At 59.6% G+C, this 80,774-nt stretch carries 66 protein-coding genes and 1 riboswitch (1 of these 67 only partly in view); of the genes, 28 read left to right on the forward strand and 38 right to left on the reverse strand.

All coding sequences use genetic code 11. The annotated features are described in order from the left end of the window. The 8 genes from QZ534_RS04115 to QZ534_RS04150 form a co-directional block, all read left to right on the forward strand. Positions 1-422, forward strand: partial view of a DASH family cryptochrome gene (locus tag QZ534_RS04115; protein WP_296931703.1) — the 3' portion only. 901 nt of this gene lie to the left of the window's left edge; only the last 422 of its 1,323 coding nucleotides appear in the window; its start codon lies beyond the left edge, outside the window; its stop codon occupies positions 420-422. Between the two features lie 16 nt (positions 423-438). Continuing rightward, the gene (locus QZ534_RS04120) at positions 439-939 is read left to right on the forward strand and encodes a DUF6231 family protein (protein WP_296931704.1); all 501 of its coding nucleotides are present in this window, start codon (positions 439-441) and stop codon (positions 937-939) included. Further along, the gene (locus tag QZ534_RS04125; RefSeq protein ID WP_296931706.1) at positions 930-2,606 is read left to right on the forward strand and encodes an NAD(P)/FAD-dependent oxidoreductase; all 1,677 of its coding nucleotides are present in this window, start codon (positions 930-932) and stop codon (positions 2,604-2,606) included. Before QZ534_RS04120 ends, QZ534_RS04125 begins: the two co-directional genes overlap by 10 nt. An 11-nt stretch (positions 2,607-2,617) precedes the next feature. Continuing rightward, positions 2,618-2,881 carry a TIGR03643 family protein gene (locus tag QZ534_RS04130; RefSeq protein WP_296931708.1) on the forward strand — a complete coding sequence of 88 codons (264 nt, stop codon included), beginning with the start codon at positions 2,618-2,620 and terminating at the stop codon, positions 2,879-2,881. 74 nt (positions 2,882-2,955) lie between these two features. Then, positions 2,956-3,375, forward strand: a complete 420-nt coding sequence (locus tag QZ534_RS04135) for a YkvA family protein (RefSeq protein ID WP_296931710.1) — start codon at positions 2,956-2,958, stop codon at positions 3,373-3,375. A gap of 68 nt (positions 3,376-3,443) precedes the next feature. Then, positions 3,444-4,214 carry a flagellar motor protein PomA gene (gene pomA / locus QZ534_RS04140; protein WP_296931712.1) on the forward strand — a complete coding sequence of 257 codons (771 nt, stop codon included), beginning with the start codon at positions 3,444-3,446 and terminating at the stop codon, positions 4,212-4,214. 2 nt (positions 4,215-4,216) lie between these two features. Next, entirely contained in the window at positions 4,217-5,134 is a 918-nt protein-coding gene (locus tag QZ534_RS04145; RefSeq protein ID WP_296931714.1) for a flagellar motor protein MotB, read from the forward strand. Between the two features lie 222 nt (positions 5,135-5,356). Further along, positions 5,357-6,565 (forward strand): ammonium transporter, encoded by a 1,209-nt coding sequence (locus QZ534_RS04150; protein ID WP_296931716.1) that lies wholly within the window; start codon positions 5,357-5,359, stop codon positions 6,563-6,565. A gap of 11 nt (positions 6,566-6,576) precedes the next feature. On the opposite strand, the gene QZ534_RS04155 is transcribed toward QZ534_RS04150, so the two are convergent. Genes QZ534_RS04155 through QZ534_RS04175 form a run of 5 tightly spaced genes read right to left on the reverse strand, consistent with a single transcriptional unit; the run spans position 6,577 to position 15,061 of the window. Beyond that, a complete protein-coding gene (locus tag QZ534_RS04155) occupies positions 6,577-7,659 on the reverse strand; it encodes a lipocalin-like domain-containing protein (RefSeq protein WP_296931718.1) in 1,083 nt (360 codons plus the stop codon). Beyond that, on the reverse strand, positions 7,656-9,926 hold the full coding sequence (locus tag QZ534_RS04160; RefSeq protein ID WP_296931720.1) for an FtsX-like permease family protein: 2,271 nt from the start codon (positions 9,924-9,926) through the stop codon (positions 7,656-7,658). Before QZ534_RS04160 ends, QZ534_RS04155 begins: the two co-directional genes overlap by 4 nt. Positions 9,927-9,933: 7 nt before the next feature. Continuing rightward, on the reverse strand, positions 9,934-10,617 hold the full coding sequence (locus QZ534_RS04165; protein WP_296931722.1) for an ABC transporter ATP-binding protein: 684 nt from the start codon (positions 10,615-10,617) through the stop codon (positions 9,934-9,936). A gap of 41 nt (positions 10,618-10,658) precedes the next feature. Continuing rightward, entirely contained in the window at positions 10,659-13,826 is a 3,168-nt protein-coding gene (locus tag QZ534_RS04170) for an efflux RND transporter permease subunit (RefSeq protein ID WP_296931723.1), read from the reverse strand. Next, positions 13,823-15,061 carry a biotin/lipoyl-binding protein gene (locus QZ534_RS04175; RefSeq protein WP_296931725.1) on the reverse strand — a complete coding sequence of 413 codons (1,239 nt, stop codon included), beginning with the start codon at positions 15,059-15,061 and terminating at the stop codon, positions 13,823-13,825. Before QZ534_RS04175 ends, QZ534_RS04170 begins: the two co-directional genes overlap by 4 nt. 153 nt (positions 15,062-15,214) lie before the next feature. Here QZ534_RS04175 and QZ534_RS04180 point away from each other — a divergent pair, with 153 nt between their 5' ends. Both QZ534_RS04180 and QZ534_RS04185 read left to right on the forward strand, forming a co-directional pair. Further along, positions 15,215-15,664, forward strand: a complete 450-nt coding sequence (locus QZ534_RS04180) for a potassium channel family protein (RefSeq protein ID WP_296931727.1) — start codon at positions 15,215-15,217, stop codon at positions 15,662-15,664. A 137-nt stretch (positions 15,665-15,801) separates the two neighbouring features. After that, a complete protein-coding gene (locus QZ534_RS04185; protein ID WP_296931730.1) occupies positions 15,802-16,857 on the forward strand; it encodes a GGDEF domain-containing protein in 1,056 nt (351 codons plus the stop codon). 10 nt (positions 16,858-16,867) lie between these two features. On the opposite strand, the gene QZ534_RS04190 is transcribed toward QZ534_RS04185, so the two are convergent. The 7 genes from QZ534_RS04190 to QZ534_RS04220 form a co-directional block, all read right to left on the reverse strand. Further along, the gene (locus QZ534_RS04190; protein WP_296931732.1) at positions 16,868-20,098 is read right to left on the reverse strand and encodes an efflux RND transporter permease subunit; all 3,231 of its coding nucleotides are present in this window, start codon (positions 20,096-20,098) and stop codon (positions 16,868-16,870) included. Then, positions 20,095-21,168, reverse strand: a complete 1,074-nt coding sequence (locus QZ534_RS04195) for an efflux RND transporter periplasmic adaptor subunit (RefSeq protein ID WP_296931733.1) — start codon at positions 21,166-21,168, stop codon at positions 20,095-20,097. The genes QZ534_RS04190 and QZ534_RS04195 overlap by 4 nt, the downstream gene beginning before the upstream one ends. An 85-nt stretch (positions 21,169-21,253) precedes the next feature. Continuing rightward, on the reverse strand, positions 21,254-22,162 hold the full coding sequence (gene arcC, locus QZ534_RS04200) for a carbamate kinase (protein WP_296931735.1): 909 nt from the start codon (positions 22,160-22,162) through the stop codon (positions 21,254-21,256). 1 nt (position 22,163) lies between these two features. Next, positions 22,164-23,165, reverse strand: a complete 1,002-nt coding sequence (locus tag QZ534_RS04205) for an ornithine carbamoyltransferase (protein WP_296931737.1) — start codon at positions 23,163-23,165, stop codon at positions 22,164-22,166. Positions 23,166-23,183: 18 nt separating this feature from the next. Further along, entirely contained in the window at positions 23,184-24,413 is a 1,230-nt protein-coding gene (locus QZ534_RS04210; RefSeq protein WP_296931739.1) for an arginine deiminase, read from the reverse strand. A 24-nt stretch (positions 24,414-24,437) separates the two neighbouring features. Continuing rightward, entirely contained in the window at positions 24,438-25,886 is a 1,449-nt protein-coding gene (locus tag QZ534_RS04215; RefSeq protein WP_296931741.1) for a YfcC family protein, read from the reverse strand. Positions 25,887-26,159: 273 nt separating this feature from the next. Beyond that, complete coding sequence (locus QZ534_RS04220) at positions 26,160-28,169, reverse strand: TonB-dependent receptor (RefSeq protein ID WP_296931743.1); 2,010 nt, start codon at positions 28,167-28,169, stop codon at positions 26,160-26,162. Between the two features lie 138 nt (positions 28,170-28,307). Between QZ534_RS04220 and QZ534_RS04225 the strand changes: the two genes are divergently transcribed. The 3 genes from QZ534_RS04225 (at position 28,308) to QZ534_RS04235 (ending at position 32,498) form a co-directional block, all read left to right on the forward strand. Then, a complete protein-coding gene (locus QZ534_RS04225) occupies positions 28,308-29,579 on the forward strand; it encodes a HAMP domain-containing sensor histidine kinase (RefSeq protein WP_296931829.1) in 1,272 nt (423 codons plus the stop codon). Further along, positions 29,576-30,106 (forward strand): response regulator, encoded by a 531-nt coding sequence (locus QZ534_RS04230; RefSeq protein WP_296931745.1) that lies wholly within the window; start codon positions 29,576-29,578, stop codon positions 30,104-30,106. Before QZ534_RS04225 ends, QZ534_RS04230 begins: the two co-directional genes overlap by 4 nt. A 259-nt stretch (positions 30,107-30,365) precedes the next feature. After that, positions 30,366-32,498 (forward strand): GGDEF and EAL domain-containing protein, encoded by a 2,133-nt coding sequence (locus tag QZ534_RS04235; protein WP_296931747.1) that lies wholly within the window; start codon positions 30,366-30,368, stop codon positions 32,496-32,498. A gap of 12 nt (positions 32,499-32,510) precedes the next feature. On the opposite strand, the gene QZ534_RS04240 is transcribed toward QZ534_RS04235, so the two are convergent. From QZ534_RS04240 to QZ534_RS04275, 8 genes are all read right to left on the reverse strand, one after another. Further along, positions 32,511-33,170, reverse strand: a complete 660-nt coding sequence (locus QZ534_RS04240; protein ID WP_296931748.1) for an energy-coupling factor ABC transporter permease — start codon at positions 33,168-33,170, stop codon at positions 32,511-32,513. An 81-nt stretch (positions 33,171-33,251) separates the two neighbouring features. Beyond that, complete coding sequence (gene sulP / locus QZ534_RS04245) at positions 33,252-34,985, reverse strand: SulP family inorganic anion transporter (protein WP_296931750.1); 1,734 nt, start codon at positions 34,983-34,985, stop codon at positions 33,252-33,254. An 8-nt stretch (positions 34,986-34,993) separates the two neighbouring features. Beyond that, positions 34,994-35,860, reverse strand: a complete 867-nt coding sequence (locus tag QZ534_RS04250) for an MBL fold metallo-hydrolase (RefSeq protein ID WP_296931751.1) — start codon at positions 35,858-35,860, stop codon at positions 34,994-34,996. Between the two features lie 82 nt (positions 35,861-35,942). Beyond that, positions 35,943-37,466 (reverse strand): diguanylate cyclase, encoded by a 1,524-nt coding sequence (locus QZ534_RS04255; RefSeq protein WP_296931753.1) that lies wholly within the window; start codon positions 37,464-37,466, stop codon positions 35,943-35,945. Positions 37,467-37,551: 85 nt separating this feature from the next. After that, positions 37,552-38,172, reverse strand: a complete 621-nt coding sequence (locus QZ534_RS04260) for a tetratricopeptide repeat protein (RefSeq protein ID WP_296931755.1) — start codon at positions 38,170-38,172, stop codon at positions 37,552-37,554. Beyond that, positions 38,169-38,951: an SDR family oxidoreductase gene (locus QZ534_RS04265; protein ID WP_296931757.1), complete on the reverse strand. Its 783-nt coding sequence runs from the start codon at positions 38,949-38,951 to the stop codon at positions 38,169-38,171. The genes QZ534_RS04260 and QZ534_RS04265 overlap by 4 nt, the downstream gene beginning before the upstream one ends. Beyond that, positions 38,938-41,124, reverse strand: a complete 2,187-nt coding sequence (locus QZ534_RS04270; protein WP_296931759.1) for an AMP-binding protein — start codon at positions 41,122-41,124, stop codon at positions 38,938-38,940. Before QZ534_RS04270 ends, QZ534_RS04265 begins: the two co-directional genes overlap by 14 nt. Further along, a complete protein-coding gene (locus QZ534_RS04275; RefSeq protein ID WP_296931761.1) occupies positions 41,108-41,818 on the reverse strand; it encodes a thermostable hemolysin in 711 nt (236 codons plus the stop codon). The genes QZ534_RS04270 and QZ534_RS04275 overlap by 17 nt, the downstream gene beginning before the upstream one ends. A gap of 218 nt (positions 41,819-42,036) precedes the next feature. Here QZ534_RS04275 and QZ534_RS04280 point away from each other — a divergent pair, with 218 nt between their 5' ends. The 8 genes from QZ534_RS04280 to QZ534_RS04315 all read left to right on the forward strand — a co-directional run bounded on the left by QZ534_RS04280 (position 42,037) and on the right by QZ534_RS04315 (position 50,364). Continuing rightward, positions 42,037-42,450: a GtrA family protein gene (locus tag QZ534_RS04280; RefSeq protein WP_296931763.1), complete on the forward strand. Its 414-nt coding sequence runs from the start codon at positions 42,037-42,039 to the stop codon at positions 42,448-42,450. Next, positions 42,422-43,429, forward strand: a complete 1,008-nt coding sequence (locus tag QZ534_RS04285) for a glycosyltransferase family 2 protein (protein WP_296931765.1) — start codon at positions 42,422-42,424, stop codon at positions 43,427-43,429. Before QZ534_RS04280 ends, QZ534_RS04285 begins: the two co-directional genes overlap by 29 nt. Continuing rightward, positions 43,413-44,960 carry a glycosyltransferase family 39 protein gene (locus tag QZ534_RS04290; RefSeq protein WP_296931767.1) on the forward strand — a complete coding sequence of 516 codons (1,548 nt, stop codon included), beginning with the start codon at positions 43,413-43,415 and terminating at the stop codon, positions 44,958-44,960. The genes QZ534_RS04285 and QZ534_RS04290 overlap by 17 nt, the downstream gene beginning before the upstream one ends. 22 nt (positions 44,961-44,982) lie before the next feature. Further along, positions 44,983-45,666 carry a response regulator transcription factor gene (locus QZ534_RS04295; protein WP_296931769.1) on the forward strand — a complete coding sequence of 228 codons (684 nt, stop codon included), beginning with the start codon at positions 44,983-44,985 and terminating at the stop codon, positions 45,664-45,666. After that, complete coding sequence (locus tag QZ534_RS04300; RefSeq protein WP_296931770.1) at positions 45,663-47,075, forward strand: ATP-binding protein; 1,413 nt, start codon at positions 45,663-45,665, stop codon at positions 47,073-47,075. Before QZ534_RS04295 ends, QZ534_RS04300 begins: the two co-directional genes overlap by 4 nt. Positions 47,076-47,168: 93 nt before the next feature. Next, positions 47,169-47,936 (forward strand): glycosyltransferase family 2 protein, encoded by a 768-nt coding sequence (locus tag QZ534_RS04305; RefSeq protein ID WP_296931772.1) that lies wholly within the window; start codon positions 47,169-47,171, stop codon positions 47,934-47,936. Between the two features lies 1 nt (position 47,937). Then, positions 47,938-48,606 (forward strand): TVP38/TMEM64 family protein, encoded by a 669-nt coding sequence (locus QZ534_RS04310; RefSeq protein WP_296931774.1) that lies wholly within the window; start codon positions 47,938-47,940, stop codon positions 48,604-48,606. A 9-nt stretch (positions 48,607-48,615) separates the two neighbouring features. Then, positions 48,616-50,364 carry a glycosyltransferase family 39 protein gene (locus tag QZ534_RS04315; RefSeq protein ID WP_296931776.1) on the forward strand — a complete coding sequence of 583 codons (1,749 nt, stop codon included), beginning with the start codon at positions 48,616-48,618 and terminating at the stop codon, positions 50,362-50,364. Here the strand turns inward: QZ534_RS04315 and QZ534_RS04320 are convergent. Together QZ534_RS04320 and QZ534_RS04325 are read right to left on the reverse strand one after the other, a co-directional pair. Next, positions 50,361-51,773, reverse strand: coding sequence for an ATP-binding protein (locus tag QZ534_RS04320; RefSeq protein WP_296931778.1), 1,413 nt, complete (start codon positions 51,771-51,773; stop codon positions 50,361-50,363). The two genes, QZ534_RS04315 and QZ534_RS04320, sit on opposite strands and share 4 nt — an antisense overlap. Then, entirely contained in the window at positions 51,770-52,495 is a 726-nt protein-coding gene (locus QZ534_RS04325) for a response regulator (protein ID WP_296931780.1), read from the reverse strand. The genes QZ534_RS04320 and QZ534_RS04325 overlap by 4 nt, the downstream gene beginning before the upstream one ends. Positions 52,496-52,711: 216 nt before the next feature. On the opposite strand from QZ534_RS04325, the gene QZ534_RS04330 reads away from it, so the two are divergent. Then, positions 52,712-53,056, forward strand: coding sequence for a hypothetical protein (locus QZ534_RS04330; RefSeq protein WP_296931782.1), 345 nt, complete (start codon positions 52,712-52,714; stop codon positions 53,054-53,056). Positions 53,057-53,120: 64 nt separating this feature from the next. Continuing rightward, positions 53,121-53,645: a cytochrome b gene (locus QZ534_RS04335; RefSeq protein ID WP_296931784.1), complete on the forward strand. Its 525-nt coding sequence runs from the start codon at positions 53,121-53,123 to the stop codon at positions 53,643-53,645. 29 nt (positions 53,646-53,674) lie between these two features. Here QZ534_RS04335 and QZ534_RS04340 read toward each other — a convergent pair whose 3' ends face one another. The 6 genes from QZ534_RS04340 to QZ534_RS04365 all read right to left on the reverse strand — a co-directional run bounded on the left by QZ534_RS04340 (position 53,675) and on the right by QZ534_RS04365 (position 61,224). Then, positions 53,675-54,523 carry a sulfurtransferase gene (locus tag QZ534_RS04340; RefSeq protein WP_296931786.1) on the reverse strand — a complete coding sequence of 283 codons (849 nt, stop codon included), beginning with the start codon at positions 54,521-54,523 and terminating at the stop codon, positions 53,675-53,677. Positions 54,524-54,991: 468 nt separating this feature from the next. After that, positions 54,992-56,278 (reverse strand): hypothetical protein, encoded by a 1,287-nt coding sequence (locus QZ534_RS04345; RefSeq protein WP_296931788.1) that lies wholly within the window; start codon positions 56,276-56,278, stop codon positions 54,992-54,994. A gap of 467 nt (positions 56,279-56,745) precedes the next feature. Further along, complete coding sequence (locus QZ534_RS04350; RefSeq protein ID WP_296931790.1) at positions 56,746-57,510, reverse strand: ABC transporter ATP-binding protein; 765 nt, start codon at positions 57,508-57,510, stop codon at positions 56,746-56,748. Then, entirely contained in the window at positions 57,510-58,484 is a 975-nt protein-coding gene (locus QZ534_RS04355; protein WP_296931792.1) for an iron ABC transporter permease, read from the reverse strand. Before QZ534_RS04355 ends, QZ534_RS04350 begins: the two co-directional genes overlap by 1 nt. After that, a complete protein-coding gene (locus QZ534_RS04360; RefSeq protein ID WP_296931794.1) occupies positions 58,471-59,355 on the reverse strand; it encodes a cobalamin-binding protein in 885 nt (294 codons plus the stop codon). Before QZ534_RS04360 ends, QZ534_RS04355 begins: the two co-directional genes overlap by 14 nt. Positions 59,356-59,385: 30 nt before the next feature. Continuing rightward, positions 59,386-61,224 carry a TonB-dependent siderophore receptor gene (locus QZ534_RS04365; protein WP_296931796.1) on the reverse strand — a complete coding sequence of 613 codons (1,839 nt, stop codon included), beginning with the start codon at positions 61,222-61,224 and terminating at the stop codon, positions 59,386-59,388. 134 nt (positions 61,225-61,358) lie between these two features. Continuing rightward, positions 61,359-61,582, reverse strand: a riboswitch (cobalamin riboswitch). A 122-nt stretch (positions 61,583-61,704) separates the two neighbouring features. Here QZ534_RS04365 and QZ534_RS04370 point away from each other — a divergent pair. Together QZ534_RS04370 and QZ534_RS04375 are read left to right on the forward strand one after the other, a co-directional pair. Beyond that, positions 61,705-63,579, forward strand: a complete 1,875-nt coding sequence (locus tag QZ534_RS04370; RefSeq protein WP_296931798.1) for a putative nucleotidyltransferase substrate binding domain-containing protein — start codon at positions 61,705-61,707, stop codon at positions 63,577-63,579. Continuing rightward, positions 63,572-64,300, forward strand: a complete 729-nt coding sequence (locus tag QZ534_RS04375; protein ID WP_296931800.1) for a 3'-5' exonuclease — start codon at positions 63,572-63,574, stop codon at positions 64,298-64,300. The genes QZ534_RS04370 and QZ534_RS04375 overlap by 8 nt, the downstream gene beginning before the upstream one ends. Positions 64,301-64,375: 75 nt before the next feature. On the opposite strand, the gene msrB is transcribed toward QZ534_RS04375, so the two are convergent. The 3 genes from msrB to QZ534_RS04390 all read right to left on the reverse strand — a co-directional run bounded on the left by msrB (position 64,376) and on the right by QZ534_RS04390 (position 67,891). Then, positions 64,376-65,608 (reverse strand): peptide-methionine (R)-S-oxide reductase MsrB, encoded by a 1,233-nt coding sequence (msrB, locus tag QZ534_RS04380; protein WP_296931803.1) that lies wholly within the window; start codon positions 65,606-65,608, stop codon positions 64,376-64,378. Positions 65,609-65,687: 79 nt separating this feature from the next. Further along, on the reverse strand, positions 65,688-67,187 hold the full coding sequence (locus QZ534_RS04385) for an ATP-binding protein (protein WP_296931805.1): 1,500 nt from the start codon (positions 67,185-67,187) through the stop codon (positions 65,688-65,690). 2 nt (positions 67,188-67,189) lie between these two features. Continuing rightward, positions 67,190-67,891: a response regulator transcription factor gene (locus QZ534_RS04390; protein WP_296931807.1), complete on the reverse strand. Its 702-nt coding sequence runs from the start codon at positions 67,889-67,891 to the stop codon at positions 67,190-67,192. Between the two features lie 160 nt (positions 67,892-68,051). Between QZ534_RS04390 and QZ534_RS04395 the strand changes: the two genes are divergently transcribed. Beyond that, positions 68,052-68,633 (forward strand): QsdR family transcriptional regulator, encoded by a 582-nt coding sequence (locus tag QZ534_RS04395; RefSeq protein ID WP_296931809.1) that lies wholly within the window; start codon positions 68,052-68,054, stop codon positions 68,631-68,633. Between the two features lie 196 nt (positions 68,634-68,829). On the opposite strand, the gene QZ534_RS04400 is transcribed toward QZ534_RS04395, so the two are convergent. From QZ534_RS04400 to QZ534_RS04420, 5 genes are all read right to left on the reverse strand, one after another. Then, positions 68,830-70,245 carry an aldehyde dehydrogenase family protein gene (locus QZ534_RS04400; RefSeq protein WP_296931811.1) on the reverse strand — a complete coding sequence of 472 codons (1,416 nt, stop codon included), beginning with the start codon at positions 70,243-70,245 and terminating at the stop codon, positions 68,830-68,832. Between the two features lie 10 nt (positions 70,246-70,255). Next, entirely contained in the window at positions 70,256-71,362 is a 1,107-nt protein-coding gene (locus QZ534_RS04405) for a Zn-dependent alcohol dehydrogenase (RefSeq protein WP_296931813.1), read from the reverse strand. 72 nt (positions 71,363-71,434) lie between these two features. Beyond that, on the reverse strand, positions 71,435-72,619 hold the full coding sequence (locus QZ534_RS04410) for an acetyl-CoA C-acyltransferase (RefSeq protein ID WP_296931815.1): 1,185 nt from the start codon (positions 72,617-72,619) through the stop codon (positions 71,435-71,437). Between the two features lie 193 nt (positions 72,620-72,812). Further along, positions 72,813-74,906: a 3-hydroxyacyl-CoA dehydrogenase NAD-binding domain-containing protein gene (locus QZ534_RS04415; protein ID WP_296931817.1), complete on the reverse strand. Its 2,094-nt coding sequence runs from the start codon at positions 74,904-74,906 to the stop codon at positions 72,813-72,815. Positions 74,907-75,214: 308 nt separating this feature from the next. Continuing rightward, positions 75,215-76,039, reverse strand: a complete 825-nt coding sequence (locus QZ534_RS04420; protein WP_296931819.1) for an IclR family transcriptional regulator — start codon at positions 76,037-76,039, stop codon at positions 75,215-75,217. Between the two features lie 276 nt (positions 76,040-76,315). On the opposite strand from QZ534_RS04420, the gene QZ534_RS04425 reads away from it, so the two are divergent. Next, the gene (locus QZ534_RS04425; RefSeq protein WP_296931821.1) at positions 76,316-77,245 is read left to right on the forward strand and encodes a glyoxylate/hydroxypyruvate reductase A; all 930 of its coding nucleotides are present in this window, start codon (positions 76,316-76,318) and stop codon (positions 77,243-77,245) included. Here the strand turns inward: QZ534_RS04425 and QZ534_RS04430 are convergent. After that, on the reverse strand, positions 77,239-78,597 hold the full coding sequence (locus QZ534_RS04430; RefSeq protein ID WP_296931831.1) for a hypothetical protein: 1,359 nt from the start codon (positions 78,595-78,597) through the stop codon (positions 77,239-77,241). The two genes, QZ534_RS04425 and QZ534_RS04430, sit on opposite strands and share 7 nt — an antisense overlap. A 182-nt stretch (positions 78,598-78,779) precedes the next feature. Here QZ534_RS04430 and QZ534_RS04435 point away from each other — a divergent pair, with 182 nt between their 5' ends. Next, the gene (locus QZ534_RS04435; protein ID WP_296931823.1) at positions 78,780-79,949 is read left to right on the forward strand and encodes an acyl-CoA dehydrogenase; all 1,170 of its coding nucleotides are present in this window, start codon (positions 78,780-78,782) and stop codon (positions 79,947-79,949) included. Between the two features lie 76 nt (positions 79,950-80,025). On the opposite strand, the gene QZ534_RS04440 is transcribed toward QZ534_RS04435, so the two are convergent. Continuing rightward, a partial coding sequence (locus tag QZ534_RS04440) for a biotin/lipoyl-containing protein (protein ID WP_296931825.1) occupies positions 80,026-80,774 on the reverse strand: 749 nt, incomplete at its 5' end.

Genomic DNA, 80,774 nt, shown 5'->3' on the forward strand with positions numbered 1-80,774 from the left:
GCGTCCAGCGCAAGCGTCGACACGGCACCTTCTATGGCCATCGTTTCAAGGCCTGGTGCCAGGGCAACACCGAATACCCGATCGTAAACGCGGCAATGAATCAGCTGCGGGAAACCGGTTACATGAGCAATCGGGCCCGGCAGTTGGTGGCCAGCTGCTTCATCAATGAACTGGGTCTGGACTGGCGCTATGGAGCGGCATGGTTTGAGGAGCAGTTGATCGACTATGATGTGGGAAGCAACTACGGCAACTGGCAATACTTGGCTGGCGTAGGGGCGGACCCGAGAGGCCTGCGGCAATTCAATCTGGAGAAACAGACGCAGCAGTACGATCCCACCGGCACCTTCATTGACCGCTGGGGCGGACACGCGGAACAGCCCGTAGGTTTACACACAGTGGATGCGGCAGACTGGCCCCTGTAGCAGAAGGCGACTAGCCATGACGGATATGAAGGACAACGGCAACGCGGCACGGGAGACCCTGGCTCGCATCATCGATACCTGCTCACCGGCAAACTTGCTGAGCTGCGGCAGCCTGGCGAACGAAGTGTCGCGCATCTGGCAGAAACACCAGGAGGGTGTGGACGTACGCACCCTGGACACAATCGACCCCAATGCCAATCTGTTCATCGACCGGGTGGCCGATCTGGCACTGGTCACCGAGACGCTGGAACATCTGCCCCACGACGAAGGTGCCCTGCTGCTGGGTCAACTGAGGAACTACGGTACCCATCAGATTGCCGTTCTGGTGGGAGAGACTCCTGACTGGGCCTTTACCGATTTCATCGGCCTTGGCTTCAGACGCCATGCCGAACTGGAAAATGATAACGGCGCACTCACGCTGTATACCTACAATCTGGATACTTACAACCACAAGCGGGCCTGGAACAATCCAGAGAACTGGGCCAATCCGGAAATGTGGGGCAAGGCATGGTGGTAGCAAACGAGGGGGCAGAAAGCACGGCGGTGGGCAGTCCATCTTCCAGAAAACTCAAACCCAGTACAATCCGGATCGGCACCCGGTACCGGGCCAACCGCCTGAAAGGCCCTTATGACGCTATCGTGATCGGCTCCGGCATTGGCGGCCTGACCACCGCCGCCTGCCTGGCCAAGGCGGGCAGGAAAGTCCTGGTACTCGAACAGCATTACACCGCCGGCGGCTATACCCACAGCTACGCCCGCAACGGTTACGAGTGGGACGTGGGCGTTCACTACATTGGCGATATGGGTTCACCACATACCCTGGGCCGTCGCCTGTTCGACTACATCACCGACGGCAAGCTCGAATGGGCACCCATGGACGAGAACTACGACCGGTTCTTCCTGGGTGACAAGATCGTGAATCTGCGTGCCGGCAAGGAAGGGCTGCGGCTCTCGTTGCTCAACGCCTTCCCGGATGAGCAGGAGGCCATCGACCAGTATGTGAAACTGCTGGGCAAGGTGGCGGATGGCATGCAATGGTATACCCTCTCCAAGCTCACACCCGGGGTTCTGGGCCCGATCGTTCACAAGGGTCTGGATGTGGCCCTGCCGGACTGTTTCAACAAGACCACCTGGGAAGTCCTGAGCGAACTGACCGATAACCAGGAGTTGATCGGTGCCATCACCGGCCAGTGGGGTGATTGCGGTGTCACGCCCAGGCAATCCAGCTTTATGGTCCATGCGCTGATTGCCAAACACTACCTCTACGGCGGCTTTTACCCTGTTGGCGGAGCCTCTGAAATTGCGAAAACCATTATTCCGGTGATTCAAAAGCCCGGCGGTGAAGTATTCACCTACGCCGATGTTACCGACATCCTGGTGGAGAGCGGCAGGGCAACCGGCGTGCGAATGGCCGATGGCGAAGAGATCCGGGCGCCACTGGTTATCAGCAACGCCGGCGTCATTAATACTTTCGAGAAACTGCTGCCGGCCGAGGCCGCCGAACAGGTAGGCTACAAGAGCAAACGCCGGCACATCATTCCCTCCATGCCCCACATTGGCCTGTACATCGGTCTGAAAGGCACGCCGGAAGAACTGGGGCTGCCCCGGACCAATTTCTGGATCTATCCCAGCGCCGATCACGACGGCAACGTGCAACAGTTCCTGGATGACCCGGAAACCACCGAGTTTCCGGTGGTGTATATTTCCTTCCCGGCAGCCAAGGACCCGGATTACCAGAACCGCTGGCCGGGCACCTCCACCATCGAGATCGTGGCGCCAACCACCTGGGAGATGTTCGAGCCCTGGCAGGACACCACCTGGGGCAAGCGGGGCGAGGACTACGAAGACCTGAAACAGAAAATCACCGACCAGTTGCTGGAAGTGATGTACGAGAAACTGCCCCAGCTCCGGGGCAAAGTGGATTACGTGGAGACTTCCACGCCGCTTTCCACCGCCTGGTTCTGCCGCTATGGCCGGGGCGAGCTGTATGGCCTGGACCATAATCCAGAGCGGTTCGAGCAGGACTGGCTGAAACCGAAAACCGACATTCCCGGTCTCTACCTCACCGGCCAGGATATCCTCACCTGTGGCGTGGTCGGCGCCATGATTGGCGGCCTGGTCAGCACCCTCGCCATTCAGGGCTGGCGGGGGGCCGGTCTGGCGAAACGTATTTTTGTGGGATAGCGACAGAAAATATGACCGTGTCTGAAAACTTTCAGGAACCCGAGCTCTCTCGAATTATCGAAATGGCCTGGGAAGATCGCACACCATTCGAGGCCATCGAGACGCTTTACGGATTACCGGAGAAGGACGTCATACGCCTGATGCGCCGGGAACTGAAGCCTGCCAGCTTCCGGCTCTGGCGCAAGCGGGTAACCGGTCGCAACACCAAGCACCGCCAGTTGCGGCCGGAAGGTGTCAGCCGCGGCTATTGCCCGACCCAGTACAAGCATCGTTAGGCGCTTCGCCGTTGGCATTGCCGCCAAGGTTGCGAGATCATAGACACTCAGCTAACAAGCAAGGATTCCATTCGATGGCACTGTTCAACCAGAGAAACGCCCAAAAACAGCTGGACGCCGAAGCCAGCAAGGTTCATCGGGCGGACCTGGAAACACTGCTTGACCGTCAGCGCAGTATTGAAGAAAAGGTGAAAGGCAGCGGCAAACTGTCGCGTTTCAGTACCGACATCAAACTGATGTTTTCCATGATCCGCGATTACTGGTATGGCAATTACCGCAGCGTACCCTGGAAGACCGTCGCAGCGGTGGCCGGCGCACTGTTATACGTGATGAACCCGCTGGATGTGATTCCGGACCTGATTTTCGGCTTCGGTCTGGTGGACGACGCGGGCGTTGTCGCCCTGTGCCTGAAACTGGTGGAGTCTGATATTCACCGCTATGCTGCCTGGAAAGAACAGCAGGAAGAACTGGAAAGAACCCCTGAGACGAATTGATTAAATTCTGATCTGAAGGTAACCTCACATCCCTCATCAGAACAGCCCAAACCCAATCTGGAGATACCGTGGATTTCGCCACTCTTATCGGTCTTGTTGGCGCAATTTTGCTTATTGCCTCGGCAGTTATTCTTGGTGTCTCCCCGTCGGTTTTTATCAACCCGCCATCCCTGCTGATCGTTGTTGGCGGCACCATGCTGGTGGTTCTGGCGAAGTTCAGCTTTGCGCAATTTTTCGGAGCCTTCAAAGCAGCCGCCCGCGCCTTCAAGTTCAAGTTGCCGGAAACCCAGGCCAGCATCGAAGAGCTGGTTGAGATTGCCGGCATTGCCAGAAAGGAAGGGGTTCTGGGACTGGAAGATCGCGAGGTAAGCAGCCCGTTTCTTGGCCAGGGCATTCAAATGCTGGTGGACGGACAGGACGGCAAAACCATCAAGGAGCTCCTGAACAAGGAGCGCCTGATGACTCTCGACCATAACCGCTCCGGTGCCAAAGTCTTTACCGCCATGGCGGACGTTGCACCTGCCATGGGCATGATCGGCACGCTTATTGGGCTGGTCCAGATGCTGTCAAACATGGAAGACCCGAAATCCATCGGTCCTGCCATGGCGGTTGCACTGCTCACCACGCTGTATGGCGCCATGATCGCCACTATGATCGCGACCCCGATTGCCGATAAACTTTCTCTTCGCATGACCGAGGAAGCGCGCATGCAGTCGCTGTATATCGATGCCCTGGTTGCCATCCAGGAGGGCACTAACCCACGCATCATCGAGCAGATGCTCTCAAGCTACCTACCACCCAAGGAACGTGAAAAAGTGGCCGAAGCAGAAGGCGCGTAATCATGGACGAGTTGCCAGAAGAGGAAAAGCCGGGGATTCCGGCGTGGGTTGTTACCTTCGCCGACCTGATGTCCCTGTTGATGTGCTTCTTCGTTCTGCTACTTTCCTTTTCGGAAATTGACGCCCAGAAGTTCAAGCAGATTGCTGGTGAACTCTCCAAAGCCTTTGGTGTTCAACGCGATGTTCCCGCCCTGGAAATTCCCGAGGGCACCAGCCCCATCTTTGACAAGTTCTCCCCGGCACCTCCGGAACCCACAGTGGTTAACGAGGTCAAGCAGACCACCACGGAGGAAGCCCCGGAACTCCAGACCCTGAAAAGCCCCACCGACATGGCCGTTGAAGCCGCCATGGAAGAACAGATGCAGGAAACCATGGACGACATCCTGAAAGTCCTGGAGCCTGCTATCGCCGATGGGCGCATCAATGTGAGTGAGGATCAGCGTCGAATCGTGATCCGGGTGGAAGAAAAGGGGTCTTTCCCCTCGGGCTCGGCCCAGCTGACCTGGGAATTCGAAGGCCTGCTGCTGGACATGGCGGAGGTTATTGAAGGCATTCCTGGCGATCTGACCATCGAAGGCCACACCGACAACGTGCCGATCCGCACCGACCGGTTCTACAGCAACTGGGATCTCTCGGCGGCAAGGGCCGCCGCCGTGGCCAACGTGCTGGTCGCCCGGGACCAGGTGGAACCGACTCGCCTGTCCGTCACCGGTCTGGCGGATACCGAGCCCAGGGTGCCCAACACCTCGGCAGAGAACCGGGCCAAAAACCGGCGCGTGGAAATCATCATCGATCTCTCAGGTCCGATGCAGGAACAGGAAGTCCGGTTGCGGGAGCTGATCCAGTCCGAATCAGACGATGAGGAGTCCATCCTCGGGATCGAATCCGACAGTTCAACACCCAACGAAATCAGCTGGTAGGCGCATCTATTTTGGTGCGCACAACCCGATAGTGCACGGGGATGGTGCAATTCTAAGCCGAAATTTCCTTCCTGCACCTCGCCCCGATCTCTCAACTGCCCTTCAGCTCTTGATCTGCATCGTTTTGGAACAGCTCTTGCTTTAGCTGCACCTCAACAATGCACAACCCAACGTAAAACGGCCCGACAGAGGCCGGACACACAACATCAGGAGCGAAAACCCGTGGACATCACGAGTGCAGTACACACCCTGACAGAAAGCGCCAACACGCTGTTCATTCTCATCGGCGCCATTATGGTGCTGGCCATGCATGCCGGCTTTGCCTTCCTGGAAGTGGGCACCGTTCGCCACAAGAACCAGGTGAATGCCCTGGTCAAGATCATGACCGACTTCGGCATCTCTGCCGTCGCTTATTTCTTTATCGGCTATTACATCGCCTACGGCAGTCATTTCATGAGCGGCGCCGCCGAGCTCACTGCAGCCAACGGCTATGATCTGGTGAAGTTTTTCTTCCTGATGACCTTTGCCGCAGCCATTCCCGCCATCGTGTCCGGTGGCATCGCCGAACGGGCAAAATTCTATCCGATGCTGATTGCCTCGGGCCTGATTGTTGCCTTTATCTATCCCTTCTTCGAGGGCCTGATCTGGAATGGCAACTACGGCTTCCAGGGCTGGCTGGAGAACCAGTTTGGTGCATCTTTCCATGACTTTGCCGGCTCCGTTGTAGTGCACGCAGTGGGTGGCTGGATTGCCCTGGCGGCCGTTCTTGTTTTGGGTGCCCGAAACGGGCGCTACCGCAACGGCAAGGTTGTGGCCTTTGCCCCCTCCAACATTCCCTTCCTCGCCCTGGGCGCCTGGATCCTGACCGTTGGCTGGTTTGGCTTCAACGTCATGTCTGCCCAAACCCTCGACGGCATCAGTGGCCTGGTGGCGGTAAACAGTCTGATGGCCATGGTCGGCGGCATCCTAGTTTCCATGCTGCTGGGCCGCAAGGACCCGGGCTTTATCCACAACGGTCCGCTGGCCGGACTGGTGGCGGTGTGCGCGGGCTCGGACCTGATGCATCCGGTTGGAGCACTGGTGACCGGCGGTGTGGCCGGCGCCATCTTCGTATACCTGTTCGAGTGGGCACAGGCCAAAATCGAGCGACTGGACGATGTACTCGGTGTCTGGCCCCTGCACGGCGTCTGTGGTGTCTGGGGCGCGATTGCCTGTGGCATCTTTGGCCAGGAAGCCTTGGGTGGCCTGGGCGGCGTCAGCCTGATGTCGCAGATCATCGGCTCGGTGGCCGGCGTTGTGGTGGCCTTTGCTGGCGGCCTGATCGTGTACGGTATTATCAATGCGATCTCGGGCCTGCGCCTGACCGAAGAGGAAGAGTTCAACGGGGCGGATCTGAGCATCCACCGGATTGGCGCAAACGCAGTTGAATAAGCGCTAGACGTTCAGTCGCCGTAGCCGGTCAGCTCCATATAGCCCTCGCCCGAGTGGCTGCCGGCAACGGTGACCGGGCTCTCCCAGTAAGGGTAGAGCCCGCTATTCAGATAGTCTCCAGGAGGTGCCGACACCTCCAGTTCCACTCCGTAATCCGGCACCTCCAGACGCCATTGGCGGGGGAAGCCCTCGTTGCCAGGATTGGCCGGGCGAAGTCGGAGCTGGTCGGGCTGAAGCGCCACCGGCTTGCCATCATCAGGAATCCAGGTTCCCGAACGAAAGCCACTCTCCTGTTCCCGCAGCCGGAAGGCCATCAGCTTGTCCCCGGAATCAAGGTGCAGGGCAAACCAGTCCCAACCCTGCTGGCCGGATTTGAGAAACTGACTGCTCCACTCCCGGTCAAACCAGCCCTTCCCGGTAACGTTCAACGTCCTGTCGCCCAGGGTAACCGTGCCTTCTATTTGCAGGTCCACCAGGCTGAAATACATCGAACCCTCGCCATCGGCAGACTTGGCACTGAAGCCGTTGTCGCCGTGCGCAACAGGATCGCCATTAACCCGAAGTGTCAGATCGTAGGACCAGCCATCCTCCGCGACCTGCAAACGCCAGGGTTCTTTCCAGGAGCCTGCTTCAAGCTGCCAGTCATCCAGCCACACGGCCAAAGGCTCCGCTTGTGCACCGGCATGGCCAACGTCGCCCCGGGCCAGCTTCTCCGCGAAGTAATGCCGGGTATCAAAGCTCACCGCAGCATGGGCCATCCAGGCCGCCTCCAGTGGCCAGGTGTCTGCCGCGGGAGGCTCAGCGTTTGCCGACCTGGGTGTGATCGCCTGGCGGAACTGGGTCCATTGCAGGCCAAGCGGTTCCCCGTCCGAGGTTTCCAGATTGGCCGTCAGATACCACCACTCGATCCGGTGCTGGGGGTGGGGGCCAAAATCATCGGGAAAGGTAAGTCGTTCTCCCGGGCCGGGCTGCAAAAACGGCACGCCGGATTCGTTTTTCGCGACCCCGGCCAGTCCGGCAAACCCTGTTTCTTGCGGTGGCTCCGTACACCCGGCCAGAACCACCATGAATCCCACCAGAACCCAACGTCTCACCGGTCACCTCCCGCCAGTGCGTTGGCATTCACGGGCGCGACCGTGGGTGATTTCAGTTGGCGACTCATCAGCAAGGCAATGCAAAGACCGATCAGCAGGCTCAGTACACCAAGTTCGAGCCAGAACTCCGGGTAGACTGCCATGGGCAGGGACCAGCCAAACGCAATGGGATTGATTCTGTGCACCAGAACCCAGGTCAGCCAGATGCCTAGCGGCAGCGCCAGCAGAGCAATGGCCCCGGTCAGCGCCACCGACAACCGGATCAGTTGCGCCGAGGCCTGCCGACGCGATAGCCCCCACACCACCAATAGCCGGAAATACCAGGCCCGGGTAGAGAAGAACACCCAGCCCATCATCAACAGGGCGATCGCCGCCAGTATCAGGGTCAGGGTGGTCATGGCCCGGGTCAGCAGGAAGGTCTGGTCGAAAATGGCGGAAGCGAGTTCCTTAATGGCACGATTGTCCCGAACCGTTAGCTCCTCCACCTGCCAAATCCGCCTCAATTCATCGGTGACGGTGTCGATAGAGAGGTTCCCGGGCGATACCGACAGGCTCTGGAAACCGATGGTGAAGTCCGGCGGAAGCATCGACGCATTTACCAGGATTTCACCGGCAGGGCGACCATAGTCCGGGTAGACTGCCAGCACCGGAAACTCGATCGACTGGCCACCAAGGACAACCGTCAGATTCTGACCAACCCTGACGCCATGCCGGCGCGCCAACTGCTCGTTGACCATCACGCCTTCCCCCTGCTGCAGGCCCTGCCAGGGCTGTGGCGTTGATTCAAACAACTGCCAATCGGTTACCAGCGGGCCGACCGGCCCCAGAGCAAACACGTCCACGTTCGTGCCTGTACGATCCTCACCACCAGGCAGGGTTGCCCGGCCGCGAATCACCCGGTGCCAGAGTCCTGAAGCTGCCAGTTCCGGCTGCGCGGCAAGCCAATCAAGAGCCGGCGCCAGGTCCCCGGTTTCAGGCACTTCAATGTAAAAGTCTGCCTCAAGCCGCTGCGCCAGCCACCGGTCAAACGTGCCTTCAAAGGTAGTCACCAGTGCCTGCACCGCCAGCACCATCGCCATGGCGAACTGCAGGGCCACCAAAGGCAGGGCCAGGCGGCGCGCCAGGACGGAAAGCTCCCGATGACGCCAGCGCGCCTGCAAATCCCGATCGCTTTCGGCCCGCCTGTCGGCAAGCCAGGCAATCAGACCGGGCGCAAGGATGCCGGCCGCCACGAATACCATGGCCACCGCGACAAAGAGCCAGAGAAGATCCATCACCCAGACCGACAGGGCAAGGCCGGCTACAAGCATAAGCAACACCGAGCCGCCGGATCGGCGGTTTCCGCCCACAAGCCTGCGGGCCAAGGGGCGCAGGAAATCCGCCAGGCACGCCACGAGAACCACCGCCAGCATGGTTGCAAGCGGGACCAGCCAGTTACCACCCTGGCCCGCATACAACGACTGATCGAACAGCCCCTCGAGCGCCTGCCCGAATCCGCTGCCCAGACCGGTCGCCAGCCAGCGACCCAGCCAGATACCCGGCACTATGCACACCAGGGCCAACAGCAGGATCTCCACAACCAGCAGGCGGTTGACTCGACTCTGAGGAACACCAAACCGGTGCAGTAGCGCGAAACTGTCTCGACGCTGCGCCATCCCCAGCAGATAGACACTGCGCACCAGCAAGGCAGTAATCAGCAGAACCAGCACGCCCAGCGCATCAAGATTCAGCAAAAAACTGTCGCCGAGCTCACCGGTGTCCGGGCCAACCCGGAACGGCGCCAACCGATACCCGGCGGGAAGGCCCCCGATACTGCCGGCATCGGAGATCAACAATGACAGCTGGCCTGCCTGCTCTCTGACAAGCTCGGCCGCTTCACTGATATCAACAAAGGGCCGACCATCCAGCTCACCCTGCCAGGGCGCTTCTTCGCTGGCAGGTTGCTCAAAGCACCCGGCCGCCAGTGGATCAACACCCACCAGCCGTCCGCCTTCCGGCGAGGACACTTCCAGCCAGGGCATCACGCATAGTCCCGCCCGACGAAGCTCTACGAAATCTGCCACCGTCATGCGCGTGCCGTCCTCGCGGGTTACCTGCTGACGCTCGGCCACAGCCGATTCGCTCTGGTCCAGGCTGGCCCTGGCCTGGCTGGTGAGGTGGTACACGCCTGTCCAGAGCATGGTAGCCAGCACAATCATGGTAGCCAGTGCCAGCAGCTGCAGGGGGTGACGGCGATAGTGGCTGAACAGGGCGGCAAGAAGAGTCATGGCGGGCTCAGGTTTCCGACAGATGGCCGAGATCCAGGTGCCGGCCACACCGGGCGGCCAGCTCTGGATCGTGGGTGGCGAGAATCAGGCCGCAACCGTGCCGAGCCTGCAACTCGAAAAGCTGGCCGATGACCGCCTCGGCGGTCTGCCGGTCAAGACTGCCTGTCGGTTCATCGGCAAGGATCAGGGCCGGCTTCATGGCAAACACCATGGCCAGTGCCGCCCGCTGGCGCTGCCCGCCGGACACCTGATCCGGGAATCGGTCTGCAAGCTCACCGATCCCCAGTCGCTCAAGCCAGTCCTGGCATTCTTCCTCGGATTGACCGGCAAGCCGGGCCCGGAAACGGACATTATCCAGCAGCGACAAGGCCGGCATCAGGTTGGCTTCCTGGAACACAACCCCGATCCTCTGTCGGCGGAGGTTGCCCCAACGGGCTTCATTCTTGGCCGGCACCTCGGGCTTCCGGGAGTCAAACGTCTCACCGAGAACCTCAACCAAGCCTGCATCTGGTTTTTCGAGACCACACAGGATGTTCAGCAGGGTACTCTTGCCGGACCCGGAACGACCGGTCAGGGCCAGAGAGTCGCCCTCGTCCAATCGCAATGAGAGATCCCTGAACACCTGCACCGGTTCATTGCCGCTGCGAAACTGTTTGTTCAGGCCCCGGGCCCGAAGCAAAGAATCAACCATGTCGCTCCTATCCCGGTATTCGGGCTTAGTAATCGGGCTTGTCAGTCCGGTGCTCCCAATGGCTCGGCGTGGGAGCCGTGACGGCCGGCCCGCCACTCGCGGAACTGTTCCAGCCAGGACAGCAACGCGGGTATTACCAGCAGAACCAGCAAGGTCGATAGCCCAAGACCAAAGGCAATGGAGGTGGCCATGGGGATCAGGAACTGGGCCTGCAGGGAGGTTTCGAACATAAGAGGCAACAGTCCACCAATGGTGGTCAGTGAGGTCAACAAAACCGCCCTGACCCGCTGCACAGCGGCCTCATTGAGTGCATCGGTAATCCCCAGCCCTTTTTTTCGCTGCTGGTTGTAGAAAGCTACGAGAATAATAGCGTTATTGACCACAATCCCGGACAGACCGAACAGACCAAACAGGGACAGAATGGTCAGCTGAAGCCCCATCAACCAGTGGCCCAGCAACGCGCCCACCAGGGCAAACGGTATGATGGCCATGACAATCAGCGGCAGACTCCAGGAAGCAAACACCCAGGCGAGTACCACGTACATGAGCGCCAGACCGATAACCAGGCCGGTCTGCATGTCTCCCAGTGTCTCCCTCTGGTCAGCCGCGCGGCCCTCAAAGCTGTAACGCACGTTGTACCGACTGGCGATATCGGGGAGGGCTTCCGCCTCGAGACTGCTCAGGATCTGGTCGGTGGTACTGACCCGGGTGTTCAGGCCCGAGGTAACTTCAACCGCCAAGCGGCCCTCGGCGTGTCGCAGGGCCTGGAAGCCCTGGCGGTGGTCGAGGTTCATAACCTGGTTCAACGGAACGAAACGGCCGTCCGGCACCCGAACCGTGATACGGGAGAGGGTCGACAGTCGCTCCCGCTGATCCTGGGGCAGCTGTACCCGAACCTCCACTTCGTCACGGCCATCCTGGTAAATCTGGGCAATCCGGCCATCAAAGGCCGCCCTGAGCTGGCGTCCGAGATCCGAGGTGGTCAGTCCCAGTGCTTCGCCGTAGGCACTGACCTGATAAATCAGCTGTTCCCGGCCCCAGGGCATGTCGTCCTCGACGTCCAATACTCCGGGCAGAGTCGACAGCGCCTGGCCCAGTTCATCCGCCGCTCGTTTCAGGTTTTCGGCGTTCTCGCCGGTCAGGCGCACATTCACATCCCGACCCGGCGGTCCGGCCTGACGTTCGGAAATGGTCAGGTTGTCCAGCCCGGCCGGGGTCTCCAGCCGGCTGCGCCACTCGGTAATGAATTCCGGGTTGCGGACGGAGCGACGGTCGGACGGCACCAGTTCGATCATCATCGAGCCCAGCTCGTCGCCGCTGCGGGAACTGCCCTCAGCACCCTGGGTTGCGCCCCTGGTGGTGACTGCGTGCAGGATGAAATCACCGCCCAGAGCCTCTTCAGTCTCATTGAGCGTTTGCTGCATCTGGGTCAGGAAGTCATCAACCGTGCCGCGATCGGTGCCGGCCACAAAGCTGGCATTGGCGTAGAACACAGACGGCTCTGGTGTCGGGAAAAAGTTGAACCCGAGCCGGCCACCGGCCAGCAGACCAACCGTGACAATAGCCAGGGCCACCGCACTTGCCACTGTGGCGCCCCGGTGTTCCAGGCTGTAACGGGAAAACCGGCGAAACCGGCCTTCCCGGAAATGATCGAAACGCTGCTCGAATCCTCGCCGGAAGCGCTCCACAGGACCGGGCCTTTTCGGCTCAGCGTCTGCCTGCCCCGCTTTTTTCTTGCGCCGGGGCACGAAGGCATGGCGCAGGTGCGCCGGCAGCACGATGAAACACTCAAGCAGGGACGCGACCAGAACGCAGATCATCACCAGCGGTATGTCGCCCAGGATATTGCCGATGACGCCCCCCACCACCAATAACGGCATGAAGGCTGCGACCGTGGTCAGAGACGAGGCCAGCACCGGCCAGACCATGCGCTTGGCGGCACCTTCGGAGGCGTAGATGGATTCCTCGCCCATTCGTGCATGGGCGTCGGCGTCCTCGCCCACCACAATGGCATCGTCGACGATCACCCCCAGGGCCATAATCAGGGCAAACAGGGAGATCATGTTGATGGAGCCACCGATCAGCCAGAGCACCGCCATGGCCGCCAGAAAAGCTGTTGGAATACCCACAGCCACCCACATGGCAACCCTGCCCGGGAGAAACAGGTAAAGCAGGCACACCACAAGCACCAGACCGCCCAGGCCATTGTTCACCAGCAGCGAGATACGGTCGTCCAGAAGCTGCCAGGTCTCGTCGTACACCTCCAGTTTTACCGTCGGCGGCAGTACCGGCCGGGTATCCGCCAGCCAGGTTTCCAGTACTTTCGCTGCAGCCAGCGAGTTGCCATTCTCCGATCGCTGCAGTTGCAGCTCGACCGCAGGCTTGCCATTCTTTTCCAGGGTCACCTGGCTCTCACGGGCCTCCTGACGAATGATCGCGACATCGCCCAGATTGAGCTGGATCCGTTCACCACTGAGCACCGGAATACTCTCGAACTCCTGGGGACTCCGCCGTTGTTCCACGGCCCGGAGTTCCCGGGTGGCATCCTGCTGCGCCATCATGCCGGCGGGCAGATCACGGGAGATGGCGGCCACTCGCTCGGCAATCTGGTCCAGTGACAGCCCCAGTGTCTCCAACCGTTCCACCGGGACATCTATGCTGATCTGCTGCTCGGGCAGGCCGCGAATCGACACCCGGTCGATACCGCGCTGAAGCAGTTCATCCTCAAACCGGTAAGCCAGTTGCCGCAACTCGCTTCGGTCAACATCACCAAACACCAGCAAACGGGCCACCGGCTCGTAGCGTTCTATCCGGGTTACCTGTGGCTCTTCCGCCTCGGCAGGGAAGTTGGTGAATTCGTCCACCTGCTGGCGCACGTCGTCCAGGGCCTGGATCGGATTGGTGCCTTCCTCGAATTCGAGCGTTATGGACGACACACTCTGGGCCGAGGTGGAGGTCATTTTCTTCAGGCCATCCACGCTGCGCAGGCGCTGTTCAAGCGGGTTGGTGATGCCTTGTTCCACGTCTTCCGCAGACGCGCCACTCCAGACCACCCGGACACTGACCACGTCCAGAGCAAAGGTCGGGAAGAACTGGATGTTCATGCGGGTCAGAGCCAGCACGCCGCCGAGCAGCATCACCAGCATTACCAGGTTGGCAGCGACCCGGTGATGAACGAAAAAGCCGATGACGCCCTTTTTTCGCCTCATTGCGCCGCTGCTCCGGAATCCGCCACATCCACTTTGAGGCCGGTGACCGCATTCGGCAGGTGCGTGGTGATCAGTTGCGCGCCAGATACCAGGGCCTCGCCGGATACCAGCAGGCGGCGCTCACCATTGCTACCCCGGGCCTCACCTATGCGCTCGATCCGGGCGCGCTGCATCCGGCCATCTGACGACATCAGGTAAACGCTGTCGGCGCCATAGAGAGCACTGAACGGAATGGACACAGTATTGCTCCGCGCCGCCCGCTCCAGAGTTACGGGCAACAGGCCGCCCGGTCGTATTCCCCCGGCCTCGCCTTCCAACTCAAGAATGGCTTCGGTCCCGGAAGCGTCACTGGTGCCCGCAAAGCGAACGAGGCGGAATCGATGCTGATCGCCCTTGCTGGTAGCCATGAGTACTTCGCCGCGTTCCAGCGCATCGAGAAGCTCACCGCGGAACATCTCAGGAACCCGGGCCCTGAGTTCAAGACCAGCCACGGGATACAGCGACAGCAGGGGTTCATTGCGGCTTACCTGGTCACCTTCAGCCACCTGAATGTCGGTAACGATGCCATCGAAGGGGGCGGTCATGCGGGCCCGTTCGGCATCACGCCGGGTGCTGACCAGATTCGCCTCCGCCTGGGCCAGTTTTGCCTCCAGGCTCTGAAGCCGCGCCGGATGCTCTTCGATCGCGCGCTGCCGGGTATTTACCGTGAGTTCTGCTCTTGCGGCTGCATCCGTGGCCGCTTCCACTGCCTCGCGGGAGGCCAGATTGCGATTCAGCAGTGACCGGGTCCGCTCAAGCTGACGGCGAGCGTTTTCCAGGATCGCCTGTTCGCTGCTCAGGGCCGACTGGTCATTCCGGTAACGCACCTGTTCCGATCGAATCTGGGCTTCGAGGTCTTCCACCTGTGCTTCGGCCTGGGCCAGGGCCGGCTGGATATCGGCATCATCCAGAGCCACCAGAAGCTCGCCTTCACGGACACGCTGCCCCTCCGTCACCGGCCGGGCACCGATACGACCGGCCAGAGTAGCGGTTACGGTCAGTTGCTCTGGTGCAAGAACCTCTCCGTACAGGGGCAAAACCGGCGTATGGGTGGCTGGTTCAATCCGCTGGACCTGAACCCGCCAGCTGCGTTCAGTAGCACTGACTTCTGCAGGCTCCGGACGGGTCATCTTGAGAATCATGAAACCGGCGATACCGACGGCGAGAATTAGTACGGGAATGAGTCGTTTGGACATTACGTGCTGGCCAGCTAAGGTAAATAAAGCCCATCGGGCTGTCAGGTTCAGACTACTATACAATCAGGGCTTGTTTTCGGATCGGACAAGCCCGGGTACTGCGTCAATTTAACGCGGCGCATCCTCCATTCATGGCAACGGAGCACATCGATCTTGGCAGTAGAACATCATGTCAATCTCCTCAACGCAACGTTCATCAACGCGTTGATTGTTGCCGTCGTGGTCCTGATCCACCACGAAGCTCTCATTCATTTAAGCGGGCTCCTGTCGAGGATGCGCCAGAGCCACCGCTTCCGTCTGATTGCCGCGGTGTTTGGCGTTCTAGCCGCCCACACCCTGCAAGTCTGGATTTTTGCCAGTGCCTTCTACTTCATGCACCACGCCGAGGGCTGGGGGTATCTGGCCGGCAATTTCGGCGGCAGTATCCTCGACTGCGCTTACTTCTCCTTTACCACTTTCACAACCCTCGGCTACGGCGATATCGAAGCCTTCGGTATCCTGCGGTTCCTCACCGGAATAGAAGCACTGGCCGGGCTGGTTCTGATCACCTGGAGCGCTTCGTTCCTGTTCGTTGAAATGCAACGCTACTGGCCCACTCGTTAGGGAACTTCCAGGACTCAGACTTTAGTCGCAAATCGACGGCTACTTTGCGTAAAGTCTGATCTAATACCGGTAGTTCGCAAAATATGCATCGTCTTTGTACATATCGACCCAGCGCTCCGGATACCCAGACCAGACCCATGGAAAGTTATAGGGAATCACAGAAGCACCTTGCCCGTCCGTACCGCAAAGCCGTACTGAAGACGCTGCTGATCCTCACCGCCATCAGCGGTCTGCTGTTTTTCACGCTCAATGTCCAGAGAGGGAACTACCCTCTGGCCTTTGCCGAGATTGGCATGGCGTGCTACTCGGTTTTTATTTTCTGGGCAATCGGCAACACCAAACACCTTGAGCGCTGGATCCTGGCGTTCATCCTGCCCTTTTGCATCACGATGATGTTCGCTCTCACTTCGCCCCGGGCAACAACCACGGTTTTTGCCTGGGTACTGTTGATTCCCATCCTCTCCCACCTTCTGATGGGCCGTCGACTGGGCCTTCTGGTATCTGCTGTTTTCATGGGTACGGCGGCCATGATTTTCTTCTTCAAATACCACGATGCACCGGAGATGATGCAGCCTCTTCCCATTGCCAATATGGGGCTGATGTCACTGACTATTCTTGCGTTCTCCCACATTTACGAGATTACCCGGGAACAATCCGAATCACGCCTGCTGAAGATGGCCCAGACCGATGCGCTGACTGGCCTGGCCAACCGGGCGCGCCTGAGCGACGTGTTCGAACAGGAGCGCAAACGCAGCCTGCGAAATAGAATGCCGCTTTCCATGTTGGTTCTGGATCTGGACCATTTCAAAGAGGTCAATGATCAGCACGGTCATGAGGCCGGCGACCTTGCGCTCCGGCATGTTGCCAGCACACTCCGGGATTCGCTCAGAGCGACCGATCTGGCCACCCGGCTGGGGGGCGAGGAGTTCGCCATTCTGCTCACCAACACCACTGCGGACCAGGCCCATCGGGTGGCTGACAAGATCCGGAATGCAATTGCATCAAATCCCGTTCCCTATCAGGACCAGACCATCCGACTCACCATCAGCGGCGGCATTGCCCAATTCGGTCCGGACGGTGCCGATCTGCGTAGCCTGATCGGCCGGGCGGACCAGCACCTTTATCATGCCAAGGATTCAGGCCGTAACCGGATCGTCAGTTCCAACGACGCCCTGGCGCCCTGCCACGTGTAACAACCTCTGTTCAAACCCACTTGCAACGCGCCAATGTGTAGTAAAGCAGAGGCACCACCAGAACGGTCAGCAAGGTGGACATGGCCAGGCCAAAGACCAGCGATATCGCCAGGCCGTTGAAGATCGGGTCGTTCAGGATGAAGTAAGCACCCACCATCGCCGAAATCGCCGTCAGGGCGATAGGCTTGATGCGCACCGCGCCCGCCAGGACCACCGCTTCGTCCAGTTCCACGCCCTCCTCGATCAGCTGCCGGATAAACACCACCAGCAGGATGGAATTGCGCACGATGATGCCGGCCAGGGCAATCATGCCGATCATGCTGGTGGCGGTAAATTCGCGCCCCAGAAGGGCATGGCCGGGCATGATGCCGATCATCGTCAGCGGAATTGGGGCCATGATGACCAGCGGCAGGATATAGGAGCGGAACTGGGCCACCAGCAACACAAAGATCATGAATACGCCAACGCTGTAGGCCGCGCCCATGTCCCGGAAGGTTTCGTAGGTAATCTGCCATTCGCCGTCCCATTTCAGGGTGCCCTTTTCCGGCAAAGGCGGCTGATCAATAAAGTACTGCTCCGGCGCGCTCTCCTGCTGGTTCAGGCGCTCCACCATGGCAAACATGCCGTACAGCGGTGAATCGACTTCGCCCGCCATATCCGCCGTCACATAGGTCACCGGCAGCAGATCCTTGTGGTAGATCGCGCCCATCCAGTCGGCTTCGCGAACATCGGCAATGCTTGCCAGGGGGACCAGCGTGCCATCGCGGCTGCGCACCTTCAGCGACAACAGCACCGACGGCTGGGCCTTGTCGCCCTCGCCGAGAATCACCCGGATTGGAACCGGATACTTGGCGTGATCATCGTGCAGGAAACTCACACTGGTTCCACCCAGGGCCGTCTGCAGGGCCCCGACAACCTGGGCCTGGGAGACGCCAAGTCGTGCCGCTCGATCCCTGTCCACCACCACTTCCCACTGCCGCGTGGGTGCCTCCAGCGTGGTATCGATATCCACCAGGCCATCCACCTCGGTCATGCCCTCGGCCACCTGCCGGGCCAGCTCCGCCCGGCGGGTTTCATCCACCGCGTAGATTTCCGCTACCACGGGTGACAGCACGGGCGGACCGGGAGGCACCTCGACAATCTTGACGCTGGCACCGTGGTGCTTACCGATCTCGGTCAACGGACCCCGGAGAGACTGGGCAATGGCATGGGACTGCCGTTCCCGGTACTCCTCATTGATGAGATTGACCTGGATATCGCCATGGTATGGATCGCCGCGCAGGTAATACTGCCTGACCAGCCCATTGAAATTGATCGGCGAGGCCGTGCCGGCATAGGTCTGCCAGTTTGCCACCTCATCCACCGTTTCCAGGTAGCTGCCCATTTCCATCAACACCCGCTGGGTCTGCTCCATGGGCGTGCGCTCGGGCATATCCACCACCACCTGCAGCTCGGACTTGTTGTCGAACGGCAGCATTTTCAGGATCACCGCCTGGAACACGGGCAGCGAAGTGGCCGCCAGTGTCAGCCCCACAACGCCCAGCGCCAGCAAACGGCGTCGCCAGGGATGGTCCCCCAGGAATGGCCCGAGCACCGTCCGGAAAATCCGCAGGGACACTGGGCTGACGCCATCTGCAGAGCTGGACGCCTCCTCGGCTTCAGCAGCCTGTTCACCCTTCTTGTGCTTGAGCAACCTGAAGGCCAGCCAGGGCGCCACCACAAAGGCGACAATCTGGGACAGCACCATACCAGCCGAGGCGTTGATCGGAATCGGGCTCATGTAGGGGCCCATCAGGCCACTGACAAAGGCCATCGGAATCAGGGCCGCCATGATGGTGAGGCTGGCCATAATGGTGGGGGTGCCCACCTCGTCTACGGCAACGGGAATAATGTCCTTCACCGCCCGCCGGGTGTTCTGGATCCGCCGGTTGATGTTCTCGGTGATCACGATGCCGTCGTCCACCAGAATGCCGATGGAGAAGATCAGCGCAAACAGGGAGACCCGGTTCAGGGTGAAGCCCCAGGCCCAGGAGAACACCAGGGTCAGCAGCAGGGTGATCAGCACCGCGATGCCAACAATCAGCGCCTGGCGCCAACCCATGGCCGCCAGCACCAGCAACACAACGCACAGGGTGGCGGAGATCAGATCGGTAATCAGTTTGCGGGCTTTCTGGGAGGCGGTTACGCCATAGTCACGGGTGACCAGCACTTCCACGGATTCCGGCAGGGCCCGGTTGCGCAACTGCGCCAGGCGCTCCTCAATGGCCGTGGTGATATTGATGGCGTTCTCGCCCGGCTTCTTGGCGATGGCCAGGGTCACCGCCGGGTAAACCTCGCCGGGCTGTCCCGCGCTGCTATCCTGGTGGGCCGGCCCGAATCCGGTCATCACACTCTGGTCCACCACGGTGCCACCCCGGCTGACATCCGCCACATCTTCAAGGTACACCGCTGCACCGTTGTGCATGCCAACGACCAGGCGCCGGACATCCTCCACAGTTTCCAGAAGCGTTCCGGCCTGGACCGGTATCGACAGGTTATCCCGAGTAATCCGGGCCTCCTGGCTGCTGGTGTTGGCTGCCGCCAGGGCGTTCCGGATATCGTCGATCGTGAGATTGAATCCCGCCAGCAGCGCTGGGTCGAACCGGATATCGACGCGATCCGGAATGCCGCCGGTGGTGTAGACATCCCGGGTGCCGGGAACCCGTTTCAGGGCGACTTCCAGCATGTGTGCCAGGCGGGTCAATTCCTCGCCCGTATGCCCGTTGACCGGATCGTAGAGTGTCAGGGTCATCACCGGCACATCATCGATGCCCTTGGGCTTGATCACCGGCTGGGTCGCGCCCAGGTTGGGCGGTAACCAGTCCTGATTGGAGTACACCTGGTTGTAGAGCCGCACCAGGGCTTCCTGCCGTGGAATGCCCACCTCGAACTGCACCGTGATCACGGCCTGGCCCTGGCGGGATACCGAATAGACGTGTTCCACGCCTTTGATCTCACTCATCACCTGTTCGGCGGGCGTGGCAATCGCGCTTTCCACCTCCCGGGTACTGGCGCCGGGAAACGCCACCATGATATCGGCCATGGTGACGTCAATCTGGGGCTCTTCCTCCTTGGGCGTGACCACCACGGCCAGCACGCCCAGGATGATTGCCAGAATGGCCAGCAACGGGGTGAGGTGGTTGTTCTGGAAAACCCGGGCAATGGCCCCGGACGGACCAACGGGCGGCAGATCGCGGCTCACTGGTTCGACTCCTCGCCCACGTCTTCAACCGGATTCAAACGATCGCTGCCCACCAGTTCGGCAGGGTTCGACACCACACGCTCGCCTTCACTCAGGCCGGCCAGGATCTCGAGCCTGCCGTTATCCCGCATCCCCGTGCGTACCTGGCGCAGCCGGGGCTGATCCTGATTGTCCAGTACAAATACGGCCCTGAGTTCGCTGCGCTGAATCAGGCTGCTGGCCGGCACCCACAGTGCCTCCCGGCTGGCAACCGGCACACTGACTTTCACCAGCATACCGGGAAACAGGGAACCATTGGGCTCACTCAGGCGCATTCGAAGGCGGAAGGTGTGGGTTTGCGGATTGGCATAGGGGTAGAAAGTCATTTCACCGGTTTCCAGCACCCGGCCGTCGGCCAGAGTGACCTGGGCCTGACGCTCCGTACGGGCCAGATCGGCGTACTTCTGGGGGAGATCAACCACAACCCGAAGCTGTTCCAGAGACAAGCCACTGAGCAGCGGCTGGCCGGGACTGACGGCTTCGCCAACCTCAACATGACGTTCGGTGAGGATGCCACCATAGGGCGCCACCACACGGGTATAGGAAAGTTGTTCCTGAGCCTCGGAAACCGCTGCTCTGGCGCGCTCTGCCCGGGCGCGGGCAGCGGCAAGGTTGTTACGGGCCTGGTCGAACTCCTGCCGGGATACCAGCCCCCGTTCGTGTACTGCCTCGATCCGTTCAAACCGCTGGCGTGCATCCACCAACGCCGCCTCGGCCTCTTCCAGTCCGGCCTGGGCCTGACGCAAACGGGACCGCTGTTCACTGTCCTCCAGCTGGACAATCAGGTCGCCGGCGGCCACGGAATCATCCACATCGAAGGGCAGGCTCTGGACGGTACCGCTGGTCTGGGCAGAGACGGTACTCTGCTGAACAGCTTCGATGATGCCATCGAGGTGCACAGTCTCCTGCAACTCGCTACGCTCGACGACCGCTGTCGTCAATGACCGGGAAGGTGACGCCTGCTGTCCGAGCGCCGCCTGGGCCAGCAGGCCCAGAGTCACGATCAATCCTGCGGCAGCCATCCGCATCATGGGGCACCTCCGGAAAATAAATATGGTTATTACCTAATAACCTAACATTATCAGAGTATGCAGCCGGAAAACATGATAAGGGCCGTTAACCGACCGACACGCGGGTGCCCGCAGAGCCGTCCAGCATGGCCACGGCGTCCTGCAGCCGGCCAATTCCGCTGACCCCGCCAGCCTCGGCGAAATCGCAGGCGGCCTGCAGTTTCGGGCCCATGGAGCCGGCCGGCATATCCAGTGCCCGTGCTTGGTTCACCGTCAGCTCGGCAAGCCGCGTCGACTGGTCGGTACCGAAATCCCGGTAGACAGCGTCCACATCCGTTAACAGGATTAATGCATCCGCACCCAGTTGCCGGGCCAGCAAGGCGCTGGCGGCGTCCTTGTCGATGACCGCCTCAATACCAACCATGCTGCCGTCTTCCCGGCGCAGCACCGGTATGCCGCCACCACCGGCACAGACGACGACCACACCCTGATCAAGCAACAATTTCAGTACCCGCATGTCCGGTATTTCCAGCGGTGTCGGCGAGGGCACCACCCGGCGCCATTTGTCACCGTCCGGCGCAATGCTCCAACCGGCACCGGCTGCCCGGCGCTCGGCTTCCTCGCGATCATAGACCGGCCCGACAAACTTGGTCGGCTTTTCAAAGGCAGGGTCCTTCGGATCTACCAGCACCTGGGTCAGCAAGGTCGCGACTGGCCGGTCATGGCCGAGAGCATTCTCCAGTTCCTGCTCGATCATATAGCCGATCATGCCCTCGGTTTCCGCTCCCAGGACATCCAGCGGGTAAGCCTCATCCGGTTTGTAGGAAGCGCCCTGCAAGGCCAGCAAACCCACCTGTGGACCGTTGCCATGAGTGACCACCAGATCGTGGCCGGCACGAACAATGCCGGCAAGGGAAAGTGCCGCGGTTTTCACGTTTCTTCGCTGGACCTCTGCTGTCAGCGGCTCGCCGCGTTTAAGGAGGGCATTGCCCCCCAAAGCTGCCACAACCAGCATGTCAGCCCCCCAGGGTCGCCACGAGGACGGCCTTGATGGTGTGCATGCGGTTCTCGGCCTGATCGAAAACAATCGAGGCGGGGCTCTCGAACACGTCTTCCGTTACCTCCATGGCGTCAATGCCATAGGTCTCCTGAATTTCCTTTCCCACCACAGTTTCGGTGTTGTGAAAGGCGGGCAGGCAGTGCATGAATCGAACCCGTGGATTGCCGGTTTTGGCCATCAGCGAGGCATTGACCTGGTAAGGCAGCAGCAGTTTGATACGCTCGGCCCACTTTTCCTTTGGCTCGCCCATCGAAACCCAGACATCGGTATAGACGAAATCAACGCCGGCAACGGCGGCGTCAACATCCTCAGTGATGGTGATTCGGGCTCCGGTTTCAGCCGCCAGCGCCCAGGCTTCGTCCTGCACGGCCTGATTGGGCCAGCAGGCCTTCGGTGCGCACAAACGCACGTCCATTCCCATCTTGGCGCCACCGATCAGCAGGCTGTCGCCCATGTTGTTGGCGGCATCGCCGATGAACACGTAGGCCACATCCCGCAACGGCTTTTCCACATGCTCCTGCATGGTCAGGAAATCCGCCAGTATCTGGGTGGGGTGAAATTCGTTGGTGAGCCCGTTGTAGACCGGCACGCCGGCGTACTGCGCCAGTTCCTCGACAACGGATTGTCCAAAGCCGCGGTACTCGATGGCGTCGTAGACCCGGCCAAGTACCCGCGCCGTGTCCTTCACCGATTCCTTGTGGCCGATGTGGGTTCCGGTCGGCCCCAGATAGGTGACCCGCGCGCCCTGATCGAAGGCGGCAACCTCAAACCCGACCCGGGTACGCGTGGAGTTTTTCTCGAAGATTAACGCGATGTCCTTACCCTCGAGTTTCGGCACTTCCGTACCTGCGTACTTGGCGGTCTTCAGATCCGCGGACAGCTTCAGAAGAAAACCGATTTCCCTCGGTGTGAAATCCCGTAGCGTCAGAAAGTGCCGGTTCTTGAGATTGAATGCCATAACGTTTCTCCTTGGCTGTCAGACAGCATCGCGGATGGTTGGGCAACTCATGCAGCGACCGCCGCCCCGACCCCGGCCCAGCTCGGCACCGGGTATTGCCAGAACCTCGATGCCCGCAGCCGCCAGGGCCGCATTGGTATCGTCGTTACGATCATAGCCGACAACCACACCGGGGCTCAGGGCCAGCACGTTGTTACCGTCGTTCCACTGTTCGCGCTCACGTTCTTCCGGTGTGTCGCCACCGGTTGCCACCACCTCCAGCGCCGGGTAACCGAGAATCTCAGCCACTACTTCGAACAGATGCCGGGAGTCCTGCTTGAAGGCCAGGGTTTTGGCGCCCTCACCGGGGCGCAGGTCGTAGCAGACCACGGCATCGGCCACCTCCTTGAAGGCGGTAACCACGTTGCCACCACAGAAGGTAAACACGGTATCCAGATGCATGGCCGAGCGGGTCTTGGGCAACTGGCAGGCAATCACCCGATCCACCATGCCACCATCAAACAGGGCTTTTGACAGCTGTCCGATGGCCTGGGGCGAGGACCGCTCACCCATGCCCACCAGCACGGTGCGATTACCAAGGGGCATGACGTCTCCACCCTCCAGGGTGGCCAGACCATGATCCTGCAGAGGATCGCCCCAATGCACATTCACCTTGCCGGCGAATTTCGGGTGGAAACGGTAGATGGCGGCCATCAGCAGGGTTTCCGGCTTGCGGGCGGCCCAGTACATCGGGTTCAGGGTGACCCCGCCATACACCCAGGCGCTGTTGTCCCGGGTGAACAAGAAATTGGGCAGCGGTGGCAATACGAATCCGAAACGTCCCAGATGATTGCCGAACAGACCGACGGGATCGAATGGCAGATCTCCTACCTCCAGACCTCCAATCAGGAATTCGGCAAGCGCCTTCTCCGGTAGTTCATCCATCCAGGCGCGCAGGTCCGACACCATGCCCACACCGATGTGGTTCCAGTTGATCCGGTGGTCAAGAATCCAGGCGCGGCCTTCCGGAATGGCCAGGGTTTCCGCCAGCAACTCGTTGACATCGAGAACCTCCACGCCCCGACCACGCATCACGCTGGCAAATACGTCATGGTCTTTCTGGGCCTGCTTGACCCAGAAGACATCATCGAACAACAGGGCATCGCAGTTGGATGGAGTCAACCGCCGGTGCGCCAGCCCGGGCCGGCAGATGATGACCTGGCGCAATTTTCCGGTTTCAGAATACACTCCAAGTGTGTGTTCAGACATGACAAAGCTCCTTTTGTCGAGTGCTCACAGCATGGCGCCCAGGCTTATGACTACCGTGATAAACACGGTCAGGATAAGCAGCAAAGGCCAGATGAAGGCGAGCCAGCGATCATAGGACACCCGCCCGATGGCAAGCCCGCCAACCACCACCGCAAAGGTAGGATTGATCAGGTTCACCAGACCGTTGGCAGACTGATAGGCGGTCACCACCAGATCCCGCCCCACGTTGGCAAAATCCGCCAGCGGCGCGAGAATTGGCATGGACAGCACGGCCAGGCCGGAGGACGAAGGCACGAAGAAACTCATACCCACCTCGATCCAGAACATCAGGTTGATAAAGGCCAGTTCCGGCAGGCCGCCCAGGGAGGTTTCAGCGCTGTGCAGTATGGTATCGGCAATCATGCCCTGCTCCATGATCACCACGATACCGCGGGCCAGGCCAACCACCAGGGCGACCCCGAGCAGATCCCGGGCACCGTCGACAAAACTGCCGGTCAGTTTCTTCTCCCCAAGCCGTGCAATGAGGCCAATCACAATGGCCGCTCCAAAGAACAGGGAGCCCATCTGGGCCATCCACCAGCCCTGGGAAGACACGCCCCAGATCATCACCGCAAAGGTCAGGGCAAAGATAACCAGGGCAATAATCTGGGTAGTGGTCAGGGTGGCGCTGTGAATCTCCTGGCCATCCCCCTGCAAGAACAGCTTCTTGTGCGCCGGCCATTGTCTGGCGACCACCGATCTCGACGGATCAGTTTTTACCCGGTGGGCATATCGCATCACGTAGCCGATACAGATCAACAGGCCACCAATCAGTAGAACAAATCGTAGGAAGATACCGTCAGTGAACGGGATACCCGCTGCATTGGCGGCAATCACCGTGGCAAACGGGTTAATCGTGGAACCCAGCACGCCAATGCCGGCGCCGATCAGGATGATGGCAACCCCCGTCACGGCATCGTAGCCGGCCGCCAGTATCACGGGGATCAGAATGGCGTAGAACGCCAGGGTTTCCTCAGCCATCCCGTAGGTCGTGCCACCGATCGCGAAGAGCACCATCAGTATGGGTATCATCCAGATCTCGTGGCCTTTCAGGTGCCGCATCGCACTTCGGATGCCAGTATCAATGGCTCCGGTTGCGTTCATCACACCGAGAAAACCGCCCAGGAACAATATGAACATGGCAACATCGATGGCATTGGCAACGTAACTGTCGGGGTCGTAGAACCCGGCTGTGGGTGCCATCAGGACATCAACAAAGCCCTGGGGATTCGGGTCGACGGTCTGGTAGGTGCCCGGAACCGCCACTTCACGCCCGACTTCTTCATTCATGGCGCGCTCATACTGCCCAGCCGGAATAATCCAGGTCAGCGCGGCCACCAGAACTATCAGGCCAAAAAGAATGGTGTAGGCAGTGGGGAATCTCGAGGCGAGGTCGTTTTCGGGATTTTCTGGCAATTTTTCGTCTTCAGTCACGATGCGTCTCCTGTCCTTAATCGCATAGTGCAATCGAATAGTGCAGACAGGTCCTTTCCGGGGACCTCACGGAGGCTGAACACATCCTCAGCGGCTGAACGCTGCTGGTTCAGATCTGCATGGGAACAGGATAGTGCAGGATGTGATTTCCGGAATTGAGATAGCGCAATTTTTGACCAGCCACAAAAAAGCCCCGGGTGGAGGAGTTGGTTCCAGCCGGGGCAAGAATGTCACCCGCCGGCTATGAGAAGCGGGTAACCGCCATGCAAGGTCTTACCACCTGGCTGTCAGTGCGGCACGCAGGGTCCGGCCAGGCTCATTAACTCTTACGGCTTCAGGATTAAATGGATCAGTGTTGGCCCGGCTAACATGGGGTGCCCAGGTATTATCGAAAAGGTTATCTACGGCCCAGCTGACACTCAGGTAGTCTGCGAGCGGATGGCTTCCAGACAGGTTCAGCACACCGTAGCCCGGTGACGTCCCGGGGTCCTGCCCGGATTCCAGATCCACTCGATCCTGGCGGCGGGCCAGTATCCACTCCAGTTCAAGGGCATGGCCCATATGCTGCCAGCCAAGGGTCTGAATAAACTGGACCGGGGGAATTTGGGGCAGCGGTTTGTTGTCGTCCCGGTTCTCGCCCCGTACAGATGCCAGACTGCTATCGGTACTCCAGGTGCCGTTGCTCCATCCAAGCTGCGCTTCAACGCCCATCAGCCGCGCATCGATATTGCGGTAGACACTGACCCGGTCGGCATTCCGGGTACGCAGAACAAAGTCATCCACCTGATCCACCCAAACAGCCGGGCGCCAGTGCCAGCCGTTGCTCTGGCCGGGCATCGCCAGTTCCAGTTTGCGGTGGGTCTCAGGATCCAGAGCGGGGTTGCCTACCCAGCGCCTTGAAGGGTCCATGCTGTTCCAGCTGGCAATGTAGCGCTCGGTCACACCCGGGCTGCGGACGCTGTGGCTTGCCGTAACCACCAGCGACTGGACCGGAGAGAACCGCCAGTCGCTGCTGACAAAGCCACTGAAGTTGTCATCGGTTACGTCGGTATTGGTAGTGCCGTAGATCAACTCGTAGGCGTCGGCCGCGGACATGGCCATCATGCCACTGCCAAACAAATCATCGGCAGCCCCGGCCGACATTTCCACGCGATCGTAACGCACGCCGCCGCCGAGCTTTAGCTCCGGGTTTACCCGGTAGAAGCGCTCGGCAAAGAGGCCGAAACGGTCTCGATCCACGTCGGGCCAGAGTACCGAAGTCAGCATATCCAGATTCGCGCCGCCAAACCGTTCGGCGTACCAGTTATTGGTCTCGACATCGACACCAATGGCCCAGTCTGTTCGGGCATCCGGGCTCTGGTCCAGCGTCAGGCGCAGCCCCCGGGTTTCGGTCTCGGAATCGGTCAGCATTTTCATCATGGCCTCACGGAGACTGAAGTTATCCATGATGTGATCAACATCGGCCTGCCAGGCCAGCAGGTTCCAGTTGCCATTCGCCAACGGAGAACCAAGCTCCAGGCGCATGATGTCGGTATCGGTTTTCGGTGCATCCATCCCGGAGCCGGCGTATTTCACATCCCGCTCCTCCTGCCGGCTCACCAGCCCTTTGATGTAGAAACCGTTATCCGCCTGCCAGGCCGCATCCAGGCGAGCCTCGGAATTCTTGTAGGCGCTTCGGACCTCGTTACCGTCGCCGTCCTCGTAATCGTCGGCCTCGTCATAACCACCTGCGAGACGAAGCCAGGCACTGTCGCTGCCCACCGCGGCGCTGCCATTGACCAGCTTGCCATTGCCGTTGTCAGCGCCACCAACGGTCAGATGGCCTGTGGTTATGGAGCCATCGAAAACCGGCGCTGCCGTAGTGGCCACCACCTGGCCACCGGTAATAGGGCCCCAGCGCAGGGTCTGGTTGCTGGTCCGCACTTCCAGCAGGGGCGCCAGCGCCGTGCTCAGGCGGCTGGTTGGCGGATCCATGCGATTCGGGCAGGCCCCTTCAACGCGAATACCGTCCAGAAGCACATCCACCCGCTCCTGGCTCTGGCCCCGAATGACCGGTTCCAGCCCGCGACCGCCCATTCGGGAAAGCGACACCGAAGGATTGGCAGACAAACGTTCAACCGGCTCTGAAGCCAACTTGCTCGACGCCTCTTCAATGCTCTGCCCTTCGGTAACCCGAATCACAGGCAAATCGGGAGAACCCTCCTGGGCCAGCACCCCGGCGGGCAGTGAAACGAATCCCGCGGCACATAATCCGATAAAACGCGCTCCAATTGCCGTCGCCATACAACCTTGTCCTGACCAACTCTGATAGTTGGCGCCAATCATAAAGGTCAACCGGCGCTTGCGCCTGAGACCAAATGCCGCATCCCCTCGGAGGTATTACCCGGTATCCGGAGAGAAAAAACCGCTAGAATGCCCGGTATGGAATGGCTCACCCACTCACAGACCGGTTTTCAACAGACTGCCCGCTATCTGCTGGGCATGCGTTTGACGATTGTTGCGCTGCAGCTGATTTCGATCGCCGTCGCGGAGGCCATGGTCACTCTGGCCCATCGCGCCGAAGCGGTAATCCTGCCCCTCGCCTATGGCGTTATGGCGACCCTGGCCTGGTTATGGTTTACCCGGCGCCCGCCACGCTCGACACAGGCGGTCAGCGTGGTGCTCATCGCCGATCTGCTGCTGATCGGGGCCTGGCTCTACCTGACCGGGGGCTACACCAACCCCCTGGTTTCCCTGTTGCTGCTGCCCATCGCCGTTGCCATTGTGCTTTTACCGTTGGGCCAGAGTATCGCCGTCACCGTTGCCGGGGTGGCGGTCTATACCTCCCTGGTGATCTGGCATACCCCGGTAACCCATGAACATCACAGTGCCAACCTCGCCCAACTGCATCTTGTTGGCATGTGGGTGACCTTCGCCACAACCGCCGCCATCCTGCTCCTGGCTGTCGGAGCCCTCGCTCGACGTCTGCGTCAGCAACAGGCCCAGCTTGCACAGATACGGGAAACACGGCTTCGAGATGAGCAAATCATCGCCCTGGGGCTGTCCGCCGCTGCCGTCGCCCACCGCCTGGGCACACCGCTGAACACCATGACGCTGCTGGTGGAGGAAATGAAATCTGCAGTGCCCGGGGATGGGCCCGTGGCAGACGATCTTGCGCTGATGCAGAGTCAACTGGGTCTTTGCAGTGCCCACCTGCAACAGCTGTCCACCGCCGCCATGCAGGCCAAAACCGCACAACTGGAGACTCTGAGCGCCCGGGACTGGGTTGCCCGACTCCGGGAATCGGCCACCCTGCTATGGCCGGGCGCCGCCATTCAATGGCGACAGCCGGTACCGGACTCCCCGGTTGCCGTGGACGCCACCCTCGATCAGGCCGTCCTCAATGTGTTGGCGAACGCGGTGACAGCCAGCCCCTCCTGGGTCGCTGTGACTGCCCGCGAGAGTGACGACAATCGGATAGAACTGGTCGTGGAGGACCATGGCGACGGCCTGGAGTCCACCCCTGAAGGTACCCTCGGTGACCAGGTGGTCAGTTCGGAAAATGGTCTCGGCGTTGGCCTGTTCCTGTCCAATGCCACCATCCAGCGCCTTGGAGGCACCATGAAAGCCCGGGGCAGCGCGGAAGGCACGACTATCATCATTGATCTGCCGGTTGCGGCAGAGACCAACATCGCGACGGGAGGCCAAGCGTGAGCGAACAGCGGGTCTGGCTGCTGATTGATGACGATGACGCCTTTCTGCAAGCACTTCAGCGTTCACTTGCCCGCCAGGGTATTGAAGCCCAGCTTGCCCACGGGCATCAGGAGGCAAAAAACGCTCTGCTGAACGGAACCTTTCACCGTTGCGTTCTGGACCTGAACCTGGCCGGTGAGAGCGGCCTGCAACTGCTACCGGAACTGCTGGACATGCATCCGGATCTGGAAATACTGGTGCTCACCGGCTACGGCAGTATCGCCACGGCGGTCGAGGCCATGCGCCGGGGCGCGGTGAACTACCTGTGCAAACCGGTCACGGTCAATCAGCTGCTGGCCGGGTTCGAGCCGATTGATGCACCACCCGATCTCCGGGCAGAGCCGCCCTCGGTCGAGGAGATGGAGTGGGAGCACATCCAGCGGGTGCTCAACGAAAACGAGGGCAACGTCTCTGCCACTGCCCGGGCCCTTAGCATGCACCGCCGTACCCTGCAACGAAAACTCCAGAAACACTCGCGCTGGCGCTAACCGATAGAGATAGGTAATTGGCGCAAAACTGACATCCATCAATTCACCTAGACCAATTACCCATGGTTTTTCGGGGCTATTCCGGTAGCATGCTCCGCCATCAGCCCGATCTCAACTGCCGGAAAAGCCCGTCAGAGTTCAGGCCGTCACGACAATTACGGACGGTCGTGAACGCCGGTCCAGCTGATACACTTGCAGAAGTCTCACAGGGAGGAGAGTTCGTTAATTTACAGACCGGAAACTCTAATTACTGACTCTCATGCCCAGATCCCCGACAACGATTACCCCTCCCTCTGACATTGATCCCAATCGCCTGGCCATGGTTGCGGCGGTTACCCCCAATTTTCTGGTAATACTGGATGATGCCGGCCGCATTGAATGGGTAAACCCCAGCTTTGAGGAACACACGGGGTATCAACTTGAGGAGGTGCGCGGATGCCTTCCGAAGGAAGTGCTTTACGGGCCGGATACCGATCCGGAAACCATCAAGCGCATTAACCAGAAGCTGCACCGGGCCGAGGTCATTGAAGAAGACATTCTTCATTACACCAGAGCCGGAGAGCCCTACTGGGTGCACACCTATTGCGTTCCGATTGGCAACGAACAGGGTGTCTCGCCCGGTTATATCGCCATTCAGAACAATATCTCGGACCGGAAGAACAGTGAACGTGGCCTGCGAATCGCGGCCAGCGTGTTCGACCGCAGCCACGAAGCCATTCTGATCACCGACCAGTCGAACCGGATTCTGGATGTGAATCCGTCGTTTTCGCGGATTACCGGCTACAGCCGCCAGGAAGTTCTGGGCCTGAACCCGGCCATCCTCAGCTCCGGCCGACATTCGGGAGAGTACTACCGGTCCATGTGGCGCACCATCGAGAAAACCGACCACTGGCGGGGCGAAATCTGGAACCGCCGGAAAAACGGTGAAGAGTACGTGGAGCTGCTCTCTATCAGCCGTGTCCACCTCGAGGAACCCGGGCAGTATTACCACGTCGCGGCGTTCTCTGATATCACAGCGCTCAAGAACCATGCCCGCGAACTGAACCGGGCAGCCAACTACGACGATCTGACCGGACTGCCCAATCGCCAGCTGCTGGAAGAGCGACTGCGCACCGCCCGGGATCACGCCGACCGGCAACACCGCAGTGTGTCCGTGTGCTATCTGGACCTGGATGGCTTCAAGGCTATCAATGACACCTGGGGCCATTCGACCGGTGACCAGGCCCTGCGTACCCTGGCCGAGCGCCTGACTCGCGCATTGCGCAGCGGCGACACGGTAGCGCGGATCGGTGGCGACGAATTCGTCCTCCTGCTGCAGAGCGACGACAACCACGAAACGGTTTACCGGCGGATTCTGGCCACCGTCGGGGATCCGGTCGCCGTGGGTGAGCAAAGCGTCACCCTCACCGCAAGTCTTGGCATCACCCGCTACCCGGAAGACGGATCAGACGCTGAAGGGCTGATTCGCCACGCTGACCAGGCCATGTATTCCGCCAAGGAAAAAGGTCGCAACCAGTATCATTTTTTTGATCCCGGCCTGGATGAGCATCGCCGGAACCGGCGCAATCAGTTGATGGAAATCTCCCGGGCCCTGGAACATGATGAGTTCGAGCTTTTCTTCCAGCCCCAGATACGGGTTACCGATTGCGAGCTGTTTGGTCTTGAGGCATTGATCCGCTGGAATCATCCGGAGAAAGGCCTGGTATCGCCCGGCGAGTTCCTGCCCATTGTCGAGAACAGTCACCTGGAGGTGCCACTGGGCCAGTGGGTATTGAAAGAAGCGATTTACCAGATGAACGCCTGGAAAGAAGCGGGAGAGGATCTGGCGGTCAGCATCAACATAAGTGCTCCGCATTTGATGGACCGCTCCTTTGCTGACTATCTGGAGAGCTATCTGCACAGTCACCCCGAAGTGGCTCCCGGCCAGATCACCCTGGAAGTGCTGGAATCGACCGCCCTGGAGGACACCCAACGGGCCAGCAATGTTCTGGCCCGTTGCCAGACCCTTGGCCTACAGGTGGCACTGGACGATTTTGGCACCGGTTTTTCGTCGCTCACCTACCTGCGCACCCTGCCGGTGGACATCATCAAGATCGACCAGAGTTTTGTTCGCAACATGCTTGAGGATGCGAACGACCGCGCCATAGTAGAGAGCGTGATCTTCCTGGCCCAGAGGTTTGCTCATCCAGTATTGGCTGAGGGCGTGGAAACCATGGAGCACGCCCGGACGCTGCGGCAGATGGGCTGCAATTTCGTGCAGGGTTACGGCATTGCCCGCCCCATGCCGGCAGATGAGGTCGTCGATTGGGCAAGGAACTGGCGCGCAAAGGCACAGTCAGGAAAGGCCGGTGACTTGCTCAGTTCCGCCGTAGCCAGCGGCGAGGGCATCTGAGCCGGATCGACTCTACCGATACCGCCTCTGATCCAGTGTCGTCAGCCGGTCTGGATGGAATACCATCAGGCCGGTTACAAAGGTGCCGTTCACAAACCCCTCCGGAATCATGAACAGCGGTAGGTAACGGATGTACTCGTGCACCAGTTCATCAAACGTATAGACGCCGCTGGTCCATAGCATCAAGCACATGACCGTGCCAGCCGCCGCTACAGAAATGCCCGCACCGAAAAAACCACAGAAGAAGATATAGGCGAAGAAGTTCCGGAAATCCCGTCGGCGCTCCCAGAGCATGATGCCGTGGCTGACAATGGCAGGCACCATCACCGTGATCAGCCCGTTGGCGGCAAACATGATCAACGGCTCGCGGCCGGTGATGACCGTGATCACCAGCGCCATCAGGCCCGCCAGCACCGCCAGAGCCCACCCCAGCATCAGCGTTATCACCGTGATACCGAAAATGTGGATGGCCAGGCCGGGTGAAATGCCGGCCCGCAATTGCCAGACAAAACCAAGCACCACGGCAGCACCGAAGAACGAGTGCTGGAGTGCGTTGTCCTTGCGAAACGCCTGCCAGTCAATCGAGCGCAGCGCCCGGACAAGAATCACCAGAAAGAGTAAAAGCGTGATGACCCACTGGCTGGTGGATAGCAGGTTTTCAGTCATGCCCATAGTGAACGTACCGCAGCAACGGGGTCGGGAATGACATCTTAGCGGCTCGCCCCACCCCCGGTGCAAGCGAGCCCAGATTGATCAGGCGACCTGTTTTTCGAGTTTGCCAAGGTCGGTCAGGCGTTGCCAGGCCTCATAAGTACTCAGGAAAACCTCGCCACCCAGGTGGGAAAGCAGTTCTGTCCCTTTCAGCTTGTCCATCACCGGGCCTTTCACTTCCGCCAGATGCAGCCTGACCCCTGCATCCTTCATACGCTCGTTGATGGCCTCCAGACTTTCAAGGGCCGAGGCATCCACCAGGTTCACCGCCGGACACACCAGCACCAGGTCTTTGAGCTCTGGCTCCCGGATCATCAGATCCATCACGGTTTCCTCCAGGAACCTGGCATTGGCAAAGTACAGGCTTTCGTCCACACGAAGGAAGGTCACCTTCGGGCACAGCTCCACATCATGGCGAAGCACATTGCGGAAGTGCTCAGTTCCAGGTACGCGACCAACCACTGCGCTGTGGGGGCGGCTGGTTCGATACAGGAACAGCCCGATGGACAGCGCCACCCCGGCGATGATGCCGGCCTCGACGCTGTGCACCAGGGTCAGCACGATAGTGGCGAGCATGGCACCAAAATCAGTGCGGGAATAGCGCCAGGTGCGGGCGAGAGCCGGAAAGTCGATCAACGTGGCCACCGCCACAATAATGGTCGCTGCGAGGGTCGCCTGGGGCAGATACGCGATGGCCGGTGTCAGGAACAGCGTGGCCATGGCAATACCGACCGCGGCATAGGCACCTGCCGCGGGGGTCTCGGCCCCCGCGTCAAAGTTGACCACGGAACGGGAGAAACCACCGGTGACCGGCATGCCGCCGGAAAAGCCGGCGCCCAGGTTGGCGGTGCCCAGGCCAATCAGCTCCTGGTCCGGATCGATGCGCTGGCGCCGTTTGGCCGCCAAAGTCTGGCCCACGGACACCGATTCAACGAAACCGACAACGCTGATCAGCAACGCGCTGACGGCCAGCTGCTGCCACAGCCCCATGTCCAGGCTGGGCATGGTGAAATCGGGCAGCCCCCGGGGCACATCCCCCACCAGACGCACACCCTGGCCATCAAGCTGGAATTGCCAGGCCACCAGGGTGGTCACCAGAACCGCCAGAATGGGCGCGGTTTTGGTCAGAATGTCGGCCATTCTCGGGGCCAGGCCCATCGCCATAAGGAGTGGCTTCAGGCGCTTTCGGGCCAGCACCAGGAACACCAGGGCGCCGGCGCCAACAGACAGGGTGGCCAGGTTGGTATCACCAATCGACTGGAACAGTGACTGACCGATTTCCAAAAGGTTATGGCCGGAGGCCTGGATTCCGAAAATATGCTTCAACTGGCTGGCGGCGATCACAATGCCTGAAGCCGTGATAAAGCCGGAAATCACAGGGTGGCTGAGAAAATTGGCCAGGAAACCGAGCCGAAGCACACCCATCAGTGTCAGCATCAGCCCCGACATAACCGCCAGCAAAACGGCACCGGCCACGTATTCCGGAGTTCCGGCCTCTGCCAGCGGTGCCAGGGCCGCTGCGGTCATCAGCGAAGCTACGGCCACAGGCCCAACGGACAAGGTCCGGCTGGTGCCGAAGACAGCGTAAATCACCAGGGGCAGGATACTGGCGTACAGCCCCACCTGGGCGGGCAACCCGGCCAGCAGGGCGTAAGCCAGTGACTGGGGAATGAGCATGACGGTGACGATGACCGCGGCCACCAGATCGCTGGTGGCCTGATCCCGACCGTATTTCGGTGCCCAATCCAGAATCGGCAAATAGCGTTTCGGATTCATCGGGAATCTCAGAACAGGTTAACCGGCACTTTCAGGTACACCTGACCATTGTCCTCGGCCGGCGGCATGTGTCCGGCCCGCATGTTGACCTGAACCGAGGGCAGAATCAGCCGGGGCATATCCAGGGTTGCGTCCCGCTCGGTGCGCATTTTCACGAACTCCTCCTCGGAAACGCCCTCATGGACATGAATGTTCGCTTTTCGCTGCTCCGCCACCGTGGTCATGTGCTGATATTCATCGCGGCCCGGTGCCTTGTAATCGTGGCACAGGAAGATCCGGGTCTCCGCAGGCAGTGACAGTACCTTCTGGATGGACTGGTACAGGGTGCGGGCATCGCCCCCGGGGAAATCACAGCGGGCCGTGCCGAAGTCAGGCATGAACAGGGTGTCACCCACGAAGGCGGCGTCGCCAACCACATAGGTCAGGCACGCAGGGGTATGACCCGGGGTGTGCAGAACACGGCCCTCGAGACCCCCGATGGCAAATGTGTCGCCTTCCCTGAACAGCTTGTCGAACTGGCTGCCGTCGCGCTGGAATTCGGTACCGGCATTGAACGCCTTGCCGAATATTTCCTGAACGTCGCGAATGTGTGCACCGATTCCGGTCTTGCCGCCCAGTTTCTCATGCAGGTAAGGCGCGGCCGACAGGTGATCCGCGTGTACGTGGGTTTCCAGGATCCACTCGACCTTCAGATCGTTGCTGCGGATGTATTCGATAATCTCGTCGGCCGAGCGCACATCGGTGCGGCCTGCGGCGTAATCGAAATCCAGGACCGAATCGAGAATGGCGCAAGCCTGGCTGTCCGGGTCACGCACCACGTAGCTGAACGTATTGGTGGGTTCATCAAAAAAATGCTGAACGATCGGGTTGCTCATGACAGTCACCTCTGAATGGCCCAAATATCACATTTAATCTAAGGATATACCATTTGGTAATATGAGGTGAAATGATCTTTTTTTATATGCGCAATGTTCCTGATACATCAACAAGACAGTCCCGCCCCGCCTGCTTTGCCAGATAAAGCCGGTGATCCGCCCCGGCAATAAGAGCATCCGGCGAGGCTGGGCGGTCTACGAACTCCTCTATCCCGGCCACACCTGCGCTGACGGTCACCGCTATTTCCTCGTCATTGAACACAAAACTCTCCTCGTGCACGGCTTCGAGGATACGTTGCACGAGCTGTCGCACATCGCTGTGCTCCACGGCGTTGAAGACAACAATAAATTCTTCTCCTCCAAAGCGGGCAACCACATCCATGGAGCGGGTCTGGCTTACCAGAATGTCGGCAAACCGCTGCAGAATGTAATCCCCACCGAGGTGTCCGATGGAGTCATTGATCTGCTTGAAGTGATCGATGTCGAAGATCGCCAGGGCGAAACGCTCGCCCCGACGGTTGCTCCGGCCCAGCATTTCATCGAGCCGTGGCATCAGGTAACGGCGATTGTGCAGGCCGGTCAGGGGGTCTCGAATCGACTGGTTCAGCAATTCTTCTTCCAGACGGTTGCGCTCCAGGGCACCGGATAACAGGCCGGAGACAATAATCAACAGATCGGCCTGGTCCAGGCGCCAGGTTCGTCGTCGAAGGGAGTCAACGCCAAAAAATCCCGTCACCCGTCCACGCACCCGTATCGGCACGCAGAACATTGACGACACTCCCTGTTCCTGAAGCAGCGCCCGCTCTGGTGCAGCTTCCCGGGGCAGCCGATCGACATCTTCAATAAACACCACCCGGCTGCCACTGACCATTCCCTCGATCTGTTCCTGCCACCAGTGAAAATTCTCGATCGACACCTCCTGCTGCGTGTCGATCAGAGCGGGTACACCGTCCCTGCACCACTCATGGGTGTTGGTCATCACGGCATAGTCGTCGGAAAAGCAGTACAGGTAGGCCCGGTCTACCTTGAAAAACAGTCCAATGGATCTCAAAAGTTCATCGATGCACTGGTCGATGGTGCCAAAGCCCAGATTGATGAATTCGGTGGAAAGGCGGGCAATCAGCCGCTGGAAACCGGCCTGGAAAGAAAACTCCGCCTCACTTTCGCGCAGGCTCTGCTCCAGGTTCTTGTAATGCTGAATGTTGTGGAACTGGCCGTACCAGAGAGTGCTGCCATCAGGCTGGCGCTCTGGCTCCGCGTTAACCTCGAACCACTCATAGCCGCCATGCTCGAGCCGGAGCCGGGCCCGATAGCTCCAGGTATCCAACCTGTTCGCCGAGGTACGGATGCTTGCCATAACGGCATCAATGTCATCGGGATGGATCATCGCAAAAATCGGATCCGCGTTATCGCTCAGATCCGCGGGATCAATGCCAAAGAGCGACTGCACATGCTCGCTGATGAAGGGACAGCGGTGGGAATCTCCTTCCGAGCTCACCCAATAAACGAAGAGGACTCCAGGCACCCCTGAGGCCAGTTTCTGGAAAAAACGGGCAGACAAACCGGTTTGCTGCCCGTTACCGGACCTTGACGCCTTGGACACCATGTCCTCCCAACGGACGAATCACCCCTGCTCATAACTGAGTGTAGCCTACGCTGACAGGAAACAAACCCGTTCCGGAGACGACGAATCAGAGCGAGGCCAGACGACTCCTGGCTTCTTCCCGCCGACCGGCATCGGCGACATCCCGTCCGGCCCTGCCGGGTGCTTCCAGGACTTTCTGCAGATAGCTCCGGGCCCGTTCCGGCTCGCCCTGGTCCATCAGAAAATCGCCAAAGAAGAAATTGGCGTCGATACCGTCAGGGTTGATGGCCAATGCTTTCTGCAGATACTGACGGGCCTTGTCGTCATCACCAAATCCCAGTGGCCAGCCAGGGACCTGATAATAGAGGCTGCCCAACGATGTGTAGGCCGACCCTTCCAGTGCATCGGGATTGATCGCCAGTGCCGCCTCCAGTGATTTACGGGCATCCTTGACCAAGCCCAACGCCCCGAGACCACCCTTGGCACCGGCGTAGGTGCTGAGCACAATACCCTGCCAGATCAATGGCTCTGCCCGGTCCGGATAGTGGGCGACAAACTGTTCTGCCTCATTCGCCAATTCCTCAAACGCCTTCTCCTTCTCGTCCTCCGGCACCTGATACTGAATCTCCGCCCAGCGATGCTGGATATCTGCCAGCTCGGTCTCCAGGTTTGCCGCCCAAAGCGGCTGGGCGGCCAGACACAGGATCACCAATAGCATTCGTTTCATGACAACACCCCCGAATTCAGAAACCGCCGGATGACCGGCAATTGCTTCAGCATCGCCTTATCGACAATTCGCGGCAGGATGCCGTTGATCACCACAAACAGCTTTTCCGGCCAGCCCAGGAAGCGCCGGCGATCGTCATTTTCCATGGCGGCAAGAATCTGCGACGCCACGGCTTCGGGGGCATCCATGGCATTGCCGAGGGCCCGGTTAAGCTCGTTTACAGCCTCCGGATTCATGTCCGTGGCGGTGGCGCGGGGTGCCACATAGATCACCTGGACCGGGGTATCGGCCAGCTCCCGGCGCAGCGCCTCGGTAAAGCCACGCAGCCCGAACTTGCTGGCGCAGTAGGCGGTGTAACCGGGAAAGCCGATGCTGCCGAAGGTGGAGCCCACAAACACCAGTGCACCCTGCCCCGCTCTTTCGAACCTTGGCGCAAAATGCCGGGCCACAATCATGGCTGACCGGAGATTGACGGCGATCTGTGCGTCCAGTTCACTGACGGCCATATTGCCCAGGCTGGCAAAGCGGTTCTGCCCGGCACAGTGGATAACGCCATCGATCTCCGGATAGGCATCGCCCAGGCGATCCAGCTGCTGATCGAGATCCGGCGCTGCCAGGTCCAGATGAGCAAGCGAAACACCCTCACGATGCTCAAGCTTTTCCGGGTGCCGGGACGCAATAATCACCCGGGCACCGGCCCTGACCATCGGTTCCACCAGTGCCTTGCCAATACCGCCGGTTCCCCCCAGCAGCAGGAACACACGGTCATGCAGCCTCATGATGCTGCTCCTTCCGGCTTTCGGGCAGGGGGATGCTGTGCAGCATGTCGCCGTAGAGCCGGTAAACCATGCGGGCCGCCTCTATGATCGCCTGCTGGTCATCCGGATCGGTGATTTCGTTCATCAGGTTACGGAAAAATTCAAAATGCTCCTGATCCAGAGCACCATGGGAATACAGATAGCTGAACGCCTCGCTGGGCAGACCCAGCTGCTTCTGGATGGCCTCACCGAGCGGTGTTGCCAGCTCGATTGACGTACCTTCAAGCACCTGAACCATGCCGAAGAACGCCGCAGGATTACCCCGGTTAATCCGATCGTAAAGGTAGGCGACCATCAGCTCGATGGAGGTGTCCGGGCTGCCATGACGGATGGCTTCCTTGTCCTCCCCACAAGCCGCAAGATCGTTGAGGATCCACTCGTGGTGGCCGTACTCCTCCTCGATGTATTCCACCAGCGCCTTGCGCACGAATTCCAGACGCTCCGGCAAGCGGCCGCCGCAGGCCATCATCAGGGGTACGGTATGTTTCACGTGGTGATAGGCCTGGGTAAGAAACCAGGTATAGCCGGTCAGGTCGAACCGCCCCTCGCGGATCGCCTCAATGACGGGGGCCCCGGTTACGTGGGCGCGGGCTTGCGCAGTTTCAGACTGCAGTCGATCGAAAAATGCCATGAATGATCCTCCTGGCGGGTTTGAAAGTTCAGAATTGGAAATCGAATGGTTCATGAAAATCGGAAATGCGCCGGCCAGCAGGGCCGGCAGGTCGGCCTGAATCGTCTGGCGCACGGGCCGTCCATTTGCGGTCGAATAGCCGTCAGCCTGGCTCAGTGGCTGACGGCGGATGTAAACGCCAGACAAACGGGCGTAATCCGGCAAGGTGTCGTTCAGAGATTCCAGCTCGGAGCGCAACGCGTCCGGTGAGCGGCCATCCTGGACGACCACGAGTGCGGAGGGGCCGGGATCGCCATCGCCAAACACCACCGCCTGGCGCGCACCGATCGCCTGGACCAGCTCACTCTCCAGCCACTCCGGGCTGATGTTGCGACCGAAACTGGTAATAAGCAGATTCTTCGCGCGACCACTGACCGACAGGAAACCCTCGGCATCCCGGGCACCCAGATCACCGGTATCCAGCCATTCATCGCCTGCCGGTTCATCCCCCAGGTAGCCAAGGTGAGTATTGCCTGCCACCAGAATGTGGCCGCGGTCGTCCACCTGAACCTGCACATGGGAGAGTGGCTGGCCGACCGATCCTTCGCGTTCGGTCCCCGGCACATTCAATGCGACCACTGAACTGCACTCCGAAAGGCCATAGCCCTCGTAAATAGGCAGCCCCGCAGCGCGGCCACGGGCCAGCAGGTCGGACGAAACCCGTCCACCACCAACTGCCAGGAACCGAAAAGACTCACTGTCCAGATGTTGCTGTTCGGCCGCAGACACCAGCGCCATGGCCAGTTCCGGCACCAGAATCAGGGACTGTGGCTGATGTCTGTTAATGCCCTGCACCAGCCGGCCAATGTCCAGCCCACTGCTTCCAGTCATACCCAGGTCCTGCAAGGGAGCGACCATCACCGTACTGCCCATAAGCAAAGGCAGATAAACACCGGCAATGTTTTCCAGCAGTGTGGCCAGCGGCAGGATGCACAGGTGCCGTTCAAGATCGACACCATCAAGACGTTCCTTCAATGCCAGCGTGGTGGCCGTCATCTGGGCCACCGACAGGCAGACGCCCTTGGGGTTGCCAGTGCTGCCAGAGGTGAAGGTGATCTTTGCGGTCTGCTCCGGCATCCAGGCCCCGGCAGCAGACACAGGCAGATGCTTCAACCAGACGCCATGGCCAATGTGTTCTCCATCATCGATTTTGTCCGCAGACAGCAGGCAATCAAGGTCGGCGCGTTCAGTCAGATGCTGAGTCTGTGTTCTGGAGAAAAAAACCGGCACCGGCACACACACCACATCGGCCAGCAGGCACGCCAGGTCCGCAAGAATCCAGGCCACGGAGTTGTCACCACACAAACCGGCCCGACGGACACCCAATCGGGTCAACTGGTCGGCCAGGGCAGCGGCCGCCTGCATCATCTGGGCATAGCTGAAGGCCGACTCCGGCCCTTGGAGGGCCGTTCGGGAAGGATGGCTGCGCGCCTGGTGCGCGAGGAGTTCAGGCAATGTGGCCATAGGAGCCTCCTGCCATCGTTTCTCCCTCGGGGGCATTGTCCTCAACGGACTGAACCAGCCTGAGCAGCCCGGCACTCCGGAGGGCAGCCATACCGTCGGCAACACGAATGGCCATCACCACCGGATGGTGATCGTAGTAACGCCCCCAGCCGGCGCCGCCATCTGGCAAGCGGGAAGGATCAGCCGTGGCCAGGGCCTCGGTGGCAATACCCAGGCGATGAAAACTGTTGCGCAGCTGATCCGTACCGGTGCAGACCACCCAGTCATAACCGGCTCCATCCAGCCACACCGACAGCGAGGCAAACAGAAACCGGCTAACGCCGGCTTCAACCCCGGCCAGATGGGCAATCTCAGCAATCCGGTGACGTTCGACACCCCCAACCGGCATGACCGACTCCACCGGCACCGACAAATAATCTTCGAGGAACAGCTTTTCCAGCGCGGCGTTTCGAACACCGACCGCTGCCAGAAGTGTGCCCTGGGCCGTGGTCAGTGCAAGCAGCGCGGGTATGCGCAAAGACGGCTCCGCGCCGTAGGCATGCAGGAAGCGGCGGCGAATAAAACCCGCAACCGTCTCGGCCATGGCCGTGTCAGGGCGGATTTCGTTGAACCAACGACCGGCACAACGGATGACCGGAACCACCTCCCCGGAATCCGGGGGACAACATGTGGACATCATCAGCGGGTCTGTCATATGGGCTCTCCGGTTTGGCTCCCTGTGGGCGCTTTGATCACGACTGCCAGATTAGGAGCAAAGCCTTAAACCAGGCTTAAGGAGGGTCGGGAGAAACCTTAAGGCCGGCTTAAGGTTTTTCAGAGGGCCCGGTTAAGGCTTGCTTAAGAATGGCCGCGTAAGGTGCCGTCCATCATTCGGATTCTTCCGATAACGCCCGGGTTCTGAAGTGAGGCTGTATGAGATTCCCGTTATTGCGGTCAACCGGCTGGAGCAGACTGCCAAGATTCCTGCTGGCCGGTGGCGTTGCCACCCTGCTCCATTGGCTGACGATGCTGGTTTCGACCGGTTGGGGACTCAACGCCGTTCTCGCATCCGCCACAGGCGCTACGGTTGGATTGCTGGCAAATTACCTTGGCCAGCATCGCTACGCTTTCTGTTCCGAACTGCCCCACACAGTTGCCTTCCCGCGATACCTCACCGGGGCCGCACTGGGCTGGTCCCTCAACCTCGCGGGTTTTTCTCTACTCCTGATGGCGGGCCTCAGCGTCGCTCCATCACAACTAATCACGACCGGCCTGGTTGCCTTTGCCAACTATCTCTTTGCACAGAGGTTTGTTTTCCATGAAGAACAGACAATCAACGTTCAGTAACCCGATGCTGAGCATCGTTATCCCGGTTCACAACGAAGCTGATGTTATTCCGACACTGCTGAAACGGCTGGATTTTGTATGCCGCCAACTGCCGGGCCAGGTTGAGCTGCTGTTCGTGGACGATGGCAGCCGGGACAGCTCTGTAGCCCAGCTGCTTCGGGCCAGGGACCGCTACTCCGGAATCAGGGTGGTTCAGCTCTCCCGGAACTTTGGTAAGGAAGCGGCCGTTACCGCGGGCCTCGAGGGTGCACGTGGCGATGCCGTGGTACTGATGGATGCAGATCTCCAGGATCCGCCGGAGCTGATCCCGCAGATGGTGAAGGCGTGGCAACAGGGTGCGGACGTGGTGCTGATGAAACGACGCTCCAGGGCCGGCGAAAGCTGGCTGAAACGCACCACTGCGAGCATTTTCTACCGCCTGATCAACCACATAAGTGATGCACCGATACCCGTCGATACCGGAGACTTCCGATTGATGAGCCGGCGCACCGTGGATGCCCTGAACCGGTTACCCGAGCGCAACCGTTACCTGAAGGGGATGTTCGCGTGGGTTGGTATGCCAACAGTGACGCTCGAATTTGATCGCGACCCGCGCCTGGCGGGTAAAACCAAATGGAACTACCTGAAACTCATGCACCTGGCCATGGAAGGGATCACCTCTTTCTCCACCCGCCCGCTGCGGATTGCCCTGATCCTCGGCCTGCTTGCGGCCGGTGCCGGGGGCCTTTTCGGCACCTGGGAAGTTATCCGGGCACTGGTTTTCGGCATCTCCACACCGGGTTACGCCTCCATGGTTGCCGTAATCACGTTCCTCTCCGGGGTTCAGCTGCTGTGCGTTGGCCTGTTGGGGGAGTACGTCGGCCGCATCTACATGGAGACCAAACAGCGCCCGGTCTTTATTGTTGCCGAAGACAGCGACGATAAGGCGCAGCCACTTCTAACCCAATTGCGAGTAGCCGGAAATGACCAGAAGCATTAACACTTTGCTGTGGCTATTGTTTGCAGTGCTGGCTGCCCGGCTTGGACTGGCGGCGCTTCTGCCGCTGTCAGACACCACGGAACCGCGCTATGCAGAGATTGCCCGCATCATGGCGGAAACCGGGGACTGGATAACGCCCTGGTTTGACTATGGCGTACCCTTCTGGGGCAAGCCACCCCTGTCGTTCTGGACGCAGGCACTGTCGTTCAAGCTTCTGGGTGTGTCGGAATTCGCGGGCAGGCTGCCGTCCTGGCTGGCCAATGTCGTCATTGTCTACCTTGTCTTTACTCTGCGTCGTTACCTGCACCCGGAACGCGACAGCGAAGCGGCCACGTCGGCCGGTCTCTGGGCAGCCCTGATTTATGCCACCACGGCCCTGGGCTTTCTGACGGCCGGCACAGTGATGACCGATTCGTTCCTTGCCCTTGGCTCGACGCTGGTGCTGACCAGCCTGGTTATTCGTCTTCAGGGCGGCCCAATGGTGTGGGGCTGGCTCTTCTTCATCGGCCTTGCCATCGGCCTGCTCGCCAAGGGCCCGCTGATTCTGGTACTGACCGGGCTGCCGGTTTTTCTCTGGGTGGCAACCACCCGACGCTGGCTGGTCCTCTGGCAGCAACTGCCCTGGTTCCGCGGTTTACTGTTGATGATGGCAATTGCAGCCCCCTGGTATGTTCTCGCCGAGCTCAAGACACCCGGGTTTCTGGATTACTTCATTGTGGGAGAACACATCAAGCGATTCCTGGTCAGTAGCTGGCAGGGCGACCTGTATGGCAACGCACACGAGTTTACCCGGGGCACTATCTGGCTGTACCTGGTAGCCGCCAGTTTTCCCTGGGGCCTGATCGCGGTTTTTGCTTTTGGGGTCAGCCGCTGGCGCCGCCAACCGGCACAACAACAGTGGCGATCTGTCGAGAAAGGCATGGGCGGGCTGGTTCTTGCGTCCGCGCTGAGTCCGGCCATCTTTTTTTCCCTGTCCGGCAATATTCTCTGGACCTACGTGCTTCCGGGTTTGCCGTTTCTTGCCGTGCTGGGATCCAGCCTCTGGCCGAGGGAACTCTCTGGTCGGCTGCCGGCTTCCAGCCTGGCGGCAGTGGTGACGATCCCCATGATAGGAATCGCCGCCGCAGGCTGGCTCACCTTGCACCCGGAGCGACTGAAAACCGAGCGGGATCTGGTCGCGCAAGTGGAACAACTCCCTGGTGTGAGCCCTGACAATCTGTTTTACCTGGGCAAGGCGCCTTTTTCCGCGCGTTTTTATAGCCGCGGAGAGGCCCATGTAGTAGAGCAGGATGCTGTTATTGATCAACTCGAATCGGGCGACCTGGAGAAGCCCATGGCGCTGGCCGTCGAGAAAGGCAACAAAGCGATGCTCAGGCGCCTTGAGGACGTCACTACTCCGATCGCTGAGAATCGTCGCTTCCAGCTTTTCCTGTTGACACCGTCAGCCGGACCTACGGCAAACAGCTTGCAGGGGAAAAGCAAAAACGGCGGTATCGATTACAATGCATCCAACGATCACCCGCTTAGCTGAAAACCAACCGGATTCCTGCTGTATGCGAATATTGCTGATTGAAGACGATCATCTGCTGGCCAACACCATGCTGGGTATGTTGCGCGACGAGCAGAACACCGTTGACTGGCTTGATGACGGTCAGCAGGCACTCAATGCACTCCTGAACGACAGCTTCGATCTGGCCATCGTGGATCTGACGCTGCCGCGGGTGGACGGCCTGGACATCGTGAAAAAAGTCCGTAGCCAGGGTATCGAGACGCCGGTCATCATCCTCACTGCTCGCGGAGATCTGGACGAAAAACTGCAGGGCCTGAACGCGGGCGCTGACGACTACCTGACCAAACCCTTCGCCATGGCAGAGCTGAAAGCCCGAATCCGGGCCGTTACGCGACGAGGATCAGGCGTCCGGACAGGGGGCCTGCAAGTGGGCAAGCTGATTCTGGATCCGGATACAGGCCAGCTCAAATTCGGGGACGAGACAACCGCCCTGCCGCGCAGCGAATTCCAGATTCTGCACTACCTGATGCGCCATCCGGACCAGGTGGCGACCCGCCGTCGGCTGGAGGAGCAATTGTATGGCTGGGAGCAGGGTGCAGAAAGCAATGCCCTTGAGGTCCATGTCCATCATCTGCGCCGGCGCGTTGGCAAACAGACCATCCGCACCGTCCGTGGCGTTGGCTACATGCTGGACAGCAAGGCCGCCGCAGAGGTGTCTCCGGAATGAGCCTGACCCGAAAACTGATCCTTCTGATCACCAGCACGGTGTTTTTCATTACCCTGATTGCCGCCGGCTGGGGCTTTTACGTCAGCGATCATCAGCTGGAAGAGCTTTTCGATGCGGAACTGGCCCAGAGCACCCGCATCGTTCAGGGCCTGGTTGAGCACCTCTCATCCACACAGTCGATGGAACAGATCACCCATACCCTGGAAAAGACTCTTCAGCTGCCAGACAGCGTGTACCAGGGTGATGAGGAGGAGAATGAAATCCTGCCCGGCGGCGCTGGCCACAAATACGAGCGCAAGCTGGCCTTCGAGGTCTGGTCACCCGACCGAAAGCCGATTCTGGACACCCTGCGTGCCAACGATTCCCATGGCCTGGAACGTGGCTTCAGCTGGCAGGAGGTGGCCGGGTACCAATGGCGAACCTTCACCCTTGAAGATCCGGCAACCGGCTTCTGGATCCGCACCGCCCAGCGAGAGGATGTCCGGGACGAACTCAGCCAGGAAATCGCCCTCGGCAATGTACTGCCTTTCCTGGTTGTGCTTCCCGTGCTTGCCCTGGCGGTACTCGTGTCGATCCAGGTAGGCTTCCAACCACTGAGAAAGCTTGAGAAGCCTGTACGCAACATGGCCCCGGAAAACATCCACCCCCTGGACGACCGGCAGGCGCCGAGAGAAGTCGCCGGTCTGGTGCAGGCGGTAAACGGCCTGCTCAGACGCCTCAACCAGGCCCTGGAACGGGAACGACGGTTCTCTGCCGATGCGGCCCATGAATTGCGAACGCCCCTGACCGCCCTGCGACTGAACCTGGAAAAAGTCTACGAGAAGGATCCGGAACAGTACGGCGACCTGATCCAGTCCGTGGACCGCATGGTGCACCTGGTTGAACAGATGTTGTTGCTCAACCGCGTCGACTCCGGTGCCGATTTCACCCCGGAATACCACAACCTGTCGGCCATCGTTGAGCAGAGCATTGCCGATGTGGCACCCCTGGCCCTGAAAAAAGACATCGACCCGGTGCTGCAGGACGATGCCGGGCAGGCCCTGGTCTCCTGCCACAGCGCACTGATCAATACCCTTATGCGTTCCCTGTTGGCGAATGCCATCCAGTACAGCCCCGAGCACACCACCATCGAGACGCACCTGACGCCTTCCGGCGAGGGTTACCACATCACCGTGTGCGACCAGGGTCCCGGCATTCCTGCGGAGGAGCGCGAACGGGCGCTCAGCCGCTTTGTCCGACTCGACCAGCGGCTCGGTGGCGGCGCCGGTCTCGGGCTGGCCATTGCCCGGCGCATTGCAGAACTCCATGGTGGCCAGCTCACCCTCAGCGACCGGCCGGATGGCAACTCCGGCCTGTGCGTCAGCATCTGGCTGCCGGCCCGGGCCGCTTCACGCCGCAAACAGGTTTAAGGTTGTTTTAAGGTTTCAGGAGGATACTCCGACCCAATTGAACAGGGCCGCCAGACGGCCCGGTTGATATTCCGTTTTCGAGGATGTCGTCACATGGGTCAGGAAAGAACACTGTCGCTGGTTATCCCGGCCAAGGATGAAGAAGCCAACATCGCTACCCTGCTGACCGAGGCTTACGGTGTTATGCGTGACTACCACGGCTTCGAGGTGGTGCTGGTGGATGATGGCAGCACCGACAGCACGCTGGACACAGCAGTGCGGACAGCCCGGAGCCTCGGTGGCCGGTTGTTGACCATCCGCCACGAGCGCAGTATCGGCCAGAGCGGTGCCCTGGCATCGGGTATCCGCCAGGCCCGGAGCAGATTCATTGTCACCATGGATGGCGATGGCCAGAATGATCCGGCCGATATTCCCGCCATGCTGCAGAAAGCCAACACCATGCGAAACCCGGATTTCTGTATTGCCGGCTATCGCAAGAATCGCAAGGACACCGCCTGGAAACGCTTCCAGTCGCGCCTGGCCAATCGCGTAAGGGATGCACTGCTTCATGATGGCGTACCCGATACCGGTTGCGGCCTGAAGCTGTTCCCCCGGGAAACCTTCCTCAAACTACCCTGGTTCGACCACGGCCACCGATTCATTCCCGCCCTGGTTCGGGGTGTCGGTGGCGATATCGCCATCGTGGAAGTGAACCACCGACCACGCATTGCTGGCACATCCAAGTACAACGCCTGGAACCGGACCTGGGCCGGCATACTGGACCTGCTCGGTGTGCTCTGGTTGCTGCACCGCACGCGAGTTCCTGTCGTCAGCGCTGCCGGTCAGGCCGAGCCACAGGGGTCGGTGGCGGAGCGCTCCTGACATGATCAACGGTTCCCGCTGGCTGGCCTTTGCCGCCCTGGTTCTACTTGGCTATCTGACCATCCATAACGGCTGGCTCGACTTTATTGCCGACCAGAATGAAGTGGCGAACTATCTCCACAGCCATGGTGTCGGCGGATTGGTGGTGGTCACCCTCGCCGGCGCATTGTTTACCGGTCTCGGCGCTCCACGCCAGTTGCTCGCCTTCGTGCTCGGTTTTGCCCTGGGCGGGCTCAACGGAACGCTGCTGTCGACCCTGGCCGCCGCCATTGGGGCCACCGGCTGTTTCCTGACCGCCCGCTGGCTGCTGCGAACGCCATTGAGCCGGCGGTTCAGCCATCGCATGCAGCAGTTTGATCGCCTGTTCCGGGAGCAGACGCTGTTGAAGGTTCTCATGGTGCGTTTGCTGCCGGTGGGCAGCAATCTGGTGACCAACCTTGTCGCAGGCTGCTCCGGGATCCGTTTCTCACCGTTCCTGTTCGGCAGCACCCTGGGCTATCTGCCCCAGATGCTGGTGTTTGCCCTGGCCGGTGCCGGTATCGGCAATGCCAATGCCTATCAGCTTGCCGTGAGCATCGGCTTTTTCATTCTTGCCTCGCTGATTGGCGCCTTTCTCTATCACAACCAGAGGGCCAGGACGCTGGCCGATTCCGTTTCCGACTCTCTCTGAGACCGAACCATGCCTGCATCCCCCTTCGTCCGCCACCTGCCGGACACCCTGTTCAACCTGTCCCGCAATCAACTCCTGCTGTTACTGCTGGCCTTTGCGGCATTCGTGATTTTTACCGGGATCGGATTACGTTCCCCCTGGCCTGCCGACGAACCGCGGTTCGCGGAAGTGGCCCGCGAAATGGTCGCCTCCGGGCAATGGCTGATCCCCATGCGGGGTGGTGAGTTCTACCCGGACAAGCCACCGGTGTTCATGTGGAGTATTGCCTTCTTTTACTGGCTGACCGGCAACCTGAAGATTGCCTTCCTGCTGCCCAATGCGCTGTGTAGCCTGCTGACACTGGGACTGGTCTTTGATCTGGGCACCCGCCTTTGGAACCAGCGAACCGGTGCCATCGCGGTCATGTTGCTGATGCTTGCGCCCCAGTTCGTGATCCAGGCCCAGAAAGCCCAGATCGACGCCATGGTCGCCTGCTGGATTGCGGTTGCCTGCTACGGTTTGATCCGACACTTTTTCACCGGGCCCGCCTGGGGCTGGTACTTCGTTGGCTGGGCGTTTATGGGGCTCGGGATCATCACCAAAGGGGTTGGCTTCCTGCCGGCGCTGATGCTCATTCCGATCGCGGTCATGAAGCTTCGTGATCGTGCACTGTTCCGTGGCACACTCACCTGGCGCTGCGCACTGGGCCCGCTGGCCATGCTGGCCGTTGTTGCCGCCTGGCTGGTTCCCATGGTGCTCTATGTGAATAACCTCGGCACGGAAGAGGCCCTGGCCTACCGGAACAACATCCTGTTCAAACAGACCGGCGAGCGCTATGCCGACTCCTGGGGCCATATCCAGCCCTGGTACTATTACCTCACCAGCGTAATCCCCTCGCTGTGGTTTCCGCTTCCCCTGTTGCTGCTGGCCTTGCTCCGGCCTCTGTCTGAAACCGCCCGCTACCGCCCGATTATTCCGGTGCTTCTGGGCTGGATTGCCCTGGTCATCGTGTTTTTCAGCCTCAGCCCCGGCAAGCGCGGTGTTTACCTGTTGCCCGCATTGCCCATGCTGGCGCTGATTCTCGCCCCGCTACTCAGCGCCCAGAAACCGGCAGGCTGGTTTCCGCCAATCCTGACGGGTTTACAGTTCCTGCTCGGTGTTGCGTTGATGGCGGTTGGCGTCCTCGCCTGGAACGACCACCCCCAGCTGGTTGAAAAAGTGGCCGACTACAGCACCGATCCGGCCAAACTGCACGAGGCAGGAACGTTTGTCTTCGTCATCGGGCTGGCCTGGCTGGTCACTCTGTTCGGGTTCTGGCGCTCCCGTGCGCTGGGGCGTCTGTTTCTGGCCATGATGATCACCTGGCTGCTGTTGGGCGCCTGGGGCTATCAAATTCTTGAGCCGCTTCGAACTCCCCGCAACGTGCTGGCCGCCGCAGAACAGCATATCCCGCCCGGCGGGCAGCTCGGCATGATCGACTTCCGGGAGCAGTTCCTGCTGTTTTCCAAACGCGACTTTACCCATTTCAGCTTCTTTACCGGTCGGGAACAGGAAAACCGGAATGCCTGGCTGTGGATGAGCGAGACCGAGGACAGCTATCTTCTCGTCGCCGATCAGATTGAGCTTCCTTGCTTCACCAAAGAGGGTGCGATTCCCGTGGGCACGGCCCACCGTGACAACAACCTTTTGCTTTCCGATGAACAAATGAAACCCGACTGCACGCCGCCGGACAGGATCAGACGCTTTACCACGCCCCGCCCCGGCAGTTGGCTCGATTAGAGCGGCAAAGTGACGGACACCTTGAGGCCTTTCCCGTCCGGGCCAGCACCCAGCCGGATGTCGCCGCCCATCCCCCGGATCAGGGTGCGGGCGATGGCCAGGCCCAGGCCTGCGCCACCGGTTTCGCGGCTGCGGGAGTGTTCCAGACGGTAGAAGGGTTCGAAAACCCGCTCCCGTTCGGCGTCTGGAATACCCGGCCCCTGATCGACAATCGTGACAACGGCTTCGGCGTCCGTTGTTGTCAGGGCTACTTCCGCCTGTTCGCCGTAATTCACCGCGTTCTCAATCAGATTACGCAGAGCGCGTTTGACGGCTTCGGGCTGTCCCTGGAGCACGCATCTCGGGCTGTCCTGGCAACGCACCGCCAGCCCCATTTCCTGAAGATCACCACAGAGACTATCCAGCAGGGTGGCCAGATCATAACGGCGGTGCTGTTCGGTGGTGCTGCCCCGGATGAAATCGAGGGTAGCCTCGGCCAGATGCTGCATCTCCCGAAGTGAATCGAGAAGACGGTCCCGGTCCTCGCCTTCCGGCAGCATTTCCACCCGCAGCCGCATGGAGGTAATGGGGGTTCTCAAGTCATGGGCCAGGGCCGCCAGTAGCCTTGCCCGGTCTTCCTGGGCACGGCCAACCTGGTCCTGCATCTGGTTGAAGGCACGGGTAACTTCCCGAACATCCTCCGGTCCCTTTTCGGGAATCCGGACTTTCTCCCCCCGCCCGAACGCGTGGGCGGCCTGGCTCAACTCGTTCATTGGCCGCAGGATTCGACGGACCGCCAGCAACAAGGTAAGCGTGAGCAGTACGGCGGTAATCCCCACGCTGGTGAGCGTAGCCTTTAACCAGAGCCAGGAGGGCTCTGGTGGTCGGGCCCGGGCGTTGAACCACTGGCCAGAGGACAGGGCCAGGGAAACACCCAGGACCGGTGGGCATTCGTGCCGCTCATCACGATGCTCGTCATCGTCACGGTGTTCTTCATACTCGTGATGCTCATCATCCTCATCGTCATGACGTTCACGGTCCCGATGGTCATCGCGATCCGGCAGGCAGTCGTCTTCATCCGCCTCCATGGCCGTTCGAACCTGCGCCACAGACAGGCCCAATTCCTCAGCCAGCTGGCGTGTCATGCCGGAGGCCCGGTCCTCGGTGAGATAGGGCGCCGGATCAATGGAAAGCCGCAGGGTCGGGCTTGAGAGTGCTCGCAGGATACGTTCCTGCCGGTCCGGGTCCGTGGTATCGGCCAGGGTGTAACCATCAGCCACCCGCTGGAGGACGTGCTCAAGGCTGGCACTGCGTAACGCACCCTGTCGCTCGCCAGCGAGAATGACGATGGTGATGATCTGGGCCACCAGCAGCACCAGAATCAATAACAGCGCCAGCTGCCCACCGGCGCGCCGTGGCCACAGTTTCATTGTTCAGCCCCTTCGACCGCAGCAATCCACTGGTATCCACCTCCCCAGATGGTCTTGATCAGCCTGGGGCTGCGGGCATCCGGGTCGATCTTTCGGCGCAGGCGGCTGACATGATTATCAATGCTGCGATCGAAGGCATCCGCCTCTCGGCCAAGGGTAAGATCCATCAGTTGATCACGGGACAACACGCGGCCGGAATGCTCGAGGAAGGCAAGCAGAAGCTTGTACTCGGCGGTACTCAGTGACACCTCGACACCCTCCGGATCAACCAGTTGATGGCGGTCTACGTCCAGTTTCCAGCCCTCAAAGGTCAGACACTGCCCGGCCATGGGGCTGCGTTGCGGTGGCAGCGCCGTGGTCCGGCGCAGAACCGCTTTTATGCGAGCCAGCAGTTCCCGGGGGTTAAAGGGTTTGGTGAGGTAATCGTCGGCGCCCATTTCGAGGCCGACAATGCGATCAGTTTCCTCGCTCATGGCTGTAAGCAGAATAACGGGCAACTCGGTGTGTTCACGAAGGTAACGGCAGAGCGTGAGGCCATCGTCTCCGGGCATCATGATGTCCAGCACAACCAGGTCGACGGAATGCTGTCGCAGCTGGCGCTTCATGGCGTCGCCGCCATCCGCCAGCAGCACGCGCAGGCCATGCTCCTGAAGATAGCGGCCGACCAGATCTCGAATGTCCCGGTGGTCATCGACGACCAGGATGGTAGGAGAGTCGCTCACTCGTTACTCCGTTGAATTACCGTCTGCCCTGATTATAGGGGAGTCGACTTCCCGCTTGGGCGCGATCTTGTCAAAAACCGTCGCAATTCCCGGCCTTGCGACAAGTTGCGACAAACTCGGCCCTTCACCGAGACAATTCTGCGACGTTTCCTTGGTGCAATGATTACCGACCAACGATGACATCCGTCATGGGTTCAACAACCAAGGAGTTCGATCATGAAGAAAACCACTACCATCGCCGCCCTCTCCGTCGCCGCGCTGCTGAGTGCCACACCCCTGCTGGTATCCGCTGATGACGACTACTGGGACGACGACCGCTACGAGCATCGCCGTGACGGCAAGCACATGAACGCCAACCTCAAACAGTACAGCACCGAAGAAATGCGCATCATGGCCTATGGCCACGCGCTGAGACGCTTCGGCCCGGGCGTGAAGGTAACTGTTGACGAGACTGCCGATGGCACCTTCCGGGTACAGCTCAGGGATGCCGAGCAGAACCTGATCCGGGAGCAGGAATTCAACCAGTACGGCGCCCCGGTTCGCGGCGGCCGCTGGGACTGATTAACAGCAGCCAGCGCGGGGGCCTGGTCAGGTCCCCGCCAATCCTGGATCAAGGAGAATCACGATGACATTGATGGATGCTGACAACCGTTACGGTGCTGTTTCCCGGGCTGTTCACTGGATAATGGCCGTTCTGCTGCTGGTCATGCTTGCCAGCGAAGTCTGGTTTGAAGCCCTGGAGCACACGCTCTCTGATGCCTCGCTCATGGCCTGGCACCAGAGCCTGGGCCTGACCATCTTCGGGCTGGTGATCTTTCGCGGACTCTGGCGCTGGTTGAACCGCGCACGTCTGTCACCACCGGCGCACTGGGCAACCATGGCCAAACTGGGACACCTCGCGCTTTATGCCCTTATGATTCTCATGCCCCTGTCAGGCCTGGCCACATCCCTCGGCGAAGGTGATCCTGTTACCTTTTTCGGATGGACAGTTTTTGGTTACGGCCCGGAAGTGGAATGGCTGGAAGAGAGCGGCGAAGACGTACACGAAGTACTGGCCAACGTGCTGTGGGTAATGATTGGCGTACATGTAGCAGCTGCCCTGGCGCATCAGTATATGCTGGGCGACCGGATCATGAAACGCATGGCCTGACAGCCCGGAATACACAAAAACCTTCGGGTTCAAGCCACCGGCAGCGATTCGTCGCTGCCCCAGTCCGCCCAGGAACCATCGTAAAGAGATAGCTGGTCATACCCGGCCAGCTGCGCCGCCAGCAGAATGATGCAGGCGGTGATGCCGGAACCGCAGGAAAACACCAGTTGATGCCCGTTTCCGGGCTGAAGATTCGGCGCAAGCTGGCTGAACGTGGCTTTCAGCTCACTGGCCGGCTTGAACCGGTAACCATCCAGCACCTCGGTAAATGGAAGGTTGAGAGAGTTCGGTATATGGCCGCCGCGCACACCCGGACGCGGTTCCGGCGCCTGAGCCAGGAACCGCGCCCGGGATCTCGCATCAATCACCGCTACCTGCTCGTCGTCCAGATGCTGTAGCACGAAGGCGGAATCCCGAACACGTTCGGGCTGCAGACGGCCCGCCATGGTCCCGGAAGAAGCCTCGCCCTGGATCGGAGCCGACACCGTTTCACGCCCCTCCGCTAACCACAGAGGCAGGCCACCATCCAGCACGAAAACATTCTCCAGGCCCATCGACCGCAGAATCCACCAGGCCCGTGGCGCCGAATAGATTCCCTGGTTGTCATAGAGCACCACCAGGCTTTCAGGCGTTACGCCCAACCTGCGAACTTCCTGCGTGAACTGTTCTTCGGTGGGAAATGCGTGGAGTTGGGACGAGTCGGTATCGCAGAGCGTTCCCTCAAGGTCGATCTGGTAACTCCCCGGTATCCACACCGGCTGGTCGTAAACGATCGGCTCCTTGCCAATAACCGTCGCCATGCTCGCGTCGATCAAAACCAAACGGTCGTTATCGAGGTTTTCCTGCAGCCAGTCTGTGGTTACGAGTGGGGACGCCATGGTGTGCTCCTGTTATTGGCAACCTAACCGCGAAGGTAAGCGGTGCCGTTGTGTTTTACGATCTTGCTCATTCGGCTGTTAGTGGAAATACGCTCAATGGTCATTGGGGCTTCCTGATTAGGGTACTGTGTTAGCAAATAAATGCGCTGGAGCCCGGATCAGGCGGTCCGGAAGCAAGCATTTGTCACCGCACTCGCAATCTCGTGGCAATTAGAGCATTCAATTTTCCGTGATTTTCACACAGAGCACACCTATGACCCTCTAGTGGCAAAGCGAAGACAGGTCAGCGATGGTAGGACGTATACACTGGCATGTAAGTTACGCCCATTGACCTAGTTTGAATCCCTAATAGTTCGGCAACGCCGTATAATTTGAAAATCTAATTAAAGATTGGACATTTATGGAGCCCCGCATTAAGTTTACCGATGGATGCAGATGCCCTTCATGTGACATCCTTTTGTCGGATACTTAAAGTTCAAAAAGCTTTGCTTCGTTCTCACCCCCAAGAGCCTCTAAGTAATGTTTTGCGAAGAGTGCATTCCAGTAAAGCGGAGCGGATGAGTTTTCGTAGCCGTCGGCCTTTATTTCTATATTTGAGATCAATTGTTCAATGCCAGTTAGAGCATTTTCCCTCGTCAAAGCCCCCCAAAAAGGCATAATTTTCACCTTTTTCTGCTGATAGTCCCATTCTCGCACAGGAATCCGTATCTCATTGGAGGTTTTACGGGTCGTTGCCACACAGAACACCTCGGGCTTACCGTTCCGATAAAGATACCGGCCAAAGCCACAAATCTGAACATTATGAACATCCTGCACACTTAGCCCGCACTCTTCCCTGAGTTCTCTGGCGACCTCTCTTCTTGCGTACTCCTGAAATGTCAATGATTCCAGTTTCTTCCTCGGTAACGGATCGAACGAGCCTGAGCCGGCTGGCGCAAGACGGCCAGCGTTTTCAGCAGTTCGATTGCCCTGGCTTAGCATGATTATGGTCGAATCGGAGGTGAACAGGAGAACACTGCCGCCCAGCTGGTTTGAGAGTGAAGACTCCCTGAGCGAGTAAAAGTAGCCTTCCCTCGTCATTACTTCCGTACTTCTAAGATCAAGAATTACCCGACCTTCCATTTTGACCAAATAGTTTGCCAAAGTATTGGACAAGCGGTCACGGAAATAAGAGGTTCGCTGAAGGTTCAGTGTTGCCCCACTGCGAATGACATCCGGATCCAGATCGCTGGCCAGTTTGACCTTTGCGTCATCCGACGTATCCAAACCGGACTCCGGCATTTTCATGATAAAAACCGGGAGTAGCTGGTAAATCAACGGGTGCAGTTTGAATTTTCCAGATATCATCCGGAGCGGGTTACTACCTTGCTCCAAAGAAAGGTTGACGTCGGTGTTGAACACAATGGACTGCTTTCCAAACGGCACACAGCAATCATATGCACCCGTTTCGTTTGAAATCCGGATGACCGGCTCTAACTTCTCGAAAGTAACGTCAGTGTGGGCGATGCTCCAACCTTTAATTACGGAAATCGCTAAAATCAAGACAGCTATGGCTTCGGTTAGATATCCATAGTTCTGTATGTTGATGGCAATCGAATACCAGTCGCCTTCATTAATGGAAAAAAAGGCAAAAACTAGCACTGCAGACAAAACAGTCAAAAGAAATTTTAGGTAATAGGTTCTTAGCCAAACCATCCGTGCCAAAAGCCCTCTCAACATGCGAAAACGAGACAACAGCCAGGAATAAATGCTCATAAGATATGATTCATCACAGTTGAAAAGTTTTAAGTAGAGTGCTTAAAGCCCTGCCCTCTTGAAAGGATCTTGAAAGGAAACTTTCAAAAGTGCCATCCAATTATCAGCCAAGGCTTTCTGCAAAAAATCCATTCAAAAGAGAGTTACTTTTCTGCCAAAGGACTACGGCAACCACAAATGACATCTAAACCAACTGATTTTACGCCCCTACGCGACGCACCATATCACTAAATCTTTCTTATTATCAGAAAACTAATCAGCTTAAACTGCAACCGACTCGAGGAGAAGTGGCAATATTCAAACTCTCGGCTAGCTGAGTGTTAATTTAGTAACCACCACATAGATTCAACCTTTCTGGCTTTCGGCTGGCTACAAACACGCCGGATCTTGGTGCGCGGAGTTTTCCGACACCTATCAATTCTACTGCCCTGAAAGGTATTCCGGGCTTCCTTGAGCACCTCGACCTGTCACCCCGGCACAAACACCGGAAAACCATCCAGTTCGGCAGATAGCAAACGCTGGCCAAACAGGCTTTCGAGGGCAGAAGTCACCAGCATGTCGCGGGCTGGGCCCCAGCAGGCCTGGCCGTCGGGGTACAGGAGGAGGATCTGGTCGCACCAGCGGGCGGCCAGGTTCAGGTCATGGAGGCACATGAACACAGCCCGGTCGCACGCTGCCTGCTGGCGCAGCAGTTTCATAACGGCGGTCTGGTGCTGTAAATCCAGGTGATTGGTGGGTTCGTCCAGGAGCCAGATTTCGGGGCTTTGGGTCATCAGGGTGGCAATGGCTACGCGCTGGCGTTCGCCGCCGGAAAGGGTATTCACCAGGCGATCTTTCAGGTGGATCACGTCCAGCGCTTCGAGAGCCCGTTCCGCAATCGCCAGATCCTCACCGCTCTCCATCTGCCAGGGTGACAGCCAGGGGTGGCGACCGATCAAAGCAGTTTCCAGTGCCGTTGCCGGGAATCCATCCTGTCGATCCTGGAATACCAGGCCCATCTGCTGCGAGACGGTTTTGCGGCGGATATCGTGCAGCGGGGTTTCGTCGAGTAACAGCTGCCCGCTTCTGGGCGCCCGCAATCCTGCCAGGGTATGAAGCAAGGTGGTTTTACCCACACCGTTAGGGCCAAGCACGCCCCAGACCTGCCCGGGCTCTATGGCCAGATTCAGAGGGACGCCTGAGGCTCGCCCGGGAATATCGATGATCAGTGCTTCGGTGGTCAGCCGTGTCATCATCGGCTCCTATACAACAGGTACAGGAAGGTCGGGACGCCAATCAGCGCGGTGATCACGCCAACCGGCAATTGCTCCGGTGCAATCACCACCCGCGCCAGGGTATCCGCCAGCACCAGCAGCGTTCCACCGGCCAGTGCGCAGGCCGGCAGAATCAGCCGCTGGTCGTTACCCAGCACCAGTCGCAACATATGAGGAACCACCAGGCCGACAAAACCGACAGAACCGGCCATGGTAACGGCCGTGGCAGTCAGCAGGCTGGCCATGAGGTAGATCGACCATTCCAGTGGCCGCACCGAAACGCCCAGGGCCGCAGCCTGCAGGGAACCCCGGGCCAACACGTTCAGGGCTCGCCCCAGCGGAAACACCATCAGGCAAACGAGCACAAGAATCATCAGTCCCGGCCACGGAGTGGCGGCGTGGGAAAGATCGCCCATCAACCAGTGCAGCATGCCCGGCAATCGGCTGGCCGGCGTCATCGAGAGGATCAGGGTAATGATGGCGCCCCAGCCGGCGGCAACCACCACGCCGGTGAGTAATAGTCGCGAGGGCGTCCAGCTGCCACTGCCATGGGCGAGGCCAAACACCAGCAGCGTCGCCAGCATCGCGCCGGCAAACGCGGAACCGGATACCAGAAAACCGCCAACACCGGCCAGCATGGCCAGTAACGCCCCTACGGCAGCACCGCCGGACAACCCCAACACGTAGGGATCGGCCAGGGGATTTCGCAACAATACCTGCATCAGTGCCCCGGCCACGGCCAGCAATCCGCCAGTTGCGAACGCGCTCAGGGTGCGAGGCAGGCGCAGCTCCAGAATCAGCGTTTGCTGCAGCTCGGTGCCACTGCCGGTGATAACCCTCAGAGTGTCGCCAAAACCGATGGCGGTGCTGCCAATACTCACGGAGATCAGGGCCGCCAGAAAGCCCGCCAGCAGCAGAACGAGGAGGGGTCTGTAGGGGCTAGAGATTGGCACGGGCCTGCTCCAGGGTCTGGCACAGGTGTCTGGCTCCGTCTGCCATACGAAGCGTCGGGCGCGCCAGCAGGTCCGGCGGTTCGAGGAAGAGATTGCCGGCGGCTACCGCGGCCAGGCCCGGGAACTCACGCCAGGCCTCCAGCCATTGCCTGTCATCAGAGGATCCGGCGGTAATAATGGCTTCGGGGTTGGCTTCCAGTACCGCCTCCCGGCTGATCCGGGGCACCAGCCGCGGCAATCCGCCGAACACATTCACGCCGCCGCACAGGGTTATGGCTTTGCTGATCAGCTCTTCCCGGTTCACGGTCATCAGGGGCTGGTCCCATATCTGATAGAACACCCTGACCGGTCTGGCATCAGCATACCGAGCTTTCAGTTCGGTCATTTCTGCGCGAAACGCTTCGGCCCGCTCATTGCCGAGGTCCGGCGAACCCGTCAGCAACGCCAGATCCGATACCGCCTCGGCAATGTCGTCAAACGTCCTCGGAGCAAGCCAGAAAACAGAAATACCCAGATCAGAAAGCCGTTCCAGCTGGCTGCGGGAATTGCCATCCACCCAGGCCACCACCAGGTCCGGCGCCAGTGCGACAATGGCTTCCAGGTCCAGGCGATTGCTGTCACCCACCTGCGGCAAGTCCGCAGCTTCTGCTGGATAGTCACTCCAGGCACTTACGGCCACCACCTTGTCACCGGCGCCGGCAGAGAACAGCAGTTCCGTCGCGCCCGGTGAAAGAGAGACAACCCGGTGCGCTGGCTCGGGCAGGCATACCGTCTGGTTCAGTGCATCGCGTGCGCAGGGTCCCTCGGCCTGCGCCAACGAGGGCGCAAGCAGAGACAATACACACAGTGCCGCGAGCCAGAGGTACCTCATAGAGGGCGGGAGCCTCTCAGATCAGTGAATTTACTGCTGGAAATCATAGCGCACCGAGGCCATGAAGGTTCGGCCCGCGGCCAGGTAATCAAAAGGCGCGAAGGTCGCACTGTCATATCCGATGCTGGTGGCATAGCGACGATCCAGCACGTTATCGACCTTGAACGAGGCCGACCAGCCAGGCTGGAAATTCCAGGCCGCCCTCAGGTCTACAGTGCCATAGCCTGGAAGCGGGCTGGTATTCGCCGCATCGTTATAGCGGTCACTCTCAGCAATAAAGCTGGCGCCCACAGACCACTGGGAGAACAGGCGATCAATATCCAGACGCAGGTTCTTTTCCGCGCGGCGTGGTAAACGGGCGCCCGTGTCGCGGTTCTCGGTATCCGCATAGGTTACCGCTGCCGCCAGATTCCAGTCAGCCGTCTCAATACCGGAAGAAACCTCAACGCCACGGATTCTGGCGGTTTCGACATTCTCCATGGTGCCCTCAAAGGTCACCGGGTCAGACACGTAGGTAATCAGGTCTTTCACGTCGTTCTGATAAAGCGCAACATCCCAGTACCACTGGTCATATCGCCCGGAGAAACCGGCCTCGACCATCTGCCCCTCTTCTGCATCGAGGTCGGGATTACCGGTGTAGAACGGCACCGTCAGGTAAAGATCGTTGAAGGTTGGCGCCCGGAACGAGGTCGCATAGCTGAGGCGAAAACGATGGGCGCGGTCCAGCTGGTGACCAAAGGCCACGCCGCCAGTCTCCTCTTTCCCGTAGGCCTCGTTGTCATCAAGACGCAGACTGAGCATCAGATCGGTGGCATCGAAGTTCAGGCGGCCCTGACCAAAGACCGCGCTGTTGGTCCGGCTGTCTTCTGTGAAATTGCTGGTGCCATCCACTTCATCAATCATGACCTCCGTACCCAGAACCAGCTCATGAACACCGGCCGTCAGGGTGTTTTCCCAGCGCGCTGAGCGAGACAGTGTGTCGAAAGTACTGGGATTGGCTCCGAAGGTATCCTGTTCATCGCGGGCTTCCGAGAACTGGATCCGTGTGCGCCAGTAGTCACTGGCAACAGCCTCCAGATGCAGACCCATGGCACGGATCAGGAAATCGGTATCACCGCCTTCAAACTCGGTATTACCTTCAGACTGGAACACCGTCAGCCCTGCGCCGCCACCCTGGTCAAAATTGTGGCTCAGTTTTGCCAGGCCGCCGGCGTTCCGAAAGCCCTTGTCTTCGCCGCCAGCACGCAGGTTGGTGCCATCGGTATCCGAATAGACGCCACTGGCAAGGAACGAGGAACGGCCCTCCCGGCCGGCTAATCCGGCAGTAACCTCACGGGTTTTATGGGAGCCTCCTTTCAGCTCGCCCCAACCCTGGCGCCCGGCCTCAGGTTCCAGGGTGAACGCCTGGATGACACCGCCCACCGCGTCGGCACCGTACAGGGAGCTCTTCGCGCCACGCACCAGTTCAACCCGTTCCATCAATTCCGGAGGCAAAAACTGCCACGGCGGGATGCCTGCAGAGGCAGAGCGCAGGCGGATACCATCAAGAAGCAGCACGGTACCGGAGCTCCCCGCGCCACGCAGGAATACGCTGGTGGTCTTGCCGTAGCTGCCGTCCGACACCACATTGATCCCCGGCTGGGCGCGCAAAAGGTCGCGGAATTCCGCGGGCTGTTGCCGATCAATAGCCTTCTTCTCGATGACCGTAACCGAAGACAGACTCTCTCCAACGGTCTTCGGCCCCAGTGTCGCGGTAACCACGATGGGATCCAGGGCATCGGTTTCTGGGGCAGACTGGGCCGAAACGGCCAGAGGGAGGGCAGCCAGGGAAAGGCCGACCACTAAACCAGGGCTTTGAATTCTGAACATTAAGCTTGCTCCGCACACCGCGCGCACCCGCACGGGAATCTGGGTTTTGTTGCGGAACAGCGAATGAGGGCAGGCGGTAGACAGGTATCAGGAGAGCGGAACCGGCATATCACCCACCCAGGTTGCCCTCCGCAACATCGGGTGTTTTTCCAGGCCGGTCTCCGGGCTGGCAGGCGGAACCCTTGGTTCCCGGGCAATCACCTTCCCATGTCGTGGCGACACAGTGGCGCGCAGATTGCCGTTGTCCTGCTTACCGTTGCGGGGGCAGCATCGGACTTGCACTGGCAATGCCAGGCTCACCGATTTCCCGTTTCACCCGTCGCGCTTTGCGACGGACACCTGAAAAAAGTGAGGCAAGGCTAGCAACACCGGGGTAAGCGGTCAATGAAATCCATCAAAGGTCGACATGGTCGCAGGCCTCTGCCACTGCTATATTCCATGACTGACAATCACTTTTTCTTCGCCAGAACAGGGAGTTTTATGCAGGCCGAGCTGGTCGACATTCGCAATCACATGGCTCAATACCCGCCGTTTGACGAGATGACCGAGGAGCTGCTCGACAGAGTGGTTGGCGACATAGAGGTTGTTTACTTCAAGGCCGGGAGCCAGATACTGGAATTGGGTGACCCGAGCAGCTGGCTGTTTTACGTGCGCAGTGGCGCCGTTGAAATCTATCGGAGAACCGGAGAACTTTATAACCGCATCAGTGAAGGTGAGGTCTTTGGCCAGTTTGGTCTTCTGATGAACCGGAAAGTGCGCTTCCCTGCCAAAGCCCTGGAAGACGTCCTGCTTTACAAGATCCCTTACGATACTTTCCAGTATCTCTGGGAAAATGACGACAACTTCGCCGATTTCGTCGAGATTGAGGACCGAAGCCGCCTGCGATCCGCCGTTTCGCGGCGGGAAAAATCCAACCAGCTGATGACGTCCAAGGTTACCCGGCTTATTTCCCGGGAACCGGTATCCGCACCGCATACCGTTCGCCTGCAGGAAGCGGCGCGGATCATGACCGAACACGGCGTCTCTGCGCTGCTGCTGATGGACGAGGAAGGCGAAAAGCCCCTGCTCAAGGGCATCATCACCGACCGGGACCTGCGCACCCGGGCCCTGAGCGAGGCACTGGCCTCGGAAACCCCGATCAGTGAGATCATGTCTGAAGGTCTGATCACCATCCGCTCGAACATGTTTATCTTCGAGGCCATGCTCACCATGCTGCACAACAATGTGCACCACCTGCCGGTGATGGATCGGGATGAGGTCCGCGGTGTGATTGCGCTCTCTGACATCGTGAAGTACGAGAGCCAGAGCAGCCTGTACCTGGTCAGCAACATCTATCATCAGCAGGATGTAAAAGGCCTGAAGAAAATCAGCCTTGATGTGCGGGACAGCTTTGTTCGTATGGTGAACGAAGACGCCAACTCCCACATGATTGGCAGTGCCATGGCCGGTATTGGTCGCAGTTTTACCCAGCGTCTGCTGACACTGGGTGAGGAGAAACTGGGGCCACCGCCTGTGCCCTACTGCTTTATGGCGCTGGGTTCCATGGCCCGGGACGAGCAGCTGGTGGTCACCGACCAGGATAACGCCATGATTCTGGACGACAGCTTCGTGCCGGAAGAGCACGATGAATACTTCCTGGCGCTGGCGAAGTTTGTCAGCGATGGCCTTGCCGAGTGCGGCTACACCTACTGCACCGGCGACATCATGGCCACCAACCAGAAATGGCGGCAGCCACTGCGGGTCTGGAAGGACTACTTCACCGACTGGATTGATAACCCGAAGGCCGAAGCTCTGTTGAACAGCAATATCTTCTTTGATTTGGACGGTATCTACGGGGAAACCGACTTTGCCGAACAGCTGAAGACACTGGTGGCCGACAAGGCCAGCAACAGTCAGCGGTTCCTGGCTATGCTGGCCCGCAACGCCCTGAACCGCACGCCGCCGATCGGCTTTTTCCGAACCTTCGTGTTGGAAGAAGATGGCAAGCACCAGAAAACCTTTAACCTGAAACGTCGGGGAACGGCGCCCCTGTCGGATCTGATCCGGGTTCACGCCCTGGCCTGTGGCTCCCGTGCACAGAACTCGTTCGAGCGGCTGAAAGCGATCGGCAACACCAAGCTGCTGCTGGAAGACGATCTGGGTAACCTGAGGGACGCCCTGGAGTTCATCTCCATTGTGCGTATCCGCCACCAGGCGCTGGCCATCGAGGCCGGCCGGCAGCCGGACAACAACGTTCGGCCCGAAGACCTTTCACCGTTTGAGCGCAGCCACCTCAAGGACGCCTTCCAGGTGGTCAGCGGTGCCCAGAAGTTCCTGAAATTCCGGTATCACGCCACGGTGGCTCGTAATGTCTAGCGAGGAGCAGGCCGGAAATTCTGTTACACGCCTGCCATGGCCAGACCAATTCGAAGCTCTGGCCGAGCAGAGCAAGTCACCGATTCTGAGAGCCTTTTACGAGAGCGGGTGTGTGTCGCCGGAGACACCCATGTCCGAGGTGCCCTTTGTGGCGCTCGATTTCGAGACCACCGGGCTGGACGCCAGCCAGCATTCGATTGTCAGTATCGGTCTGGTGCCGTTTACGCTCGATGGCATCCAGCTGGGTAAGGCCCGCCACTGGATCGTGCGGCCAAAGCTGCCGCTGCACCAGACCTCGATCACGATTCACGGCATCACCCACAGTGATATCGACCAGGCACCGGATATGAAAGATATCCTGAAGGACCTGTTTGCCAGCCTGAACGGGCGCATCCCTGTGGTCCACTACCGCAACATCGAGAGATCGTTCTTCGATGCTGCACTGCGATGGCGACTGGGGGAGGGTATCCGGTTTCCTTTAATCGATACCATGGCCATCGAGGCGCACCTTCACCCCGACCGGAACCCGTCACGCTGGCAGAGACTGCTGGGCAAAAAGCCTGTGTCCATTCGACTGGCTGACAGCCGGCTGCGTTATGGGCTGCCCCACTATGCCGCCCATAACGCCCTGATTGATGCGGTTGCCACGGCCGAATTGCTGCAGGCTCAGGTATTGCACCATTTCAGCCGGAAGACCCGGATCGGGGATCTCTGGTTGTAGTCTGAGTGTCGTTGTCGGATTACGCTGCGCTAATCCGACCTACCGGCACTAATCCGACTTACCGGCATCATGGGGCTACTGGCTTGCCATGTCGGTTTGCGGTTTGACGTCGTCAATCCATTTGCCATAGCCGGCCTCTTCCATCTTCTCCAGTGGGATAAAGTCCATCGCTGCCGAGTTCATGCAGTAACGCAAGCCGGTTGGCGCGGGGCCATCATCAAACACATGACCAAGGTGGGAATCCGCGTGGGTACTGCGGATTTCGGTCCGGGTCATGAACAGCGAGTTGTCCTCCCGTTCGACCACCGCGTCAGCCGTGATCGGCCTGGTAAAGCTGGGCCAGCCGGTACCGGATTTGTACTTGTCACGGGATGAGAACAGCGGCTCGCCCGAGACGATATCCACGTATAGCCCGGCCTGTTTGTTGTCCCAGTATTTGTTATTGAACGCCGGCTCGGTGCCGTCTTCCTGGGTGACCTCGTACTGCATGTCTGTCAGACGCTGCCTCAGCACATCCTGGCTCGGCTTCTCAAAGCTCTCCGGGTCAAAGCCGCTGCCCATCTTACCGGGCTCTGTGCTGGAGCTTTCATTGCCCACCAGGTTGTCACTGGCATCCACTGTGGCGCTTTCCTGGAACCGGGTGTAATCGATCTCATAATCTTCGCCATACACCTTTTCGATGAACTGGTAGCGGCCCGAGTTGAAGGTGTAGAAGTTGTAACGCACCGGGTTCTTGTCGTAATAATCTTGGTGATACTCCTCGGCCGGGTAGAATTTCTCGAATGGCACGATTTCAATCACCACGGGTTTGTCGTAGACCCCGGAGGCCTCAAGCTCAGCAACCGCCTCCTCGGCCAGACGCTTCTGCTCGGCGTTGTGGTAGAAAATAGCGGGCCGATACTGCTGGCCACGGTCCACGAACTGGCCCTGGTTATCGGTCGGGTCCATCATCCGCCAGAGGCCCTTCAACAGGCCCTCGTAGGTCATTTGCTGCGGATCATAATAAACCTGCACCGCTTCGGTATGGCCAGTCTGGCCAGAGGCCACCTGCTTGTATGAGGGATTTTCCTCTTCCCCGCCGGCGTAGCCCGAGACAGCTTCCACCACGCCCGGCACCCGTTTCTCGTACCCGGCCTCGACACACCAGAAACAGCCGCCGGCGAAGGTCGCCACCGCAAGGCCGGGCTGATCCGGCGCGTATTTGCTCATCTGCGACTCCGACTTTTCGGCAGCCACTTGAGTGGTGAACAGGCCTGCTGCCGACAGCAGCGTTACCACCGAAAAAATACCCAGAATCTTGTGTTTCATCAGACTTCTCCTATACGTGATTCCATTCCTACAGCGTAGGGTCGCGGATTCACGAAATCGTTCACCAGGTGTTACGAATTCATAACGCTGTGGATTTTTCTTCGCCCGGCGCGGCCATGTCACCGATCAGAGGCAGCCAGACGGTGAAAACGGCACCGTTGGCATTTCGGACAGAGAGTTTTCCCTGCTGCACTGAAACCATTCTCTGGGCAATGGCAAGCCCAAGCCCCGCATGCCCCGTCCTCGAAGCGCCTGCGGCCTGATAGAAAGGTTCGAAGATGTTTTCCAGGTCTGCATCATCGATGCCGGGGCCAGCGTCCGCGACGGTAATCTCAGCCCCGCCGTCCCGTTCGGCAACGCTCAGTGTGATCTCTGTGTCCTGTGGCGAATGACTGATGGCGTTGCTGATCAGGTTATCCAGTACCCGCTCGGTCATGGCGATGTCCGCCAGCACCCGGACCGGCGCCACGGAGACAATCGACAGGTCAACACCCGCTCGCTCCGCCTCCGGCTGATGTTTCTGCACCACATCATGCAGGAGTTCGGCAACCACAAACGGTTCGGTCTTCGGCTGTTTTTCCCGGGCATCCAGCGCCGCAAGCTCAAACAATTCTTCAACCAGACGACCAAGCCGGTGGCTCTCGGCCAGGGCCACATCAAGAAAGCGGGCACGCTCATCGGCGCCAAGCGTGTCCTGTTTCAGTCGCAAGGCTTCAATGTAACCCTGAATGGATGCCAGGGGCGTTCTCAGGTCATGAGAGACCTGAGCAACCAGTTGCCGGCGCTGGGCATCCTTGTGTTTCAGAAGATCCAGCTGGGCAACAATCCTCTGGGCCATCTGATCAAACCGGGCGGCAAGGTAATCAATGTCATCACCCTTGCCAGCAACCGCCGCCGTGTTCTCCGACAACATTCCCCGCTCGAAGGATTCCACCCGGTCGGTCAGCCGCGACAGCCGACGCGTCAGCAGCCGGAAAAACACCAGGCCAGCCAGCAAACCGACAAACAGGCTTACGGCGAGTGCACCTGCGCCCATCTGCAGGAGCCGGTTACTGTGCACCATGCTCTCGGCCAGATCGTACTCCTCGCCCCTCAAAACAACGTACAGGTAGCCCGTTGGATCGTCTTCCGAAGGCACCGGCGTGACCGAGAAGACTTTTCGCCGGTCATGGCTGCGCGGGTCATCACCGGGCAGCGGATAGGCTTCGGGATTTTCGAGCAGGGTCCGGATGGGCGCCAGGGACACCCGGTTCCGCTTGATCTTGTTCGGGTCCGCCGAGTAGGAAAGGATGTTGCCGTCGGTATCCAGCAGATAGATTTCGATGCTGGGATTGATCGTCATGTACAGCTCGAAGAGCTGCTTCAGGGCATCGCGGTTGAGTTCGCCATCGGTTACCAGGTTTCGGTCCGACACCAGATTACGGGCGAGGTCGCGGTTCAGTTGCTGGTTGACCGCTGCCGAGTATTCCCGCACCGAAGACAGACTCAGAAAGGTGAAGAGCCCTCCCACCACCAGCAGTAGCAGGAACAGGCCAATGGCCAGCCGGGCATAGAGGGTACGGAAGACAGACAAAGCCATAGCTAATCCATGAACCGATAGCCAACACCCCAGACGGTCTGGACGTACCGGGGCTCGGCGGGGTCGGTTTCGATCTTGTTACGCAGGCGGTTGATGTGCGTGTTCACCGTGTGCTCGTAGCCCTCATGGTTGTAGCCCCAGACCGCATCGAGCAACTGGGCCCGGCTGAACACCCGGCCCCGATGGGAAGCAAAGTGCCAGAGCAGATCAAACTCACGGGCCGTCAGATCCACTTCCCGATCATCCACAAAAACCCGGCGGCGAACCGGATCGATTTTCAGTCCGTCAACCTGAATCTCTTCCACTTCTTTGCTGTCTGAGGAGCCGTGAGAGAGAGCGTCCACCCGGCGAAACAGGGCTTTGATGCGGGCCGCCAGCTCCGCCACGCTGAACGGCTTCGTGAGGTAGTCGTCGGCCCCCATTTCCAGCCCCAGAACCCGATCCAGTTCCGTGCTCTTCGCCGTCAGCATCAGAACAGGCACGTAGCCCGGGCAGGCCCGTATCTCCCGGCATACCGACAGGCCATCCAGGCCAGGCAGCATCAGATCCAGAATCACCAGGTCAACGCCACCCTCACGGAACCGCTCCAGACCGGTGTCACCCCGATCCATCAGAACGGCCTTCATCCCCAGATCCGACACCTGCATACGCACCAGCTCACCGATGCCCGGGTTGTCTTCAATAATCAGTACCGTTCGTATCATGGTCTCGGGGCTCACTGCTGTCGCCGATGGCTTTCGGTGCATTCAGAGCAGAGTGTAGGCAGAAAAGTTCACAAAACCATCACAGGCTGTCGAAACCGCGCGCATAGCCGGCTCCGGGTTTAGTCGTTAAAATGAATCCAAATTCGGGCATGAGGTTTCAGTGGCAGACAAGACCGTTACCAGGGCAACACCCGCCGACGCGTTCAAGCGGGCACGTCGCATGTGGCTCAAGGGTGAGCGCATTCACCTGGCGCCACTGGCTGATGAGCTCGGAATTGGCCGCGCCACCCTGTTTCGCTGGGTGGGCAACAAGGACCTTCTAATCGGCGAGATTCTCTGGTCCCTGTATGAACCACTCTGGCGCCAGGCCATGGCGGAAACCCCCGGCGTGGGCGTGGACTACATCGTCGGCGTGTACCGGCGCACCAATTCCACCATCCTGCACTTCGAGCCGCTGCGGCGCTTCATTAACCAGGATCCGGAATACGCCCTGAAAATCCTTACCTCGTCCCAGTCGATCCTGCACACCCGCACGGTCGAGACCAACACGCGGATGCTGAAAGACCAGGTAGCGGCCGGGCATATCAAGCCGCCGATGAACATCTTCAGTCTGTCTTACTTCATGATTAGGCTGGCCGAATCCTGCCTATACAGCGATATCATCGCCGGCCGTGAGCCAAGGGAGGCGGAGTTGGAGGATGCCTGTACGGCCGTGCGGATTTTGCTTGGGGGGAAGGCCTGAGGCTGACACGCTTTGGTGGCCGGCCCCGCGGCGGGGGCAGTCGGATTACGGCTTCGCCTAATCCGACCTACATACTGCATGCTCAACATCACAGTAGGTCGGGTTAGGCAAAGCCGTAACCCGACACCGAACGACATTCGATCCTCACAGTAGGTCGGGTTAGGCAGAGCCCTAACCCGACACCAGGCTACAGCTATTACAGCTGAAGCGAGCGAACTTCCAGAAACTCCTCCAGTCCCCACTTGCCGAATTCGCGGCCAATACCAGAGTGGCCAAACCCGCCGAACGGTGCCATCGGGTTGAACGCGCCACCGTTCACGAATACCTGACCAGTGCGCAGCTTGCTGGCAATTTTCTTGGCCTTGGCGTCGTCGCCGGACCAGACTGCACCTGACAGGCCATACTCGGTGCCGTTGGCGATCTTCACCGCCTCGGCTTCATCGTTGTACGGGATCACGCACAGCACGGGCCCGAAGATCTCTTCCTGGGCAATACGGCTGTCCGGTTTGACGTTGCCAAAGACGGTCGCCTTGACGAAGTAACCCTTCTCACAACCCTCGGGCGCTTCCGGCCCACCGGCGATGAGCTTGGCACCTTCCTGGATACCCAGTTTGATGTAGTCGATGACCTTGTCACGTTGCTGGGCTGAGGACAGCGGCCCCAACCTTGTGGTTTCTTCCAGCGGGTTACCTGGCGTCATTTTAGCCACAGCCGCGGCGGCCAGTTCACAGGCTTCATCGTGCTTGTCGGCCGGGACCAGCATGCGGGTGAGTGCGGTGCAGGTCTGGCCAGAGTTCAGCAGGCAGTTGTTCACTGTGCCTTTTACCGCGCCCGCCAGGTCGGCGTCCGGGAGGATGACGGATGCGGATTTGCCGCCCATTTCGAGGGCAATCCGTTTGAAATCGTCGGCGGCCGCGTGGGCAATCAGGTTGCCGGTGCGGGTGGAGCCGGTGAACGACACCATTCGCACATCCGGATGCTTGATCAGGGTATCTCCCACTGTGTGGCCATAGCCGCACACCATGTTGAACACGCCCTTGGGCAAGTCGGTACCGTCCAGGATCTCGGCCAGAATAAACGCCGTCTGGGGCGCAATTTCCGAGGGCTTGAGCACCACGGTACAACCTGCTGCAATCGCCGGGACGATTTTCAGGATCACCTGGTGCAGCGGGTAGTTCCAGGGGGTAATGCAGCCAACCACTCCCACCGGAGCGTATTGCACCTCGGAGTTACCGGATTGCTCGGTGAATTCAAACTCCGGCAGCAGTTTCAGGTAGCTCTTGGTCACCGCAGCCGGCATACCGGCCTGGATCGGCGTAGCCAGTTTGATGGGCATGCCCACTTCACGGCAGACCGTCTCCGCAATTTCCCCACCCCGCTCTTTCAGTCCCGCGTGCAGCTGCTCCAGCACCTTGATCCGTTCTTCCACGGTGCTTTCAGACCAGCTTTCAAACGCCGCATCGGCGGCGGCAATGGCCTGTTCCATTTCGTCGGCGCCGGCAGCAGGCACCCGGGCAATCACCTCACCGGTGCCTGCCTCGTGAACGTCGATCATGTCGCCGGCCCAGCTAACCCATTGGCCGTTGATGTAGTTCCTGTTCAGTTCGTTCATGCGTTTCACCTCAATCAAATACTATTACGCCCCGGGCATTCTTGCCGGCCACCATATCGTCGAACGCCTGCGCGGCTTCTTCTATGGGGTAGGTTCGGGTAACCAGTTCGTCCAGCTTGAGTTTACCAGCCCTGTAAAGGCCCAGGATTCTGGGAAAATCGTGCTGCGGCCTGGCCGAGCCCAGCCAGCTGCCTTTAAGCGTGCGCTCGTCCGCTGGCAGAGTCAGGGTAGTCAGCGAGGTCTTGTCCTTCGGATCCGATACCCCTACCACTACGGCGGTCCCGCCACGACCCAGACTCTTGTAGGCCTGCTCGACCACGGGCCCGGCGCCGACGCATTCGAAGGCGTAGTCGACGCCGCCGGTCATTTTCTTGACCGCCTTGGCTGCGTCTTCCACCTCATTGATATTGACGGTGTGCGTGGCCCCGAATTCTCTCGCCATCTCCAGCTTCTTCGGGTTGCTGTCCACCGCCACGATCATCTCGGCGCCGGCGGTGGCACAGCCCTGTATGGCATTCAGGCCGACGCCACCAATACCAAACACAGCAGCACGGGAACCGGGTTCCAGTTTTGCAGTATTGAACACGGCGCCGACACCGGTCATCACAGCGCAGCCTACCAGGGCAGCGTTCTGCATCGGCACCGCTTCGTCCACCTTGACACAGTTGTCAACGTGCATGGTAGCGAACTCCGCCATCACGCCGCAGGCGCCAAAGACGTTCAGGGGCTCGCCGTCTGCGCCTTTGGTTCTGACGGTGCCATCGGGCAGGTTGAACATGGCCTTGCGGGCGTTCTCACACAACACCGGGCGGCCACGGACACACTGGCGGCATTTGCCACACATGGAGATAAACGTGCTCACTACATGGTCGCCTTCCTTGAAGGCCGTGACGCCCTCACCCACTTCGACAACCACGCCGGCAGCTTCGTGCCCTAATACAAGGGGAGGCGGATAGGGAATCTTGCCCGTGGTGGCAGACAGATCGCTGTGGCAGACGCCGCAGGCCGCGATCTTGATGGTGACCTCATCCCGCTTGGGGCCTTCCACCGTGATGGTTTCAACCTGAACGGGCTGCCCCCATTCCCGGCAGACGACGGCTTTTGCTTGTCTGTCCATGAATCTCCCCTTTTGGTGAACAAGGGGTCAGAAGAAAGCGTTCTTCTGACCCCGATTTCATATGGGCCGGTTTCAAACCACTTCAAACAGGCCGGCAGCACCCTGGCCGCCACCGATGCACATGGTAACTACCACGTATTTCGCCCCACGGCGCTTGCCCTCGATCAGGGCATGGCCTGTCTGGCGGGAGCCGGTCACACCGAACGGGTGGCCGATGGAAATGGAACCGCCGTTGACGTTCAGCTTCTCCATCGGAATGCCAAGGCGGTCACGGCAATACACCACCTGTGAGGCAAAGGCCTCGTTCAGTTCCCACAGATCAATGTCGTCCATGGTCAGGCCGGCGCGTTCGAGCAGCCGGGGAACTGCGAAAACCGGGCCGATGCCCATCTCATCCGGCTCGCAGCCTGCAACGGCGAAGCCCCGGAAAATGCCCATGGGTTCGATGTTGTGCTTCTCGGCATAGGTGCTGTTCATCACCGTGCACACGGAGGCTCCGTCCGACAGCTGGCTGGCATTGCCCGCCGTGATGAACTGCTCAGGGCCGCGTACTGGCTCCAGGCCCGCCAGACCCTCAAGGGTCGTGTTCGGGCGATTGCATTCGTCACCGGTCAGGGTTACCTGCTTTTCGCTGACCTGGCCGGTTTCCTTGTCCTTGACCAGCATAGTGGCGTCGAAAGGCACGATCTCATCATCGAACTTGCCGGCCTGCTGGGCCGCCGCCGTGCGCTGCTGGGAAACCAGTGAGTACTCATCCTGGGCTTCACGGCTGACGTTGTAGCGCTTGGCGACAATGTCCGCCGTCTCGATCATCGACAGGTACAGCTCCGGCTTGTTCTTCATCAGCCACTCGTTAGTGGCGTGAAAGCTGTTGATCTTCTCGTTCTGCACCAGAGAAATGGACTCAACGCCCCCGGCCACCATGGCCGGCACCTTCTCGGACACAACCCGCTGGGCGGCCAGGGCAATGGACTGCAAACCCGAGCTGCAGAACCGGTTAATGGAAAAACCTGCCGTAGTTACCGGCAGCCCCGCGCGAATCGCCGCCAGACGGGCGATATTCCGGCCCTGGGCGCCTTCCTGGAAGGCCGCACCCATGATCACATCTTCCACGATAGCCGGATCGATACCGGCACGATCGACGGCGTGTTTGATCACATGCCCCGCCAGATCAACGCTGTGGGTGTTGTTCAGGGAGCCCCGATAAGATTTACCGAGGCCGGTACGGGCGGTGGAAACGATGACTGCATCAGACATAACAATGCCCTCATTATTCGAAACATGTAGGTCGGGTCAGGCGAAGCCGTAACCCGACATGGAGTTGACCGTTTACCTCTGGTTGTCGGATTACGGCTTCGCCTAATCCGACCTACAGGTCAAAGCATTTAGTTAAATCGGTCGTGGGGTGTAAAGACACCCCGCCGCGCGACCAGCCACAAAATTCCCAGAGTTATAGATCGCCGAATTTCTTGCCTTCGCTGACCAACTTCTCAAGCAGAGCCGCCGGCTCCCACTGCTCGCCACCAACGGTATCCTGATACTTCTTCACCGCTGACAGGATGGTGTCCAGACCTTCCTGGTCGGCCCAGAACATGGGGCCACCACGATAGGCCGGGAAACCGTAGCCGTAGATCCAGACAATGTCGATATCGATCGGGCGATCGGCAATGCCTTCCTCCAGGATCTTGGCGCCCTCGTTGACCATCACATACATGCAGCGCTCAAGGATCTCCTGGTCGGTAATCTCCCGAGGCGTGATCCCCTGCTCCTTGCGGAACTGCTCGATCAGCTGCTCCACCTCCGGATCCGGAATTGGTTTGCGGCTGCCTTCCTCATACTTGTATACACCTGCCTGGGTCTTCTGACCAAGGCGGCCCTGCTCGGCGAGCTTATCCATCCAGCTGGCGGGAATGTCTTCGCCAGCCTTGCGGCGCTCTTCGCGAATCCGGTAACCCACATCGATCCCGGCCAGATCGGACATCGCAAACTGGCCCATGGGGAAACCAAGGTCGGTCAGAACCTTGTCGACCTGCTGCGGGGTGGCGCCCTCGTCCACTAGGGACATGGCTTCAGTGCCGCGCTTGTGGAGCATCCGGTTGCCGACGAAGCCGTAGCAGTTGCCCACCATGACGCCCACTTTCTTGATCTTTTTGGCAACCGCCATCACCGTGGCCTTCACCTCGTCGGAGGTCTTGCTGCCGCGCACGTTCTCCAGCAGCTTCATCACATTGGCCGGGCTGAAGAAGTGCATGCCCACCACGTCTTCCGGTCGCTTGGTGGCAGACGCAATCTCGTCGATATCCAGGGTTGAGGTGTTGGACGCCAGAATCGCACCCGGCTTGCAGACCTCATCAAGCTTGGCAAAGATTTCCTTCTTGATGGCCATGTTTTCGAACACCGCCTCGATCACCAGGTCAACGTCCCGGAAATCGTCATAGGTCAGGCTCGGGGTGATCAGTGCCATGCGCTGCTCCACCTGCTCCTGGGTCAGCTTGCCCTTCTTGGCGGAGTTCTCATAGTTACGACGGATAATGGCCAGACCCTTATCGAGGGCCTCCTGTTTGACCTCGACGATGGTGACCGGAATACCCACGTTGACGAAGTTCATGGCAATACCGCCACCCATGGTCCCGGCACCGATGATGCCAACGCTCTTCACGTCACGAACCGGCGTATCCTTGGGCAGCCCCTTGACCTTGGAGACCTCACGCTCCCCGAAGAACGAATGGATCAGGCCGGCGCGCTGGGGCGATTCCATGCACTCCATGAACAGTTCCCGCTCTCGCTTCATGCCCTCGTCAAACGGCAGATTGAACGCCGCTTCCACAGCGTCGACACACTTGAACGGAGAGAACAGGCCCCGGGCCCGCTTCTTGAGTTCCTCACGGAACTGGTCGAAGACATCGCTGCCCTTGTCCGCCTCGACTTTGTCGGTAATATCGCGAACACGGCGCACCGGCTTGCCTTCATCGATCACTTTCTGGGCATAGGCCATACCCACTGCGCGGATATCGTCGCTTTCTTCCACGGCATCGAGAATGCCGAGGGCCAGGGCATCACGGGCACCCACAAAGTCGCCGGTGGTGATCATTTCCAGCGCTTTACGGGCACCGGTCAGACGCGGCAGCCGCTGGGTGCCGCCGGCGCCGGGCAGAAGGCCCAGCTTCACTTCCGGCAGACCGACCTTGGCACTGCTGACGGCAACCCGGTAGTGGCAGCTCAAAGCGGTTTCCAGGCCGCCACCCAGGGCCGTGCCATGGATGGCGGCGACCAAGGGCTTGTCGCTGTTTTCAAAGGTGTTTACCAGTGTCGGCAGGGTGGGCTCCTGCATGGGTTTGCCGAACTCACGGATGTCGGCGCCGGCGATAAAGGTGCGCCCTTCGCATACCAGCAGAAGCGCCTTGGCCTCCGCATCTTTCTGGCCCTGCTCCAGGGCTGCGAGCAGACCGGAACGAACAGCCTGGCCGAGGGCGTTTACCGGCGGGTAGTTCACGGTAATAACGCCGATGTTGCCTTCCCGGTTATAGCTAACGACCTCAGACATGATTTCTCCTCGCATTGGTTCTGAAATGTGGTTTTAACTAGCGAAACATGCGTACGATTTAATACAAGTTCTTCCGGGGTTTCAACCATCCCAGAATTTCAGGCATTAAAAAACCGCGGAGGTTCCTCTGCGGTTTTCATAGCGGCAATACATCAGTACGAGGTCCGCACACGAAGTCTGGGAGGTGGCGGGCAGGGCTTTCCGAAACCTTGTGGAGCCAGGGATGGCGGAACAGAGCGTACAGGGATGTATTTACAGCGTGTTTCGGAAAGCCCTGCCCGCCGGCTCCTTCACCAAGGTCCGGACAATCATACACCCAGCGATTCGATATCGCCTGCCAGCATTGCGAGCTGATGGGCAATGGAACCCCGAAGCTTTTCTGCCGGCACCAGGTAGGACGGTGCGGCGCAGGTCAACGCCATGATGGTGCCGTCCTGCAGGTGGATGGGCACGCCGGCGGAGTTGATATTGCGGTCCCACTCGCCGATGGACAGGCAGAAGCCGTGCTCCTTGTAATCCTTCATGGCCTGGTCGAGGCCGGCCTTTTTCTCGGGCCAGTCGTCGCCGAATTTGGCAGCCATGGCGTCGTCAATGACAAGGCGTGCCTTGTCGCTGATGGCGCAGTAGTAGGCGCGGCCGGCGGAGGTGGTGGCCATGGGCAGTTTCAGGCCGATGTCCATCCGCAGCAGGGAGGCCTCCGGTGGCAGGCGGTTTTCCACGTAGATCATGTGCAACCGATCCCGGCAGGTCAGACCAACCGACATGTTGGTCTGGCGGGCGAATTCGTCCATGTAGGGCTTGGCCAGCTGGCGAACCTTGAGGTTGGAGACGTAGGCGTAACCCAGCGCCAGAACGCCGGAGCTCAACTGATACTTCTCCAACTGGGTGTTGTAGCTGAGGTATCCAAGCTTGGTGAGGGTGTAGGTCATCCGCGACACAGTGGGCTTGGGCAGCCCGGTGATCCGTGCGATGTCCTGGTTACCCAGGATGACAGGCCCCTGGCTGAAGGCGCGGAGTACGTCCAGGCCGCGGGACAGGGCCTCGACAAACTTGCGGTCTTTCTCCGGCTTCACGGGCTCACCGTCAGTGGAGGCCACTGTCAGTTCGGGTGAGATCTGCTTTTTTCCTGCCATAATGGGACGTCCTCCAACCGCGTCGCCCGCTCCGGTAACCGGTGTATTAATATGGTGAATAATCAAGGATTCATCATTTTAATCGCTGCAGAAATCAAGTACCAGAAAGTCTTTTCAAAATCCGTACCAAATATGAAACACTTGGCACATATGTTTCAAATTCGGAATCGCAAGGCGGTATCGTGTACCGACTTTTCCGAATTTATCCGTTTTTCTGTTCTGCATTGCAAAACAAACTAACAGCCAACGAATCCTGTGGCGACCCCCGGAGGCAAAATGAAGATTCTTTTTGTGGCAGGCGACCCGAAGCCTGAACGCTGGACAGCGCCTATCCAGGCGCAGTTGCCGGATGCAGAGATTTTCGTCTGGGATCCGGAGGGGCCGTCCGTGGACGCCGATTACGCCATTGTGTGGCAGCCCCCTGAAGCGCTGTTCGAGCGGGAGAAACATTTGAAGGCGGTGTTCAACCTGGGAGCCGGTATCGACGGCCTGCTCAAGGTTGCCAATCTGCCGCAAGACCTCACGATTGTTCGCCTCGAAGACGCGGGCATGTCGGTACAGATGGCAGAATACGTGCTGCATCAACTACTGGAAGCCAGCCGCGAGATGGAAACCTACCGGGAGCAGCAGCGCCAGGGTATCTGGAAAATCCATCGCCCGATCAAACGCAGCGAGTGGCCGGTGGGTGTCATGGGGCTGGGCCACATCGGCAAGCGGGTTGCTGGCACGCTGGCCAATCTGGATTACCGGGTGAGCGGCTGGGCCCGCAGCGAACACAGCGTGGAGGGTGTCAGCACCTATGCCGGCCAGGACCAACTGGGCGACTTCCTTCAAACCACCCGGGTTCTGGTCAACACATTGCCCCTGACCGATGAGACCCGGGACATCATCAACTATGATCTGCTGAGCCAGCTCCAGCCGGGTGCCGTGCTGATCAATGTTGGCCGGGGCGAACACCTGGTTGAGGGGGACCTGCTTCGGGCGTTGGACGAGGGCAAACTGCTGCGTGCCTCCCTGGATGTGTTCCGCAAGGAACCCCTGCCAGAGGGGCATCCATTCTGGCAACGGAAAGAGATCACCATCACCCCGCACATCTCGGCCCGGACCCTTCGGGATGCGACCATTGAGCAGATCACCGGCAAGATCCGTGATCATGCCGCCGGGCGCGCCATCTCGGGGATTGTGGATACCGACCGGGGCTACTGACCCGGCGCCAGCCAGGCCACCAGCGCTGTCAGCATCAAAAGCACTGGCAGCGCGATCAGCGCAAACAGGCCATTCCAGCGAAACGCCACAACCCACCGTGAGATCTGCCCGAACCGGGACAGCAGCATGACCGAGGGGCCAAAAGGCGACAGCATCATGGCCAGGGAAAAGCCGATGACCAGCGCCACAGCGACCGGCAGCAGGGCCATTCCTTCGGCCACCAGCTGGGGCAGCAAACCCGCCTGGACGCTCAGAACCGTGATGGGAATGATGCCGATCATGGAGAACATGGGCAGCATCAGCATGCCAACAACGGCGACCAGGAACACGCCACCACCAGTGGCGACAAGGCCAGCAAGCGCATCCGCCGGAATGACCGCAGACAGGGCAACCCCCAGGATGGCAGAGGCGGCAAAAATGGCCATTTCATTCTGCATGGCCCATACCTGGCCCGCGCCCTCCTTCAAAACCGGCATTAGCGCCCGCTCCTGCCAGAGCATGTAAAGCAGCGTTACGGTGGGCACCGACAACATGGCCGCCACCGACACCTTGAAACCGGTCGTCGCCACCAGGCCCGCCATCACCGTGAATACCAGCAGGATCAACGCGAGCAGGCGCCCGGTGCCCGGAAGCCAGCCTTCAACGGCGATGCGCTCACTGCTGACCTTGCGGAAGCGGCGCTGTTCCAACACCCAGCCAATCAGCACCATCAGAATTGCAGCAACCGCTCCGAATGGCAGCAGCTGCGACCAACTCAACTGCGGAAGCTCCCGGGTGAGAATCGCGACAGCTACGCTGGTAGGCGCCACAAGAGGTACCAGGGCAAAGCCTCTCAGAGCACTGATCAGAACACTGCGTAACCACTGGAGACGGGAGTCGCCGCTAACCCCTCGCTCCCGCAAGGTTTCGGAGAGGCTTCCACACAGAAGGTTCATCATTCCAAAGCTCAGAACCGTGGCAACGCCACAACTGACCAGGGCGTACTTGGGATAGAGCAGGATAGGCTTGCCGCCCAGCAGCACATCGTGGATCCGCCGCAACACCTCGAACCGGCGCACCAGGCACTGCATCATGCCCAGGCTGCCGAGAAACGCGGAATAGAACGCCGCATCAGACGCCGCTTTCAGCAGTTGTCCGGCGTCGAGAGATCCGCGCCAGGCGAAGCCGCCGAGGACCAGAAGGGCGATAATCAGCAGCATCCGGGCGTACCCCTGCAGGCGACCGGCCCCTGCCAGAAAGGCAGCGACAAACATAACGCCCGCCACAGCACTGAGCTCGCGGCTCTCCAGGCAAATAGCCACCAGCTCGGTAACCACCGCCAGGGACACCAACCACTGGAGCATACCAGTCAACACAGGGGCACCTGGTCAGCCTTGAACACTGCTTGCATTTCCATAACACCCGGATTAGTCTTTCGGAAGCAAATTACAAAACTTCGTTTCGCTTAATGAAACACCGTTGACACAAAGATAGCACAGATTGGTCCCTCGCCCCTAGCGTCGGGCTTTCGATATTCGCTTTCAGGAGAGTACACATGGCTTCCGCACCCTGGAATGATCTGCTGGGTTTCGACGCCCAACTGGACGAAACCGAGCGTCAGGTCCGAGACAGCATCCGCAGCTTCTGCGATGAGCAACTGATGCCCGGAATCACTGAGGCCAACCGGCACGAAAAGTTCGATCGCTCTATCTTCAATCAGATGGGTGAACTCGGCATGCTGGGCGCGACCCTGCCTGAAGAATACGGTGGGCCGGGGCTGAACCATGTTTGCTACGGCCTGATTGCCCGGGAAGTGGAGAGGGTGGACTCGGCCTACCGCTCGGCCCTGAGCGTTCAGTCGTCCCTCGTCATGTACCCGATCTATTCCTACGGCAAGGAGGCGATGAAAAAACGCATCCTGCCCAAACTGGCCTCGGGCGAGTACGTCGGCTGTTTCGGCCTGACCGAACCCAATCACGGCTCCGACCCGGGCGGCATGGAAACCAGGGCCAAGAGAGTGGACGGTGGGTACCTGCTGAGTGGCTCCAAGACCTGGATCACCAACTCACCGATCGCCGATGTCTGCGTGGTCTGGGCCAAACTGGACGGCAAGGTGAACGGCTTTGTAATCGAGCGCGAGGGCGCCAGGGGCCTGGACACGCCGAAGATTCAGGGCAAGTTCTCCCTGCGGGCGTCGGAAACCGGCTCCATTTTCATGGACGAGGTGTTTGTTCCGGAAGAAAACCATCTGGAAGTGGAAGGATTGAAGGGGCCGTTCAGCTGCCTCAACAAAGCCCGCTTCGGCATTAGTTGGGGGTCTCTGGGCGCGGCTGAATTCTGCTGGCACGCGGCCCGCAACTACACCCTGGAGCGCGTGCAGTTCGGCAAGCCCCTGGCCGCGAACCAGCTGATCCAGAAAAAGCTGGTAGATATGCAGACCGAGATCACCATCGGCCTGCAGGCTGTTCTGCAACTGGGCCGCATGATGGATGCCGGCACCGTAACGCCGGATGCCATCTCGTTGCTCAAGCGCAACAACTGTGGCAAGGCGCTGGACATCGCCCGGGTTGCCCGGGACATTCACGGCGGCAACGGCATTTCCGACGAGTACCACGTGATCCGCCACGTGATGAATCTGGAGGCCGTGAACACCTATGAAGGTACACACGATGTCCACGCCCTGATTCTCGGCCGAGGCCAGACAGGCATTCAGGCGTTCAGCTGATCCCCTCGGATTAAGCTTCCCAAACGAAAACGGCCCCTCAAGATGAGGGGCCGTTTTGCATCACGATCTGGCCAACCTATTCGATCTCGACCAGAACTTCTCCGGGCACCACACGGTCACCCTTGGCAATAAACACGCCGGCAACCTTTCCGGCCGTGGTCGCTTTGACTTCGGTTTCCATCTTCATAGCCTCGATGATCAGCACCGGATCGCCGGCCTGAACCTCGTCGCCTTCCTTCACCAGCACATCCACGATGTTGCCAGGCATGCTTGTGGTCACGTGACCTTCCTTGGTAGCGGTTGCACGGCCACCGCTGGACCGGGCACCCTCGCCATCTTCACCCAGCGAGGCCAGATGAATTTCTTCAGGAACGCCATCGACGGTCATGTAGAAACGACGCTCATTCTCACCGGAGGGGTTCGCGCCGGTGACGTGAATATCGTAGCTCTCACCATGAACTGTGATCTTGAACTTGCTGGAGACCGAGCCGCCCGAAGAACCGGTGGGGATCGGCTCCAGGGGCTCCGGTTGCAATGTACCGTCACGCCGCTGCTCGAGGTACGCTTTGGCCTGGTCCGGGAACATGGCGTAGGTGAGCACATCCTCCTCGCTGGTGGCCAGGTCGCCCACCTGTTTGCGCAATTCGTCCAGCTCCCGTGGAATCAGGTTAGCCGGGCGCTCTTCTACCAGGTCCTCCTTGCCGACGGCGCGCTGCTGGAGCGATTTATCAACCGCGGCGGGCGCCTGGCCATACCAGCCCTGAAGGTATTTCTTCACCTCGTTCGTGATGGACTCGTAGCGCTTGCCGGCAAGCACGTTGATCA

It is taken from the genome of uncultured Marinobacter sp., assembly GCF_913055835.1.
Taxonomy (GTDB): Bacteria; Pseudomonadota; Gammaproteobacteria; order Pseudomonadales; family Oleiphilaceae; genus Marinobacter.

What these genes read in the sequence shown, in the direction of transcription:
- QZ534_RS04120 (WP_296931704.1), top strand. Translation starts at nt 439, where the DNA reads ATGACGGATATGAAGGACAACGGCAACGCGGCACGGGAGACCCTGGCT.
- QZ534_RS04125 (WP_296931706.1), top strand. Translation starts at nt 930, where the DNA reads ATGGTGGTAGCAAACGAGGGGGCAGAAAGCACGGCGGTGGGCAGTCCA.
- QZ534_RS04130 (WP_296931708.1), top strand. Translation starts at nt 2,618, where the DNA reads ATGACCGTGTCTGAAAACTTTCAGGAACCCGAGCTCTCTCGAATTATC.
- QZ534_RS04135 (WP_296931710.1), top strand. Translation starts at nt 2,956, where the DNA reads ATGGCACTGTTCAACCAGAGAAACGCCCAAAAACAGCTGGACGCCGAA.
- QZ534_RS04145 (WP_296931714.1), top strand. Translation starts at nt 4,217, where the DNA reads ATGGACGAGTTGCCAGAAGAGGAAAAGCCGGGGATTCCGGCGTGGGTT.
- QZ534_RS04160 (WP_296931720.1), bottom strand. Translation starts at nt 9,926, where the DNA reads ATGACTCTTCTTGCCGCCCTGTTCAGCCACTATCGCCGTCACCCCCTG.
- QZ534_RS04165 (WP_296931722.1), bottom strand. Translation starts at nt 10,617, where the DNA reads ATGGTTGATTCTTTGCTTCGGGCCCGGGGCCTGAACAAACAGTTTCGC.
- QZ534_RS04170 (WP_296931723.1), bottom strand. Translation starts at nt 13,826, where the DNA reads ATGAGGCGAAAAAAGGGCGTCATCGGCTTTTTCGTTCATCACCGGGTC.
- QZ534_RS04175 (WP_296931725.1), bottom strand. Translation starts at nt 15,061, where the DNA reads ATGTCCAAACGACTCATTCCCGTACTAATTCTCGCCGTCGGTATCGCC.
- QZ534_RS04185 (WP_296931730.1), top strand. Translation starts at nt 15,802, where the DNA reads ATGGAAAGTTATAGGGAATCACAGAAGCACCTTGCCCGTCCGTACCGC.
- QZ534_RS04195 (WP_296931733.1), bottom strand. Translation starts at nt 21,168, where the DNA reads ATGATGCGGATGGCTGCCGCAGGATTGATCGTGACTCTGGGCCTGCTG.
- arcC (WP_296931735.1), bottom strand. Translation starts at nt 22,162, where the DNA reads ATGCTGGTTGTGGCAGCTTTGGGGGGCAATGCCCTCCTTAAACGCGGC.
- QZ534_RS04205 (WP_296931737.1), bottom strand. Translation starts at nt 23,165, where the DNA reads ATGGCATTCAATCTCAAGAACCGGCACTTTCTGACGCTACGGGATTTC.
- QZ534_RS04210 (WP_296931739.1), bottom strand. Translation starts at nt 24,413, where the DNA reads ATGTCTGAACACACACTTGGAGTGTATTCTGAAACCGGAAAATTGCGC.
- QZ534_RS04220 (WP_296931743.1), bottom strand. Translation starts at nt 28,169, where the DNA reads ATGGCGACGGCAATTGGAGCGCGTTTTATCGGATTATGTGCCGCGGGA.
- QZ534_RS04225 (WP_296931829.1), top strand. Translation starts at nt 28,308, where the DNA reads ATGGAATGGCTCACCCACTCACAGACCGGTTTTCAACAGACTGCCCGC.
- QZ534_RS04235 (WP_296931747.1), top strand. Translation starts at nt 30,366, where the DNA reads ATGCCCAGATCCCCGACAACGATTACCCCTCCCTCTGACATTGATCCC.
- QZ534_RS04240 (WP_296931748.1), bottom strand. Translation starts at nt 33,170, where the DNA reads ATGGGCATGACTGAAAACCTGCTATCCACCAGCCAGTGGGTCATCACG.
- sulP (WP_296931750.1), bottom strand. Translation starts at nt 34,985, where the DNA reads ATGAATCCGAAACGCTATTTGCCGATTCTGGATTGGGCACCGAAATAC.
- QZ534_RS04250 (WP_296931751.1), bottom strand. Translation starts at nt 35,860, where the DNA reads ATGAGCAACCCGATCGTTCAGCATTTTTTTGATGAACCCACCAATACG.
- QZ534_RS04255 (WP_296931753.1), bottom strand. Translation starts at nt 37,466, where the DNA reads ATGGTGTCCAAGGCGTCAAGGTCCGGTAACGGGCAGCAAACCGGTTTG.
- QZ534_RS04260 (WP_296931755.1), bottom strand. Translation starts at nt 38,172, where the DNA reads ATGAAACGAATGCTATTGGTGATCCTGTGTCTGGCCGCCCAGCCGCTT.
- QZ534_RS04265 (WP_296931757.1), bottom strand. Translation starts at nt 38,951, where the DNA reads ATGAGGCTGCATGACCGTGTGTTCCTGCTGCTGGGGGGAACCGGCGGT.
- QZ534_RS04270 (WP_296931759.1), bottom strand. Translation starts at nt 41,124, where the DNA reads ATGGCCACATTGCCTGAACTCCTCGCGCACCAGGCGCGCAGCCATCCT.
- QZ534_RS04275 (WP_296931761.1), bottom strand. Translation starts at nt 41,818, where the DNA reads ATGACAGACCCGCTGATGATGTCCACATGTTGTCCCCCGGATTCCGGG.
- QZ534_RS04280 (WP_296931763.1), top strand. Translation starts at nt 42,037, where the DNA reads ATGAGATTCCCGTTATTGCGGTCAACCGGCTGGAGCAGACTGCCAAGA.
- QZ534_RS04285 (WP_296931765.1), top strand. Translation starts at nt 42,422, where the DNA reads ATGAAGAACAGACAATCAACGTTCAGTAACCCGATGCTGAGCATCGTT.
- QZ534_RS04290 (WP_296931767.1), top strand. Translation starts at nt 43,413, where the DNA reads ATGACCAGAAGCATTAACACTTTGCTGTGGCTATTGTTTGCAGTGCTG.
- QZ534_RS04295 (WP_296931769.1), top strand. Translation starts at nt 44,983, where the DNA reads ATGCGAATATTGCTGATTGAAGACGATCATCTGCTGGCCAACACCATG.
- QZ534_RS04300 (WP_296931770.1), top strand. Translation starts at nt 45,663, where the DNA reads ATGAGCCTGACCCGAAAACTGATCCTTCTGATCACCAGCACGGTGTTT.
- QZ534_RS04305 (WP_296931772.1), top strand. Translation starts at nt 47,169, where the DNA reads ATGGGTCAGGAAAGAACACTGTCGCTGGTTATCCCGGCCAAGGATGAA.
- QZ534_RS04310 (WP_296931774.1), top strand. Translation starts at nt 47,938, where the DNA reads ATGATCAACGGTTCCCGCTGGCTGGCCTTTGCCGCCCTGGTTCTACTT.
- QZ534_RS04315 (WP_296931776.1), top strand. Translation starts at nt 48,616, where the DNA reads ATGCCTGCATCCCCCTTCGTCCGCCACCTGCCGGACACCCTGTTCAAC.
- QZ534_RS04320 (WP_296931778.1), bottom strand. Translation starts at nt 51,773, where the DNA reads ATGAAACTGTGGCCACGGCGCGCCGGTGGGCAGCTGGCGCTGTTATTG.
- QZ534_RS04330 (WP_296931782.1), top strand. Translation starts at nt 52,712, where the DNA reads ATGAAGAAAACCACTACCATCGCCGCCCTCTCCGTCGCCGCGCTGCTG.
- QZ534_RS04335 (WP_296931784.1), top strand. Translation starts at nt 53,121, where the DNA reads ATGACATTGATGGATGCTGACAACCGTTACGGTGCTGTTTCCCGGGCT.
- QZ534_RS04340 (WP_296931786.1), bottom strand. Translation starts at nt 54,523, where the DNA reads ATGGCGTCCCCACTCGTAACCACAGACTGGCTGCAGGAAAACCTCGAT.
- QZ534_RS04345 (WP_296931788.1), bottom strand. Translation starts at nt 56,278, where the DNA reads ATGAGCATTTATTCCTGGCTGTTGTCTCGTTTTCGCATGTTGAGAGGG.
- QZ534_RS04350 (WP_296931790.1), bottom strand. Translation starts at nt 57,510, where the DNA reads ATGACACGGCTGACCACCGAAGCACTGATCATCGATATTCCCGGGCGA.
- QZ534_RS04360 (WP_296931794.1), bottom strand. Translation starts at nt 59,355, where the DNA reads ATGAGGTACCTCTGGCTCGCGGCACTGTGTGTATTGTCTCTGCTTGCG.
- QZ534_RS04365 (WP_296931796.1), bottom strand. Translation starts at nt 61,224, where the DNA reads ATGTTCAGAATTCAAAGCCCTGGTTTAGTGGTCGGCCTTTCCCTGGCT.
- QZ534_RS04370 (WP_296931798.1), top strand. Translation starts at nt 61,705, where the DNA reads ATGCAGGCCGAGCTGGTCGACATTCGCAATCACATGGCTCAATACCCG.
- QZ534_RS04375 (WP_296931800.1), top strand. Translation starts at nt 63,572, where the DNA reads ATGTCTAGCGAGGAGCAGGCCGGAAATTCTGTTACACGCCTGCCATGG.
- msrB (WP_296931803.1), bottom strand. Translation starts at nt 65,608, where the DNA reads ATGAAACACAAGATTCTGGGTATTTTTTCGGTGGTAACGCTGCTGTCG.
- QZ534_RS04385 (WP_296931805.1), bottom strand. Translation starts at nt 67,187, where the DNA reads ATGGCTTTGTCTGTCTTCCGTACCCTCTATGCCCGGCTGGCCATTGGC.
- QZ534_RS04390 (WP_296931807.1), bottom strand. Translation starts at nt 67,891, where the DNA reads ATGATACGAACGGTACTGATTATTGAAGACAACCCGGGCATCGGTGAG.
- QZ534_RS04400 (WP_296931811.1), bottom strand. Translation starts at nt 70,245, where the DNA reads ATGAACGAACTGAACAGGAACTACATCAACGGCCAATGGGTTAGCTGG.
- QZ534_RS04405 (WP_296931813.1), bottom strand. Translation starts at nt 71,362, where the DNA reads ATGGACAGACAAGCAAAAGCCGTCGTCTGCCGGGAATGGGGGCAGCCC.
- QZ534_RS04410 (WP_296931815.1), bottom strand. Translation starts at nt 72,619, where the DNA reads ATGTCTGATGCAGTCATCGTTTCCACCGCCCGTACCGGCCTCGGTAAA.
- QZ534_RS04415 (WP_296931817.1), bottom strand. Translation starts at nt 74,906, where the DNA reads ATGTCTGAGGTCGTTAGCTATAACCGGGAAGGCAACATCGGCGTTATT.
- QZ534_RS04420 (WP_296931819.1), bottom strand. Translation starts at nt 76,039, where the DNA reads ATGGCAGGAAAAAAGCAGATCTCACCCGAACTGACAGTGGCCTCCACT.
- QZ534_RS04425 (WP_296931821.1), top strand. Translation starts at nt 76,316, where the DNA reads ATGAAGATTCTTTTTGTGGCAGGCGACCCGAAGCCTGAACGCTGGACA.
- QZ534_RS04435 (WP_296931823.1), top strand. Translation starts at nt 78,780, where the DNA reads ATGGCTTCCGCACCCTGGAATGATCTGCTGGGTTTCGACGCCCAACTG.